Below are 115,343 nucleotides of genomic sequence, written 5' to 3'. Positions count from 1 at the left end.
CGGTCAACGTCTCGGCGCGTCACCTGGGCGACGGCGAGTTCGTGCGCATGGTCGTCGAGGAGGTGCGCGCCCACGGGATCGCGCAGGGCCGACTCGTCGTCGAGCTCGTGGAGTCCGAGCTCGGCGAGCCGGGCTCGCGCACGCGCCACGACATCGACGAGCTGCGGGCCGCCGGCGTGCCGGTGCTCCTGGACGACTTCGGCACCGGAGCGGCCCCGCTCGCGTACCTGCGGGACCTGCCGGTCGACGGCGTCAAGCTCGACATGTCGTACGCCGCGGGCATCCCGGACGACCCCGCGGCGACCCGCGTGATCCTCGGTCTCGGCGCGATGGCGCAGCACATGGACATGGTCACGATCGCGGCCGGGATCGAGACGGCCGCGCAGGCCCAGCTGCTCCAGCGCAGCGGCTGGCGGTACGGCCAGGGCTGGTTCTTCGGCGCGGGGCAGTCGGAGCCCGTGCAGCAGCTGACGCACCTGCCTGCGACGGACGAGCCGGGCCCCGATGCGGGCCCGCAGGACCCGGGACAGGCCGGGCGGCCCGCCGTCGACCCGCCCGCGGCAACCGTTGCCGGTCCGTCCGGTCCGTCGCCCCGGCCCGCCGGTCCGTCCGGTCCGTCGCCCCGGCCCGCCGGTCCGTCCGGTCCGTCGCCCCGGCCCGCCGGTCCGCCCGCGGCGTCGACGCCCCCGGCCGTCGTGCCGGGCCGCGGCGGTCCTGTGACGGGGACGTCCGACGCGGTCCCGCAGCAGCGCGCACCGGCCGGGATGCGGATCCCGGTCCTGGAGCCGCTCGACGGCTGAGGGCCGCGTCAGCCGACGGGGCGCGCGACCACGACCGGGGCGTCCCCGGTGGGCGTCGGCGGGGAGAGCCGCTCGGGTGCCGCCTGGCCGACGACCTCGGCGACCCTCCCGTGACGCGCGGCGAGCGCTTGCGGGTCGAGCGAGCCGAGCGCCGTGCCCGTCGCGGTGCTCGGGAGCGGGTGCACGCGGTGGCCTCCGGCACGGTCGACCGTGAGCGCGGTCCAGCCGACGGCGCTCACGGTGGGCGGGCCGTCGGGCGGCACGGTGAACGTCGCGCTGAGCAGGAGACCCGAGTCCGTCCGCGCCGAGCAGCACGCGGCGTCCTGGTTGGACAGCATGTTGCCCAGGCCGTGGGCGACCCACATCCCCTCGCCGTGCGGACCACCGGCGAGCAGCTCGACGGGCTGGGGGACGTGCGCGTGGTGCCCGATGAGCAGGTCGACGACGCCCGAGGCGGCCAGGCCGGTGGCGATGCGCGTCTGCTCGTCGGTCGGCTCGGAGACGTACTCGACGCAGCAGTGCACGCTCGCGACGACGACGTCCGCGCCCGCGGCGCGGGCGCGCGTCGCGGCGTCGACGAGCTGGGCGGTGTCGATGAGGCGCACGCTGAACGGCGCATCGGCGGGGATCGGCAGGCCGTTCGTGCCGTAGGTCGCCGCGAGGTGCGCGACGCGCACGGTGCGGTCCCCGCGGACCAGCTCGTACACCTGGGGTGAGTCGGCCTCCTGGGCCGTGCGCGCGGTCCCGACGTGGCCCAGGCCCGCGGCGTCGAGCGCGTCGAGGGTCGCGACGACCCCCGCCCGTCCTCGGTCCAGGCTGTGGTTCGACGCGGTCGAGCAGCCGTCCCAGCCCGCCTCCTGCAGGTCGCGCGCGAGCTCGACGGGTGCGCCGAACACCGGGTACCCGGACGGCGCGGTGCCGTCCGGGGCGATCGGGACCTCCAGGTGGCACAGCGCGAGGTCGGCGCCGCCGACCCACGGGTTCATCGGGTCGAGCAGCGGCGAGAAGTCGTAGCCGGCCCCGGACGCGGACGCCGAGCGGAGGACGGGCTGATGCGGCAGGACGTCGCCCGCCGCGACGAGAGTCAGGTCGAACGGCTCGGGCGTCGGCGTCGGCGTGGGCGTGGGGGTGGTCGTCTCCGGTGCCGGCGCCTCCTCGGTCGGTGCCCCGACCGCCGACGGCGACGTCGGCGCGTGTGTGCCGAGCACGTCCGTGGCGGCCAGTGCGCCGGCGGTCGCCGTCGCGAGGCACACCACGAGGGCGAGGGTCACCGGCAGCGTCGCAGCGCGGCGACGCGGGGCCCGGGCGTGGCGCGTCACGCCGCGACACTACCTCCGCACGTCCCGCGGACCGCTGCGGTGCGGTCCGGTGACGCGCCGTAGGGTGGGCCCGTGGCGAGCGCGGCACCGGTGTGGAACCTGGCGAACGGCGTCACCGTCGCGCGCATCGCGCTCGTGCCGGTGGTCGCGGTGGCCCTCCTGCTCGACGACGGGAGCGGTGCCTGGCGCTGGGTCGCGGCCGGGTGCTTCGCGCTCGCGGCGGCGACCGACCGCCTCGACGGGTGGCTCGCGCGCAGGCTCGACCAGGTCACCGACTGGGGCAAGCTCGTCGACCCCATCGCCGACAAGCTCCTGATCGGGACCTCGCTCGTGCTGCTGTCGTGGCTCGGCGACCTCCCGTGGTGGATCACCGTCGTCGTGCTCGTGCGCGAGCTCGGGATCACGGCGATGCGCTTCGCCGTCCTGCGGTACGTCGTCATCCCCGCCTCGCCAGGCGGCAAGCTCAAGACCGTCCTGCAGTCCGTGGGGATCGGCATCTTCCTGCTGCCCCTGGACCGGTTGCCGGCCGCGCTGGGCGTCGTCGGCTGGGTCGTCCTCCTCGCGGCGGTCGCCGTGACGGTCGTGACGGGCGCCGACTACGTGCGCCGCGGCTGGCAGGTGCGCAGCGCGGCGGCTCGGGACGCCGGGCACGACGCGACCCCGCCGAGTGCGGACGGCGACGTCGGCGGCGAGGCGAGCACAGGCGGCGCGGCCGGACCCCGATGACGTCGAGGACGGCGGCGGTCCCGTGGGACGGGCGGCCGCTCGACCCGCGCCTCGTGGTCGAGGGCCTCGTCGCCGCGGGGCTCACCGTCGCCGTCGCGGAGTCGCTCACGGGAGGTGCCGTGTGCGACGCGCTCGTGGGCGTGGCGGGGGCGTCGGCCTGCCTGCGGGGCGGGGTGGTCGCGTACGCGACCGACGTCAAGGAGTCCGTGCTGGGTGTCGACCCGGTACTCCTCGCCCGGCTCGGGGCCGTGCACCCCGCCGTCGCGGTGCAGATGGCGCAGGGGGTGCGTCGGCTGCTCGCGGCCGAGGTGGGGCTCGCGACCACGGGCGTCGCCGGTCCCGACCCCCAGGACGGGCACCCGCCGGGGACCGTGCACGTCGCGGTGTCCGGGCCCGCCGGCACCGTGGTGGCGACGCGGCCGCCCGGACCACCGGCGGGTCGCGCGGCGGTCCGGGCCGACGCGCGTGCTGCCGCGCTCCGGCTGCTCCTCGCGGCGTGCGGAGCCGTGGTCGAGGGGCCCCCCGACGGTGACGCGGGGGATGACCGGGACCCCGACCGCTGAGGACCCGTGACGCCGCGGCGGCACCCGTCCGGACGCCGGTCGGCCGCTCGGGAACAGTCGCGGGCCCCGTCGCGTTGGACAGGACGTGAACGCCACTCGATCGCCGCAGCGTCCCGGACGCGAACCTGTCCGACCTGCGGGGTACGGTGTTACCCCCTCTCGGGTCCGGCCCGCCGGAGCCGTCAGGTACAGCAGCCCAGCGGCGCACCGCGCGCCCGCGCCGACGGAAGGAGGTCGCCCGATGGTCGTCCTACGACGGGAGATCGGCGACGTCCTCCGCGACGCCCGCCAGCGCCAGGGTCGGACGCTCCGTGAGGTGTCGTCCGCGGCCAGGGTGTCGCTCGGCTACCTGAGCGAGGTGGAGCGCGGGCAGAAGGAGGCGTCCTCGGAGCTGCTCGCGTCGATCTGCGACGCGCTCGACGTCTCGATGTCCGTGGTGCTCCGCGAGGTGAGCGACCGGGTCGCCGTCGCCGAGGGACTCACGGTGCCCGACTCGCCCGCCGAGCTCGCGGCGGCGTGGCGCCGTCCGCAGGACGGCGGCTGGAGCCGCACCGACGGAGAGCTCGCCCCGGTCGGCTGACCCGGCTGGGCGTCATCGTGCGCGCTCGGGCTGGCAGCGCGGGCAGTAGAAGATCGGCCGCTCCATGGGCGGTCGGCGTGCGGTGCCCCGGACGATCGGCGTGCCGCAGCGCAGGCACGGCTTGCCCTTGCGGTCGTGGACGAACGCCGAGAGGCCGCTGTCCCCGGTCGCCGTCGGCGTGCGCGAGGCGACGCTCCGGGCCATGAGGTGCCTGGCCGTCATGAGCACGGTCGCGGCGTCCACCTCCGCGGCGGGCGTCCACGGCCACAGGCGTCGCGCCCACAGGGACTCCGCCGCGTAGAGGGTGCCGATACCGGCGCTGACGGTCTGGTCGAGCAGCACCTCCGCGACGGGCGTCGTGCCCCGCTCGGCCCACCGCCGTAACGCCTCGCGCAGCCCCACGGTCGGGAAGTCGTCCGCGAGGACGTCGGGACCCAGGTGCGCGATGAGCGTGCGCTCGTCCCCGGTCGGCACGATGTCGAGCATGCCGAGCCGGTGCCCCACAGCGGTCCATGACGCGGTCGCCAGCACGGCACGCACGTACGGCCCGGCCGCCCGGGCCGTCGGTGCGCCCGTCCGGCTGATGCGCCACGAGCCCTCCATGCGTAGGTGCGTGTGCAGCGTCCGCCCGTCGTCGAACCGGGTGAACAGGTGCTTGCCGTACGGCACGGTCCTCAGGACCGTCCGACCCACCAGGTCGACCCCGGCCGCCGACGGCCACCGCAGCTCGGCGCGCACGAGCGGGGAGCCGACGAGCGCCTGGTCGAGACTGCGCGCGGCGCGCCGCAGGATGTCTCCCTCGGGCATCAGCCGTCCCGCAGCCGGAGCCCGCGAGGCGTCGCCGCGAAGCCGGCGGCTGCGAGGGCTGAGGCGACCGGCGCGTCGAGCGTCGCCCGGTCGAGCACGTCGGAGCCGTCGACGCGTTGCACGGTCAGGCGCCCCAGCCGACCGGTCCGGGCGGTCGCGGCGAGCTCCGCAGCGGCGTGCGCGAGCTCGCCCGGGTCGGTGCTGAACGACAGCAGGGTCCGGCCACCCCGTTCGACGTAGAGCACGAGGCGTCCGGCGACGAGGACGACGAGCGAGCCCGCCTTGCGTCCGGGTCGGTGCCGCCCCGCGTCGCCGTCGGAGGTCGTCGGCGCATCGGGCCAGGCGAGCGCGGCCCCGTACGGGTTGGCCGGGTCGGTCGCGGCCAGGAGCACGACGGGTGGGTCGGCGGCGTCCGCGCGCGCGACCTCGTCCTCGGTTCCCGTGCCCGCCGACACCGCGTCGCGCGCGTCGTCACGCAGCTGGTCGACGGCGCCGGGGAGCGCGAACTGGGAACCGCCGAGGTGCTCGACGAAGTAGCCGCGCCGGACCTGACCGGCCTCCTCGAGCGCGCTCAGGACCCGGTACACCGCCGTGAAGCCGCCGCCGATGCCCTCCGACGCCGCCACGGCACGCGTGAGGACCCCGTGCCGGTCGAGGAGCTGCGCCGCGAGCGCGTGCGCCCGGACCGTCGGGTCCTGCTCACGCTCCGGCAGCAACGACCACCGGCCGGGCGTGTCGGCCGAGAGCGGCGCGGCGCGGGTCGGGCGCAGGGCGATCCCGCCGAGCGCCCGACGGGTCAGCGCACGCCCACGGGGTGCGTGGCGCGGCACGCGGTGCGTCGTGCCGGATCGGCTCGAGCCCAGGCGCGCGCGGAGCGCGGCGAACCCGTCGTTCGTAACCCATCCTCCCCACACGAGGTCCCACAGCGCCTCGGTGACGCGGTCGGCGCTCAGGGTCGTCATGCCGGTCGTCGTGCCGGGCGCGAGGTCGGGGACGGCGCCCGCGCCGGAGCGGAGGTCGGGGACCGCGCCTGCGCCACGACCGAGCTCCGGCGGCGAGGCGTCCTCGGCCAGGCGTGCGCGGACCCGGTCGACGATGGCGGGGAGGAAGAACGCGCCACCCGAGGCGAGCACGTCGAGGACCGCGTCGTGCACGGGCCCGTCCACCGGACCGCCGCCGCCGCGGTCCGCCGGGGCGGCCAGGGTGAGGTCGGCCGTCGCCGCGAGGTGCAGGCTCACGAGCCCGTCGCGCGCGGCAAGGGGTCCGCTCCCGGCCCACAGCACCTCGCCGGCGGACGTCAGCTCGTCGAGCATCGCCGGGTCGTAGTCCGGTACACGTGCGGGCAGCACGAGGGTCTCGAGCGCCGACGCCGGGAGCGCCGCGCCGGAGAGCTGCTCGACGGCGCGCAGGAGCCCGTCGACACCGCGGAGCCGTCCGCCCGACCTGCCGCCCCGGGGCTCGGTGCGCGAGGCGACACCCTGCCAGCGGGGCAGGAACACGCCGAGCGCCCGTGCGGGCACCGGTTCGACCTCCGCCCGCAGCGCGGCGAGCGACCGCCTGCGCAGGATGCGCAGGACCTCCAGGTCGCAGTAGTCCTCACCCGTGCCGCCGAGCGAGGCCGGCCGGAGGTGGCCGAAGGCGAGCACCCGCGAGCCCTCGAGCCGGCGCAGCACCTCGGTCGCGACCCCGATGCCGATCCCGAACCGGCTCGCGACCTGGGCCGCGGTGAACGGCCCGTGCGTCCGGGCGTGCCGGCGCACGAGGTCGCCGAGCGGGTCGGGGACGGGTTCGGTGAAGTCCTCGGGCACCCCGACGGGCAGCGCGACCCCCAGGGCGTCGCGCAGCCGGCCCGCGTCCTCGATCGCGGCCCACCACGACGTGGTCCCGTGCCGCACGGCGATGAGCCGACGTGCGCGCGTGAGGTCGTCGAGCCACGCGGCGACGTCGTCGTGGTGCTCCTCGCGTGTGCGCGCCCGCACCTCGTCGAGCGTGAGCGGACCATGGCGCCGGACGGCGTCCGCGACGTCCTCGGCGTGACGCGCGCGCCGGTCGGGTGCGGTGCCGCTGAGCTCGGCCTCGGTCCGCTCCACGGCTGCGGGGTCGAGCAGGTCCGCCAGCTGCGCCGACCCACCCTGCCCCAGCAGCTCGGCGAGGAGGGTCGGGTCCAGCGTGAGCGCGGCGGCACGTCGCTCCGCGAGCGGGGCGTCGCCGTCGTAGAGGAACTGGGCCGTGTACCCGAACAGCAGCGACTGCGCGAAGGGCGACGGCGACGGCGTCGTGACCTCGACGACACGCACACGGTGCGCCGCGACGTCCGCCATGAGGCTGCTGAGCGCGGCGACGTCGAAGTCGTCCTGGAGGCACTCGCGGGCCGCCTCGAGCAGGACGGGGAAGTCGGGGAAGCGCGATGCGACCGACAGCAGCTGCGCGGCGCGCTGGCGCTGCTGCCAGAGCGGCTGACGGCGGTCGGGGCGGCGGCGAGGGAGAAGCAGCGAGCGGGCGGCGGCCTCGCGGAACCGCGCGGCGAAGAGCGCGGACGAGCCGAGCTCGGCGCGGACCGCTGCGGCGACCTCGTCGGCGTCGACGAGGAGGTCCTCCAGGTCCACACCGGGTGCGTCCCCGTCCTCGACCCAGCGACCGGCCTCGACGTCCCACGTGCCGCTCGTCGTCACGTCGGGCAGGCGCAGCACGATCCCGTCGTCGGCGTGCAGCGCCGCCGCGTCGAGCCCGTAGCGGTCGCGGAGCCTCGCAGCGAGGACGAGCGCCCAGGGCGCGTGCACGCGTGCGCCGTACGGCGAGTGCACGACGACGCGCCAGTCGCCGATCTCGTCGCGGAACCGTTCGACGACGATCGTGCGGTCGTCCGGGACCTGCCCGGTCGCGTCGGCCTGCTCGTGGACGTAGCCCAGCAGGTTGTCGGCCGCCCACGCGTCGAGGCCGCCCGCGGTGAGCATGGCCCGGGCCGTGGCGTCGTCGGCGGCCACGAGCTCGCGGACCCATCCGCCGAGGGCCTTGCCGAGCTCGGCCGGTCGGCCTGGGGAGTCGCCCTTCCAGAACGGCAGCCGGCCCGGCAGGCCGGGGGCGGGGGAGACGAGGACGCGGTCGGGCGTGATGTCCTCGATCCGCCACGTGCTCGACCCGAGCGTGAAGGTGTCGCCGACGCGCGACTCGTAGACCATCTCCTCGTCGAGCTCGCCGACGCGGCGGCCCCCGCGCTGCGCGTCGCCCTCGGTGGTCGACCCCGCGAGGAACACGCCGTACAGACCGCGGTCGGGGATGGTCCCGCCGCTCGTCACGGCGAGCCGCAGCGCGCCGGGCCGCCCCGTCAGGACACCGGTCGACCGGTCCCACACCAGGCGCGGCCGGAGCTCGCCGAACTCCTCCGACGGGTAGCGGCCAGCGAGCATGTCCAGGACGGCGCGCAGCGTGCCTTCGCCGAGGTCGGTGAACGGCGCGGCGCGCCGGACGACGGTCGCAAGGTCCTCGACGGTCCAGTCGTCGACCGCGACCATGGCGACGACCTGCTGCGCGAGCACGTCGAGCGGGTTCTGCGGCACGGACAGCGACTCGATCGCGCCCGCGCGCATCCGGGCCGCGATGACCGCCGCGGGAACGAGGTCCCCGCGGAAGGTCGGGAACACGACGCCCCGCGACGTCGCGCCGACCTGGTGGCCCGCACGTCCGACGCGCTGCAGCCCGGACGCCACGGACGGCGGCGACCCGACCTGCACGACGAGGTCGACCGCACCCATGTCGATGCCGAGCTCGAGCGACGACGTGGCGACGACCGCGGGGAGGCGACCGGCCTTGAGCTCGGACTCCGTCCGCGTCCGCTCGGTGCGGCTCATCGACCCGTGGTGCGCGCGGGCGAGCACGGGTGCACCGTCCGAGCCGTCGACCCCGGCCGAGGCCCCGGACTGCGCCTGGACCTGCGCGGGTTGCAGCGTCCCCGGGTCGGGCACGTCGACGCCCTGACGCTCGGCCCACACCTCGTTCATGCGCGCCGTGAGCCGTTCGGCCCCTCGTCGTGAGTTCGTGAAGACGAGCGTCGAGCGGTGCCCGGCGACGAGGTCGACGACCCGCTCCTCGACGTGCGGCCAGATCGAGGGCCGTGGGGGAGCGCCGGCCGCCGACCCGCTGAGGTCCGGCTGACCGCCGGACGCGCCGGGGCCCCCGGATCCGCCGGGTGCGCCCCGGGGCGCGGACGCCGGTAGGCCGTCGCCGGTCGCGCGGTCGTGGGCCGGGCCGGCGGCCTGGAGGTCGGCGAGGTCGGGCACGGGCACGACGACCTCGACCTCGACCCGCTTGGTCGCCGGGGGCTGCACGACGGCGACGCGCCGTCCGCCGTCCGCGGGCGCCCGCGCGCCGCCCAGGAAGCGTGCGACGGCGTCGACCGGGCGCACCGTCGCCGACAGCCCGATCCGCTGCGCCGGACCCCCGTGCTGCTCGAGGAGCGCGTCGAGGCGCTCGAGCGACACCGCGAGGTGCGCGCCGCGCTTGGTCCCGGCGACGGCGTGGATCTCGTCGAGAACCACGGTCCGCACCCCGGCGAGACCCGCCCGTGCGGCCGACGTGAGCACGAGGAAGAGGGACTCCGGGGTCGTGATGAGGATGTCCGGCGGTCGTGTCGCGAACGCGCGCCGCTCCTGCGGCGGCGTGTCCCCGGTCCGCACGCCCACCTCGACGTCGGGCACGGCGACGCCCAGCCGTGCGGCCGCCTGCCTGATGCCCACGAGCGGGGACCGGAGGTTGCGCTCGACGTCGGCGGCGAGCGCCTTGAGCGGCGAGACGTAGAGCACCCGGCAGCGCGTCGCGGCGTCGGTGGCCGGCTCGACCATGAGCCGGTCGAGAGACCACAGGAACGCCGCGAGCGTCTTGCCGGACCCGGTCGGTGCGACGACCAGCGCGTGGTCGCCCTGCGCGACCGCGGACCACGCCCCCGCCTGGGCCGCCGTCGGCGCCTCGAAGGCGCCGGCGAACCAGCTGCGCGTCGGCTCGGAGAAGCCCGCGAGGGGGTCGGCGGCGGCCGGCTCGTCGGCGCGCGTGATCACGTGCTCATTGTGGTGCGGGGGTCCGACACCGCACCCCGGGGAACGGCGTGGCAGGCTGTCCCGGTGCGATACAGCGAGTTCCGGGAGCTCGTCCGGGAGGTGCTCGGGCCGCAGGTGGGGCCGGCGCTCGTGCGCGACCAGGTCCTCGGTGCGCTGGGTGACAGGACGGCCCAGGAGGCGCTCGACGAGGGGGTCGACCCGCGCGTCGTCTGGCGTGCGCTGTGCGACGCGATGGGCGTCCCGGAGCACGAGCGGCTGGGCCGGGACCACGCGGTTCGGGAGCGCCGGTGACGGCGGGGGCGGCCGCGCCGATGATCCGCGCCCGGGGGCTCGTCAAGGAGTTCGGCTCGTTCACGGCGGTCGACGGGATCGACGTCGACGTCATGCCGGGCGAGGCGTTCGGCTTCCTGGGCCCCAACGGCGCCGGCAAGTCCTCGACGATGCGGATGATCGGGTGCGTGTCGCCGCCGACGGCCGGTGAGCTGACGGTCCTGGGCATGGACCCGCGCACGCACGGCGCCGCGATCCGGGCCCGGCTCGGCGTCGTGCCCCAGCGCGACACGCTCGACGAGGAGCTGACCGTCGAGGAGAACATCTGGGTCTACGGGCGCTACTTCGGCATCCCGCGCGCCGAGGTGCGCCGTCGCGCGGCGGAGCTCCTCGACTTCGCCCAGCTCGCCGACCGGGCCGGCTCCGTGGTCGAGCCGCTCTCGGGCGGCATGAAGCGCCGGCTCACCATCGCGCGCGGGCTGGTCAACTCGCCGAGCATCCTGCTGCTCGACGAGCCGACGACCGGCCTGGACCCGCAGGCGCGGCACGTGCTGTGGGACCGGCTCTTCCGGCTCAAGCGCGAGGGCGTGACGCTCGTGCTCACGACGCACTACATGGACGAGGCCGAGCAGCTGTGCGACCGGCTCGTCGTCATGGACCACGGCCGGATCGTCGCCGAGGGCTCGCCGCGCTCGCTCATCGCCGAGCACTCCACCCGCGAGGTCCTCGAGCTGCGGCTCGACACGCTCGACCACGCCGAGCACGTCGGGGCGGTCGAGGGCGTCGCCGAGCGCGTCGAGGTGCTGCCCGACCGGCTCCTGCTGTACGTCGACGACGGCGAGCGAGCGCAGTCGGAGGTCGTGCGCCGGGGGGTCGAGCCGGTCTCTGCGCTCGTGCGTCGCTCGACGCTCGAGGACGTGTTCCTGCACCTGACCGGCCGGACCCTGGTGGACTGATGGCGGTCGAGGACCGGGTCGGCGCCGACGTCGACGTCCCCGTGGGCCCCGTGGCCCGCGGCGGTGGCTGGCCCGCGGTCACGGCGCACTGGTTCGTGCGGTACCGCCGGATGTGGTTCGGGACCGCGGTGAGCAGCTTCCTCGCGCCGCTGCTGTACCTGGTCGGCATGGGGTGGGGACTGGGCCGCCTCGTCGACGACGGCGCGGGCGGGGCGGGCGGCGTGCCGTACCTGCTCTTCGTCGCCCCGGGCGTGCTCGCCGCGACCGCGCTGCAGGTCGCCGCGGGCGAGACGACGTTCTCCGTCATGGGCAGCATCAAGTGGGACCGCACGTACCACGGGATGCTCTCGACGCCGCTCGCGCCCGTCGACGTCGTCGTGGGCCATCTCGTCTTCGTGCTCGTGCGCGTCGCGCTCGCGTCGTCGGTCTTCCTCGCGGTCGCGGCCGCGCTCGGCACCGTCCGGTCGTGGTGGGGCGTCCTCGCGGCACCCGTCGCCGTCCTGGGCGGGATGGCGTTCGCGGCCTGGTGCTACGCCTACACCGCGCGGCTCGAGACGGATCGGGGCATCACGGTGCTCCTGCGCTTCGTCGTCATGCCGCTGTCGCTGTTCTCGGGCACGTTCTTCCCGGTCGACCAGCTCCCGGTGTGGCTGCAGCCCGTCGCCTGGGCGACCCCGCTGTGGCACACGGTCGAGGTCTGCCGCGCGCTCACGCTCGGCGTCGTCGAGCCGTGGGCGGTCGTCGGCCACCTCGCGTTCGTCACGCTGTGGCTCGTCGCCGGCGTCGTCGTCGCGGTCCGGGTCCTGACGCGTCGGATGGTGGTGTGACGTGGCCCGCCTCGCCGACGTGCTGCCGGTGCCTGCGGGCGCCGGCATGGCGCGCACGCTCGTGGAGCGCAACTACCGGTCGTTCCGTCGGACGTGGACGATCATCGTGTCGGGCTTCTTCGAGCCGGTCTTCTACCTGTTCGCCATGGGTGTCGGCGTGGGGGCGCTGGTCGGGGACGTCGACGCGGGGGACGGGCGCCTCGTGCCGTACGCGGTCTTCGTGGCCCCGGCTCTCCTCGCGGCGTCGGCGATGAACGGGGCGGTCTTCGACTCGACGACCAACGTCTTCTTCAAGCTCAAGTACGCCAAGCTCTACGACTCGGTGCTCGCGACGCCGCTCGGGCCGCGGGACGTCGCCGTCGGCGAGATCACGTGGGCGCTCCTGCGCGGGCTGGTCTACGCGGCGGCGTTCCTGCTGGTGGCGACCCTCGCGGGCGCGGTGACCTCGTGGTGGGCCGTGCTGACGCTCCCCGCCGCGACGCTCGTCGGCTGGGCGTTCGCCTCGGTCGGCATGGCCGTCGCGACGTACATGCGCACGTGGGCCGACTTCGACTGGCTCCAGCTCGCGATCCTGCCGATGTTCCTGTTCTCGGCGACGTTCTTCCCGCTCTCGGCCTACCCCGCCGCGGTGCAGGGAGTGGTCCAGGCGACGCCGCTGTACCACGGGGTGGCCATGATCCGGGACCTCATGCTGGGCCAGGTCACCGGTGGGATGGCGGTGCACGTCGGGTACCTCGCGGTCATGGGTGCGGTCGGAACGGTCTGGACCGGGCGGCGCATCGAGCGCCTGCTGCTGCGCTGACCCGACGCCCTGGACCCCCACGGCGTCGCCGGACGTCGGTCCGGCGTGTCGGTGACCGGGTGCGGCGGATCGAACAGGTGTTCGTTACGCTGGTCCCCAGGACGGCGCGTCGCCGGGGCTCCACAGGGGCCCCGGGCGCCTCCGGCTCGTGTCGGTGGTGGGTCGTAGCGTCGGGCACCGAGACAACGAGACCGTGCACGACCGGGGCGGACGCCCCCTGAACCGAGGTGGAGACATGCCCGCTCCTGCTGACCGCTCGAAGGCCCTCGAGGCCGCCCTCTCCCAGATCGACCGCCAGTTCGGCAAGGGGTCGATCATGCGCCTCGGCGACGAGGGCCGCGCCCCCGTCGAGGTCATCCCCACCGGGTCGATCTCGCTCGACATCGCGCTCGGGATCGGCGGCCTGCCGCGCGGCCGGGTCATCGAGATCTACGGCCCGGAGTCGAGCGGCAAGACGACGGTCGCGCTGCACGCCGTCGCGAACGCGCAGCGGGCGGGCGGCATCGCGGCGTTCATCGACGCCGAGCACGCACTCGACCCGGAGTACGCCAAGAAGCTCGGCGTCGACACCGACGCGCTCCTCGTGCTCGAGATCATGGACATGCTGATCCGGTCGGGCGCGATCGACATCGTCGTCATCGACTCGGTCGCGGCGCTCGTGCCGAAGGCCGAGATCGAGGGCGAGATGGGCGACAGCCACGTCGGCCTCCAGGCGCGGCTCATGTCGCAGGCGCTCCGCAAGATCACCGGTGCGCTCAGCGCCTCGGGGACGACGGCGATCTTCATCAACCAGCTCCGGGAGAAGATCGGCGTGTTCTTCGGCTCGCCGGAGACCACCACGGGTGGCAAGGCGCTGAAGTTCTACGCCTCGGTCCGCATGGACATCCGACGCATCGAGACGCTCAAGGAGGGCACCGACGCCGTCGGCAACCGCACCCGCGTCAAGGTCGTCAAGAACAAGCTCGCACCGCCCTTCAAGCAGGCGGAGTTCGACATCCTGTACGGCGTCGGCATCTCGCGTGAGGGTGGCCTGATCGACCTCGGCGTCGAGCACGGGTTCATCCGGAAGTCGGGCGCCTGGTACACGTACGAGGGCGACCAGCTCGGTCAGGGCAAGGAGAACGCGCGCGGATTCCTGCGCGACAACCCGGACCTGGCCAACGAGATCGAGAAGAAGATCAAGGAGAAGCTGGGGATCGGTGCCCGCGTCGACGCTCCTGCCGATCCCGCCGCAGGGGTCGACTTCTGACGCGCGCACCGGAGCCTCCGCCGTCCGGATCTGCGGCGGAGGACCGCGAGCCCGATCACGAGTCGGTCGCCCGGGCGATCGTGCTCCGGCTCCTGACGGGCGCGCCGAGGAGTCGGCACCAGCTCGAGCAGGCGCTGGCGCGCCGTGACGTCCCCGAGGACGTCGCGGCCGCCGTGCTGGACCGCTTCACCGAGGTCGGGCTGATCGACGACGCCGAGTACGCGCACATCCTCGTGCGCTCGCAACGGGAGAGCCGTGGTCTCGCACGACGTGCTCTCGCGCTCGAGCTCCGCCGGCGCGGCGTCGGCGACGACGACGCCCACGCCGCGCTGGCGGGCGTGGAGGCCGACGACGAGGAGGCCACCGCCCGACAGCTCCTCGAGCGGCGGTGGCGCGCCGGTCGGGATCTCGCGCCCGAGGTGAAGGCCCGTCGCGCGCTCGCCATGCTGGCCCGCAAGGGGTACCCGGGCTCGCTCGCGGGGCGTCTGGTCCGCGAGATGCTCGCGGACGAGCGCGCGGGAGCCGACGCAGGGCGAGGCGTGTCCGAGGACGGCGGTGCGGCGTGGGATCCTGAGGAGCCGATTCCCGACTGAGGGACGTGTCCCGAAGGAGATCCGTGGAAGCCGCGACCGTCCTGGTCCTCCTGTTCGCGTGCCTCGTCGCGCTCACGCTCGTCCTGCTCGCTCGTCGCGAGGCGGCCGCGACCCGGGCGCAGGCGGCCGCCGACGTCGCCACGATCAAGGACGAGGCCCGCGCCCTCATGGCCGAGGCGCAGCGACGCGAGGAGCGGCTGACGTCCCGCGAGCAGGACGCCGCCGAGGAGCGTCGTGAGCTGCGGCGGCTCACCGAGCTCGCCGAGCGGCGTCTCGCCGAGGCCGACGCCGAGCGTGACGCCGCCGCGACGGCGCGTCACCACGCAGACGCCGTCCGCGAGGGGGCCGAGCGCGAGCTCCACGCCCGGCTCGAGTCGGTGTCGGGGCTCTCGGCCGACGAGGCGCGGGCAGAGCAGGTGCGCCTCGCGACCGAGCGGGCCGAGCACGAGGCGGCCGCCGCGGTGCGCCGCATCGAGGCGCGCGCACGCCGGACCGCGGACGAGCGGGCGCGCGCCGTCGTGGCCACAGCCGTGCAGCGCGTCGCCGGTCCGACGAGCGCCCAGAGCGTCGTCACGGTGCTGCCGCTCCCCGCGGAGGAGATGAAGGGCCGCATCATCGGCAAGGAGGGCCGCAACATCCGCACCTTCGAGGCCCTCACGGGCGTCAACGTCATCGTCGACGACACCGCGGACTCCGTCACGCTCTCGAGCTTCGACGCCGAGCGGCGCGAGGTCGCCGCTGTGGCGCTCGCGTCGCTCATCGAGGACGGACGCATCCACCCGCAGCGGATCGAGATCGCGTACTCGGACGCGCTCAAGGGCGCGCACGAGCGGGCGGTCGCCGCCGGCCACGACGCTGCGGAGCAGGCTGGCGTGGGTGAGCTGCACCCGGAGCTCGTCGAGGTGCTCGGCCGGTTGAGGCTGCGGACCAGCTACGGCCAGAACGTCCTCGCGCACCTCGTCGAGAGCGCGCACGTCGCGGCCGCGATGGCCGCAGAGATCGGCGCCGACGTCGACGTCGCACGGCGTGCGGCGTTCCTCCACGACATCGGCAAGGCGCTGACCGCCGACAACCCCGGAACCCATGCGGCCCTCGGGGCCGAGCTCGCGCGTCGGCTCGGCGAGTCGCCCGTCGTGGTCAACGCGATCGCGGCGCACCACGACGAGGTGCCGATGGAGTCCGTCGAGGCGGTGCTCGTCCAGGCCGCCGACACGTGCTCCGCGGCCCGTCCCGGTGCGCGCCGCGAGGAGCTCGACCAGTACATCGAGCGGATGGACACGCTCGAGTCGCTCGTCTCCGCGCACGAGGGCGTGCGGCGCGCGGTCGCCATGGCTGCGGGCCGCGAGGTGCGCGTGGTCGTCGAGCCGTCCGTCGTCGACGACCGGTCGCTGCCCGAGATGGCGCAGGCCATCGCCCGGCACATCGAGAAGGACCTGTCCTTCCCGGGCGAGATCACCGTCACGGTGATCCGCGAGCTGCGCGTGAGTGCGACCGCGGGCTGACCGCGTGCGCCCCGACGGACAGGGTCCGGTGCGTCAGACGGGACGTGCGCCCGCGTCCGCTCCCGGGCCGGTGCCCGGCCGCTGCGCGGCCTCGGCGACCGCCTCCGGGTTCCCCTGCGCGGAGGTCCGTCGGGCGAGCCACCGCGCGAACCACGACAGCGACAGGTTCACCGTGAGGTACACGACGGTCCCGACGGTGAAGAGCGCGAACGCGTAGTTGTTGCCGTAGAAGTAGCTGTTGTTCTGGATGACCTTGAGCAGCTCCTGGTACCCCACGATGAACCCCAGCGAGGAGTCCTTGAGGAGCACGACCATCTGCGCCACGAGCGACGGCATCATCAGCCGGACCGCCTGGGGGAGCAGGATCGTGAAGAGCGTCTGCGGGCGCGAGAGCCCCAGCGCGTAGGCGGCCTCGGCCTGACCCTTCGGCAGGGCCGCGAGGCCCGCTCGCAGGATCTCCGCGACGATCGCCATGTTGTAGACCACGAGCCCGAACACCACGGCCTCGAACGAGCTCAGCTTGAGCGCCAGCAGGGCGAAGAACATCATCAGGAGGACGGGCACGCCGCGGAACAGCTCGATCACGCCGACCGCAGGGATGCGCAGCGCCCGCAGCCGCGTCGAGCGCCAGACCGCGAGCGCCACGCCGAGCGCGAGGGCGAGGGGTGCGGCGAGTGCAGCGGCGCGCAGCGTCGCGCCGAGGCCGGTGACCAGGAGGCTGCGCCAGACGTCCGCCGCGGTCTGCTTGGGCGGGTCGTAGAGCACGTCCCACCGGTCGGCGTCGAACACCCCGTTGCGCGCGGCAGCCACGGCGCCGACGGCGAGGAGCACGAGCACCACGACCGAGCCGATGACGGAGCCCCACCGCTCGCGCCGCCGCGCGACGGGACCGGGTGCGTCGTAGAGGACCGAGGTCATCGGCTGAACGCCACCTTCCGCTCGACGGCGCCTGCGATGACGCCCATCGGGATCGTGATGAGCAGGTAGAACACGACGACCCCGACCAGCAGGAGGATCGTGTCGGACGGGTTGCCCTGCGACAGGCGCCGCCCTGCGGCGGTGAGCTCGACGACCGCGAAGCCTGCGGCGACCGACGTGTTCTTCGCGAGCGCGATGAACACGTTGATCAGCGGAGGCACGACGGTCCGGACGGCCTGGGGGAGGACGACCTCACCGAGCGTCTGGCCGAAGGTCAGCCCGATCGCTCGTGCGGCCTCGGCCTGACCGACGCCGACGCTGTTGATCCCGGACCGCACGGCCTCCGCGACGAACGCGGACGTGTAGGTCGACAGGCACAGCACCGCGGTCCAGAAGCCGAGCGGCGGGATCACGCCGAACTGGGGCAGGACGAAGACAGCGAAGAAGAAGATCAGCGTGAGCGGCATGTTCCGCAGGACCTCGACGTACGCGGCCGCGAAGAAGCGGAACGGGCGCAACGGCGAGACGCGCAGCGCGGCGACGACGAGACCGAGGGCCATCGCGATCGCCGCGGACCACGCGGTGAGCTGAAGCGTGACGGCGAATCCCGAGAGGTAGGTCGGGAAGGCGGCGAAGACGGCGTCCACCGGTGCGCTCCTGGGGGATCGAAGGACGGGGGCCCGCAGGCCCCGACGGGTGGGGGCGCCGCGCTCGGCGCCCCCACCCGCGTCAGGTCAGGTGTGCTCGGTCCGTCAGTAGCGGTCGACGGCGGGCGGCTCGGGCGTCGGCAGCACCGTGCCGGCCGTCGACTCCCACGCGTCGGTCCAGCGGCCGTCCTCGAAGATCTCCTCGAGCACGTCGTTGACCCAGTCGCGGAACTCGTCGTCGCCCTTGGCCAGGCCGATCCCGTAGGGCTCCTCCGTGAACGGCTCGCCCCGGACCTCGAGGTCGTCGCTCTCGGCCGCGAAGCCCGCGAGGATGACGTTGTCGGTGCTGACCGCGTCGACCTGGCCGTTGCGCAGCGGCGTGAGGCAGTCGGAGTACGCCTGGAACGGCACGACCTCGGCCTCGGGGAAGTTCTCGAGGAGGTTCGCCTCGGGCGTCGAGCCCGAGACGGTGCAGACCTTCTTGCCCGCGAGGTCGTCCGGGCCCTGGATGTCCTCGTTGTCCGCGAGCGTCAGGATCGACTGCCCGGCCTCGTAGTACGGGCCCGCGAAGTCGATCCGCTCCTTGCGGTCGTCGTTGATCGTGTAGGTCGCGATGACCAGGTCGACCTGGTCCGTCTCGATGAAGGACTCACGGTTCTGGGAGATCGTCTCGACCCAGGTGATCCCGTCCTCCTCGATGCCGAGCTCGCCCGCGATGATCTTGCCGATCTCCACGTCGAACCCCTCGGGCTCGCCGTTCGGCCCGACGAGGCCGAACAGCGGCTGGTCGAACTTCGTGCCGATCGTGATGCTGCCCGCCTCGGACAGCTCGGCCATCGTGGAGCCCTCGGCGAACTCCGCCGCGCCCTCCTCGCCGCCTGCGTCGGTCGTCTCCTCGCCGGCGCCGGGCTCCTCGGTCGGCTCCTCGGCGTCCCCGCCGCACGCGGTCAGGGCCAGCACGCTCGCGGCCAGGACCGCCACGGCGCCTCGTCTGCGCATCGTCCGCATCTCGTCCCTCTCGTTCCCGGCCGCCGCGCGGCGGCCGTGTCGTGGTTCGTCGGTCGGGTCAGGACCCGGGGTGGGTCAGTGGGTGAGGATCTTCGACAGGAAGTCCTGTGCGCGCTCCGAGCGCGGTGCGGTGAAGAACGTCTCGGGGTCGGCCTCCTCGACGATGAGGCCTCCGTCCATGAAGACGACCCGGTCCGCGGCGCGGCGGGCGAACCCCATCTCGTGGGTCACGACCACCATCGTCATGCCCTCGTGCGCGAGCGCCGTCATGACGTCGAGCACCTCGTTGATCATCTCCGGGTCCAGCGCGGAGGTCGGCTCGTCGAAGAGCATGACCTTGGGCCGCATGGCCAGGGCACGCGCGATCGCGACGCGCTGCTGCTGCCCGCCCGACAGCTGCGCGGGCATCTTGCCCGCCTGGTTCGCGACGCCGACCCGCTCGAGGAGCGCCATCGCCTGCTCCTGCGCCTCCTTGCGCGACGCCCGCTTGGCCTTGACCGGCCCGAGCGTCACGTTCTCGAGCACCGTCTTGTGCGCGAAGAGGTTGAACGACTGGAACACCATCCCGACGTCGGCGCGCAGGCGTGCGAGCGCCTTGCCCTCGGCGGGCAGCGGGACGCCGTCGATCGTGATCCGGCCGCTGTCGATGGGCTCGAGGCGGTTGATGGTCCGGCACAGCGTCGACTTGCCGGACCCGGACGGCCCGATCACGACGACGACCTCGCCCCGACGGACCGTGAGGTCGACGTCGCGGAGAACGTGCAGGGGTCCGAAGTGCTTGTTGACGCGCTCGAGGACGACGAGCGCGTCCTGCGTGCCGCTCGCGCGATCTTGGCTCATCCGTCGAACCTAGGGCGGAAGAGGTCGATCCGGCTACCTGCGAGCGTCACGGAACGGCAACGAAGGGTCAAGAGATCACCGGGCGGGGCGCGGCTGTCCCGGCGGCTGCCGGCCCTCACCGGAGCGCGCCGTACCCTTGGTGGCGATGTCCACGACGCTCCCCGGGCCCCGACCCGCCGCCGCACCCCAGTCCACCGCCGGGGTGCCCCAGCCCGCCGCAGAGGTGCCCCGCTCCACCGCACGCACCTACGTCGTGCGGACGCTCGGCTGCCAGATGAACGTGCACGACTCCGAGCACATGGCCGGGATGCTCGAGGCTGCCGGGTACGTCCCGGCACCGGCCGAGGACGCGGCCGCCTCCCGCGCCGACGTGGTGGTCATCAACACGTGCGCGGTGCGCGAGAACGCGGCCTCGCGCCTGTACGGCAACCTCGGCCAGCTCTCGGCGGTCAAGAACGAGCGCCCCGGGATGCAGATCGCCGTCGGCGGCTGCCTCGCGCAGAAGGACCGGTCGGGGATCGTCGACCGCGCCCCGTGGGTCGACGTCGTCTTCGGCACGCACAACCTCGACGCCCTTCCCGTCCTCCTCGAGCGCGCCCGCCACAACGCCGAGGCGCAGGTCGAGATCGCCGAGTCGCTCCAGGTCTTCCCGTCGACGCTGCCGACGCGCCGGGAGTCCGTGTACGCGGGCTGGGTCTCGATCAGCGTCGGGTGCAACAACACGTGCACGTTCTGCATCGTCCCGCACCTGCGGGGCAAGGAGCGCGACCGCCGCCCCGGGGAGGTCCTCGCCGAGGTCGAGGCCCTCGTCGCCGAGGGTGCGATCGAGGTGACGCTGCTCGGCCAGAACGTCAACAGCTACGGCGTCGAGTTCGGCGACCGCGAGGCCTTCGCCAAGCTGCTCCGCGCCGTGGGCGCCGTCCCCGGGCTCGAGCGCGTCCGCTTCACGTCGCCGCACCCGGCGTCGTTCACGGACGACGTCATCGCCGCGATGGCCGAGACGCCCGCGGTCATGCCGAGCCTGCACATGCCCCTCCAGTCCGGGTCGGACCGGGTCCTGCGCGCCATGCGGCGCTCGTACCGGTCGGAGAAGTTCCTCGGGATCCTCGACCGCGTGCGCGCGGCGATGCCCGACGCCGCCATCACGACCGACGTGATCGTCGGCTTCCCGGGCGAGACCGAGGAGGACTTCGTCGAGACCCTGCGGGTCGTCGAGGCGTCGCGGTTCTCCTCGGCGTTCACCTTCCAGTACTCGCCGCGGCCCGGCACACCCGCCGCGACCCTCCCGGACCAGCTGCCCAAGGCGGTCGTCCAGGAGCGCTACGAGCGGCTGGTCGCGCTCCAGGAGCGCATCTCCGCCGAGGAGAACGCCGCGCAGGTGGGCCGCACCGTCGAGGTGCTCGTCTCGGAGGGGGAGGGCCGCAAGGACGGCGCCACACGGCGCATCACGGGGCGGGCGGCCGACAACCGGCTCGTCCACCTCGCCGAGCCGCCGCACGTCGTCGGTCGCGCCGCCGCGCCCAGCCCCGCCGTCGACGGCGCTCCCGACCCGCGCAGTGCGCGCGACGTGCCGCACGACGTCGCCCGTCCGGGCGACCTGGTCACGGTGCGGGTCACGCACGCGGCACCTCACCACCTCGTCGCGGACTCCGCGCTCACCGGCGGGCCGTACGCGGTCCGGCGGACGCGGGCTGGTGACGCGTGGGCCGCACGCGAGCGGGCGCGTGGTGGCGAGGACGACGGTCACGGGCACGGCGCGGCCGCAGCGACCGCCTCAGGCCCCGTCCTGCTCGGGATGCCCGCCGTCCCCCGGTGACGCGTCGGGCACCAGTCCCGCGAGCGCCGCGAAGAACTGCGCCCCCGTCCCGAGCCCGCACGCGACCAGCTGACCGAGCTGGTCGTCCGTGACGCCGTGCTCCAGGTCCACCGAGACCTCTGTGTACAGGGCCGTCCCGTCCTCCTCGTCGCGCAGGTAGACCTTGGGCCAGATCCGCTCGCGGTTCCAGTCGTTGACGGCGAGGAGCGCGGACGTCCGTCGGGTCGCCGGGAGCGTGCGCTGCCAGCGGCCGCGGACCTGGAGGATCTCGTCGCGCTCGCCCGACAGGATGAACCAGAAGCGGTTGCCGTCCCAGGTCCCCGTGAGGTCGCCGTCCTCGTCGACGGCGATGCGGTAGCCCCGGCCGGTGAGGTACGCCTCGACGCGCGCCCGGTCGAGGGGTCGGGTGTGCTGCTCGCTCACGACGCCGCCCTCACGGTGCCTCGCTCGCCGGGTCGGGGTACAGCTCGTCGAGCTGGTCGAAGAAGACGGTCGCGGTGCTCAGTCCGCAGTGCAGCAGCTGGCCGAGCTGCTCGTCGGTCACGCCGTGCTCGAGGTCGGTCGCGACCTCGCAGGTGACGTGGACCATGCCGTCGTCGCGCACGCGTGCGTACGTCTTGGGCCAGAGGCGGTCGGCGTTCCACGTGTTGCACACCTCGAGGACCTCGGTGAGGCGCTCGATCGCGAACTCGCGGTGCCACTGGCCGCGCACCTGGAGGATCTCCCCGCGCTGGCCGAAGCAGAAGAAGTAGAACAGGCGTCCGCGCCAGAGGCCGCCGACGTCGCCGTCGCTGTCGACGAAGTACGTGTAGCCGTGCTCCTCGAACCACGCGGTGAGCCGTGCGCGCGACAGCGGCGTCGGCACGTCCGGCGGGAGGCCCTGGTCGGGCGGGGTCCGCGCCGGGCCGCCGAGGAGCCCGGGGAGGGGACGTCCCCCGGCGCCGCCTCCCGCCACGGTGGTACGTGCGCGGCGGACCCACGCCATGAAGCCCATCGGTGCACCTTACCGAGCCCGGCCGGGAGCCGTGCCCACGCCCGTGCCGAGGAGCGTTGCCCGGACCGGCCGGCCGTGTCGGGCCGCTACCGTCGTCGGGTGATCGTCCGCGCCGCCCTCGTCCCCGAGACCGTGCTCCTGGTCCCGGGTGCCGCCGGACGCGCGACGGTGCTCGAGGACGAGCGCGCCGCGGCGCGGGCCGCCGTCGAGGCGCTCCTGGCGGCCGGGCCCGACGTCGTCGTGGTCGTCGTCCCCGGCCGGGAGCCGGGGGTGCTCCGCGCAGCGACGCGCACCTCGTTCGCCGCGGTGGGGATCCCGAGTGCAGGGGACGCGGGCGCACCCGGCGCGCGGTCGCCGCTCCCGGCCGCCCCGCACGTCGCCTCGTCGCAGGGCGCCGGTCGGGTCGCCGACGTCGGCGCGTCGGTCCTCGTCCACCTGCTCCACGAGGCCGGGTGGACGGGGCGGGTCGACGTGCTCGTCGTCCCGACCGCCGGGTCGGCCGCCCGTGACGACGGTGCTGACGGTGCCGGCGGTGCCGACGGTGCCGGCGCCGCCCGCGCGGTCGTGCGGGCCTGGGACGGGTGGGACGCGACGACCGGCCCCGAGGAGCGCGTCGCCGTGCTGCTCGGCGGCTCGCTCAGCGCACGCCACGGCCCCGACGCCCCGCTCGCCGACGACCCGCGGGCCGCCGCGCTCGACGCGGACCTCGTCCGGGACCTCGTCGCGTTCGACGCGGGCGCGCGCGGCCGCCTCGCGAGCCTCGACGCGGGGCTCGCCGACGCCCTCGCGATCTCGGCGTGGGCGTCGTGGCAGCTGCTGGTGCACGCCGCGCCACCCGGGACCCGCGGCCGGCTGCTGCACGAGGCGGCGCCGTCGGGTGCGGCCTACGCCGTCGTCGTCTGGGACGTGCCGTGAGCGGCGCGCACGACGCGGCCGTGGCGGCACGCGGCGCGCGCGCGGTCGTCGCGGTCGTCGGTCCCACGGCCACGGGGAAGTCCGACCTCGGGCTCGAGCTCGCGCTGCGGCTGGGTGGCGAGGTCGTCAACGCCGACGCGATGCAGCTGTACCGGGGCATGGACGTGGGCACCGCCAAGCTGCGTCCGCACGAGAGGCGAGGCGTGCCGCACCACCAGCTCGACGTGCTCGACGTGGCCGAGGACGCGAGCGTGGCCGCGTACCAGCGTCACGCGCGCGCCGACCTCGCGGACCTCGCGGCGCGCGGTGCGCGGGCCGTCGTCGTGGGGGGCTCGGGGCTGTACCTGCGGGCGCTGCTGGACCACATGGAGTTCCAGCCCGTCGACGAGCAGGTGCGCGCCGAGCTCGAGCGCGAGGCCGCGGAGCGTGGCCCGGGTCTGCTGCACGACGAGCTCGCGCGCCTGGACCCGGTGGCGGCCGCGCGGATCGACCGCGCCAACACCCGACGCGTCGTCCGGGCGCTCGAGGTCGTCCGCATCACGGGCCGGCCGTACTCGGCGAGCCTGCCCGAGCACGTCTACGAGGTGCCCGCTGTCCAGATCGGGCTGGACTCCGCGCGGCCCGTCCTCGACGAGCGCATCGAGCGGCGCGTCGCGCGCATGTGGGACGACGGCCTCGTCGCCGAGGTGACGGGGCTCGCCGGGCGGATGGGGCGGACCGCCCGCCGCGCGGTCGGCTACGCCGAGGTCCTGCGGATGCTCGACGGCGAGCTCGACGAGACCGCCGCGCGCGCGGCCGTGACCACGGGAACCCGGCGCCTCGCGCGGCGCCAGATGGGCTGGTTCGGCCGCGACCCGCGCGTGCACTGGCTCGACGCCGCCGACCCGGACCTGGTCGCCCGCGCGCTCGAGCTCGTCGCGGCCGCCGACGCCGGACGGCTCGCCGAGCCGACGTACGTCCGCCGTACGCTCGGCTCATGAGGCTGCAGGTCACCAAGGGGCACGGGACGCAGAACGACTTCGTCCTGATCGACGACCGCACGGGCGGGCTCGACCTGTCGCCGCGGCTCGTCCGCGCCCTCGCCGACCGGCGTGCGGGTCTCGGGGGCGACGGCGTCATCCGGCTCGCCCCGTCCGCGACCCTCCCCGAGGGGCGCGACTGCCTCGACACCGACCCCGGTGCGACCTGGTTCATGGACTACCGCAACGCGGACGGCAGCGTCGCGGAGATGTGCGGCAACGGCGTCCGCGTCGTCGCGCGGTTCGCCGAGGAGCTCGGCCTGTGGAGCGACGGCGAGCTCGTGCTCGGCACCCGGGCGGGCGTCCGCCGCGTGCGACGGACGGCCGACCCCGACGACGCCGCGCAGCCCTGGTACGCGGTGGACATGGGGCCGTGGGACCTCCCGGGCGGTCCCGCCGCCGTCGCCGCCGGAGGCGACGCCGAGGTGCTCGTCACGGGTCTCGCGGTCGCGCGGCCGGCGCTGAGCGTCGACGTCGGCAACCCGCACACGGTCCTCGCGGTCGCCGACACGGACGAGCTCGCGGCGGTCGACCTGACGACGGCGCCCGCGGTGACGCCGACCCCGCCGCACGGGACCAACGTCGAGCTGGTGGTCCCGCTCGGCGAGCAGGTCGACGCGACCGGCGAGGTCGTCGGCCGGCTGCGCATGCGGGTCCACGAGCGCGGTGTGGGGGAGACGCGGTCGTGCGGCACCGGTGCGTGCGCCGCGGCGATGGCCGTGCGGACCTGGGCGGGGCAGGACGCGCCCGCCGCGTGGCTCGTCGAGGTGCCCGGCGGCCGGGTGCGGGTGCGCGCGCTCGCGGACGGGCACGTCGAGCTGGCGGGGCCCGCGGTCCTCGTGGCCGACGCGGTCGTGGACACCGACGCGCTGGGCGTGCCGACGACCGCCTAGCTGTACTCGGCCATGACGTTGGTGACGTCGGTGGTCGTTGACGACAGGAGAACCTCCGGTTGGGCTGTGGCTTGTCGAAGGCCCACACCCACCCGGAGGTTCTCGTGCCTCACGCTAACGCCAGGCTCAATCCGTTCGGTCGTCGGCTGTTGATCGAGCGCGTCGTGCACCAGGGGCGCCCGGTCGCTCACGTCGCCCACGAGCTGGGGATCTCCCGCAGACCGGCTACCGGTGGGTGCACCGGTGGCGCGCCGAGGGCTCGGCCGGCCTGCTGGACCGGTCCTCGCGGCCGCGTTCGAGCCCGACCCGGACCCCAGGCGCGGTCGAGGACGCGATCTGCGCCGCTCGGGCGCGTGATCGCTCGGGCCCGGACGTTCTGGGAGCGGACCTGGGTGTTCCCGCGCGCACGGTGACCCGGGTGCTGCGCCGGCGGGGCATGCCGTTGCTGCGTGACCTGGACCCGCTGACCGGCGAGCAGATCCGCGCCTCCAAGATCACTGCGGTCCGCTACGAACGTGACCGGCCCGGTGAACTGGTCCACGTCGACGTCAAGAAGCTCGGACGCATCCCCGATGGCGGGGGGTGGCGCGCGCACGGACGCAGCGAACAGGTCCGCGGCCGCGGGATCGGGTTCGACTACGTGCACTCGATGGTCGACGACCACTCCCGCCTGGCGTACTCCGAGATCCTGCCCGACGAGAAAGGCACCACCTGCGCCGGGTTCGTCGCCCGCGCCGCCGCCTACTTCGCCGCCCACGGCATCCCCAGGATCGAGCGCATCATGACCGACAACGCCTGGGCCTACCGGTGGTCGCTGCGCGCCGTCGCCGCGGACCTGGGCGCCAAGCAGATCTTCATCAAGCCGCACTGCCCCTGGCAGAACGGCAAGGTGGAGCGCCTGAACCGGACACTGCAGACCGAGTGGGCCTACCGGCAGGTCTTCACCTCCAACGCCGAGCGCGCCGCCGCCCTTGCCCCATGGCTCGAGCACTACAACACTCGACGACGCCACAGCGCTCTCGGAGGACTCCCACCGATCAGGCGAGTGTCACCAACGTGACGGCCGAGTACACCTAGCGCGTCGAAGTCCCCTTCCCGCGCCGCACCCGCAGCACCCGGAAGCCCTTCGAGCTCGCGACGCGTTCCGCCGCGTGGCCGTTGTCGGTGAGCCAGCGCTGGAGCGAGTCGGCCCCGAGGTTGCGCTGGACCACCAGGTGCGCCTCGCCGTCGTCGTCCAGCCGGTCGAGCCAGTGGTCGAGCATCGCGTGGAGCGCGGGCTTGCCGACCCGGATCGGAGGGTTCGACCACAGCGCCGCCGCACGGAGGTCCGCGGGCACCCCGGCCGGTGCCACGGCGCGGACGTTGTCGAGCCCCAGGAGGTCCGCGTTGCGGCGCACGAGATCGAGAGCGCGCGCGTTGACGTCGACGGCCCAGACGGTCGCACCGGGGGAGAGCAGAGCGAGCGTCAGCGCGACGGGGCCCCAGCCGCAGCCGAGGTCGACGAGGTCACCCGCCGCCGGGGGAGGCGGTGCCGTCCGCAGGAGCACGGCCGTCCCCGCGTCGACGTGGTCGGGCGAGAAGACCCCCGGCGCGGTCTCGACGACGACGTCGCGACCGGCCAGCGTCACCGGGACGCGCCTGCGCTCGTCGGCGGACGCCGGCTCGGCGCTGAAGTAGTGGTCCTCGGGCACGGTGCGCACTGTAGACGCGCGGTCGGCCGAGGTCCGCTCCCGAGGTCCGAGTCCCGCGCCCCGCGGCCCGGCGGCGCCGGTCGAGGCGCTTCGCCCTCGGTGTAATCGCTCGCGACCCCCGGCGGGCCCGTGCCACCCTGGAGGCGACGAGAGGACACGATGACCCACCCCACGACCCCCGCCGGCGACGGCGCCGACGCGACCATCCCGGAGCGCAACCCGGAGCCCACCGCGACGGCTCCTGCCGAGACCGCCGCTCCCACGCTGCGCCCCGACGACGTGGTCGCCCGGGTCCTCGCGCGGGCCGGCACCGCTCTGGACGAGGGCGACACGCGCTGGACCGACGACGACGGCGACCAGCTCGACCGGGAGGAACGCGCGGCCCTGCGTCGCGTGGGCGGTCTGTCGACCGAGCTCGAGGACGTCACCGAGGTCGAGTACCGCTCGCTGCGCCTCGAGCGCGTCGTGCTCGCGGGCGTGTGGAGCAGCGGCACGGTCGAGGACGCCGAGCTCTCGCTGCGTGAGCTCGCGGCGCTCGCCGAGACCGCGGGCTCGGAGGTGCTCGACGGGCTGCTCCAGCGACGTCAGAACCCCGACCCGGGCACGTACTTCGGATCCGGCAAGGCCGCCGAGCTCGCCGACGTCGTGCGCGCCACCGGTGCCGACACGGTGGTCGTCGACGCGGACCTGTCGCCGTCGCAGCGGCGCGGTCTCGAGGACATCGTCAAGGTCAAGGTCATCGACCGGACCGCGCTGATCCTCGACATCTTCGCGCAGCACGCCAAGTCCAAGGAGGGCAAGGCGCAGGTCGAGCTCGCGCAGCTCGAGTACCTGCTCCCGCGCCTGCGCGGCTGGGGCGAGTCGATGTCGCGTCAGGCCGGTGGACGCGTCGCGGGCGGTGAGGGCATCGGATCGCGCGGCCCGGGTGAGACGAAGATCGAGCTCGACCGCCGCCGCATCCGGACCCGGATGGCCAAGCTGCGCCGCGAGATCGCGCACATGCGACCCGCTCGCGAGACGCGTCGCGCGTCGCGGCGGCGTCACCAGGTCCCCGCGGTCGCCATCGTGGGCTACACCAACGCGGGGAAGTCGAGCCTCCTCAACCGCCTGACGGGCGCCGGGGTCCTCGTCGAGAACGCGCTCTTCGCGACCCTCGACCCGACGGTGCGACGCGCACGGACGCCCGACGGCCGCACGTACACGCTCGCGGACACCGTGGGGTTCGTGCGGTCGCTGCCGACGCAGCTCGTCGAGGCGTTCCGTTCGACCCTCGAGGAGGTCGCCGAGGCCGACGTGCTGCTGCACGTCGTCGACGTGTCGCACCCGGACCCCGAGGGGCAGATCGCCGCGGTGCGGACGGTCCTCGGCGAGATCGAGGGCGTCGACGACATCGTCGAGGTCGTCGTGCTCAACAAGGCGGACGTCGCGGACCCGGAGACGGTCGCCCGGCTCCGCCGGCGCGAGCCGCGGTCGGTCGTCGTGTCGGCCCACACCGGGGAGGGGCTCGAGGAGCTCCAGCGCGTCGTCGCCGAGCACCTGCCCCGACCGCACGAGGTCGTGGACGTCGTCGTCCCGTACGACCGAGGCGACCTGGTCCACCGCGTGCACTCCGAGGGCGAGGTCGACGACGAGCAGCACACCGCCGACGGGACCGTGCTGCGCGCACGGGTCGGCGCGGACCTCGCGGCCGAGCTCCGCGCGGTGTCGGTGGCCTGACCCGGTGGCGCGCGGCGTCCGGTGCGGACGCCGCGCCGCCACCCGCTCGAGCCCGACTACCCTTCTGCGGTGAGCGCAGCGGAGGACCGGGTCGACGGCCCGCCGGTCGCCGACCTCCTCGAGCGTGCCGTCGCGGCCCTCGGTGGCCGTCGGCGTGACGGGCAGCTCGCGATGGCCGAGGCGGTCGCCGCCGCGATCGACTCGGGCGAGCACCTGCTGGTCCAGGCGGGCACGGGGACGGGCAAGTCGCTCGGGTACCTGGTCCCGGCCGTGCGCCACGCGGTGCTCGCCGGCGAGCGCGTGATCGTCTCCACGGCGACGCTCGCGCTGCAGCGCCAGGTCATGACGCGTGACCTCCCGCTCGTCGCCACGGCCGTGGCTCCCGCTCTGCCGCGCACGCCGCAGGTCGCGCTGCTCAAGGGCTGGCACAACTACCTCTGCCTGCACAAGGTCGCGGGTGGCTACCCCGACGAGGAACCCGCGCTCTTCGACCTCCTGCCCACGGACCGGGCGGGCGACCACCCGGCGCCGGGGGGCACCGGGGCGGACCGACCGGGTGACCTCGGCGCGCAGGTCCTGCGCCTGCGGGAGTGGGCCGAGGAGACGACGAGCGGGGACCGCGACGACCTGGAGCCGGGTGTGACGGACCGGGCGTGGCGCCAGGTCTCGGTGACCGCGATGGAGTGCCTCGGCTCGTCGTGCCCTCTCGTCGAGGACTGCTTCCCGGAGCGCGCGCGAGCGCTCGCGCGCGAGGCGGACGTCGTCGTGACCAACCACGCGATGCTGGGCATCGCGGCGGGTGGCTCGCCGGGGGTCCTGCCCGAGCACGACGTCCTCGTCGTCGACGAGGCGCACGAGCTGTCCGACCGCGTCACCGCGCAGGCGACCGTCGAGCTGTCGGGGCCGTCCGTCGAGCAGGCCGCCCGGACCGCCCGCCGGCACGGACGGGTCCCGACCGACGACCTCGAGACCGCCGCGCGCGACCTGGCTGCGGTGCTCGTCGAGCTGCCGGAGGGACGCTTCCCGACGGGCCTGCCCGAAGGGGTCGCGATCGCGGTGGCCGCCGTCAGGGATGCCGCGCGCGCCCTGCTGACGACGCTGCGCCCGGAGCCCGGGACGTCGACGCCGACCGCCGAGGGGGGCCTGAAGATGGCGTCCTCGGCCGTCCTGACCGTGCTCGAGATCGCGGACCGGATGACGGGCGACGCGGCGTCGGACGGGCGTGACGTCGTGTGGTGCGCGCGCGGCGAGGCGTTCGGACGCGGCGCCGCGCCGCGGCTGCATGCGGCCCCCCTGGCGGTCTCCGGACTCGTGCGGACCAACCTCCTGGCGGGGCGGAGAGCGGTGCTGACGTCGGCGACGCTCGAGCTCGGCGGGAGCTTCGACCCGCTCGCGCGTGCGGTGGGCCTCGACCCCGCGCACCGCCGCGAAGAGGGTGACGACGGCGGTGACCGGGCCGGGGCGGACGACCTCCCGTGGCGCGGTCTCGACGTCGGCAGCCCCTTCGAGTACCCGCGCAGCGGCATCCTCTACGTCGCGCGCCACCTCCCGCCGCCGGGGCGGGACGGCTCGTCGCCCGCCCAGCTCGACGAGATCGCCGCTCTCGTCGAGGCGGCCGGCGGCGCGACCCTCGGCCTGTTCTCCTCCAGGCGGGCCGCCGTCGCCGCCGCCGAGGCGATGCGCGACCGGCTCGACGTGCCGGTGCTGTGCCAGGGCGACGACCAGCTGCCGACGCTCGTCCGACGCTTCGCCGAGGACGACGCGACCTGCCTGTTCGGCACGCTCTCGCTCTGGCAGGGCGTGGACGTCCCCGGGCCGTCGTGCCGGCTCGTGCTGGTCGACCGGATCCCGTTCCCGCGTCCCGACGACCCGGTCCGCGCGGCGCGCACGGAGTCCGTCGAGCGTGCCGGCGGCAACGGGTTCATGGCGGTGTCCGCGACGCACGCGGCGCTGCTGCTCGCCCAGGGTGCTGGACGCCTCGTGCGGACCGACGAGGACCGGGGCGTCGTGGCCGTCCTCGACCCGCGGCTCGTGACGGCCCGGTACGGGTCGTTCCTGCTGCGCAGCATGCCGCCGTTCTGGCGGACGACCGACCCGGCGGTCGCGCGCGCCGCGCTCGCACGTCTCGCGGCGGCCTCGCGCGGGCGGGCCGACGCGGCGGGCGCTCCGGCCGTAGGGTGATCACGACCGATCGAGGAGTGGGTGCGGGATGGACCGGGTGCAGCAGCAGTTCTCCGACGGCGACGACCTCGGGGCGGGTGACGCGAGGTCACGGCGGACGACGAAGCTCGCCGTCGTCGGCGCAGGCAGCGTCGGCGCGACCATGGCGTACGCCGCGCTGATGCGCGGTGCCGCTCGCAGCGTGGCGCTCTACGACATCAACGCCGCGAAGGTCGAGGCCGAGGCGCTCGACATCGGCCACGGGATCCAGTTCATGCCGATGGCCGAGATCACGGGCTCGGACGACATCGAGGTCTGCCGCGACGCGGACGTCGTCGTCGTGACGGCGGGCGCGAAGCAGAAGCCCGGGCAGACACGCCTCGACCTGGCCCAGGCCACCATCTCCCTGGTGCGCTCGATGATGCCGCAGCTCGTCGAGGTGGCTCCGGACGCGGTCTACGTCATGGTCACGAACCCGGTGGACATCGTCACGTACGCCGCCCTCAAGGTGTCCGGCCTGCCGGCCAACCAGCTCTTCGGGTCCGGCACCGTGCTCGACTCCTCGCGGCTGCGGTACCTGCTCGCGCGCCACACCGGCGTCGCGGTGCAGAACATCCACGCGTACATCGCGGGTGAGCACGGCGACAGCGAGATCCCGCTGTGGAGCTCGGCGTCGATCGGGAGCGTCCCGCTGGTCGAGTGGCGCGGCATGCCGGGACCCGGGGGGTCGGTCGTCGGGCGGCTCGGGCCGGAGGACCGCGAGCGCATCGCCGAGGAGGTCGTCAACTCCGCCTACCGGATCATCGCCGGCAAGGGGGCGACGAACTACGCCGTCGCGCTCGCGGGCTCGCGCATCATCGAGGCGGTGCTCAACGACGAGAACCGGGTCCTGCCGGTCTCCTCGCTGCTCGAGGGCTACCGCGGCATCTCCGACGTCTGCCTGTCCGTGCCGTCCGTCGTGGGCCGCACCGGCGTGGGCGCACGGCTCGAGATCGCCCTGTCGGACTCCGAGCTCGACGGTCTGCGCAGGTCCGCCGACGCCCTGCGCGACGTCGCGCGGCAGTTCGGCCTCTGACGACGCGGGCCGGCCGGGGCGCGCCGCCCGAGCGCACGCCGGTCGGTCGCGCGCCGCTCGGGCGCGCCTGGACCGGTCGGCGCGCCGCCGTGAGGTGCGTGGGCGCCCCGGCTCACAGGCTCCGCAGCACGCTCACCACGCGGCCGAGCACGACCGCCTCGTCACCCGGGATGGGCTCGTACGCGGCGTTCTGCGGCAGCAGCCAGACGTGTCCGTCCCTGCGGCTCAGCGTCTTGACGGTCGCCTCACCGTCGATCATCGCCGCGACGATCTCGCCGTTCTCGGCGACCGGCTGACGGCGGACGACGACCCAGTCACCGTCGCAGATCGCGGCGTCGAGCATCGAGTCGCCCGCGACCCGCAGCAGGAAGAGGTCGCCCTCGCCGACGAGCTGGCGGGGGAGCGGGAAGACGTCCTCGACGACCTGCTCCGCGAGGATCGGCCCGCCGGCGGCGATGCGGCCGACGACCGGCACGTACGAAGGGCGCGGTGCGGCATCGCCTTCGAGCGTGGGGTCGTGCGCATCGGACGCGCCCGCCGGCGCGCCGGCGAAGCCTCCTGAGCCGAGCGGCTCGGCGACCCGTGCGTCGTCCGGGTGGACGACCTCGATCGCCCGCGGCCGGTTGGGGTCGCGTCGCAGGTAGCCCTTGCGCTCGAGCGCCATGAGCTGGTGCTTGACCGACGACGGGCTCGTGAGCCCGACTGCCTCGCCGATCTCACGCATGCTCGGCGGGTAGCCGCGGCGCTCGACGCTCGAGCGGATCGTCTCGAGGACGAGCCTCTGACGCGGCGTGAGTCCGTCGCCCCCGGCGGGTCCGTCCGGCAGCACGTGCACCGCGGCGACGCCGCCGGCCTGGTCCGACGACGCGTCGGACGACGGCCCGGCGGACGGGGTGCTGTTCGGTGCCACGGGGGACCTCCCGGTTCGGTGGACGGGGGACCGTCCGGCTCGGCGTCCGGTGCGCGGGCACCGGGGACGTGGGCGACGGAGGTGGTCACCCCCGATCCGGACGTCCCGGTGGCGTCGTCGCACGGGCCGTGTCGGTGGTCGGTGGTGTCCTCCTCCTGGACCACGACGCTATCGGGCCCGGGGCGCGTGATCAAACATGTGTTCGACCGCGTGTCGACATCCGCACCTCGCCCCGCTAACCTGTCGAACAGGCGTTCGACGTACACACGTTCGATCGCCACGAGGACCAGGAGGAAACCATGAGCACGATTCGTGACAACGCAGCAGGCACGCCGGTCGTCGCACGGTCGGCGCGCACCGCGGGCGGCCGGTCCCGGCGCGGTGCGGCCGCGCACGGTGCGGCCGCGCACGGTGCGGCGGGGCTCCGGCTGACCGGGCGGGGACGCGCGGCGGTGATGCTTCTGGCCGTGGGGCTCGCCGGGGCGGTCGGCATGACGGCGCAGAGCGCGGCTGCGCGTGGTCCGGCCGCTCCGGTGCCCGTCGTCGCCCACGTGGTGGAGCCGGGGGAGACGCTCTGGGAGATCGCGGCCCGGACCGCCGAGCCCGGGCAGGACGTCCGGGACGTCGTCGCTGACCTGACGGAGCTCAACGGCCTGCCGGACGTCGCCCTCGAGGCGGGGCAGCAGCTGCTCGTCCCGGTCCGCTGACGTCCGCGGGGCGCGTGACGCCGAGGCGTTCGGGTTCCTTGCCCGCGCACGGGTCCACCCGTACCGTGGCGCGCGACCGGCCCCGTCGAGACCCTGCGGTCGGTTCGTGCGACCCGTGGAGGCTCCCCGTGCACTGCCCGTTCTGCCGGCACAGCGACTCACGCGTGGTCGACTCACGGACCTCGGACGACGGGTCGACCATCCGGCGGCGGCGTCAGTGCCCCGAGTGCCAGCGCCGGTTCACCACGATCGAGACCGCGAGCCTCTCCGTGGTCAAGCGGTCCGGGGTGACCGAGCCGTTCAGTCGCGAGAAGATCGTGAACGGCGTGCGGAAGGCGTGCCAGGGCCGGCCGGTGAGCGAGGACGACATCGCGCTCCTCGCCCAGCGCGTCGAGGAGACGCTCCGCGGGACGGGCAGCGCAGAGCTCGACGCGCACGAGATCGGGCTCACGATCCTCGGCCCGCTGCGCGAGCTCGACGAGGTGGCCTACCTGCGGTTCGCGAGCGTCTACCAGGCCTTCGACTCGCTCGAGGACTTCGAGGCCGCGATCACCTCGCTCCGCGCCCGACGAGCGGTGGAGGACGGCGAGGACGGCGAGGCCGACCTGCTCGTCGTGCGTCCCTCCTGAGGGCGCCCGCGTCCGTCAGGGGTGGCTCCCGCCGCGGACGCGCCCGGGCCCGGGTCCGACACGGCCTGGGCTCGCGCGCACACCGGTCCGATGTGACCCTGGGCGCAAGAGACAGGAGGTGCCTCGATGACGGCTCGAGAGGCTGACGACGACGTCGTCGACCACGGCGCGGTGGAGGACGCCCGCTCGACGGACCGCGGGCTGCTCGGCGTGTACCTCAACGACCACCTCGCAGGGTCGGTCGCCGGGTCGCAGCGGTTCCAGCGCCTCGCGCGGACCCTGCACAGGACGCCCGTCGGGGCCGACCTGGCCAACATCGCGGAGGAGGTGACCGAGGAGCGCGAGGAGCTGCGGGCGGTCATCGAGGGTCTGGACGTGCGGCCGCAGGACCTCCTCAAGCAGGCGGCCGCGTGGGTCGGGGAACGGCTCGCGCGCCTCAAGGCGAGCCGCCGGGAGGTCGCGTCGTCGACGACGCGGACGCTCCTGGAGGTCGAGCTCCTGCGCAGCGCTCTGGTCGGGAAGCTGGGTGTCTGGCAGACGCTCGAGGACCTCGCCGGGGACCTCGGTCTCGACCGCGACCGGATGGCCGAGCTCCGGCGCCGGACGCAGGAGCAGGTCCGGACGATGGACGACGTGCACGCGTACGTGCGCGGCCGCGCCCTCCGCGGGGCATGAGCCCTACGGGCGCTCGCCCCGCGACGGCACCCGGGCGATGACCTGCTCGCGGACGACACGGCGCAGCACCTTGCCGATCTGCGACCGCGGCAGCTCGGGGACGACCACGAGCTCGCGCGGGTGGGCGTAGCGCGCGAGCCGGTGCTCGCTCCACGCCCGGACCGCCGAGAGCTCGACCCGTGTGACGCCCTCAGCGAGGACGACGGCCGCGACGACCTTCTCGCCGAGGTCGCCCCCGGGCACTCCGACGACCGCGACGTCCTCGATCTCGGGCATCGCCCGTAGGTGGTCCTCGACCTGGGACGGGTAGACGTTGAAGCCACCGGTGATGATGACCTCCTTGATGCGGTCCACGAGGCGCACGAAGCCGTCGTCGTCGACGACGACGACGTCGCCGGTACGCAGCCAGGTCCGGCCGCCGTGCTCCACGAGGACCGCGGAGGTGTCCTCGGGTCGCTGCCAGTAGCCCGCGAAGACCTGGGGGCCGCTGACGAGCAGCTCGCCCTGCTCGCCGTGCTCGACGTCGCGGGACGGGTCCTCCGGGTCGACGACACGCATGAAGGTCGACGGGAACGGCAGCCCGAGCGTGCCGGGCCGGCGTGCAGGGGACAGGGGGTTGCCGAGGGCGACCGGCGAGGACTCGGTCATGCCGTAGCCCTCCACGAGGAGGCCGCCCGTGACCTCCTCCCACGCACGAGCGGTCTCGGCGGGGAGCGACATCGCGCCCGAGATCGCGTGGCTGACCGAGCGCAGGTCCGTCCCGCTCGCACGGGCCCCGGCCGCGAGGCGCTCGAACATCGGCGGCACGCCGGGCACGAACGTGGCCGGGCGGCGACGCTGGGCGTCGAGCACCGCATCGACGTCGAACTTCGGGAAGATCACGACGGTGGCCGCGATGCGGACGGCGTACGTCAGGCACAGCGTGAGCCCGAAGGCGTGGAAGAACGGCAGGGCGGCGTAGACGGTCTGCGCCGCGTCGGCGTGCTGGGTCCACGCCTGGCCCTGGGCGGCGTTCGCCGCGACGTTGCGGTGGAGCAGGACCGCGCCCTTCGGCGTCCCGGTCGTCCCGCCCGTGTACTGCAGGAGCGCGACGTCCGAGACGTCGGGGTGGGCGACGTCGTCGGCGAGCGGGCGCGCGTGCCGCACGAGCCGGGACCACCGGACGACGCCGGGTGCGTCGGGGACGTCTGCCCGCATCGTCGCGCGCGTCCGCCGAGCCGCGGCGACCGGCAGGGCCAGCGCCGCGCGCTTGACGAGCGGGAGGTCCGAGCTCAGGTCGACGACGACGACGTGACGGACGTCGGTCGACGCGCGTGCCGCGAGCACCGCCTCGACGGACTTCTCCCAGCTGATCACGACGGTCGCGCCGCTGTCGCGCAGCTGGTGCTCGAGCTCGCCGGCGGTGTAGGTGGGGTTGTGCTCGACCACGACCGCCCCGATCCGGAGCGCCGCGTAGAACGCGACGACGTGCGTCGTGCAGTTGGGCAGCACGAGGGCGACACGGTCACCGGGCCGGACGCCGAGTCCGCGCAAGGCTCCCGCGGCGCGCGCGACCGACCGCCCGAGAGCGGCGTAGGTCGTCACCGCGCCCATGAAGTCGGTCGCGACCCGCGACGGGTGCTCGGCCGCGGCGCGCTCGAGCCAGCGGGTGACCGGCTCGTCGGGCTCGGCGATGTCGTGCGGGACCCCGGGCGCGTACGCGCTCGTCCAGGGGCGTTCGAGGTCGCGGTCGTCGTGCTCTCCGGGCGTCGTGCTCACGTCGTCGAGCCTAACCTACGCAGTCGTAGGTTACGGGTGCGTAGGCGCCTCGGGGCGGGTGATCCGAGAGGCGGTCACAGGTCGCTCGAGCGCGGACCCCACAGGTTCACGCCCGAGTCCACCGCGTGCGCCTCGATCCGTGCCAGCTCGTCGTCCGAGAGCGGGGCGGCGGCGACGGCGCCGAGGTTGTCGCGCAGCTGCCGGGTGGAGCTCGCGCCGATGAGGACCGAGGTGACCCGGTGGTCGCGCAGGACCCACGTCAGCGCGAGCTGCGCGAGCGTCTGACCCCGCTCGCGGGCGACGGCGTCGAGCGCTCGCACGTGGTCGAGCGCCTCGGGGGTGAGGTAGGACCGCGGGAGCGACGACCCGCGCGCGGCCCGCGACGTCTCGGGCACCCCGTCGAGGTACTTGCCGGTCAGCATCCCCTGGGCCAGCGGCGAGAAGGCCACGACGCCCAGCCCGGCCTCCTCGACCACGTCGAGCAGGCTCGCACCGCCCGCGTCCTGCTGCGGCTGCTCGACCCAGCGGTTGAGCATCGAGTAGGAGGGCTGGTGGACCACGAGGCGGAGGCCCAGGTCACCCGCGACCGCGACCGCCTCGCGCGTGCGGCGCGCGGAGTACGACGAGATGCCCGCGTAGAGCGCCTTGCCGGAGTCGACGGCCGTCCGCAGCGCGCCCAGGGTCTCCTCGAGCGGCGTCCGCGGGTCGAAGCGGTGGCTGTACATGACGTCGACGTGGTCGACGCCGATCCGACGCAGCGACCGGTCGAGCGACGCGAGGACCGACGCCCGCGAGCCGAACTCGCCGTACGGCCCTTCCCACGCGCGGTAACCAGCCTTCGTCGTGATCACGAGCTCGTCGCGGTGGTGGGTCAGGTCGCGCGCCAGGATGCGACCCAGGACCTCCTCGGCGGCACCCGGCGGCGGGCCGTAGTTGTTGGCGAGGTCGAGGTGCGTCACCCCGGCGTCGAAGGCCTCGAGGACGACCGCTCGCTGCGTCTCGAACGCCTGCGGGTCGCCGAAGTTCTGCCACAGGCCGAGCGAGACGACGGGGAGGTCGAGACCCGAGCGTCCGGCCCGGCGGTACGTCATCCGGGCGTGGCGGTCTGCGGCGGGCACGTGCACACCCCGACGCTAGCGCCGCCGACGGCTCCGCGCCGACGGACCCTCGTCACCGCCGTCGGCACCGAGCCACGGCGTCAGGACAGGACGCGCAGCCGGATCGTCTGCGGCATGGTCGCGAGCGACGCGCACACGTCCTCGGGCAGGCCGGAGCCGACGTCGGTCACGACGTAGCCGAGCTCGCCGCGCGTCGAGAGCAGCTGCGCCTCGATGTTGACGTCGTGCTCCGCGAGCAGCCGGTTGATCCCCGCGAGCACACCTGGGGTGTTGCGGTGCAGGTGCACCAGTCGGTGGGATCCGGTGCGCGCGTCGAGCGCGAGGTTCGGCAGGTTGACGCTCAGGGTGGTCGAGCCGTGCGACACGTAGTCGCGGAGCTTGTTGGAGACGAAGTGCCCGATCGCCTCCTGCGCCTCCTCGGTGGAACCCCCGATGTGCGGGGTGAGGATGACGTTGGGCAGGCCGCGCAGGTCCGACTCGAAGGCGTCGCCGCGGCGCTTGGGCTCCTCGGGGAACACGTCCACGGCGGCACCGGCGACGTGACCCGACAGGACGTGGTCGCGCAGCGCCGCGTAGTCGACGACGAACCCGCGCGAGAGGTTGAGGAAGATCGCGCCCTGCTTCATCCGCGCGAACTGCTCGGCCCCGAACATGCCGGCGTTGCCGCCGCGGCCGTCGACGTGCAGCGTCACGACGTCCGCGGTGGAGAGGAGCTCGTCGAGGGAGTGCAGGCGGCGCGCGTTGCCGAGGGCGAGCCGCTCGGCCGAGTCGTAGAACACGACCGACATGCCGAGCGCCTCGGCGAGCACGGACAGCTGCGTCCCGATGTTGCCGTAGCCGACGATGCCGAGCGTGCGGCCCCTGACCTCGTGGGCACCCTCGGCCGACTTGTCCCACACGCCCTCGTGGAGCGCCCGGTCGCGCTCGGTGAGCCGACGCGTCAGCGCGATGATCTCGGCGAGCGTCAGCTCGACCACCGACCGCGTGTTCGAGAACGGTGCGTTGAAGGCCGCGACGCCGTGCCGTGCTGCAGCGCCGAGGTCGATCTGGTTGGTCCCGATGCAGTACGCGCCCACCGCGAGAAGGTCGGGCGCCGCGGCGATCACGCGCTCGGTGACCTGGGTCTTCGAGCGGATGCCGAGCAGGTGGACGCCCTGCAGCGCGTCGACCAGCTCGTCCTCGTCGAGCGCCCCCGTGCGTGCCGTGACCTCGACGCCGTCGGAGCGCAGGATGGACGTCGCGACGGGGTGGAGGCTCTCCAGGAGCAGGGCGCGCAGCACGGGGCCATGGTGGACCGCGCGGGGCCCCTCGACCAAAGCGGTACCGACAGGCGGGACGTGGCCCCCGCCTGCGAGACTGCCGTCGTGGGCACGGACGCGCGCGACGACCGACGGTCGCGCCGTGTCCTGCGCCAGATGGACCGCGCAGCCCGCCGCTCCACCCGACGTGCCGCCCGCGGTCCTCGCCTGACGTCGCGCGCCGTCGGTGCGCTCGCGCTGCTCGGCGTCGTCGCGGGCGGCGCGCACGCCGCGGGGGTCGACGTCCCGGGCGTCGGCTCGCTGTGGGCCCCGCGCGCGTACGTCGAGGTCGAGGGTCGGACGATCGCGGTGCCGAGGCCGGAGCCGGCAGGCGGTCGCCTGCGTCCGGAGGTCGCCGTGACCACGTCCGGGCAGCACGCGTTCCTGCACGTGGCCGCGGACGGCACACCCGTCGGGTACGACCCCTGCCGACCGGTCCGCTACGTGGTGCAGTCGGCGGGGGAGCCGGTCGGGGTCCGCGACCTCGTCCACGAGGCCGCGGCGGTCGTGGCGGGTGCGACCGGCCTGGACCTCGTGTTCGCCGGCGAGACGGACGAGGTGCCCGCCGTCGACCGCGCCCTGATCCAGCCGGACCGGTACGGCGACGGCTGGGCACCGGTGCTCGTCGGCTGGGCGGACGAGGAGTCGGTGGTCGAGCTCGCGGGTCAGGTCGCGGGTGTGGGCGGATCCGCGGCGGTGCCGGGGTCCGACGGCTCGGGGACGTGGCTCGCCGCAGGCCGGGTCGTGCTCGACGCCCCGGACGTCACCGCGATGCTCGGTCAGCCGGACGGGCGGGCCCGCGTCCGCGCGATCCTCGTGCACGAGCTCGCGCACGTCGTGGGCCTCGACCACGTGGACGACCAGGGTGAGCTCATGCACCCGACGACGTCCGCGCGCGTCGACCTCGGTCCGGGGGACCTGCAGGGGCTCGCGCTCGTCGGCCGCGCGGCGTGCGAGTGACGTCCGGCCGGGACCGGTGCCGCCCGCGGACACCGGTCAGGAGCCGTCGTCCTCCATGCCGGCCGGGAGCGCGCTGCTCGTCACGACGTGCAGCGTGCGCGTCGGCCGCGTCATCGCGACGTAGAGGTCGGCCGCCGACGCCTTGCCCACGAGCGCGGGCTCGACGAGCACGACGGCGTCGAACTCGAGCCCCTTCGTCTCGCGCGGGGTGAGCACGGCGACGTGCGCGTCGAGGACGCTCGGGCCGGCGGGCACGAGGTGGTCGGCGACCGACGACGCGGCGAGCGCCCGGGCCAGACGTGGCACGTCGTCGTCGGCGGCGACGACGGCGACCCGGCCCGCCTCGGCGTCGCCCCCGTCGAGCAGCCCGAGGTCGGCGAGCGACGAGTGCGTCGCCGCGACGACCGCCTCCTCGACGGCGTCCTCGGCGACGTGGTGGACGCGCAGGGCGTCCGGCACGTCGCGCGCCGACGTCAGGGGCGACGCGGGCAGCTGGTGAGCGCGGGCGACGCGCTGGGCCGCCTCGGCGACGGACGCGGGCGTGCGGTAGTTGACGGTGAGCTCGGCGAGCCGCCACGACCCGCGCAGCACGGGGTCCAGGGTCGCGGCCCAGCTCCGGGTGCCCGCACCGCTCGTGGTCTGCGCGACGTCGCCGACGATCGTCATCGACCGGGTCGGGCAGCGGCGCAGCAGCATGCGCCATGCCATCGCCGAGAGCTCCTGGGCCTCGTCGACCACCACGTGGCCGTACGTCCACGTCCGGTCCGACGCCGCACGCTCCGCGGTCGTGAGCACCGGGCCGCCCGACGCGAAGCGCTCGGCGAGCGCCTCCGCGGAGACCAGGCCGCCGCCGGCCCCGCTCGACCGCAGCACCTGACGCGCGTAGTCGAGCTCCTCCTGGCGGCGCCGGGCGTCCGCGGCCGCCTGCGCGCGCTCGGCCTGGTCGTCCTCGCCCAGGAGCTCGGCGGCCTCGTCCAGCAGCGGGACGTCGGCGGGCGTCCAGGGGGCGCCCGGCTCGCGCAGCAGCAGCCTCCGATCGCGCGCGGAGAGCTCGGGGGCGGCGGCCTCGAGCCGGGCCGGCCTGGTCAGGAGGTCCTCGACGAGCCGCTGGGGCGTGAGCGGCATCCAGGCGAGGTTGAGGGCGATCCGGATCTCGCGCGTCGTCCGCAGCTCCTCGAGCACCTCGGCCCGGTCCTCGGGCGGGACCGCGAAGCCCAGCTGCTGCACGTACTGCTCGGCGAGCCGCTGGAGCATCTCGCGCACGAAGACGACGCGCGCCAGGTTGTGCGGCCGTCCCGTGCGACGCGCCTTGGCGCGTGCGTCGACGACGTCCCTGGGCCGGACGACGACGACCTTGCCGTCGACCCGCACGCTCGTCTCGTGGTCCGGGACGCGCTGGCGGAGCCGGACGGCCCGCGCGACGACGCGCGCCATCACCGCGCGCCCCTTGACCTCGGCCGTCGCGTCGTCCTCGGTGCCGTCGGCGACCACTCCCGGGTGGAGCCCGGCGACGGTCGAGGTCACCACACCGGTCTCGCCGAGGGAGGGGAGCACCTGGTCGATGTAGCGCAGGAAGGTCCGGCTCGGCCCGACCACGAGCACGCCCGAGCGCTCGAGCGTGCTGCGGTGCGCGTAGAGCAGGTACGCGGCGCGGTGCAGCGCGACCGCCGTCTTGCCCGTGCCGGGGCCGCCCTGGACGACGAGCGCCCCGGCGAGGTCTCCGCGGATGACGGCGTCCTGCTCGGCCTGGATCGTCGCGACGATGTCGCCCATGCGACCGGTCCGGGCGCCCGCGAGCGACGCGAGCAGCGCACCCGTCCCGGCGACCTCGCTCGTCCGCCCGTCCTCCTGCGACCACGCGTCGAGGTCGAGCACCTCGTCCTCGAGCGCGGTCACGGTCCGGCCGCGCGTCACGAGCTGACGGCGTCGCACGACCCCGTCCGGGTGGGCGGAGGTCGCGCGGTAGAACGCCTGGGCGGCGGGCGCACGCCAGTCGGTGAGCAGCGACGTGTGGTCCTCGTCCGTCAGGCCGATGCGACCGATGTACCGGGTCGTGCCCTCGACGAGGTCAAGGCGGCCGAAGCACAGCCGCTGCTCGACGCCCTCGAGCTGCGCGAGGCGGTTTTCGTAGAGCGTCGCGAAGGCGTCCCGCTCCGACCGGTTCTGCGGCGAGCCGGACGGCCCCACGCGCCGCGTGCGCGCCAGCCGGGCGCGGGTCTGCTCGCGCAGGAGGTCGAGCCGGGCGTACCGGAGGTCCACGGCGGCCTGCTCCTCGCGGACCTGGTCCTGCCTGTCTGACACTGGGCCCCCTGGGACGTGGTGGCGACGCACGAGCGCGAACGACGGCCGTCCATTATCAGCCCTGGCGGGCGCCTCCGGTGACGCTCGGGAGGCCGACCGCGCGGACCCCACTAGGATCGTCGTCGCTGCCGTGCGCCGTGCACGAGGCAGCCGAAGGGGCTGAGTGTGCTGACTGACGAGCTTGACCCGCGTGCACTGCGGGTCCTCCTGGTGGAGGACGACGACGGTGACGCCGTCCTCGTGGAGGAGCTCTTCGCCGACGCCAACCTCGACGTGGACCTGCGGCGTGCCCGGAGCCTGGAGGCCGCGGCCGACATGCTCGACGTCGACTGCGTCCTGCTGGACCTGGGGCTTCCCGACGCCGCGGGGATCCCGGCGCTCGAGAAGATCCTCGCGTCACCGCGCACGCCCGCCGTCGTCGTCCTGACCGGCATGAGCGAGTCCGGCGCGGGTCTGCGCGCCGTCGCCGCAGGCGCGCAGGACTACCTCGTCAAGGGCGACGTCAGCCCCGAGCTGCTCGCGCGCGCCGTCCGGTACGCGATCCAGCGCCGGCACGCCGAGATCCAGGAGCGCGACCTCTACCGCGCGCAGGTGCGGGCGTCGGAGACGAGCCGGCTCGAGCGTGGGCTCCTGCCGACGCCGCTGGTCGCCGACGGCGCGCTCGAGGTGCTCGTCGGGTACCGCGCGGGGCGCGACGGGCTCCTGGGCGGGGACTTCTACGACGTGGTCGAGCGGCCCGACGGCTCGGTCGCCGCGGTCGTGGGCGACGTGGCCGGGCACGGGCCGGACGAGGCGGCCCTCGGCGCGACGCTGCGCACGGCGTGGCGGACCTCGGTGCTGGCGGGCCTGCCCGCGGAGCAGGTCCTCGACGTCACCGAGCAGATCCTCGCGGCCGAGCGCGGTCGCCCCGAGATCTTCGCGACCGCGGTGATGGTCGTCGTGAACCCCGAGCGCACCGCGCTCGACCTGTTCCTGTGCGGCCACCCGACGCCCTTCCTGCTCGGGCCGCCCACCACGTCGCTGCCGTCGGACCGTCGCGGGCGCGCGCTCGGCATCCCGGTGCTCGGCGGCTGGACGTCGCAGCGCGTCGAGCTGCCGGAGCGGTGGCGGATCATCCTCTTCACGGACGGTGTCCTCGAGACGACGATCGACACGCGCGGTGCGCGCCTCGGCGAGGAGGGCCTCCAGGTCCTCATGGACGACCAGCTACGGGTCGAGGCGGACCAGTCGCCCGACGCACGCCGGCGGACGTTCGTCGAGCTCGTGCTCGAGGCGGTCCGCGCGCGGCACGGGGGCGACCTCGTCGACGACACCGCGCTGGTCGTGCTGGGCTGGGGTGGTGGGGCGGCATGAGCACGACGCCGACGCACGCCGCCCGCACCCCGCACCGCCCTGCCCGCACCGAACCGGGATCGGCCGCGTCGCTGCGCGGGCGACTGCGCGTCGCCCTGCTCGTGGGGGGCGCCGTGCTCGCCGTGGTCGTCACGGTGATGACGGTCGCGTTCGGGCAGATGTCCCGGGCCCAGCGCGACATCACGACCGTCTTCTACACCGCCGTGACCCAGGGGAGCGCGTCGTACCTCGCGCTCGTCGACGCGGAGACCGCGGTGCGCGGCTACGCGCTCACGGGCGACGAGGTCACCCTCGAGCCGTTCGTGCGTCTCCTCGAGGGCGACGGGCACCAGCCCCCCGACGTCGCCGGCATCGACGTCGAGGAGCTCCTCGCCGACCGCTTCGGCGAGGACTACCCCCCGCTCGGGACCCGGGAGCGCGCCGGGGAGGCCGCGCGGCGCTGGTACGAGGACTTCGCCGGGCCGGTGATCGAGCAGGTGCGCGCCGAGGGGCCAGGGAGCGTCTCCACCCAGGAGATCGAGACCGGCCGACTCATGTTCGACGACGTGCGCGTGTCGGCCGAGGAGTACCTCGAGCAGATCCGTGCCGACCGGCAGGACGCCGTCGCCGAGTTCCACGGGTGGCGTGACGCGGTCGCCGCTGCGATGGCGGTCCTCGCGGTCGCCGCCGTCGTCGTCGGCTCGCTGCTGTGGGTCCTGCTGCGCCGCTGGATCACCGACCCGCTCGACCGGCTCGCCGCCGACGCGCGCCGCGTGGCGGACGGCGACCTCGACCACGTCGTCGTGCCCGTCGGCTCGGCCGAGGTCGAGCAGGTCGCCGCAGACGTCGAGGCGATGCGCTCGCGGCTTGCGCTCCTGGTCGCCGAGGCGACCGCGGCCCGCGCCGAGATCGAGCGCTCGCACGAGCAGCTCCAGGGGCAGGCCGAGGACCTGCGCCGGTCCAACCGCGACCTCGAGCAGTTCGCCTACGTCGCCTCGCACGACCTGCAGGAGCCGCTGCGCAAGGTCGCGAGCTTCACCCAGCTGCTCGCGAAGCGCTACGAGGGCCAGCTGGACGAGCGGGCCGACCAGTACATCGCCTTCGCCGTCGACGGCGCCAAGCGCATGCAGCGGCTCATCAACGACCTGCTGAGCTTCTCGCGGGTCGGGCGCATCGGCGGCGAGCTGTCGGACGTCGACATGGGCGCGGTGCTGGACCGCGTGACGGAGGTGCTCGACGAGGTCGTCGAGAGCACCGGTGCGACCGTCGAGGGTGTCGACCTGCCGACCGTCCGCGGCGAGGAGCCGCTGCTCGTCCAGCTCGTGCAGAACCTCGTCGTCAACGCGCTGAAGTTCCGCCACCCCGACCGCGCCCCGCACGTGCGCATCACCGCGGAGCGCGTCGCGGACCGCTGGCGGTTCGCATGCTCCGACAACGGCATCGGCATCGACCCGCAGTACGCCGAGCGGGTGTTCGTGATCTTCCAGCGGCTGCACCCCAAGGACGTCTACGAGGGGACGGGCATCGGGCTCGCCCTCTGCAAGAAGATCGTCGAGTACCACGGCGGGCACATCTGGATCGACACCGACGTCACCGAGGGGACGACCATCCGCTGGGAGCTCCCGGCCGACCCGACCGTGCGGGGCTCGTCCGCGGGCTCCGAGTCGGACGCCGACGACGCCGGCAGCTCCGCGACCCCGCCGACGCAGGAACGTACCGACGCTCCCGCGGGGGCGTACACCGAGGCGCGCACCGCGCCGACCGAGGCGTCGGCGCGCCCCGCGCACGCCACGACCGAGCCCGTCGCCGCGGGTGACAGGAAGGACGACTGACATGGCCGACCAGGCACCCATCGACGTTCTGCTCGTGGAGGACGACCCGGGCGACGTCCTCATGACGCGCGAGGCGTTCGAGGAGAACAAGGTCGCGAACCGGCTCGCGGTGGTCAGCGACGGCGCCGAGGCCATGGAGTACCTGCGCCAGGAGGGCCGCTACGCCGACGCGCCCACCCCGGACCTCGTGCTGCTCGACCTCAACCTGCCGAGGATGGACGGACGCGAGGTGCTCGCGGCCATGAAGACGGACGAGAAGCTGCGGAGCATCCCCGTCGTCGTCCTCACGACCTCCGAGGCGGAGGAGGACGTGCTGCGCAGCTACTCGCTGCACGCCAACGCCTACGTGACCAAGCCGGTCGACTTCTCGCGCTTCATCGAGGTCGTGCGGCAGATCGACGACTTCTTCGTCTCCGTGGTGCGCCTGCCGCGTCACTGATCCACCCGGACGACGGGGGCGCCCCGGCCGCGACGGGGCGTCGCGCCGTCGCGGAGCCGGAGGGGCGGGAATGCGGGGTCTGGCGGTGACGTTCCCTTCGCAGGACAGTCCCCCGACATCGGAGGAGCGATGGACGACCTGAGCACGATCGTCACGGTCGACGAGGACGTCGCGCGCGAGCTCGCGACGCGCACGGGAGACGGGCCCGGTCCCGTCCTGGTGCACGTCGTCCGCGGGTTCGTGGACGCGGGCAACGCCGGCCAGGGCATCGCCGAGCACCTCGTCGAGCACCTGCAGACCCAGCGCCTCGCGACGTTCGACGTGGACCTGCTGCTCGACTACCGGTCGCGGCGACCGGCGATGACCTTCGACGGCGACCACTGGGCGGGGTACGAGGAGCCCGAGCTGCGTGTCGACGTGGTCCGCGACGGTGAGGACGTGCCGTTCCTGCTGCTCCACGGGACCGAGCCCGACGTGCAGTGGGAGCGGTACGTGGCCGCGGTGCGGTCGCTCGTCGAGCGCTTCGCCGTTCCGCTCACCGTGGGCGTGCACGGCATCCCCATGGGCGTGCCGCACACCCGGCCGCTCGGGGTGACGGCGCACGCGACGCGGTCGGACCTCGTCGCCGACCACACGTCGTGGTTCGGCACGGTCCAGGTCCCCGCGAGCGTCAGCGCGCTGCTGGAGTACCGGCTCGGCCAGTCCGGCCACGACGCGATGGGCTTCGCGGTCCACGTGCCGCACTACCTCGCGCAGTCGCCGTTCCCGCGCGCTTCGCAGGTGGCGCTCGAGCACGTCGAGCGGGCAACGGGTCTCGAGCTCGGCTCCGCGGCGCTCGAGGCACCGGCGCGTGAGGCGCTCGCCGAGGTCGAGCGCCAGGTGGCGGGATCGACCGAGGTCGAGGCCGTCGTACGGGCGCTCGAGGAGCAGTACGACTCGTTCGCGCGTGCGATCGAGCGGCCGAACCTTCTGGCCGACCAGCGCGACCTGCCCACGGCCGACGAGATCGGCGCCGAGTTCGAGCGCTTCCTGGCGCAGCAGCAGGGCGGCGACGGACCCGAGCGGTGACGCGAGCGGGTCGCCCCCGCGGCCGCCCACCCGCATCGTGGGGACGCGCGGCGGCGCGGGCCCCGGTCGTCTGGGGCGTCTCGCTCGTCGCGTACGTCGTCGCCGTCCTGCACCGCACCTCGCTCGGCGTGGCCGGGGTCGACGCCGTCGAGCGCTTCGACGTCACCGCGACCGTGCTGTCGACATTCGTCGTCGTGCAGGTCGCGGTCTACGCGGCGCTCCAGGTGCCGATGGGCCTCCTGCTCGACCGTCTCGGCTCCCGCAGGCTCGTCGCCGGGGGAGCCCTGCTCATGGCGTCCGGTCAGCTGCTGCTCGCCTTCGCGACCGACCTCGGGCCCGCCTACGTCGCGCGGGTCCTCATCGGCGCGGGGGACGCCGCGACGTTCATCTCGGTGCTGCGGCTCGTCGCGGTGTGGTTCCCCGCGCGACGCGTCCCGCTCTACACCCAGCTCACCGGGCTCGTCGGGCAGCTCGGGCAGGTCGCCGCGGCGATCCCCCTCGCGGGTGTGCTGCACCTGGCGGGGTGGACCTCGGCGTTCGTCGGGATGGGTGCGGTCGGCGTCCTCGCCGCGGTCGGGGTGGCCGTGGCGGTCCGGGACCGCCCTCCCGGTGCCGAGGCGCCGCCCGTGCCGCGCGGCCTCGCGGCGCCCCTGCGCGAGGTGCTGGGCACACCCGGGACGTGGCTCGGCTTCTGGTCGCACGCCGTGACGCAGTTCTCCACGACGGTGTTCGTGCTCCTGTGGGGCTTCCCCTTCCTCACGGTCGCGCAGGGCAGGACCCCCGCCGAGGCGGGAACCCTGCTGACGCTCAACGTGGTCGCGGCGATGCTCGCGGGTCCCGTCATCGGCGTCCTCACCGGGCGCCACCCGCTGCGCCGCTCGTGGATGGTCCTCGCGATCGCCGTCGCCGTGGCGATGGCGTGGGCGGCGGTCCTCGTGCACCCGGGCCCGAGCCCGCTGTGGCTCCTCGCGCTGTTCGTCGTCGTGCTCGGCGTCGGTGGTCCCGGGTCGGCGATCGGGTTCGACTACGCCCGGACGTCCAACGCGTCGCACCGGCTCGGCACGGCGACCGGCGTGGTGAACGTGGGCGGCTTCTCCACGGCGGTCGTCTCGATCCTCGTCGTCGGTGTCGTCCTCGACCTGGCCGAGGCCGGCGGCGCCGTCGCGCTGTCCCTCGACGCGTTCCGGCCCGCGTTCGGGGCGCTCGCGCTGCCGTGGCTCGTGGGCGTCGTCGGCGTGCTCGTGTCGCGTCGCCGGACGCGGCGGGCGATGGCTGCGGCCGGTGTGGTGGTGCCCCCGCTGCGGGAGGCGCTCGCCCGGCGGCGCGGCACCGGCGCACGGTCCGGGCTGCGGCGCTCGTCCGGGTGAACGCCCTGCTCGCAGGCGTGGCGACCGGGTGATCGGCCCGTCGAGGACTATGGCGCCGCGGGAGTGTTGCGTGCCACACTACGGCCGTTGCATGACGGACGAACGCATGACCCAGGGCTCTGCCCTCGTCAGTACCTGGCCCGCCGGGGCAGGACGTCGGACGCGGAGTGCGACAGGACGACCGGGCACAGGGCACGGTCACGACGTCCCCGGACGGACAGAAGGACAGGACGAGCATGGCGCAGGGTGCTGTGAAGTGGTTCAACGCTGAGAAGGGCTACGGCTTCATCGCCCAGGACGGCGGCGGTGCCGATGTCTTCGTGCACTACTCGGCGATCGAGACGCAGGGCTACAAGACGCTCGAGGAGGCCCAGCGGGTCGAGTTCGAGATCACCCAGGGCCCCAAGGGCCCGCAGGCCGAGAAGGTCCGCCCGCTCTGACCGGACGCACCTGACCACGACGGAGGCCGCACCCCATCGGGGTGCGGCCTCCGTCGTCTGCGGTCTCCGTCGTCGTGCGGTCAGCAGGTCACGCCGTCCGGGTGCTGCGGTCCGCGTGCGGTCGGCTCGGGCGCGGGCGGGTCGAGGCGGACGCGCGCACGGCCGACGAACGCCCGCAGCGCGTCGCCCGCGAGCAGCGTCGCGGGGACCGCGAGCGTCCGGAGCGCGCGTGCGGTCGCCGCGCCGTCGAGCGCCGGCCGTGCTCCGTCGCGTGGCGGCTGCGTGGCGAGGGCGTCGGAGCCGTCCGTGGGACGGCCGTGCCCTGCGCCGTGCGGCACCTGGGGGCGGACGGTCGCCCCGACGACGAGGTTCCCGTACCGACGTCCCTTGAGCTGACCCGGCTCGGCGACCAGGACGACGTCCATGACGGAGCCGGCTGTCGCGAGCTCCTCCCGCACCAGGGCGAGGGGTGGCCGGTCGGCGCAGTTGGCGAGGTAGAGGCCTCCCGGCCGCAGCACGCGCGCCACCTCCTCGACGAACTCGCGCGTCGTGAGGTGCTCGGGTGTGGAGTCGTGCGCGAACACGTCGCGGACGACGAGGTCGGCCGACGCGGCCGGCAGGCGGGAGAGCACCTCCCTCGCCTCGCCCGCGCGCAGCCGCAGCGCTGGTGAGCGGGGGAGCGCGAACCACTCGCGGACGAGCGCGAGCAGGCGTGCGTCGACGTCGACCGCGAGCTGGCGCGACCCCGGCCGCGTCGCCTCGACCCACCGGGGGAAGGTGCAGGCCGCGGCGCCGAGGTGGACCGCGTCGAGCGGACCGGGCGCCAGCGCGTCGACGAGGACCGCCATGTGCTGCATGTACTCGAACTCGAGGTAGGTGGGGTCGTCCAGGTCCAGGTGGGAGCTCGGGACGCCGTTGACGAGGACCGTCACCGACGACGGGTGCGAGCGGTCGGTCGAGAGCTCGACGGTCCCGGTGTCGGTCGCGACCGGGCCGACGGGCAGGGGCGCGCGCGCGGTGCGGCCGGGACGTCGGTCGGCGCGGTGGTGTCGGTGCACGGTCGTACGGTAGCGGGGACTTGACGACGTTCGAACAGGTGTTCGATGATGAGGCGAGGAGGTGGTGGCGGTGCTCGCAGCGACGACGGGGACGGCCGGGACGCCGGCGGGCCGGACGACGACGCGCAGCGGACTGCGCTCGGTGGGCGGTGCGCCCTCGCGGCACGGTGCCGGGCGCACGCAGGTGCCGGCCTCGGTCGAGGCGCTCCTGCGACGCAGTGACGAGGAGCTCGTCGCCGCCCAGCTGTCGCCCGAGCCGGCCGCGCGGTTCGTCCACGCGCACCTGGCCGCGCTCCGCGCCGGTGCCGCGGTGCTCGAGCTCGCCCCCCGTCCTGCGCGCCGCACGAGGCCGCGACCCGTGTGGGAGCTCGTCGCCGACGCGGCCCCCGAGCTCGCGGCGCAGGCCGCCTGGTTCGCGGGCGGCGCGGCGCTGCGCGCGGCGGTCGAGGCGGGACGTGCGGACGACGTTCCTGACGAGCGTGCCGACACCGCGGTCGCCGCCGCCGAGGCGTTCCAGGACGCCGTGCGGGGAGTCGTCGCGGCATGGTCGGGTGCGGACCGCGTCCCCCGCGCGTCCTGACGGCAGGATGGGCGCATGAGCCGCCGACCCCCCGTCCGCGTCCGACGGGACTGGGGCGACGACGACGACGGCTGCACGATCCTCCACGTCGACATGGACGCGTTCTTCGCGTCCGTCGAGCTCGCGCGACGGCCGCACCTGCGGGGGCGCCCGGTCGTGGTCGGCGGCGAGGGGAGGTCCGTGGTCCTCGCGGCGACGTACGAGGCGCGCGCGTTCGGCGTCCACTCCGCGATGCCCATGGCGCAGGCCCGGCGGCTCTGCCCGCAGGCGGTGGTCGTCCCGCCCGACCACGACGCCTATCGCGCCGCCTCGCGCGTCGTCATGGGCGTGCTGCGGGACGTGACGGCCGTCGTGGAGCAGGTGAGCGTGGACGAGGCCTTCCTCGACGTGTCGGGTGCCCGACGGCGCCTCGGCCGCCCGGCGGCGATCGCCGACCTCGTGCGTCGCCGCGTGCTCGAGGAGCTCGACCTCACGTGCTCGGTGGGGATCGCGTCCACGAAGTTCGTCGCGAAGCTCGCGTCGGGCCTGGCGAAACCCGACGGCGTGCTGCTCGTCCCGCGGGCGGCCGCGGTCGAGCTGCTCCACTCGCTGCCCGTGGAGTCGCTGTGGGGCGTGGGGGACAGGACTCGGGAGGCCCTCGCCCGGTGGGGCATCACCTCCGTGCGGCAGCTGGCCGAGGCGGACGTCGCGACCCTGGCGCGGGCCGCCGGACGGGTGTCCGGCGCCCACCTGCACGACCTGGCCTGGGGTCGCGACCCTCGGCCGGTGGTCCCCGAGCGCGTCGAGAAGAGCATCGGCGCGGAGGTCACGCTCCCGCACGACACGGACGACCTCGCACGGCTCGACGCGCACCTGCTGTCGCTCGCCGACCGGTGCGCGGCGCAGCTCCGATCGCGCGGCCTCGTCGCGCGGACCGTGTCGCTCAAGGTCCGCACCGAGGACTTCACGACCTCGACCCGGTCCCGGACGCTGCCCGTCCCCACGGACGTCGCGCGCGAGCTCCACCTCGTGGGCCGCGAGCTCCTCGCGTCGGCCGACCTGCGCGGGCAACGGGTCCGGCTCGTCGGCGTCCGGGCCGAGGGGCTGGCGGTGCGGTCGGCGCGACAGGTCACCCTCGAGGAGGCGGTCGACGACGCACCCGCGGCACGTCGGCGGGCCGAGGTCGCCATGGACGCGGTCCGCGAGCGGTTCGGCGCCGCCGCCCTCGGGCCTGCGGCGCTGGTCGGACCGTCGCGACCCGCCGTCGCCGACCCGGCCACCGGCCACCGGACAGGCCGCCTCGGTGAGGGCGCCGGCCCCACCGACGACGCGGATCTCCCGGCCGCCCGCACCGCGGCGCGGCCGCGTGGGGCACACGACCGGGTGGCCGGACCCCGCTCAACTACCACATCGCAGGAACGGGACCTATCCTGAGGTGGTCCCCGTCCCCACCGGCAGCACGGAGGTAGTGATGCCTCTGTCCGAGTACGAGCAGCGCGTACTGGAACAGATGGAGCGGCAGCTCTCGTCTGACGACCCGAAGCTGGTCAACACGTTCCAGGGGCGCGCCTCGAGCGGGCTTCGTCGGTGGGTGCTGGTCGGGCTCGGCGCCGTCGTCGGCCTGACCGTCCTGGTCGTCGGCGCCGCCACGAGCAACCCGATCGTGGGCGTCCTCGGCTTCATCGTCATGTTCGTGTCCGCGGTGCTCGCGTTCAGCCCGCCGCGTCGCTCGGGGCCGACGGGTGTCGTCGGGCCCGATGGCACCGTGCGCCGACCGGGGACGGCGCCGAAGCCCTCGCGCAACCAGTCCTTCGTGCAGCGCATGGAGGCGCGGTGGGAACGCCGTCGGGACGAGCGCGGACGCTGACGCCGCCGAGGACGGGCGAGCGGGACGAGCGCCGGCGCTGACGTCCCCGAGGACGTGCGGACTCGCCCGCGGCCCCGCCACCGCGTGAGTGGACGGCCTCGTGGCTGGGGCGCGCGTGTCGCACGAGCTGCGGACCATTGCCCTGTGAGCGCACGTCCGGACGTGTGTGCTCCGCGTGACGCACCTGAGGTGCGGACGGTCCGCCCCGCGTGACGCAGGTCCGGACGGGTCAGGCAGGCCCTCGCGGGGCTCCCGCGCCGACGGTCTCGGCACGGTCCTCGCCGGCCACGAGCGGTGAGATCACGTCCGTGACCCATTCGTCGAGCGTCCGGGCGTCCCACGACGGCGGCTCGGGGGCCCACCGCGCGCTCTCCACCGCGGCGACGAGCCCGCGCAGCGCCTCCTCGGCCTCGGGGCCCGCGCGGTCGGCCCAGGCGGTCCGCACGACGGCGGCCGCCTGGCGGGGTGTCGTCGCGTCGCTCCATGTGACCCCCGCCGCGGCGCACCGCGCACGCAGACGCTCCCACGCGGGTTCCGGCCCGACGGGCTCGGGCCCCGCGGACCGGCGGCCGACCGTCAACGCACCTGCGACGGTGCCGACGGCGAGCAGCCCCGCGACGACGAGCACCAGGACGAGCGGGACCCGTGCGCCGCCGAGGGCCACCTCACCCTGCTGCACCGGGGCTCGGCTCGGGGCGACCGACGGCGTCACGGGCGCGCCCGGCGTCGCGCCGGCCGTCGGGAGCTGCGGCTCCGCGGTCTGGAACTCCCCGGCGAGAGGGTCGGCGTACGCCGGCGGGGCCCCGGTCTGGACCGCGGGGGTCGGCTCGAACCGCACCCAGCCGGCGCCCTCGAACCACACCTCGGGCCAGGTGTGCGCGAGCCGTCCGGTGACCACGTAACGGCCGCGCTCGCCCGTCGAGGCGCGCCCGGGCAGGAAGCCGACACCCATGCGCGTGGGCAGACCGAGGTGGCGTGCCATCACGGTGAACGCGGTCGCGTACTGCACGCAGTAGCCGGTCCGCGCGGTGAGGAAGTCCCACACGGCGTCGTCGGTCACGGGCTCCGGGACGTCGGTGTCGTAGCGGAAGAGCGAGCCGTCGCGGAGGTAGGTCTGCAGCGCCACCGCGCGGTCGTAGTCGGTCTGCGCCTGCGCGGTGACCTCGCGCGCGACGGCCGCGACGTCGTCGGCGAAGGACGTCGACGGGAGGAGGAGGTACTCGGACGCACCGCCGACGGGTGCGGCGCCGTCGGTCTGGAGCGCCTCCTCGCTGAGGTCGCGCTGCGCGGTCACGACCTCGTACGTGAGGCCGCGCGTCGTCGTGCCCTCGGCCGACACCTCGTCACGCACGGGGTCGTACGACCAGTCGTCGCCGTCCAGCTCGACCGACCTCGGTTCGATGGGCAGCGGGAGGCGGTCCTGGTCGAGGGCGCCCACCTCGACGCGGACGACCGAGAGCCGGTCGTCCTCCTGGGCCTGCTCGAGGACGTCGCGTCCACGGCCGTCGGGCCACAGCGGCCCCTCGGCGTCACGCGCGTCACCCGCGCCGCGTTCGCCGAGCCAGCGCACGCCGTCGAACGTCGTCAGGGTGTAGAGGCGCAGCGGTCCCGGCGCCGGCCCGTCCACGGTGTAGGCCAGCACGGGCCGGTCGGAGCGGTCCCCGAGGCTCTCGCGCATGTCGAGGTCCACCGACAGCTCGACGGGTCCGGTGCCCGACGTCCCCTCGCCCCACGTCGTGGGCAGGTCGAGCGTCCCCCAGAAGGGCAGCGCCGCGGCCGTCGGCGCGACGACGAGGGCTGCGACGGTGACCACGGCCGCCGTGCCGGCGACCAGCACGCCGTCGCCCGCGGCGTCGCCGCGGGCGCGGTGCCGGACGGGACGGGTCAGGGCGAGCAGCACGAGGTACGACGTGCCGCCGAGGAGGAGCGCGACGAAGGACGGCCGCTCCTCGAACACGAGGACGACCGACCAGATGCCGGCGAGCGGGAGGCCTGCGAGGCCGGCACGGCCGAGCCCGACGGCGAGCGCGTCGGCGACCAGGAACGCCGCGAGCGCACCGGCCACGACGAGCAGCTCGACCCCGCGCGTCGGCGGGACGGGGATGTAGCCCGCGCCGATCTCCTGGGCGCCCGAGGCGACGACCCGCTGGAGGGTGCGGACCGTCTCGAGCGTGGGCAGCGGGAGCGTCAGTCGGCCGGGTCCGGCGAAGAGCGCGGGCACCGCGACGAGCGCCGCCCCGGTGCCCCAGGCCGTCGGTGCGAGCCGGGACCGGGTGAGCGCGCGCGCGACGGCGGTCGTCAGGGCCACGGCGAGCACCGTGACGACGGTCGTCCGGAACCAGTCGCCCGGCTGGACGAGCGGTCGGATCGTCGAGGCGCCGCTCAGCACTCCGACGGCGACGACCCCGCACGCGACCCACGCGCGTGCCCCCGAGGGTGCGGTCCGCGGGCTCACCTCGCCACCACCACGCGGTCGTCGGCGGTGAGGAGACGTTGCCAGCACGTGGCGACGTCCTCGCCCGGCCGGACGAGGCACACGGTCCACCCGGCGCGGCGCAGGCGCTCGGCCGTGCGCTGCGCGTCGGGCGACGCGACGGCCTCACCGGTCTCGGAGGTGCGCACCATGGCCCAGCCGTGGGTCACCTCACCGGTCCGCGCGAGCGAGGCCAGGACGCCCGGCTCGAGCTCGCCCACGACCGCGAACACCAGCTCGGCGCCGCCCCCGTCGGCGTGGAGAGTGTCGACCGCGGTCGCGAGCCAGCTGAGCCGTTGGCCGGGGGAGTGCGGCATCGACAGGTCGACGGTCTGGTCGAGGAGGCTCTCGGCGGCCGCGGTGCCCGTCCCGGCACGATGGTGGTCGGGCACGACGCCGAGGACGTCGCCCCCGAGCAGCCGGACGTGGTGGCCCGCCTCCGCGAGGCCGACCGCGACGGACGCCGCGACGCGGATCGACCACTCGCCGGTCGGGCCGTGCTGCGGCAGGTCGAGCACGACGGTCGCCGGCCGGCGCCCCGAGCGCTCGTCCTGGCGGACGACGAGCTGGCCGCGGCGTGCGCTGCTGCGCCAGTGCACGCGCCGCAGGTCGTCGCCCGAGCGGTAGTCGCGCAGCGACGTGTCGTCGGCCGCGGGGCTCCGAGCGCCCAGCGCCGCCCGGTCCACGTCGCTCGCGAGCGCGGAGGACGACAGCGCGAGCCGGCTGATCGCGGGCCGGACGGCGACGAGCGCGGGCTCCCCGACCGGGCCCGACCAGTGGGCGACGCCGAAGAGGTCCTCGCGGCTGAGCTGGACCGGTCCGACCGGCCAGCGGCCGCGCCGGACCGGCGTGATCGGGTAGTCCAGGCGCAGCCGCTCCCGTGAGCGGCGGACCCTCGCGCGCAGCGGGCCGCCGTCGGACAGCTCGCGCGAGGCCCGCTCCGCGATGGTGAGGCGGTCCACGCGGGGTGCGGTGCGCCCCGAGCGCGTCGCGAGCAGCTCGACCTCGACCGTGGCGGCCGAGCCCTCCTCGACCGGGTGGGGGAGGATCCGACGCGTGAGCGTCAGCCCGCCGCGGGCGTGGTGCCGCGCGGTGAGGACGAGCAGTGCCGTGCTGACCCCGACCGTGAGCAGCAGGAGCGCCCCGACCTGGACCAGCGCCGTCACGCCGGCGAGGACGCCGAGGACGAGGAGCCCCACGCCACCGCCGAGGAGCCCGAGCCCGCGCGGCGTGAGCCGCGTGGCACGCGCGGCCATCAGCCCGTCGCGCGGCGACCCGGGAGGGCGTCGCGTGCGGTCCCGGTGACCCGCGTGCGCCCGACGACGGCTCGCAGGGTGTCCGCGACGCTGTGCCCCGACAGGCGGGCCTCGGTGCTGGGCAGGAGCCGGTGGGCCAGGACCGGCTCGGCGAGCTCCTGGACGTCGTCGGGCAGGACGTGGTCGCGGCCTGCCGCGGCGGCGAAGGCCTTGGCCGCGCGCAGCAGCTGGATCGCGGCACGCGGCGACGCACCGAGGCGCAGCATCGGGTCGTTGCGGGTGCCGTCGGCGAGGTCGACGACGTACTGCTTGACGCTGGGAGCGGCGTAGAGCCGGCGCGACACGTCGATCATCCGCTGCACGTGCGCGATGCCCGCGACCGGCTCGAGGTGGCCGAGGGGGTCCGCCGCCTCCTGGCGCTCGAGCATCTCGACCTCCGCCTCGCGTGAGGGGTACCCGACGCTGAGCCGGGCCATGAACCGGTCGCGCTGGGCCTCGGGGAGCGCGTAGGTGCCCTCCATCTCCACCGGGTTCTGCGTCGCGACGACGAGGAACGGCCGGGGGAGCGCGTAGGTGGTGCCGTCGACCGTGGTCTGCGCCTCCTGCATGCACTCGAGCAGCGCGGACTGGGTCTTGGGCGACGCGCGGTTGATCTCGTCGCCGATGACGACGTTCGCGAACACGGGTCCGGGGCGGAACTCGAACTCGTGCAGCTCGGCGCGGTAGATCGTGACGCCGGTCAGGTCCGTCGGCAGCAGGTCGGGCGTGAACTGGATCCGGCCCACCGTGCAGTCGACCGACCGGGCGAGGGCCTTGGCGAGGGTGGTCTTCCCGACGCCGGGCACGTCCTCGACGAGCAGGTGCCCCTCCGCCATGAGGACGGTGACGGTCAGGCGCACGAGGTCCGGCCGGCCGGAGATGACCGTCTCCATGGCCGCGCGGATCGCGGCGGCCGTCTCCGCCACGTCGTCGATCTCCTCGCGCGTGGGCAGGGCGTGGACCATGGTCACCTCTTCGTCGCCGGTGGCACGAGCCTAGGTGACCGAGCACCTCGCGTGCGACGACGCAGCGGTCCCCGCGTCGGTGACCTCGAGGTACCCCGTCGGCGTGCACCCGGGCGGCGCACCCGTGCGCGTCCTCCGACCGCGGAGCGACCCGCCGCTCGGCGCGCGGAGGGCCCTTCGGAGTGCACCCGCGCCGTCCTCCACATCCCTCCACCGTGCGCGCACGGGCGCGTCCGGTGGCCCCGGCGGGTCGCGTCGGGCGACGCCGCGACCAGGCCCCGACCAGGCCCCGACCTCACTCCGACCAGGCCCCGACAGGCCCCGACCTCACTCCGACCAGGCCCTTCGCTCGTCGCCCCGCACACGTCGTCGCCTGGACGGCGCAGCCACCGCCTCTCGGACGCCTCGGGACGGGCTGCGTCGTCACGGACCCGGCGCGCCATGCCCTCCACTCCGCCCCACCCGCTCTGACCTGCGGCGTCGCAGGCGAACGGGTGAAAACAGGGGCTGCCTCCCTCGCCAGGTGGAGGAGTGTGGAGTAAAGTGGGGGGCACTGGTGAGTCGTGGGCTCGCCGCGGTCGGAAGGGGACGGGGGTGCTCGATGTCCGTCGACGTGACCGGCTCGGGCGCGTACAGCCCGTTCCTGGGCACGTACACGCCGCGGCTGGACGACAAGGGGCGGCTGATCCTCCCCGCGAAGTTCCGGCCGCAGCTGTCGACGGGCCTCGTCATGACGCGGGGGCAGGAGCGCTGCCTCTTCGTCTTCCCGGTCACGGAGTTCCAGCGCATGCACGAGCAGATCCGGCAGGCGCCGGTGACGAGCAAGCAGGCGCGGGACTACCTGCGCGTCTTCCTCTCGGGCGCGCACGACGAGGTGCCCGACAAGCAGGGCCGGCTCTCGATCCCCGCACCGCTGCGTGCGTACGCCGGCCTCGACCGCGACGTCGCCGTCATCGGGGCGGGGACGCGCGTCGAGATCTGGGACGCGGCCGCCTGGGAGACGTACCTGGAGGAGCAGATCACCGCGTACTCCGACACCGCCGAGGAGGTGTTTCCCGGCGCCTTCTGACGCGGCGGCGCACGCCCCCGCACGGCGAGGTCTCTCCCCGCCCGCTCCGACGCACTTCCCCGGCGTCCGAGGGGCCGCGGAGGGAGACCTGGCCGGGCGGTGGAGGGCCGCCCGGCCGACGACGAGGACGACCGCACCCGACCGCACCCGTCCGCGGGTACGGGTGAGCACGACCAGACCAGCACGAGCGTGACCGGGACGAGCGGACCGGCACGACGACACCGCACCAGGGAGGTGACATGGCAGAGGACGTCCGTCCAGCGGCCGAGCGGCACGTCCCCGTGCTCCTCGACCGGTGCGTCGAGCTCCTCGAGCCCGCCGTGGCGCAGCCCGGCGCCGTGCTCGTCGACGCGACCCTGGGGATGGGTGGGCACAGCGAGGCGCTCCTCGAGCGGTTCCCCTCGCTGCGCGTCGTCGGCCTGGACCGGGACCCGGACGCGCTGCGCCTCGCGGGTGCCCGGCTCGAGCGCTTCGGTGACCGCTTCACGCCCGTGCGCTGCGTGTACGACGCCGTGGGCGAGGTCGTCGACCGGCTCGCGGACGGTGCGGTGCAGGGCGTGCTCATGGACCTCGGCGTCTCCTCCCTCCAGCTCGACGAGGTGGAGCGCGGTTTCTCGTACGCGCACGACGCGCCGCTCGACATGCGGATGGACCCGTCGGGCGGCCAGACGGCGGCCGACGTGCTCGCGACCTACGACGAGGCGCAGATCGCGCGCGTCCTGCGCGAGTACGGCGAGGAGCGCTTCGCGCACCGGATCGCGCAGCGGGTCGTCCGCCTGCGCGCCGACCACCCGCTCACCCGGACCTCCGAGCTGGTCGACGTCGTGCGCGCGGCGATCCCCGCGGCCGCCCGTGCCACGGGGGGGAACCCCGCCAAGCGCACGTTCCAGGCGCTGCGCATCGAGGTGAACGGCGAGCTCGCCGCGCTCGAGCGCGCGCTGCCGGCCGCGGTCGAGAGCCTCGCGGTCGGCGGCCGCATCGTCGTCATGGCGTACCAGTCGCTCGAGGACCGCCTGGTCAAGCGCACGCTCGCCGTCGGCGCCACCACGAGCGCCCCTGCGGGCCTCCCGGTGGTCCCCGAGACCCACGAGCCGTTCCTGCGGCTCCTGACGCGTGGCGCCGAGCGGGCGTCGCAGGAGGAGCAAGCCGTGAACCCACGCTCGACGCCCGTACGGCTGCGCGCCGCCGAGCGCCTCCGGCCCACGCCCGCCCACCTGCGCGGGTGGGCCGCATGAGCGCCGTCGCCGCGGCGCGGACCCGACCCGTCGGGACCGCTCAGGCGGCACCGCTGCGCAGCCCGGCGGCACCCGCGCCCCAGCCGGCACCCCGGCCGCGCCTGCGCGTCGTCGCACCGCCCGCGCACGCGCGGACGCGGACGCCGTTCGTCGTGCTGTGCATGGGCCTGCTCGGGGCGGCGCTCCTCGGCACGCTCCTGCTCAACACGTCGATGGCGCAGGGCGAGTACGACCGGTTCGCCCTCCAGCGCGACCTCGCGCAGTCCGCCCAGGAGCAGCAGCGACTGCTCACGGAGCTCGAGCACGTCAGCTCGCCCGCGCAGATCGCCGACGCCGCGCAGCGCCTCGGCATGGTGCCCTCGACGGGCGGCGGCTACCTCCGCCTGTCGGACGGCGCGGTCCTCGGCAACCCGACCCCCGCGGGCGGATGAGCCACGACCCGCGCCGTGGGGTCGACGCGCGGGGTCGGACGAGTGAGACGGCCCCGGCGCGTCGCACCACCCAGGCGGCCCGTCCCCGGGGGACCATCGGTCGCGTGCCACCTCGTCCCGGACCCGCGCCCCGTGCGGCCGGACCCTCGCGCGCCGCGGCCCGGACCGAGGGCACGGGCCGTGCCGAGCAGGCGACGCGCGTGGACCGGACGGCCTCCGGCGCACGGACCGCCCGGGTCCCGGCCCCGCGACCCGGCGAGCACGGAGGTGTCGTGCCGTCGGCCCGCGTCGCGTCCGGGCGTGCGACGACCGGGACCGAGCGGTCCTCGCGGGTGCGTCCGGCCGACCGCGCCGGTGCGCCGAGGCGTCCCGACGGCACCGCGGCCCCGGGGTCGGCGCGAGGTCCCGTCCGCACCGGTCCGGCGCGTGACGCCGCTCGTCCCGTCCGCCCCGCGCCGGCCGAGGGCGACGGGAGCGGACCCCGGACGACGCCGCGCGGCCCCCGCGTCGGGTCGCCGCCCCGGCGCCAGCGCGTCGCGCTGGGCCTCGTCCTGGTCCTGCTGGTCGTGCTCGCCGGACGTCTCGTCCAGGTCCAGGGGATCGCCGGCGGCAGCTACGCCGACCTCGCGTACTCGGGTCGGCTCACGACGGTCGAGATCCCCGGCACGCGGGGTCAGGTCGTCGACCGCAACGGTGAGGTGCTCGCCTCGTCGGTCGAGCGCTGGAACGTCGTGGTCAACCAGCAGCAGGTCGTGGCGGCGCTCAAGACACCCGAGAAGGCGGCCGAGAAGGCCGCCGAGCTCGCCGAGCTGCTCGACATGCCCGCGGGCGAGGTCGGTGCCGTGCTGTGGGGCGGCGAGGAGAAGCGGGGCTTCGTCTACCTCGCCAAGAACGTGCTGCCGGAGGTCTACGAGGAGGTCGCGGCCCGACGCGTCGCGGGCGTCTCGGGCGAGCGCACGTCCGACAGGTCCTACCCGGCCGAGAGCACCGGCGGCAACGTCCTCGGCTTCGTCGGTGCGGACAACAGGGGCCAGGCCGGCATCGAGCTCGTGTACGACGACCTGCTGTCCGGGCGCGCGGGCTCGCAGACGTACGAGCAGGGCGCGCGCGGCCAGCGGATCCCGACGGGTGAGCAGGCCGTCGAGCCCGCGGTCGACGGGCACGACGTGCAGCTCACCATCGACCGCGACATCCAGTACGTCGCGCAGTCCACGCTCGACGCGAAGGTCACGGAGTCGGGCGCCGAGTGGGGCGCGCTCGAGATCGTCGACGTCCGGACCGGGGAGATCCTCGCGCTCGTCGACTCGGGGGCGGTCGACCCCAACGACCCCGGCGCGACGCCGACCGACGACCGGGGGAGCAGGTCGGTCGGGGCCGTGTACGAGCCGGGCTCGACGGCCAAGGTCATCACGATGGCGGCGGCCCTCGAGCAGGGCGTCGCGACACCTACCAGCCAGTACGTGGTCCCGTACCTGCTCGACCTGCCGAACATCGGCGGCAAGCCCTTCAAGGACTCGCACGAGCACGGCGACCTGCGCCTGACGCTCACCGGCATCCTCGCCGAGTCGTCCAACACCGGCACGGTCATGGTCGGCAAGGAGCTGCCGCGCCAGGTCCGCCACGACTACCTGTCGAAGTTCGGCTTCGGCTCCACGACGGGCGTCGAGCTGCCCGGTGAGTCCGGCGGGCTGCTGTGGGCGGCGGACGACTGGGACGGCCGGTCGCAGTACGCGGTGCTCTTCGGCCAGGCCGTGAGCTCGACAGTGCTGCAGAACACCCAGGTGTTCGCGACGCTGGGCAACGGCGGTGTGCAGATGCAGCCGCACCTCGTGCGCGGCACGACGGCGCCCGACGGGACGTTCACGCCGAGCGAGCTCGCCGAGCCCGAGCGCGTCGTCTCGGAGGAGACGGCCAGGACGGTCGTGCGCATGCTCGAGAGCGCCGTCGTCGAGGGCACGGGCTCGAACGGCGCCGTCCCGGGCTACCGCGTGGCGGGCAAGACGGGTACCGCGCAGGCGTTCGAGGGCGGCGGCGTCATCAAGCACGTGTCGTCGTTCATCGGGCTGGTCCCCGCCGACGACCCGCAGCTGGCCATCAACGTCGTGCTGTACGACCCGAAGACGTCGATCTACGGCGGTGCGGTCGCGGCCCCCGTGTTCTCGCAGGTCGCGGCGTTCTCGCTCCAGCACCTCGGCATCCCGCCGAGCGGCGCGCCCGCGGAGCTCTTCCCCTCGACGTGGGAGTGACCGCGTGGCGGCCCCACCACCGGACGGTAGATTCGAGCCCGTGACGCCCCCCGTCGGCCGGCTGCGGCCTGCCCACCGACCTGCCCGTCACCTCACCGACCTCGTGCACGAGTTCTCCCTCGACGCACCCGCCGGCCTCGACGTCGTCCTCACGGGGGTCGCGGTCGGGTCGGCCGAGGTCGAGCCGGGCGACCTCTTCGCGGCGCTGCCAGGGCTGCGCCGCCACGGCGCCGACTTCGCCGACCACGCGGTGCGCCGGGGCGCGGTCGCGGTCCTGACGGACCCCTCGGGGGCCGAGGCGCTGGTCGGCGTGGTCGACGTGCCCGTCGTCGTCGCCCCGGACCCCCGGCGGCTGCTGGGTGCGGTCTCGGCCTGGCTCTACGGCGAGCCCGCGCGCGACGTCACCCTCGTGGGCGTGACGGGGACGAACGGCAAGACGACGACGACGTACTTCGTCGACGCGGCGCTGCGTGCGGTCCACGAGCGGACCGCCGTCATCGGCACGGTCGAGCTCCGCGTCGGCGACGAGGCGGTCGAGAGCCCGCGGACGACCGTCGAGGCGCCCGTCCTGCACGGCCTGCTCGCGCTCATGCGCGAGCGCGGCGTGACGGCGTGCTCGATGGAGGTGTCGTCGCACGCGATCGCCCTGGGGCGCATCGGCGGGCTCACGGTCGACGTCGCCGGGTTCACGAACCTCCAGCGCGACCACCTCGACTTCCACGGCGACATGGACGGCTACTTCGCCGCCAAGTCGCGGCTGTTCGTCCCCGAGCACGCCAAGCGCGCGGTCGTCTGCGTCGATGACGAGTGGGGCCTGCGGCTGGCCGCGCAGTCGGAGATCCCGGTCGACACGGTGGCGACGCGCGAGGACTCCGCGGGCGCCCGGACCGCGCGCTGGCGCGTCACGGACGCGACGATCGGGCTCGACGGCGTCGGCTCGACGTTCACGCTCACCGGTCCGGACGGCGAGAGCGTGCGCGCGGCGAGCCCGTTGCCCGGCCTCGTCAACGTCTCGAACGCCGCGGTCGCGGTGGTCCTCGCGCACCGGGCCGGCGTGCCGCTCGAGCTCGCCGCCGACGCCGTCGCGCACGCGCCCGGGGTCCCGGGCCGCATGGAGCGCGTGGTCGAGCGGGACGAGCGCCTCCCGCTGTGCCTCGTCGACTACGCGCACACGCCGGACGCGCTCGTCCTCGCGCTCGAGGCCGTGCGGCCGATCACGCCCGGGCGGCTCGTCATCGTGTTCGGCTCGGACGGCGACCGCGACCGCGGCAAGCGCCCGATCATGGGGCAGATCGCCGCGCGTCTCGCCGACGTGCTGGTCGTCACGGACGAGAACCCGCGCTCGGAGCCGCCCGAGAGCATCAGGGCCGCGATCCTGGAGGGCGTCCGCGCCGAGCGGCCGGACGGCCGCGACGTGCACGAGTCCGACTCACGCGAGCGGGCCGTCCGGCTCGCCCTCGACCTCGCCCGGCCGGAGGACACGGTCATCGTGACCGGCAAGGGCCACGAACCGACCCAGGAGATCGACGGGGTGTTCCACCGCTACAACGACCGTGATGCCCTCCTCGCCGCCGTGCGCGCGGCGGCCGCGGGGCCGACGAGCGGAGCCGGCGCGTGATCGCGCTGAGCGCCGAGGAGATCGCCGTCCTCGTCGGTGGGCGCACCGCGGGGGACCCGACGGCCACCGTGACGGCACCCGCGGTCGTCGACTCGCGGCACGTGACGCCGGGGTCGCTCTTCGTCGCGCTCCCGGGCGAGCACGTCGACGGGCACGCCTACGCCGCAGCCGCCGTCGCCGCCGGTGCGGCCGTGGTGCTCGCGGCGCGCGAGGTGCTCGACGACGACGGTGCGGCGCTGCCGTGCGTCGTCGTCGACGACGTCACGACGGCCCTCGGGGACCTCGCACGGGCGGTGCTGGGACGCCTGCGGCGTGCGGCCGAGCTCAAGGTGGTCGCGGTGACCGGGTCGGTCGGGAAGACCACGACGAAGGACCTCCTCGCGCAGGTCCTCTCGGGCACCGGGCCGACGGTGTGGCCCGAGAAGTCCTTCAACAACGAGATCGGGCTGCCGCTGACCGTGCTGCGCGCCGACGAGCGGACGCGCTTCCTCGTGCTCGAGATGGGCGCGAGCGGCATGGGCCACATCACGTACCTCACCGGGATCGCGGCGCCCGACGTCGCGGCGGTCCTCGTCATCGGGTCGGCGCACCTCGGCGAGTTCGGCGGCGTCGAGGCGATCGCCCGCGCGAAGGCGGAGATCGTCGCCGGGCTCGTGCCCGGTGGGACCGCGGTCCTCAACGCCGACGACGCGCGCGTGTCCGCGATGGCGGCGGACGCCCCGGGACCGGTCGTCCTCTTCGGGGAGGACCCGCGCGCGGCCGTCCGCGCCGCCGACGTGTCCGTCGACGAGCTGGGCCGTGCGCGGTTCCGCCTCGTGACGGCGGACGGCGAGGCCGACGTGCGGCTCGAGCTCGTGGGCGAGCACCACGTCACGAACGCGCTCGCGGCGGCGGCGGCGAGCCTCGCCGTCGGGCTCCCGCTCGGCGACGTCGCGGAGCGCCTGAGCGCCGCGACGGCCCTCAGCCCGCACCGCATGCAGGTCACCGAGCGGCCCGACGGCGTGACGGTGATCGACGACTCGTACAACGCCAACCCCGACTCGATGCGCGCCGCGCTCAAGGCGCTCGCCGTGCGCGCACGGGGACGCCGCAGCATCGCGGTGCTCGGGGAGATGCTCGAGCTCGGCGAGGACTCGATCCGCGCGCACGACGAGATCGGCCGCCTCGCCGTCCGTCTCGACGTGTCGCGGCTCGTCGTCGTCGGCGAGGGTGCGCGCCCGCTGCATCTCGGCGCGCTCCAGGAGGGCTCGTGGGGCGAGGAGACGTGCCTGCTGCCCGACGTGGAGACGGCCGAGCGCTGGCTCGCCGAGGAGCTGCGGCCCGGGGACGTCGTCCTGGTGAAGTCCTCGCACGGTGCGGGCCTGTGGCGGCTCGGCGAGCTGCTCACGGGTGACGACGAGCCCGCTGCCGAGCGTCGCGCCGGGGAGCGCGCCGACGCCGACGTCCCCCACGGGGGGTCCGCCGGATGATCGCGGTCCTGCTCTCGGGCGGGCTCGCGATGCTCATCGCGCTGCTCGGCACGCCCCTGTTCATCCGCTTCCTCGTGCGCCGCCAGTACGGCCAGTTCATCCGTCAGGACGGCCCGACGGCGCACTACACCAAGCGCGGCACGCCCACGATGGGCGGCGTCGTCATCATCGGCGCCACGCTCCTGGGCTGGGGCGGGTCGAGCCTCATCACCGGGAACGTGCCGAGCGCGTCGGCGCTGCTCCTGCTGTTCCTCATGGCGGGGCTCGGCCTCGTCGGCTTCCTCGACGACTTCATCAAGATCTCGCGTCAGCGGAGCCTGGGCCTCAGCGCACGCTGGAAGGTCGTCGGCCAGGGCCTCGTCGGCGTGACGTTCGCGGTGGCCGCGCTGCAGTTCCCGAGCGAGAACTTCCGGACGCCCGCCTCGACGCGCATCTCCTTCATCCGCGACACCGAGATCGACCTCGCCTTCGCCGGCGTGACGATCGGCCTCGTGCTCTTCGTCATCTGGGCGAACTTCCTCATCACCGCGTGGTCGAACGCCGTGAACCTCACCGACGGCCTCGACGGCCTGGCCACCGGCACGTCGCTCATCGTCTTCGGCGCGTACGTGCTCGTGTGCGTGTGGCAGTTCAACCAGCACTGCGAGTCGCTCGCGTCGGCCGGTCCGCGCTGCTACGAGGTGCGCGACCCGCTCGAGCTCGCCGTCGTCGCGGCGGCGATCACCGGGGCGTGCTTCGGGTTCCTGTGGTGGAACGCGTCGCCCGCCAAGATCTTCATGGGCGACACGGGCTCGCTCGCGCTCGGCGGTGCGCTCGCCGGGCTGTCGATCCTCTCGCGCACCGAGGTGCTCGCCGCCGTCATCGGCGGACTGTTCGTGCTCGTCGTGCTGTCCGACGTCATCCAGATCGGCTTCTTCAAGATGACCGGCCGGCGCGTGTTCAAGATGGCGCCCCTGCACCACCACTTCGAGCTGTCGGGCTGGGGCGAGGTCACGATCGTCATCCGGTTCTGGATCATCGCGGGACTCTTCGTCGCGGCCGGCGTGGGCATCTTCTACGCCGAGTGGGTCGCGGTGGCGCGATGAGCGCCACGGACCTGCGTGGCCGTCGCGTCGTCGTCGCCGGGCTCGGCGTCTCCGGACGCGCGGCCGCGAGGGTGCTGCGCGAGCGCGGTGCGGTCGTGACCACGGTCGACGCGCACGCGCAGGACGCCGACGTCGCCGACGCGGCGGACGTCGACGTCGCGGGGACCGACCTCGTCGTGGCCTCGCCGGGGTGGGCGCCGTCGCACCCGCTGCTCGTCGCGGCGCGCGAGGCCGGTGTCCCCGTGTGGAGCGAGGTCGAGCTCGCGTGGGCCGTCCGGGTGGACCGGGTCGGCGGCCGCGGGCCCGCCCCGTGGCTCGTGCTCACGGGCACCAACGGCAAGACGACGACCGTCGGGATGCTCGCCGCGATCCTCGCCGCCGCGGGGCTGCGCGCACCCGCCGTGGGCAACGTCGGGACGCCGGTCGTCGAGGCCGCGACGGACCCCGCGAACGACGTGCTCGCGGTCGAGCTGTCGAGCTTCCAGCTGCACCACACCCACACGACGGCGCCGCAGGCCGCGGCGGTGCTCAACGTCGCCGAGGACCACCTCGACTGGCACGGCTCGTTCGAGGCGTACGTCGCCGACAAGGCCCGCATCTTCGAGCGCACCGAGGTCGCGTGCGTGTACGGGACGCAGGACGCGGTGCTCGAGGAGCTCGTGCGCGAGGCCGACGTGGCCGAGGGGGCGCGGGCGGTGGGGTTCACGCTCGGCGCCCCGTCGCCGGGTCAGCTCGGCGTGATCGACGGCATCCTCGTGGACAGGGCGTTCCACCTCCCGGCCGACGACCCCGCGCGCCAGCGGTCCGCCGCCGAGCTCGCGACGGTCGAGGACCTCGCGCACCTCGCGGGCGCCGAGGGCCGGCTCGCGCCGCACGTCGTCGCGAACGCGCTCGCCGCCGCGGCCCTCGCGCGCGCGCACGGCGTGCCCGCCGCCGCCGTGCGCGACGGCCTGCGCGCGTACCGGCCCGGCGACCACCGCACCCAGCACGTCGCGACGGTCGACGACGTGGCCTACGTCGACGACTCCAAGGCGACCAACGCGCACGCCGCGAGCGCCGCACTCGCGGGGTTCGCGCCCGGCACCGTCGTGTGGGTCGCCGGCGGGCTGGCCAAGGGGGCCGCCTTCGACGAGCTCGTCGCGCGCCGGTCCGACCGGCTCCGCGCGGTCGTCCTCATCGGTGTCGACCAGGCGCCGCTGGCCGACGCGCTCGCCCGACACGCGCCGGCAATCCCCGTGGTCGCCGTCGATCCGACGGACACTGCCGTCATGACCAGCGCCGTGACGAAGGCCCGCCGCCTCGCCCAGCCGGGCGACACGGTGCTGCTCGCGCCCGCGTGCGCCTCGATGGACCAGTTCGACTCCTACGCCCACCGCGGCACGGCCTTCGTCGAGGCCGTCCGCGCGCTGCGGCCGCGTGGCTGAGGCCACGGTGACGGTCGGTACCAGGGTCGGCGAGCTCGACGCCGCCCCGCGGCGCGGAGCCGCGCTCGGAGCGTGGGACAGCGCCGTCACGAGCTACTACCTGATCGCCGGCGCGATGACGCTGCTCGTGACCATCGGCCTGGTCATGGTGCTGTCGAGCTCGACCGTCTACTCGCTGAGCGCCACCGACGGCGCGTCCGCGTACTCGGTGTTCCTCAAGCAGGCCCAGTACGCGGTGCTCGGGGTCCCGATCGCCTGGGTCGCGAGCAGGCTCCCCGTGCGGCTCTACAAGCGCGCCGCGTGGCCGGCGTTCCTCGCGCTCCTGGGCGTGCAGGCGCTCGTGCCGTTCATCGGCAAGGAGGTCAACGGCAACCGCAACTGGATCGTCGTCGGCGGGCAGTCGTTCCAGCCGTCGGAGCTCCTCAAGCTCGCCCTCGCGCTGTGGCTCGCGGCGGTCCTGGCGCGCAAGCGGCACCTGCTGGAGCGGTGGCAGCACGTCGTGGTCCCCGGCGTCGTCGGAGCGGTGGCCGCCGTCGGCTTCGTCCTGCTGGGGCACGACCTGGGCACCGCGCTGATCATCATGGTGCTCGTCGCCGGGGCGTTCTTCGTCGGTGGCATCCCGCTGCGGTGGTTCGCCGTCGCGGGCGCCGCGGGCGTGGCGGGCGCGATCGCGCTGGCTGCCGGGTCCGCGAACCGTGTCGGGCGCATCACCGCGTTCTTCAGCCCGGACTGCGACAAGGCGGGTGCGTGCTACCAGACCTACCGCGGCATGCTCGCGCTCGGCTCGGGTGGCCTCACCGGGGTCGGCCTGGGCGAGAGCCGCGAGAAGTGGTCCTACCTGCCCGAGGCGCACAACGACTTCATCTTCGCGGTCCTGGGCGAGGAGCTCGGGCTGCTCGGCACGCTGCTGGTCGTGGGGCTCTTCGGCGTCCTGGCGGTCGCGATCACGCGCGTCGTCCGTCGCCACACCGACCCCTTCGTGCAGGTCGCGACGGCAGCGATCGGCGCGTGGGTGCTCGGTCAGGCCGTCATCAACATCGCGGTCGTGATCGGGCTGCTGCCCGTCGTCGGCGTCCCGCTCCCGCTCGTGTCCGCCGGCGGCACCGCGCTCGTGACGACCATGCTCGCGCTCGGCGTCGTGATGTCATTCGCGCGGCAGGAGCCCGGCGCAGCCGAGGCGCTGTCCGCCCGACCCACCGTCGTACGCCGGTCCCTCGCGGTCCTCGGCCGAACCAGGAGCCGTCGTGGTTGAGTCCGTCCTGCTGGCCGGCGGTGGCACCGCCGGGCACGTCAACCCGCTGCTCGCCGTCGCCGACGAGCTGCGTCGGCGCGACCCCGGTACGGCCGTGGTCGTGCTCGGGACGGTCGAGGGTCTGGAGGCCGAGCTCGTCCCCGCGCGCGGCTACGACCTGGTCCCGGTGCCGCGCGTCCCGCTGCCCCGGACCCCCACGACCGCGTGGCTGCGCCTGCCCGGGCGCCTGCGCGACGCGGTGGACGCGGCCGACGCCGCGATCGAGGCGTCCGGCGCGCAGGTCGTCGTCGGGTTCGGCGGCTACGTGTCGACCCCGGCGTACCTCGCGGCACGCCGCCGCGGGGTACCCGTGGTGATCCACGAGCAGAACGCGCGTCCCGGTCTCGCGAACCGCCTCGGCGCCCGCTGGGCCCACGCCGTCGCGGTGACGTTCCCGGGGACCAGGCTGCCCGGTGCGCAGGTCACCGGTCTGCCGCTGCGTCCCGAGGTCGCCGCGCTGGTCGCGGACCGCGAGCACGACGCCGCGGGTGCGCGCCGCTCCGCCGCGGCCGAGCTCGGCCTGGACCCGACGCTGCCGACGCTCCTGGTCACCGGGGGCTCGCTCGGCGCGGTGCGCGTCAACGAGGCCGTGTCCGGCGCCGCACGCGAGCTGCTCGCCGCGGGCGTCCAGGTGCTCCACCTCACGGGTGCCGGGAAGGCCGAGGACGTGCGCGCCGCGGTCGCGGCCGCCGCCCGCGACGGCCTGACCCAGCACGCCGGCCGCTACCAGGTGCGCGAGTACCTCCCGCGGATGCAGCTCGCGCTCGCGGTCGCCGACCTGGTCGTGGCCCGTGCGGGTGCGGGGACCGTGGGCGAGCTCGCGGCGCTCGGCATCCCGGCCGTGTACGTCCCGCTCCCCGTGGGCAACGGCGAGCAGCGTCTCAACGCCCAGCCCGTCGTCGACGCGGGCGGCGGCCTCGTCGTCCCCGACCAGGCCCTCACGCCGCAGCGCGTCGTCGACGAGGTGCTGCCGTTCCTCGCCGACGCGGAGCGACTCGCCGCCGCGGGCCGCGCGGCCGCGTCGGTCGGCGTCACCGACGCCGCCGCACGGGTCGCCGACCTGGTCGAGGAGGCCGCGCGGTGAGCGAGCCGACCGACGTCACGACGCTCGGCCGGGTCCACCTGGTGGGCGTCGGCGGAGCGGGCATGTCCACCGTCGCGGCGCTGCTGCGTGCGCGGGGTGTCGACGTGTCGGGCTCCGACGCGCGGGACGGCGCCGCCGTCCTCGCCCTGCGCTCCGTGGGCGTGACGGTGCACGTCGGCCACGACGCCGCGCACGTCGAGGGGGTGGACACGCTCGTCGTCTCGAGCGCGATCCGGCCGACCAACCCCGAGCTCGTCCGGGCGCGCGAGCGCGGCATCCCCGTGCTGCACCGCTCGGAGGCGCTCGCCGCTCTCATGGCCGGTCGGCGTGCGGTCGCCGTCGCGGGGGCGCACGGCAAGACGACGACCTCGGCCATGGTCGCGGTCGCGCTCGGCCACGCCGGCCTCGACCCGTCGTACGCGATCGGCGGGACCGTCCGGTCGGCGGACGGGACCTCGGCGGACGCGGTCGGCGGGGCGCACCACGGGTCCGGCGACGTCTTCGTCGCCGAGGCCGACGAGTCGGACGGCTCGTTCCTCGCCTACCGGCCCGAGGTCGCGCTGGTCACCAACATCGAGCCCGACCACCTCGACCACTACGGGAGCCGCGAGGCCTTCGAGGACGCCTTCGTGCAGTTCGCCGACCGCGTCCGCGGGCACCTCGTGGTGTGCGCCGACGACGACGGCGCGCGCCGCCTGGCCGTCCGTGCGCGTGCCGCGGGCACGGCCGTCGTGACGTACGGGACGTCGGCGGACGCCGACGTCCGGGTCGGCACGTGGGCGGCCGAGGGCGCCGGCGGGCGGGTCGTCGTGCACGGCACGGACGGCGCCGAGGCCGAGCTCGTGCTCCAGGTCCCCGGAGCGCACAACGGGCTCAACGCGGCGGGTGCCTGGGCGGTCGCCCGGCTGCTCGGCGTCGACCCCGTGGCGGCGGCCGAGGGACTCGGCCGGTTCGGCGGGACGGGGCGCCGGTTCGAGGAGCGCGGTGAGGTCGGCGGCGTCCGGGTCGTCGACGACTACGCGCACCACCCGACCGAGGTGGCGGCGCTGCTCGCCGCGGCACGGTCCGTCACCGCCGGGCGCGTGCTGGTGCTGTTCCAGCCCCACCTGTACTCGCGGACGCGCACCTTCGCCGACGAGTTCGCCACGGCGCTCGCCGCGGCCGACGTCGTCGTCGTGACCGACGTGTACGCGGCGCGCGAGGACCTCGACCCGGACGTGACCGGGTCGCTGCTCACGGACCGCATGACGGCCACGGGCCACCCGGCCGCCGTGTCGGTGCCGGACCGCTGGGACGCCGCCCGGTGGATCGGCTCACGGGCGCGTCCGGGCGACCTCGTGCTGACGGTCGGCGCCGGCGACGTCACCGAGCTGGCACCCGTCGTGCTCGAGCAGGTGCGGGAGGACCGGGGCGGGGAGGCGCGGTGAGACCGCCGCCCAGGCCGCGCCGCGTCGCGCTGGGCGGTCCGCCCGCCGGTCCCGCGGCCGCGGGCTCGTCGCGCCCCGGCTCACCCCGCCCCGCGTCACCCCGGTCCGCGTCGGCTCCGGCGCCGACGGCGGAGGTGCCGACCGGTGCACGGACCTCCACGGGGGGCGACCCGACGGCGTCGGGACCGGGCGAGGGCCGAGGCGCGGCCTCGCGCGAGGCGGTGCCGGCGCAGGCGGCGGGCGCTCCGGTCCCCGACCGCGCGTGGCGGCCCGTGCGGCCGGCCGTGGTCTCGACCCGGTCGGCCGAGCGGTTCGCGGAGCGGGTGCGTGTGCGACGGCGGCTCACCCGACGGCGCGCGGTCGTCGCCGGGTCGGTCGCGGCGGCCGTGGCCGTCGTCGGCTGGGTCCTGCTCGGTTCGCCGCTGCTCGCACTCGACGTGGACGAGGTGGTCGTCGAGGGGCAGGGCACGGTCGTCGAGCCGACCCACGTGACCGACGTCGTCGCGGCCTACGACGGCGTGCCGCTGCCGCGCCTGGACACGGTCGGGCTGCGCCGGCAGGTCCTGGGTGTTCCGGGTGTCCGGGCCGCCGAGGTGACGCGACGCTGGCCGCACGGCCTGCGCGTCGTGCTGGTCTCGCGCGAGCCGGTCGCAGCCGTCCCCGACGCCTCGACGGGCTTCGCGCTCCTGGACCGCGAGGGCGTGCGGGTCGGCAGCGCGCAGGAGCCGCCCGCGGGTCTGCCGGTGGTCGACGTGCCGCTCGACGGCGACGCGCGGACGATCACCGCGGTCCTGGGCGTGCTCGAGCAGCTGCCGGACGAGCTCCGTGCCGAGCTCGTCGGGGTCTCGGCCCGCAGCCGTGACACGGTGCGCCTCGACCTCGCCGACGGCACCGTGGTCGAGTGGGGGAGCGCGGACCGCTCGGCGCTGAAGGGACGCGTCTTGCTCACGCTCCGGGCGACCGAGGCGGGCCGGTCGGCGTCGGTGATCGACGTCTCGGCACCGACCCTGCCGATCACCCGCTCCTGATCGCGCGACACGCGCGCGCGGTCGTTGCCGGGTCGCCGGAGGGCACCTAGCGTCGTCGTTCGACAGCACATCTGACATAACTCTAACCCTCTACCTGAACTTGAGGGTTGGACCCCCGACGGAAGGCACCGACGTGGCAGCACCCCAGAACTACCTGGCGGTCATCAAGGTGGTCGGCATCGGTGGTGGCGGCGTCAACGCCGTGAACCGCATGATCGAGGTCGGCCTCAAGGGCGTCGAGTTCATCGCGATCAACACCGACGCCCAGGCCCTGCTGATGTCCGACGCCGACGTCAAGCTCGACGTCGGCCGGGAGCTCACGCGGGGGCTCGGGGCGGGTGCCGACCCGGAGGTCGGCCGCAACGCCGCCGAGGACCACGCCGAGGAGATCGAGGACGTCCTGCGCGGTGCGGACATGGTCTTCGTGACGGCCGGCGAGGGCGGTGGCACCGGGACCGGGGGAGCGCCCGTCGTCGCGCGCATCGCGCGGTCGCTGGGCGCGCTGACCATCGGCGTCGTGACCCGGCCGTTCACGTTCGAGGGTCGTCGGCGGTCGGTGCAGGCCGAGAAGGGCATCGACGCGCTCCGGTCCGAGGTCGACACGCTCATCGTCATCCCGAACGACCGCCTCCTGTCGATCTCCGACCGGTCGGTGTCGGTCCTCGACGCCTTCCACTCGGCGGACCAGGTCCTGCTCTCGGGCGTCCAGGGGATCACCGACCTGATCACGACGCCCGGCCTCATCAACCTCGACTTCGCGGACGTCAAGAGCGTCATGCAGGGCGCGGGCAGCGCGCTCATGGGTATCGGCTCGGCACGCGGCGACGACCGGGCGGTCCAGGCCGCGGAGCTCGCGATCTCGTCGCCCCTGCTCGAGGCGAGCATCGACGGCGCGCACGGCGTGCTGCTGTCGATCCAGGGCGGCTCCGACCTCGGCCTGTTCGAGATCAACGAGGCGGCCCGCCTCGTCCAGGAGGCGGCGCACCCCGAGGCGAACATCATCTTCGGTGCCGTCATCGACGACGCGCTCGGCGACGAGGTCCGCGTCACGGTGATCGCCGCCGGCTTCGACAGCGGGTCGCCCGTCACGCGTAAGGACGACCGCGCGCTGGGTCAGGTCAGCGGCGCGCGTGCGGCCTCGCCCGAGCGGCACGCAGCGCGCCCGGCGCCCGCCGACCTGCCGGCGTCGCCGCCCGGGGGTGCCGAGGGGTGGCGTGCCGCCGAGGGCGTGCCGTCGTACGTCCCGGAGGTCCGACCCACGCCGGTCGGTGAGGACGCCCGCCCGGTGCCCGGCGCCGCACCGTCCTTCCTCGGGGACGAGCGCGAGGAGGGCCCGGCGCACGCGTCGCCGGCCGCCCCGGTCGAGGTCCCGCGCGTGTTCGAGGAGCGCACGGCCCGTCGGACGGACGACCTCGACCTGCCCGACTTCCTCAAGAACACCCCGTGACGGACGCGGACGCCCGGTCCCTGGTCCTCGTCGACCTGGGACCGGGCGTCCGCTGCGCGTTCACGACCGTCGCGACGGGGAACATCGGCTCGGCGGTCGGTGACGACCCGGTCCGGGTCCGGGCCGTCCGGGGGTCGGTCGACGCGTGGGCGGGCACCCGTGTGGCCTTCGCGCGTCAGGTGCACGGGGCCGCGGTGCACGTCGTCGACGGGGTGCCCGGCGCGGCCGACGAGGTCGTCGCCGAGGCCGACGCGCTCGTCACGGCGCACCCGGGTGTCGCGCTCGGCGTCGTCGTGGCCGACTGCGTCCCGGTCCTGCTCGCCGAGCGGGCCGCGGGCGTCGTCGCGGCCGTCCACGCCGGTCGGCGCGGGGTCGTGGCCGACGTGGTGACCCGCGCGGTCGAGGTCATGGCGTCGCTCGGGGCCGAGCCGGCCGCGGTGCGCGCCGTCGTGGGGCCGGCCGCCTGCGGCGGCTGCTACGAGGTCCCGGCCGCCCTGCGCGACGAGGTCGCGGCGGTCGTGCCCGAGGCGTGGTCGACGACGTCCTGGGGGACGCCGGCCCTGGACCTGCCCGCCGCGGTGCGGGCCCAGCTCGACCGTGCGGGCGTGGCGCGGGTCGCGATGTCGGGCGCGTGCACGATCGAGGACGTCCGCTGGTTCTCGCACCGCGCGGCGACCGGCGGTGCGGTGCCTGCGGCCGTGCGCGGGCTCGTCCGTCCGGTCGGGCGCGTGGCGGGCGTCGTGCGCGTACTCCCGTCGACGGCCCGCTCGTGACGTGAGCCGCGCGCGGCGTGTCGTCGCAGGGTGGGTGAGGGCGCGCGGCTAGCGTGGCCCTCGACCGGATCGCAGCCCGCGGGCAGCGGTCCACCTGGACCGTCGTTGGTGGGATGGAGGCCTCATGGCCGGAGCGCTGCGCAAGACGATGCTGTACCTCGGGCTCGCCGAGGACGACCGGCAGGGCACGCACGTCGACGAGTACGACGACGCGTACGACGGCGAGGAGTACGACGTGGCGCAGGAGTACGAGGCCGAGGTCACGCCGCTGCACCGCACGCCTCGTGCGGTCGAGCACGTCGCACCCCCGGCCGAGCTGCGCCGGATCACGACGATCCACCCGCGCTCGTACAACGACGCACGGACGATCGGCGAGGCCTTCCGGTCGGGCACGCCGGTGATCATGAACCTGTCGGAGATGACCGACGCGGACGCCAAGCGGCTCGTCGACTTCTCGGCGGGCCTGATCTTCGGCCTGCACGGCGCCATCGAGCGCGTGACCTCGAAGGTCTTCCTGCTCTCGCCGGAGCACGTCGAGGTCGCGGGCGAGGACCACGTCGCCGGCGGCGAGCCGCGCTCGGGCTTCTACAACCAGAGCTGACGTGGATCTCGTCTTCGGCGTCCTGTACCTGGTCGTCCTGGTCTTCTTCCTGCTGCTCTTCGTCCGCCTCGTGCTCGACTGGATCCAGGTCTTCGCTCGCGACTGGCGGCCCCGGGGTGTCGTCCTGGTCGTCGCGGAGGCGACCTACACCGTGACCGACCCGCCGCTGCGTGCGGTGCGCCGCGTCGTGCCGCCCCTGACGCTCGGCAGCATCCGGCTCGACCTCGCGTTCATCATCGTGGCGTTCGCGTGCTCGATCCTCCTCGGGGTGCTCCAGGCGCTCGCCAACCGCTCCTGACCGGGGCCGCCCCCTCGGGGCGGGGACGAACACGGACGTAACGGCGCTGATCACGGGCCCGCGCCGACACGCCGTCCGCCGAGCGGACGACCGCCGCGTGCGGCGACGAGGGGATCCGCTACCGTGAGGCGAGGCGGTCGGCGGACTGCCGGGCCCGACCAGCACGATCAACCCGAGGTGACAGCATGGCTCTGCTGACCGCAGACGACGTCCTGAACAAGAAGTTCCAGGCCACGAAGTTCCGCGAGGGCTACGACCAGGACGAGGTCGACGACTTCCTCGACGAGGTCGTCAACACGCTGCGTGCGGTCACGGCCGAGAACGACGAGCTCAAGAGCAAGCTCGCGGCGGCGGAGCGCCGCGTCGCCGAGCTGAGCCGCGCGGGTGCCGCGCAGCCCGCACCGGCGGCCGCCCCGGCCCCCGCGCCGCAGCCGGAGCCCGAGCCCGTCCGTCAACCCGAGCCCACCCCGGCGCCCGCGCCCGCACCCGTGGCGGCCGCCGCTGCACCCGCGCCGCAGCGGGTCAGCGAGCCCGAGTCGGCGACGGGGATGCTCCAGCTGGCCCAGAAGCTGCACGACGACTACGTGCGCAGCGGCCAGGAGGAGGGCGAGCGGATCATCACCGAGGCCAAGTCCCAGGCGACGCGCATCGTGCGCGAGGCCGAGGAGACCTCGACCCGCACGCTCTCGGCCCTCGAGCAGGAGCGCAGCCTCCTCGAGCGCAAGATCGACGAGCTCCGCGTGTTCGAGCGCGACTACCGGACGCGCCTCAAGAGCTACCTCGAGAACCTGCTGGGCGACCTCGACGCCCGCGGTGCCAGCGTCGCGCCCCGTCAGGGAGCCGGCGAGCAGGGTCTGCAGTTCAACGGCTGACCGCCGACCAGCCGTCCCCGTGGCGTGAGCCGCCCGGCCTCACGCGCCGACCGTACGACGCACCATCCCGCCTCGCGGGGTGGTGCGTTGTGCGTGGTGCCCCTGCGGTCTAGTCTCGCGTGACCCTTCACACCGAGGAGCACCATGGCCATCGACGACACGGTGGGCCCTGCTCAGGGCCCCGCCGTACCCGACACGTCCCGCATCGCCGAGCTCGTGGACTCCTTCCCCGTCCGGGACGGTGAGGAGCCCTGGACGGTCGAGGAGGTCGAGGCGATCGCGACCGAGATCGCGGTCGAGGTCGACCGCCTGCGGGCCGAGCTCGCGGCGGCCGACGCCGAGCTCTCGGCGCTGCTGCGCAACTCCGGTGAGGGGTCCGGCGACGACCAGGCCGACTCGGGATCGAGCGCGCTCGAGCGCGAGCAGGAGCTCACGCTCGTCAACAACACGCGTGACCTCCTCGAGCAGAACCTGCACGCGCTCGAGCGCCTCGGCTCGGCCGGCTTCGGCACGTGCGAGTCGTGCGGGGGTCCCATCGGCAAGGCACGCCTGCAGGCCTTCCCCCGGGCCACCCTGTGCGTCACCTGCAAGGCCCGTCAGGAGCGTCGCTGAGCGTGCACCGCAGTCGCCGCCTCCTCGGGCTCCTGCTCGGACTGGCGCTCGTCGTCCTGGTCGTCGACCAGCTCACCAAGGTGTGGGCCGTCGCGTCGCTGTCCGAGGGGGAGCGCATCCCGGTCGTCGGTGACCTGCTCGGGCTCACCCTCCTGTACAACCCGGGCGCGGCGCTGAGCATCGCGACGGGCATGACGTGGGTCTTCACGGTCGCCGCGGTCGCCGTGACCGTCGTCGTCCTGCGGATCGCGACCCGGCTCGGGTCGCGTGCGTGGGCGGTCGCGCTCGGGCTGCTGCTCGGCGGTGCCGTCGGCAACCTCCTCGACCGGCTGCTGCGCGAGCCGGGCTTCGCGGTGGGGCACGTCGTGGACTTCATCGCGTACGGCGAGCTGTTCGTCGGCAACGTTGCCGACATCGCGATCGTCGTCGCCGCGGGCCTGATCGTGCTCCTGTCGATGCGCGGTGTCGGGGTCGACGGGTCGCGCGAGGGCGGGCACGAGCCCGAGCGCGTCGTCGCCGAGGACGCGGGCCCGACGTCGTGAGCGCACGTGCCATGCCCGTGCCCGACGGGCTCGCGGGCGACCGTGTCGACGCCGGGCTGTCGCGCCTCCTCGGCGTCTCGCGCACCCGCGCCGCCGAGCTCGCCGAGGCCGGTGCCGTGACGCTCGACGGCCGCGCCGTCGGCAAGTCCGACCGGCTCACCACCGGCTCGTGGCTCGAGGTCGACGTCTCGGCCCTCGACCGCGTCGAGGCGCCCGCCGCCGCGCCCGAGCCGGTCCCCGGGATGCGCGTCGTGCTCGAGGACGAGCACCTCGTCGTGGTCGACAAGCCCGTGGGTGTGGCCGCGCACCCGTCACCCGGGTGGACCGGGCCGACCGTCGTGGGCGCCCTCGCGGCCGCAGGCTTCCGCGTCGCGACGTCGGGTGCGGCCGAGCGGCAGGGGGTCGTGCACCGACTCGACGTCGGGACGTCGGGGCTGATGGTCGTCGCGAAGAGCGAGCTGGCGTACTCGGGCCTCAAGCGCGCCTTCAAGGAGCGGACGGTCGACAAGGTCTACCACGCGGTCGTGCAGGGCCATCCCGAGCCGACCGTCGGCACCGTCGACGCGCCCATCGGCCGCCACCCGTCCGCGGACTACAAGTTCGCGGTCACCGCGGACGGCAAGCCGTCCGTGACGCACTACGAGGTGCTCGAGATGGTGCCCAACGCCTCTCTCGTCGAGGTGCACCTGGAGACCGGGCGGACGCACCAGATCCGGGTGCACATGGCGGCCCTGAGGCACCCCTGCGTGGGCGACGTCACGTACGGCGCGGACCCCACGCTGGCCGCCCGGCTCGGCCTGACGCGCCAGTGGCTCCACGCGATGCGTCTCGCCTTCGACCACCCCGTGACGGGTGCGCGCGTCGAGGTGACCAGCCGGTACCCGGACGACCTGGCGCACGCGTGGTCCGTGCTCTCCGAGGGCTACCGCTGACCCCTCGCACGGACGTGGGTCGGGCGGCCGGACCACCGGCGCCCGCCGGCCCGACGCGCGTGACGGCTGTCACGGAGGCCTCGCGCCGCCGCGCCGCTCGCGGTCCGGGCCGTGTCGGGGACGCCACCTAGAATCGTCCGCATGCCCGCACCTGGATCGGACTTCGTCCACCTCCACGTGCACACCGAGTACTCGATGCTCGACGGTGCCGCGAAGCTCGACGCGCTCTTCGCGGAGGCCAACCGGCTCGGCCAGACCGCGATGGCGACCACGGACCACGGCTTCCTGTTCGGCGCGTTCGACTTCTGGAGCAAGGCCCGCTCGGCCGGCATCAAGCCGATCCTCGGCGTCGAGGCGTACGTCACGCCGGGCACGAGCCGCTTCGACCGCACGCGCGTGCGGTGGGGTGAGGCCCACCAGAAGGACGACGACGTCTCGGCGAGCGGCGCCTACACCCACCTGACGATGTGGGCACGGAACAACGAGGGCCTGCACAACCTCTTCCGCGCGAGCTCGCTCGCGTCGCTCGAGGGCCAGATGGGCAAGTGGCCCCGTATGGACCGCGACCTGCTCTCGACGTACGCGTCGGGCCTGATCGCGTCGTCGGGCTGCCCGTCGGGGGAGATCCAGACGCGGCTGCGCCTGGGTCAGTACGACGAGGCGCTCCGCGCGGCGGGCGAGCTGCAGGACATCTTCGGCAAGGAGTACTTCTACGTCGAGCTCATGGACCACGGGCTCGACATCGAGACGCGCGTGCAGAAGGACCTCCTGCGGATCGCGCAGGAGATCGGCGCGCCGCTCGTGGCGACGAACGACCTGCACTACACGAAGCAGGAGGACGCGCACTTCCAGGAGGCGCTCCTGTGCATCAACTCGGGTTCGACGCTCGCGGACCCCGACCGCTTCAAGTTCGACGGCGACGGCTACTACGTCAAGTCGGCCGAGGAGATGCGACGCATCTGGCGGGAGCTGCCCGAGGCGTGCGACAGCACGCTCCTCATCGCCGAGCAGTGCGACGTCAGCTTCAACACGTCGGCCAACTACATGCCGCGGTTCCCGCTGCCGCCGGGCGAGGACGAGACGAGCTGGTTCGTCAAGGAGGTCGAGCGTGGCCTCGCCAAGCGCTACCCCGGCGGTGTCCCGGACAAGGTCCGCACGCAGGCGGACTACGAGACGGGCGTCATCACCCAGATGGGCTTCCCCGGGTACTTCCTCGTGGTCGCCGACTTCATCAACTGGGCCAAGGACAACGGCATCCGCGTGGGTCCCGGCCGTGGCTCCGCCGCGGGCTCGATGGCCTCGTACGCGATGGGCATCACCGAGCTCGACCCCCTCGAGCACGGCCTGATCTTCGAGCGCTTCCTCAACCCGGAGCGCGTCTCGATGCCCGACGTCGACATCGACTTCGACGAGCGTCGGCGCGGCGAGGTGATCCGCTACGTCACCGAGAAGTACGGCGACGAGCGCGTCGCCCAGATCGTCACCTACGGGACCATCAAGGCCAAGCAGGCCCTCAAGGACTCCTCGCGCCTCCTCGGCTTCCCGTTCGCGATGGGGGAGAAGCTCACCAAGGCGATGCCGCCGGCCGTCATGGGCAAGGACATCTCCCTCTCGGGCATCTTCGACCCGAAGGACCCCCGGTTCCCGGAGGCGGAGGAGTTCCGCCAGCTCCACGCCGCCGACCCGGACGCGCAGCGCGTCGTGGAGCTCGCCCAGGGCATCGAGGGCCTCAAGCGGCAGTGGGGTGTGCACGCCGCCGGCGTCATCATGTCGAGCGACCCGCTCATCGACATCATCCCGATCATGCGCCGCCCGCAGGACGGGGCGATCATCACGCAGTTCGACTACCCCACCTGTGAGGGCCTCGGCCTGATCAAGATGGACTTCCTCGGGCTGCGGAACCTCACGATCCTCGACGACGCGCTCGCGAACATCGTCGCGAACGGCAAGGACCCGATCGAGGTCGAGTCGCTGCCGCTCGACGACCGCGCGACGTACGAGCTGCTCGGACGCGGTGACACGCTCGGCGTGTTCCAGCTCGACGGCGGGCCGATGCGCTCGCTCCTGCGCCAGATGCGCCCCGACAACTTCGAGGACATCTCGGCCGTCATCGCCCTGTACCGCCCGGGCCCGATGGGCATGAACTCGCACACGAACTACGCGCTCCGCAAGAACGGCCTGCAGAAGATCACGCCGATCCACCCGGAGCTCGAGGCCCCGCTCGCGGAGGTGCTCGACGAGACGTACGGCCTGATCGTCTACCAGGAGCAGGTCCAGCGCGCGGCCCAGATCCTCGCGGGCTACAGCCTCGGCCAGGCCGACCTGCTGCGCCGCGCGATGGGCAAGAAGAAGAAGGAGATCCTCGACAAGGAGTTCGTGCCGTTCCAGGCGGGCATGCGCGAGCGTGGGTACTCCGACGCAGCGATCCAGGCCGTGTGGGACACCCTGGTCCCGTTCGCGGGCTACGCGTTCAACAAGGCGCACTCGGCCGCGTACGGCGTCGTCTCGTACTGGACCGCGTACCTCAAGGCGAACTACCCGACCGAGTACATGGCGGGTCTGCTCACGAGCGTCCGTGACGACAAGGACAAGTCGGCCCTGTACCTCGGCGAGTGCCGCCGGATGGGCATCACGGTCCTCCCGCCCGACGTCAACTCCTCCGCGGCGAACTTCACCGCCGTGGGTGCGGACATCCGGTTCGGCCTGACGGCGGTCCGGAACGTCGGTGCGAACGTCGTCGACGCGATCGTCGCGGCCCGGGAGGAGAAGGGCGACTTCACGTCGTTCCAGGACTTCCTGGACAAGGTCCCCGCGGTGGTCTGCAACAAGCGCACGATCGAGTCGCTCGTCAAGGCGGGTGCCTTCGACTCGCTCTCGCCGAGCCGGCGCGCGCTCCTGCTCGTCCACGAGCAGGCCGTCGACGCCGTCGTCGGGGTCAAGCGGCGCGAGGCCGAGGGCCAGTTCGACCTCTTCGCGGGCTTCGGCGGCGGTGACGAGGACGGGCTGTCGTTCAGCGTCGAGGTGCCCGACGTACCGGACTGGGACAAGAAGCAACGCCTCGCCTTCGAGCGCGAGATGCTCGGCCTCTACGTCTCCGACCACCCGCTCTCGGGGCTCGAGCACGTGCTCGCGTCCGCGGCCGACTGCTCGATCGCCGCGCTCACGGCGGACGAGGCCCGTGCCGAGGGCTCGATGGTCACGGTGTGCGGGCTCATCACGTCGCTCCAGCGCAAGATGTCGAAGAACGGCAACCCGTGGGCGGCCGTGACGCTCGAGGACATGGACGGCTCGGTCGAGGTCATGTTCTTCGGCGAGACCTACCTGGCCTACTCCACGGTGCTCGCGGCCGACGCGGTCGTGACGATCCGCGGCCGTGTGCGACGACGCGACGAGACGATGCAGCTCCAGGCGGTCGAGGTCTCTCTACCCGACGTGTCCGCCGTCGAGACGACGCCGGTGACGATCACGCTGCCCGTGTCGCGCTGCACGCCGCCGGTCGTCGAGCGCCTGCGCGAGATCCTCGCGACGCACCCGGGGGTCACCGAGGTCCACCTCAAGCTCACCCAGCCCGGCCGGTCGACCGTGATGCGCCTCGACGAGGGACTCCGGATCGAGCGGTCGCCCGCGCTGTTCGGGGACCTCAAGGCGCTGCTCGGCCCCGCGTGCCTCGCCGCGGCAGGGACCTGAGCGCGTCATGGTGAGCCTCACGCCCGAGCAGCACGTCTTCGTGACCGAGCGTCACCTGGCGACGCTGACGACCCTGCGACCCGACGGGACCCCCCACGTGGTCCCGGTGGGCTTCACGTGGGACCCCGACCAGGGGGTCCTGCGGATCACCACCCGCGTCACGTCGGCGAAGGTGCGCAACATCGAGCACCACGAGGCCGTCGGTGGGACGGCCCGCGCCGCGGTCTGCCAGGTCGAGGGCGGGCGGTGGCTCACCTTCGAGGGCAGCATCACCGTGTCCCGCGAGCGGGACGAGGTGCTCGAGGCGATGCGTCGGTACGCACGGCGCTATCGCGAGCTCAAGGAGGACCCGCGTCGGGTCGTCCTGCGGCTCACGGTCGACCGCGTGATGGGCTCGACGTACATGACCCGCTGACCCGGCGGGTCAGCGGCGGCCCCTCAACGGACCCGGATCTCCTCGTCACCGCCAGGCAGGCTGACGACGACGACGTCGCCGGGCGCCAGCTGACGGCCGCGGCGCGTCTCGGGCTCGCCGTTGACCGTGACCTCGCCCTCGCCCAGGAGGGACCGCGCGTGCGACCCGCTCTCGGCGACGCCGGCCAGCTTGAGCAGCTGACCGAGTCGGATCTCGCCGTCCACGTCCACGATGCGTGCGTCCACGCCGTGAGTCTCCCAGCCCTGGGCGTCCGGTGGCGACCTCGGGCGGAGGATGCGCCGGGCGTCCCGGTCCCCGGGCGACCAACGGTCGGGCGGGTCGGCCCACGTACCATGCCGGGGTGACCATCTCCCGCATCGACCTGCGCGGACGCTTCCTGACCCCGCGTGAGCTGACCGAGACCCTGCCTCGCCCCGAGCTCGACGTCGAGGGGGCCGTGGCCCAGGTCGCGCCCCTCGTCGAGGACGTGCGGCATCGCGGTGCCGCGGCGCTGCGGGACCTCGCCGAGCGGTTCGACGGCGTGCGTCCGGACCACCTGAGGGTCCCCGCCGAGGTGCTCGCGGACGCGGTGCGCGGTCTGGACCCGGCGGTGCGGGCCGCCCTCGACGAGACCATCCGGCGCGTCCGGCTGGTCCACGCCGCCCAGGTCCCCTCCGACCTGGTGGTCGACGTGGCGCCGGGCGCCCAGGTGCGCCAGCGGTGGCTCCCCGTGCGGCGGGTCGGTCTCTACGTGCCCGGCGGTCTCGCGGTGTACCCGTCGTCGGTCGTCATGAACGTGGTCCCGGCGCAGGAGGCGGGGGTCGCGTCGCTCGTCGTCGTGAGCCCGCCGCAGCGCGACAACGGCGGGCTCCCGCACCCCACGATCCTCGCCGCGTGCCACCTCCTCGGCGTCGAGGAGGTGTACGCGGTCGGTGGTGCCCAGGCGGTGGCGATGCTCGCGTACGGCGCGTCGGGCGAGACGGACGCCGACGGTGACGTTCTGTGCGAGCCCGTCGACGTGATCACGGGACCTGGCAACCAGTACGTCACGGCCGCGAAGCGCATCGTCCGAGGGGTCGTCGGCATCGACTCGGAGGCGGGTCCCACCGAGATCGCGATCCTCGCCGACGCGACCGCCGACCCGACGCACGTCGTCGCGGACCTCGTCTCGCAGGCCGAGCACGGACCGACCTCGGCGTCGGTCCTCGTAACGGACTCGACCGGGCTCGCGGACGCCGTCGACGCTCTGCTGCCGGGGGCCGTCGCTGCGACGCGGCACAGCGAGCGCGTCGCCACCGCGCTGGCCGGACCGCAGTCGGCCACCGTGCTGGTGGACGACGTCGAGCAGGGGCTGCGTGTCGTCAACGCCTACGGTGCCGAGCACCTCGAGATCCAGACCGCCGACGCGGCGGCCGTCGCGGACCGCGTGACGAGCGCGGGCGCCGTGTTCGTCGGCGCGTGGTCGCCGGTGTCGCTCGGGGACTACATGGCCGGCTCGAACCACGTGCTGCCCACCGGCGGTTGCGCGCACTACGCGAGCGGGCTCGGGGTCCACAGCTTCCTGCGTCCCGTCCAGGTGGTCGAGTACGACCGGGACGCCCTCGCGGAGGTCGCCGACCGCATCGGCGCGCTCGCCGAGGACGAGGACCTCCCCGCGCACGCCGAGGCCGTGCGCGTCCGACTCAGCTGACGTCGGCGGCGCGTCGGCGGGCCCGTCGGGTCAGCCGACGCCGAGCACGAACGGGTGGACCGCGGCTGCCCCTGCACGACGGAGCAGGCGGGTCGCCACGGTCAGCGTCCACCCGCTGTCGACGCGGTCGTCCACGAGGAGCACCGACCGGCCGGGGAGGCCGGCGGCAGCGGCTCCGAGGTCCAGCTCGAGCCGGCGGGCGACGCCGGCGAGTCGTTGTGCCGAGTTGACGTCGTGCCGTGCGGCAGGCATCCCGTCAACGGGTCGCAGGGTCCCGACGAGGGGGACGCCGAGCACTCCGGCGGCTCCGGCCGCCAGGTGCTCGACGAGCGTCGGGCGCGCCTGCGACGCCACGACGACGACCCCGTCGACCTCGGGTGCCCACGCCTGCAGGACCTGGCGCACGGCCTGCCGCAACGCCACGGGGACCGGTCCGTCCGGCGTACGGGGGTCGAACAGCTCACGCAGTGCCGTCCCGTGCCCGAGCGCGTCGAGCCGTGCGACGGCTCGGCCCGGAGCGGCCTGCTCGTCGGCCGGGATCCGACCGCTCAGCGACACCCCGAGCGTGTCCATCCCGGTGGGCCACTGACGCCGTGGCAGGAGGTCCTCCCCGGGAGCAGCCAGGCGCGCCCGGGCGCCAGCGACCTCGTCGTCGGAGGGGGCCGACCACGGAGGGGGTCCCGCGCAGCGGTCGCACCGCCCGCACGTCCAGTCGGGGTCCTCCGCGAGCTCCGGGTCGTCGAGCGCAGCCCGGAGGAACGCCATCCGGCAGCGGGGCCCGGCGACGTACTGCCGCATGAGCTCCTCCTCGGCCCGCCGCGCGGCGTCGACCCGGGCATACCGCGCCGCGTCGTGGTGCCACGGCTCGCCCGTCGTGGTCCACCCGCCGGGCACGCGCCGCACCGCTCCGTCGACGTCGAGCACCTTGAGCAGGAGCTCGAGGCGCGATCGACGCAGGTCGACACGCGGTTCGAGCGCGGCCGTCGAGAGCGGGCGCCCCGCCGTCGCGAGCGCGTCGAGCGTGGCACGCACCTGGTGCTCGGGTGGGAAGGCGGTCGACGCGAACCAGTCCCAGATCGCCTGGTCCTCGGGTCCGGGGAGCAGGACGACGTCGGCGCGCCGGGTCGCTCGCCCCGCGCGCCCGACCTGCTGGTAGTAGGCGATCGGCGACGACGGCGCGCCGAGGTGGACCACGAAGCCGAGGTCGGGCTTGTCGAACCCCATCCCGAGCGCCGACGTGGCGACGAGCGCCTTGACACGGTTGGCCTGGAGGTCCTCCTCGCACTGCTCGCGCTCGGCCGGCTCGGTCCTGCCGGTGTAGCTGCGGACCGCGAGCCCGGTCGAGCGGAGGTGGGCGGCGACCTGCTCGGCCGCCGCGACGGTGAGGCAGTAGACGATGCCGGAGCCCTCGAGCTGGGGCAGGGTCCGGGCGAGCCAGGCGACCCGGGCCGCCTGGTCGCCGAGCTCGACGACGGACAGGTGGAGGCTGGGCCGGTCCAGCGGACCCCGCTGGACCAGCACGTCGGCGCGCGAGCTCCCGCCTCCCGACCCCGCACCACCGGGCCGCGGGGACATCTCCTCGACGCCGAGCTGCTCCGCGACGTCGAGGCTCACGCGTGCGTTCGCGGTCGCGGTCGTCGCCAGCACGGGCGTGCCGGCCGGGAGCCGTACGAGCAGGTCGCGGATCCGTCGGTAGTCGGGCCGGAAGTCGTGACCCCAGTCAGACACGCAGTGCGCCTCGTCGACGACGAGGAGACCCGTCGTGCGGGCGAGGTGGGGGAGCACCTCGTCGCGGAAGCCGGGGTTGGTCAGCCGCTCCGGCGAGACGAGCAGCACGTCGGTCGCCCCCGAGCCGACCCGCTCCAGGACCTGGTCCCACTCCGCGGTGTTCGCCGAGTTGATGGTCTCGGCGCGGATCCCGGCCCGGCGCGCCGCGGCGACCTGGTTGCGCATGAGCGCCAGCAGCGGCGAGACGATCACCGTCGGTCCGGCGCCGGTGGCCCGCAGCAGCCCGGTGGCGACGAAGTACACGGCCGACTTCCCCCAGCCGGTCCGCTGCACGACGAGCGCACGTCGGCGGTCGGCGACGAGGGCCTCGACCGCGACCCACTGGTCCTCGCGCAGGGCCGCGTCCTCCCGTCCGACGAGCGCGCGCAAGATCTCCTCGGCGCGGTCACGCAGCGCCGAGCGGTCGAGGACGGTGGGTGACGTCACCCGGGCGAGTGTGCCAGCCGGGCCTGACACGTCCCGCCCCGGCCGTCTGCCCCTGCGCTCCCGTCCGGGCTGGCACAGTGGCCGTGTGCGACCTCGACGCAGGAGCGGACGAGCAGCGACCCTGCGCGCCGTCGCGGTCGCCGTGGTGCTGAGCGCCGGCGCGTGCACCTCCGACCCCCGTGCCGAGCCGCCGCCCGGTGCGGCCGCGACCGCCGACGACCCGGCCGGGCCGACGGAGCCGGCGCCCGCGGGCACGGGCGCCACCTCGCCGGGCGGCTGGACCGAGTACCGTCCCGGCCGAGGCGCACGCGTCGAGGTGCCCGCCGGCGCGCGCGCCGTCGTCGTCCTCGTCCCCGGCGGGGGCTGGCGCACCGCGGACCCGACCGGCCTGCGGCCGCTCGCCGAGCACCTCGCCGCGGCGGCGGTCGCGACGGTGACCATCACGTACGGGACGTCCTCGACGGGCGACCACTTCCCGGTCCCGGCGAACGACGTGGCGTGCGCGGTCGGTTTCGCCGCGACGGCCGTGCCCGACGTCCCGGTCACGGTCCTCGGCCACTCCGCGGGCGCGCACCTCGCCGTCCTGGTCGGCCTCGACGGCGCGCCGGGACCGCTCGAACCGACGGCGACACCCCGCTCGACACCCAGCCCGACACCCCGCCCCGGCACGCCCGAGGCGGAGCCGTGCCCGCACGAGGCGCGCGACGCCGACGCTGTGGTCGGGCTGGCAGGGCCGTACGACCTCGTCCGCGCGGAGCGCTTCGCGTACGACCTGCTCCCGCTCCCACCGGACGAGGACCCCGCCGCGTGGGCCGCGGCCGACCCGCTGCGGCACGCGGCCCTGCGGCCGGAGCTGCCGGTCCTGCTCGTGCACGGCGCCGACGACCGCGTCGTCCCTCCGTCGTCCACGCTCGGGCTCGCGGACGCGCTCCGTGCGGGCGGGCACGACACCGCCGTCGAGGTGCTGCCCGGCGTCGACCACCTCGAGGTGCTCGACCCGTCGGTCGTGGGCGACGTGGTGCTCGCGTGGCTGCGCGAGGCGGTCGGCGCACCCTGACCGTGGTCCCGCCGGTGGGGGCGAGGCGGCCGTAGGATCACGCGTCGGTGCGCGAGGGCGCACACCCGGAAGGAGACCCTGGTGGACGTCGTCGACGCCGTCGGCTGGCTCGGCTCGGCCGTGCTCGTCATCTCGCTGCTGCAGACCCGCGTCATGCGGTTCCGCGTCCTCAACACGATCTCGTGCGCGGTGCTGATCGGGTACAACGCCGTGGTCGGCGTGTGGCCCATGGTCGCGATGAACGTCGTCCTGGTCGGCATCAACCTCTGGGTCATGGCGCGCCTGCTGCGCGAGCGTCACGACGCGCGCGCGTACGAGGCCGTCGTCATGGGCGTCGCCGAGCCGTTCCTGCGCCGCCTCCTGGACCGCCACCGCCGGGACATCGCGACGTTCAACCCCGAGCTGCCCGCGGACGACCCCGTCCGCGACGCCGAGCACGCGTTCGTCGTCACGACCGGCGACCAGGTCGTCGGCGTCGTCCTCACGCGCACCGGTGACCGGCCCGACGAGCAGCAGGTCGTCCTCGACTACGTCCTGCCGCCCTACCGCGACTTCACGCCGGGCGAGTTCGTGTTCCGACCCGACGGTCCGTTCGCGGACCTCGGGACGCGCACGGTCGTCGCGTCCCCGGGCATGACGAGCTCCGAGCGGTACCTGGAGACCGTCGGCTTCGTGCGCGAGGACGGGCGCCGGGTCCTGCACCTGGCCGCCTGACGCCCCTCGGACGTCGCCGACCGCGGCAGCACGCCGTCGCTACCATCGGGGCCGTGACAGCCCCGCTCCCGGCCGCCTCCCGACTGCCGCTGCGCGACGAGCTGCGCGGCCTCGAGCCGTACGGCGCGCCGCAGCTCGACGTGCCGGTGCTGCTCAACGTCAACGAGAACCCGTACCCCCCGTCGGACGCGGTCGTCGCGGAGATCGCGGCGGCGGTGGCCGACGCCGCGCGAGGGCTCAACCGGTACCCCGACCGGGACTTCGCCGCGCTGCGCGCGGATCTCGCCACCTACCTCGGGGTCGAGTCGGGCGTGCGTCCCCGGCCCGACCAGGTCTGGGCCGCGAACGGCTCGAACGAGGTCATGCTGCACCTGCTCCAGGCCTTCGGCGGACCCGGGCGCACGGCCCTGTCGTTCGCGCCGACCTACTCGATGTACCCCGAGTACGCGCGCGACACCTCGACGCGGTGGGTCGCGGGACGGCGTGCGGACGACTTCACGCTGGACCTCGAGCACGTCCGCGCGCAGGTCGCCGAGCACCAGCCCTCGGTGATCCTGCTGGCGAGCCCCAACAACCCGACGGGGACGGCCCTGCCCCTGGACGAGGTCGAGGAGGTCCTCGATGCCGCCGACGGCGTCGCGGGAGGCTGCGTCGTCGTCGTCGACGAGGCCTACGGCGAGTTCCGCCGCGCGGGCACCCCGTCCGCGCTGGAGCTCCTCGAGCGGCACCCGTCGCTCGCCGTGAGCCGGACGATGTCCAAGGCGTTCGGGCTGGCCGGCGCACGGGTCGGCTACCTGGTCGCCGACCGGTCGCTCGTCGACGCGCTGCGCGTCGTGCGCCTGCCCTACCACCTCTCGGCGGTCACGCAGGCGGTCGCGCGCGCGGCCCTCGCGCACTCCGCGGCCCTCATGGCCCAGGTGGGCTCGCTGCGCGACGAACGGGACGCGACCGTCGCCTGGCTGCGGTCGCGTGGCCTGACGGTGGCCGACAGCGACGCGAACTTCGTGCTGTTCGGGACGTTCGACGACCGGCACGCCGTCTGGCAGGGTCTGCTCGACCGCGGCGTCCTGATCCGGGAGACCGGACCGCGGGGGTGGCTCCGGGTGTCGATCGGCACACCGGAGGAGATGGCGGCGTTCCGCGCCGCCCTGGTGGAGGTGGCCCAGCTGTGAACCCGACGCCCGCCCGGACGGCCCGCATCGAGCGGAGCACGTCCGAGTCGACCGTCCTCGTCGAGCTCGACCTCGACGGGACCGGACGCACCGACATCTCGACGTCGGTGCCGTTCTACGACCACATGCTCACGGCGCTCGGCAAGCACTCGCTCGTCGACCTGACCGTGCGCGCGACCGGTGACACGCACATCGACGCGCACCACACCGTCGAGGACGTCGCGATCGTGCTGGGGGAGGCGCTGCGCCAGGCGCTCGGCGACAAGGTCGGCATCGCGCGCTTCGGCGACGCGCTCGTGCCGCTCGACGAGGCGCTCGCCCAGGCGGTCGTCGACGTGTCCGGCCGGCCGTACCTGGTGCACTCGGGTGAGCCCGCGGGGCAGGAGTACCACCTCATCGGCGGCCACTTCACGGGGTCCCTCACGCGCCACGTCCTGGAGTCCATCGCGCACCACGCGGGGATCTGCATCCACATGCGGGTCCTCGCGGGACGCGACCCGCACCACGTCGTGGAGGCGCAGTTCAAGGCTCTGGCGAGGGCCCTGCGTGCGGCCGTCGCACCCGACCCGCGCGTCGAGGGAGTGCCGTCGACCAAGGGCGCGCTGTGAGCGACGCGCCCGGCGGCCTCGCCCCCCGCGCGGTGCTCCTCACCCAGGTCGCCCACCCCGAGGCGCTGGCGGCAGCCTGCGCCGTCGGCAAGGTCGCCGCTGACGCGTTCGCGTCGCCCGTCGGGGCGCTCGCGGTGCTGCACGAGACGGCGGGTGACGCCCCCGACACCGCGGCGGCGGCGGTCTCGCAGGTGCTCGCGGACGCCATGGTGCTGCTCCTCGTCCAGCGCGACGGGCGCATCGCCGCGTCGCGCTGGAGCCGTGGCGAGGCGGGCGACGTGCTGTCGCCCGCCCTCGTGCTCGACGGCGCGCCGCCCCAGGTCGAGGCCTTCCTGCTCGGGCGGTCGGCCGCCGACGGCCTCGGCGAGGCGACGACGTCGGTCGGCGTCTCGCGATGGAAGGCGGTCCGGCTCCTCGCGTCGGCGGCCCGCGCGCGCCGCAAGGGCTGACGGGCGCCACGGGCTGACGAGCGTCGCGACCGCTGACGCACGCCGGGTCGGTCGGCCGTGGACGACGCCGGGACCCCCGGGCACCGCTTTGTAGACTCCCCGGGTGACATCCCCTCGCGTCGTGGTGCTCGACTACGGCTTCGGCAACGTCCGCTCGGCGGTGCGCGCGCTCGAGCGCGTGGGGGCCGACGTCGAGCTCACCTCGGACCCGGTCGCCGCCGCCGAGGCGGACGGCCTCGTGGTCCCGGGCGTCGGTGCGTTCGCGGCCGTCATGGACGGCCTGCGGGCGGTGCGCGGTGACCAGATCGTCGACCGGCGGCTCGCCGGCGGGCGGCCGGTCCTGGGCATCTGCGTCGGCATGCAGGTGATGTTCGAGCGCGGCGAGGAGCACGGCGTCGGGACCGAGGGCCTCGGTGAGTGGCCCGGCGTCGTCGACCGGCTCGAGGCCCCCGTGGTCCCGCACATGGGCTGGTCGACGGTCGACGTGCCCGAGGGGTCGACGCTGTTCGCCGGCATCGAGGACGAGTACTTCTACTTCGTGCACTCCTACGCCGCGCGGTCGTTCGCGCCGCTCGGCGGTGGCCGGTTCACGCCGCCGCGCGTCACCTGGGCCGACCACGGCGGCCGGTTCGTCGCCGCCGTGGAGAACGGCCCGCTCTCCGCGACCCAGTTCCACCCCGAGAAGTCCGGGGACGCAGGTGCCCACCTGCTCGAGAACTGGGTCTCCAGCCTGGAAGGACGTTGACCTCCCGCATGACCACCACCCCGGCCGGGACGCCCCGGCTCGAGCTCCTGCCTGCCGTCGACGTCGCGGACGGGCAGGCGGTCCGCCTCGTCCAGGGCGAGGCCGGCTCGGAGACGTCCTACGGCAGCCCCATGCAGGCCGCCCTCGACTGGCAGACGGGCGGCGCGGAGTGGATCCATCTCGTCGACCTCGACGCGGCGTTCGGGCGCGGCTCGAACGCCGAGCTGCTCGCGGGCGTCGTGGCGGCGCTCGACGTCAAGGTCGAGCTCTCGGGCGGGATCCGCGACGACGAGTCGCTCGCGCGCGCTCTCGCGACGGGCTGCGCACGGGTCAACCTGGGGACGGCCGCCCTCGAGGACCCGGAGTGGACCGCGCGCGTGATCGCGGAGCACGGTGACGCGGTCGCGGTGGGTCTGGACGTGCGGGGCACGACGCTCGCCGCGCGCGGCTGGACGCAGGAGGGAGGGGACCTCTGGGAGGTCCTCGAGCGGCTCGACCGGGCGGGGTGCTCGCGGTACGTCGTCACCGACGTGACCAAGGACGGCACCCTCCGCGGTCCGAACGTCGACCTCCTGCGCGACGTGTGCGCGCGGACCGGGGCGCCCGTGGTCGCCTCCGGCGGAATCTCGAGCCTCGACGACCTCGCGGTCCTGCGCGGGCTCGTGCCCGTGGGGGTCGAGGGCGCCATCGTCGGCAAGGCGCTGTACGCCGGCGCCTTCACGCTCCCCGAGGCGCTGGACGTCGCGGGTCGCCCGTGACCGGTCGCGCGCTGCCGCCGACGTCGGCCTTCGCGGACGACGACGGGTCGCCCGACCCCGCGCTGGTCGCGGCCGTCGAGGCGGTCCGCACGGGGCGTGGGACGGTCGCGGACGTCGTCGAGGCGCTGCGCACGGTGCGCGTCCTGGTGCCCGTCGTCGCACGGCTCGAGCAGTCCGGGACGGGCGCGGGCGGGCTGCACGTCGACAAGGAGGCGTCCGCGGGCGTCGTGGCGCTGCGCGCGCCGGACGGCCGGACCGCGCTCCCGGTGTTCTCCGGTGCGGGCGCGCTCACGGCCTGGAGCGGCGACGCCCGGCCGGTCCCGGCCGAGGGCCCCCGCGCGGCGGCGTCGGCGCTCCAGGAGGGGTGGGAGCTCCTCGTGCTCGACCCGGCGGGTCCGAACACCCTCGTGGTGCCCCGTCCCGCCGTGGTCGCGCTCGCGACCGGGACGCCCTGGCGACCGGCCGTCGTCGACGGCGAGGTGTCCGGCGACGTGCGGGACGCGGTGACGCTCGCGGTGGGGGAGGTGGACGGCGTCGTGGCCGCCGAGGCGGTCCCGGGCCGTCGCGCCGAGGTGGCCGTCGTCGTGCGGCTGCGCCCAGGCCTGGACCGGGCCGCGCTCGACGACGTGCTGCGCCGCGTGGGCGGCGTGATCGCCGCGGACACGACGTTCGCGTCCCGTGTGGACTCGGTCGAGCTGCGCGTCGTCGGCTGACGCCCGACCGGTCGGGTCAGGACGCGCAGGGGCTCGTCGCGACGAACGCCTCGGTGTCCTCCAGCAGACGGCGCAGCGTGCTCACGGGGACCAGGAAGCTCTGCCCGGCCGCGTTCTTCGCGTACACGACGCCGATCACGCGCCCCTCGCCGTCGAGGGCCGCCGAGCCCGAGCTCCCCGGCTCGACCGGCGCGTCCGTGACGAGCACCTCGCCGAGGTTCTCGTTGATCGGGTCGGTCGTCGCGCCGATGACCGTGCCGCTGGTCACGGTGAGGGCCCCGCCCTGCGGGTAGCCGACGACGGTCACGGGGTCGCCCCGGACGGGGTCCTGGTCCGCCAGGACCGGTGACGAGGGGAGCGGCTTCGCTGTCCGCACGATCGCGAGGTCGGCGAGGTCGGCCGTGCTCGACGCCGTGACGTCGATGTCGCGCCCGTCGTAGGTCGCGACCTGCAGCTCGGCCGAGTCCGCCACGACGTGCCGGTTGGTGATGAGGGTCTGGCTGTCGATCGCGAAGCCGGAGCCCGTCGTCAGGGTCCCGCACCCCACGTTGCGCACCCGGACCGCCATGCGCTGCACCGCGTCGAAGCCGTCGGGGGAGAGCTGGTCGGAGCCCGCCGGTGCCGCGAGGGGCGCCTCGGACGGCACGAGGTCGGTCGCGCGGGGTCCCGGCATCGGGACCTCCTCGAGCGCCGCGCACCCCCCGAGCGCGACGGCGGCCGCGACGACGACGGCGGCCGTCCGGCGGCGGCTCATCGGCTCAGCTCCCGCTGCAGCGCGATGTTCGCCTCGGTGGCCGCCTGGCAGAGCGCCTCGACGTCGGTCCGGAAGCGCTCGAGCTCCGCCGGGTCGTACTGCGCGGCGTCGGTCACGGTGCTCTCGAGGTAGCCGATGAGCTGCTGCTGCCCCTGGACGCACTGGTCGAGCGCGAGCGCCACCTGACCGGCGGCGTCGCTGACGCGCTCCTGGTAGTCGGCGAGCTGACGCTGGACCTCGCGGTCGTCGCCGAGCTGCGCCTTCTCGTCCGCGAGCTCGACGATGCGGGCCTGCGCCGTGGCGAGCTGGCTGCGGACGCCCTCGAGCTCGGCCTCCGTCCCGGCGAGCTCGGCGCGGGTCGTGGCGAGCTCGCCGCCGATGCCGCGCGCGTCCGCGAGGTAGGTGTCCGCACGGTCCTGCCACGCCGTCGTCGTGCGGTACAGGTACACCGTCGAGGCGCCGAGGCCCAGCACGAGGAGGGTCACGGTCGCGATGCCCACGCCGCGCAGCCACCGCCGCCGACGACGACGGTGCCGCCCGGCGTCGGCGGTGGCCGTGTCCGTGTCCGGGGCTGAGGCGGCCGCGGCGGTCGCGAGGCCTGCGCCCGTCGACGCGCCCGGGCCCGACGGCGTCCCGGGGACCGACGGCGCGTCGCCGCCGGACGAGGTCCCCGGGACCGGCGGCGTGGGGAGGTCCGGCGGCGTGTCGTCGTCCGACGGGGCATCGCGCTCGGGTCGGGGCTCGGCGGGCCGGACCGACGTCCCGGTCTCCCGGACCGGTTCCCGCACCGGGGCGCCGTCCGACGGCTCGCCGGTGCGTCCGCCCGGTGCCGCGGGCCGGGCGCCGGCCGGGAGCGCGCGCGTCACCTCGTCCGTCGAGGTGGCGTCGGCCGTGGGAGCCTCGGCGGGCTCGCGACCGTCGGACGGGCGCGCGTCGGCGGACACCGCCGGCTGCGCGCCCCGGCGCGTGTGCTCGCGCGTCGGCGCGCCCCCCGGCGTCTCGGTCATCGGTTCAGGATAGGCACGGCCCCCGGGCGGGGTGCCTCCGGTCCGGCCCGTGGCCGCCGCTGCGGTGACGGTCGAGGCCGCGGCCCGGGCGACGGCGCGGCGGAGGGCGGGTGCGCGAGCGTCAGGACACCGGACCCGTGAGCTGCTCGCCTGGCCCCTCGCCGGGGGCGTCCGGGTACGCCGAGGCCTCCCGGAACGCGAGCTGGAGCGACCGGAGGCCGTCCCGCAGGGACCGGGCGTGCTGGCTGCCGATCTCCGGGGCCGCCGCCGTGACGAGACCTGCGAGCGCCGTGATGAGCTTGCGTGCCTCGTCCAGGTCCGCGAGGTCGGCGCCGCGGCCCTCCTCGGTGTCCTCGGCGAGGCCGCACTTCACCGCGGCCGCGCTCATGAGGTGCACGGCCGCGGTCTGGATGACCGCGACCGCGGGGACGTCGGCGATGTCGCGCACCGCCTCGACGACGCCGCGGGAGGTCGCGCGGTCGTCGTCCTGCGGCTCGGCTGCTCCGGTGGCGGTCTCGTGGTCCGGGCCGGGGGCGGGGGAGGATGCGGTCACGCGAGGATCATCCCACCGGACGGCCGGGTGACGCGGGGCGCGCGAGCCCCACTCCGGCCTCCCCGCCGGCTGAGTGCCGTGCCCGTCGCCGCACGGCTCGACGCAGATCCCCAGGTCCGACGACGGGTGGTACAGTTGCCCGTTGACCGACCGATGCTCCGACCCGGTCGGGTCACGACCCGTGGTTCCCACGGGGCGCGGCCCGTCAGGACGTGGGCCTCGGTGCACAAGCGGAGCTGATCCCACCCGAGCACCGACCGTCCTCCGGGACGACAGGGGCCGGGTCCGGTCCGGAGGACGTGGTGGCACAGGTGTGCTGCGGCGCCCTCGGCGTCGTCATGGCGCTCGGACTCCAGGCCCTCGCAACGTGCTCGGTGCGGGGGCCTTCCTCGTGCCCGGCGGTCGTCCCGTCGAGTTCGAGGAGCAGCACATCAGCGAGCCGCGCATCAACGATCGGATCCGCGTGTCCGAGGTCCGCCTGGTCGGACCCAACGGCGAGCAGGTCGGCATCGTCCGGGTTGAGGACGCCCTCCGGCTGGCGCAGGAGGCCGATCTCGACCTGGTCGAGGTCGCCCCGGACGCCCGGCCGCCGGTCTGCAAGCTCATGGACTTCGGCAAGTTCAAGTACGAGGCCGACATGAAGGCCCGTGAGGCCCGGCGCAACCAGGCCAACACGATCCTCAAGGAGATCCGCTTCCGGCTGAAGATCGACCCGCACGACTACGGCACCAAGAAGGGCCACGTCGAGCGGTTCCTCAAGGCCGGTGACAAGGTCAAGGTCATGATCATGTTCCGTGGTCGCGAGCAGTCGCGCCCGGAGATGGGCCTGCGTCTGCTCCAGCGCCTCGCCGACGACGTCGCCGAGCTCGGCTACGTCGAGAGCGCGCCGAAGCAGGACGGCCGTAACATGATCATGGTTCTCGGGCCGACGAAGAAGAAGGCCGAGGCGCGCAACGAGCAGCGGCGCCGTCAGGCCGAGGCCGAGGCGGCCAAGGACGACGCACCCGTCGAGGGTGCCGACGCCACGCAGACCCCGACCACCTGACGTGTGCGGGCCCACCGGCCCGCACGTCGACGAAGTCGCCGCCCGGCGACCTGAAGGAAGAGAGCACGCCAGTGCCGAAGAACAAGACGCACAGTGGTGCGAAGAAGCGGTTCCGGATCACGGGGACCGGCAAGGTCATGCGCGAGCAGGCGAACGCGCGTCACCTGTTCGAGCACAAGTCGAGCCGGCGCACGCGCCGCCTCGCGGTCGACCAGGTCATGTCGCCCGCCGACACCCCCAAGATCAAGAAGCTGCTCGGCAAGTGAGCCCGCGGGTGCCCCGGCACCCCGCTCACCCTGAGCCCCGAAACGCAAGGAGCATCACGTGGCACGCGTGAAGCGGGCGGTCAACGCCCAGAAGAAGCGCCGGTCGACCCTCGAGCGGGCGTCCGGCTACCGCGGTCAGCGGTCGCGCCTGTACCGCAAGGCGAAGGAGCAGGTCACCCACTCCCTCGTCTACGCCTACCGCGACCGCAAGGCGCGCAAGGGCGAGTTCCGCAAGCTGTGGATCCAGCGCATCAACGCCGCGGTCCGCGCCGAGGGCATGACCTACAACCGCTTCATCCAGGGTCTCAAGGCTGCTGGTGTCGAGGTCGACCGTCGCGTCCTCGCCGACCTCGCGGTCAACGACGCGGCAGCCTTCTCGGCGCTCGTCCAGGTCGCGAAGGACGCCCTCCCCGAGGACGTCAACGCGCCGTCGGCAGCCTGACGCAGCACCACCCGGACGCCCGGCCGATGCCCGAGCTGACCAATCCCCGTGCCGAGCGGGTGAGGTCGGTGCGGGCGCTGGCCGGGCGTTCCGCGCGTCTGCGGGCCGGTCGGTTCCTCGTCGAGGGGCCGCAGTCGGTGCGCGAGCTCGTCCGCGAGCAGCCGGCGGCCGTGGCGGAGCTGTACCTCACGCACGAGGCGGCCGAGCGCCACGCGGACATCGTCGGGGCCGCGGCCGCCGCCGGTGTGCCGCACCGCACGGGGACCCCCGAGGTGCTCGCGGCCATGAGCCCCGACGCGCAGGGCGTCGTCGCCGTCGCGCGTCCCCGGCCGCTGTCCCTCGACGACGTCCTCGCGCGCCGACCGACGCTCGTCGCGCTGCTCGCGCGCGTGCGCGACCCGGGGAACGCGGGAGCCGTGATCCGCGCGGCCGACGCCGCCGGCGCCCAGGCCGTTGTCCTGACGACCGAGAGCGTCGACCCGCACAGCCCGAAGGTCGTCCGCTCGACCGCGGGCTCGCTGTTCCACCTCCCGGTCGTCACGGGTGTGGGCCTCGCGGAGGCGGTCGACGCGCTCCGGTCCGCCGGGCTGCTCGTGCTGGCCGCCGACGGGACGGGCGAGCACGACCTCGACGACCTCCTCGACGTCGCCGGGACAGGGCCGCAGGAGGCACCCGACCTCGCCGCTCCGACCGCGTGGCTCCTCGGCAACGAGGCGTGGGGCCTGCCGCAGGAGGACCGCGCACGGGCGGACGCCGTCGTGCGGGTCCCGATCCACGGCCGCGCCGAGTCGCTCAACCTCGCCACGGCGGCGACCGTCCTGCTGTACGCGTCCGCTCGCGCACAGCGCCGTCGCGGTGGTCGCGCGTCGGGCGACGGCTCGCAGGTGGGCTGACCGTGCGGGTCTTCGCCGCCGTGCGGCCCCCCGAGCCGGTGCTCGAGCACCTCGCGGGTGCGCTGGTCGCCGTCGGTGTCGGCGGGTCCGACCGGACCGACGCCGTGCGCTGGACCGACCCCGAGAGCTGGCACCTGACGCTGGCGTTCTACGGCGACGTGCCCGACGGCGCGCTCGCCGACGTGGACGCCGGGCTGGCCGACGCCGCGCGTTCTGCCCCGCCGTTCGAGGTCCGGCTGCGGGGTGCCGGGGTGTTCGCGCACCGGACGCTGTGGGTGGGTCTCGGCGGGGCGGTCGACCGCATGGTGGCCCTCGGCGCCGCCGCGCGGGACGCGGGTGAGGGTGTCGTGCGGTGGGAGGACGACCGCGTCCGGTCGCGCCCGCACCTGACCGTCGCGCGGACGACGCCGTCGGCTCGACGGCGCGACCCGCGCGGGCGGCGAGCGGTCGAGGACCCCCTCGCAGCACCGGTCCACGCGCTCTCCCTCTACGAGGGTCCGACGTGGGTCGTCGACGAGATCCGGCTCGTCCGCTCCGAGCCCGGTCGCGGCCGCGGTGGCGGCCCGCTGTACACGGATCTCGCTCGGCACCCGCTCGGCGCTGTGGCACCATGACGCCCATGCAGCGCACCGGCACGGCGGCCACCCGCCGATTTCCGCGGCCCGTCCTCGGGCCGCGCGACGTGTAGCGCACACCCTCCTCGCCCTGCGGGCGACGGACGGGTCCGGGGGACGGGCGCAACTAGACTCCCGACGGCCGCAAGGCCCCTGCACCCTCCCGGAAGGTCCGCATGTCCGACCCCACACCCCTGTCACCCCTCGACGCCCCTGGCGTCGACGCCGCTGTCGCGCGCGCGCTCGAGGCCTTCGCCACCGCGGGCGACCTCGACGAGCTGAAGACCGCTCGTCTCGCGCACGCGGGCGACCGGAGCCCGCTCGCGCTGGCCAACCGGGCGATCGGTGGCCTCGCCCCCACGGACAAGGCCGTCGCCGGTCGCACCGTCGGTGCCGCGCGCGGCCGCGTCGCCGCCGCGCTGGCCGCGCGCCAGGAGGCGCTCGAGATCGAGCGCGACGAGCGGGTCCTCGTCGAGGAGTCGGTCGACGTGACCCTCCCGGTGGACCGCGTGGCACCCGGCGCACGGCACCCGCTCGAGCTCCTCCAGGAGCGGATCGCGGACGTGTTCGTCGCGATGGGGTGGGAGATCGCCGAGGGGCCCGAGGTCGAGGCCGAGTGGTTCAACTTCGACGCCCTGAACTTCGGCGTCGACCACCCCGCACGGCAGATGCAGGACACCTTCTTCGTCGCCGACCAGGAGGGCGGTGCCGAGTCGGGCCTCGTCCTGCGCACGCACACGTCGCCCGTGCAGGCGCGGACGCTCCTCGAGCGCGACCTGCCCGTCTACGTCGCCTGCCCGGGCAAGACCTTCCGTACCGACGAGCTCGACGCGACGCACACCCCGGTGTTCCACCAGGTCGAGGGCCTCGCGGTCGACAAGGGGCTGACGATGGCCCACCTGAAGGGCACGCTCGACCACTTCGCCCGCGCGGTGTTCGGTCCCGAGGCCCGCACGCGCCTGCGCCCGTCCTTCTTCCCGTTCACCGAGCCGAGCGCCGAGATGGACCTGTGGTTCCCGCAGAAGAAGGGCGGTGCCGGCTGGATCGAGTGGGGCGGCTGCGGGATGGTCAACCCCAACGTCCTGCGCGCGTGCGGCGTCGACCCCGAGGTCTACTCCGGGTTCGCGTTCGGCATGGGGATCGAGCGGACGCTCATGCTGCGCCACGGGATCGCGGACATGCACGACATGGTCGAGGGCGACGCACGCTTCTCCCTCCAGTTCCAGGCGGTGATCTGATGCCTCGCATCCCTCTCGGCTGGCTCGCCGAGCACGTCGACCTGCCGGCGGGGACGACCGCCGAGCAGCTCGCGGCCGACCTCGTCCGCGTCGGGCTCGAGGAGGAGGCGCTCCACCCGGCCGCGGTGACCGGGCCCCTCGTCGTCGGGCGCGTCGTCGAGCGCACTCCCGAGCCGCAGAAGAACGGCAAGACGATCAACTGGTGCCGCGTGGACGTCGGCGCGCACAACGAGGTCGCGGAGGACGGTTCGCTGCGTCCTCGCGGCATCGTGTGCGGCGCCCACAACTTCGACGCGGGCGACCTCGTCGTCGTCGCGCTGCCCGGTGCCGTCCTGCCCGGCCCGTTCCCCATCGCCTCGCGCAAGACGTACGGCCACGTGTCGGACGGGATGATCTGCTCGACGCGCGAGCTCGGCCTCGGCGACGACCACGACGGGATCCTGGTCCTGTCACCCGCCGACGTCGTCGCGGAGCCCGGCGACGACGCGCGCGAGCTGCTGGGCCTCGGCGAGGAGGTCCTCGAGATCAACGTGACGCCGGACCGGGGCTACTGCTTCTCGATGAGGGGCGTGGCGCGCGAGTACGGCCACGCGACGGGCGCGTCGTTCCGCGACCCCGGTCTGGAGACCGACGAGGACGCCACGCCGGCCGCGGGCGGGTTCCCGGTCGAGCTCGACGACGACGCACCCGTCCACGGCGTCCCGGGCTGCGACCGCTTCGTCGCGCAGGTGGTCCGTGGCGTGCGTGCGTCCGCGCCGTCCCCGGCGTGGATGCAGCGGCGGCTGACGCAGGCCGGCATGCGGCCCATCTCGCTGGCCGTCGACGTGACCAACTACGTCATGCTCGACCTCGGGCAGCCCCTGCACGCCTACGACCTCACCCAGGTCGCGGGTCCGGTCGTCGTGCGGCGCGCGCGTGCCGGTGAACGCCTCACGACGCTCGACGACGTGACGCGCGAGCTGGACCCCGAGGACCTGCTCATCACCGACAGCCCTGCGGGTGCCGGACGCGCGGGTCGTGTGCTGGGCCTGGCCGGCGTCATGGGGGGTGCCGGGTCCGAGGTCTCCGAGGCCACGACGGACCTGCTGCTCGAGGGCGCCCACTTCGACCCGGTGTCGGTCGCCCGCACCGCACGCCGGCACCGGATCGCGAGCGAGGCGGCCCGTCGCTTCGAGCGGGGGGTCGACCCACGGCTCGCGCGCGTCGCGGTGCGGCGTGCGGCGCAGCTCCTGGTCGAGCACGGCGGGGGGACGGTGGAGCCGGCCCTGACCGACGTGGACCAGACGGCGCCGCGTCGGACGATCGACCTCGACCTGGACCTCCCGGCACGTCTCGTGGGTGTGCCCTACGCACCCGACGACGTCGTGTCGACGCTCCGGGCGATCGGGTGCGACGTCGAGCCGGCCGGTGACCGGGCACGCGTCGTCGCGCCCTCGTGGCGTCCCGACCTCGTGGTGCCGGTCGACCTCGTCGAGGAGGTCGCGCGCCTGCGCGGCTACGACGAGATCCCCTCGACCCTGCCGTCCGCACCCGCGGGCCGCGGGCTCACGCCCGACCAGGTCGCACGGCGCGCGGTCGCGCAGGCGCTCGCGGACGCGGGATGGGTCGAGGTGCTGAGCTACCCGTTCGTCGGTCCGCACCAGCTCGACGCACTGGGCCTCGCGGCCGACGACGACCGGCGGCGCGCCCTCCGGCTCGTCAACCCGCTCTCCGACGAGCAGCCGACGATGCGGACGTTCCTGCTCCCGACCCTCCTGGAGACGGTGCGGCGCAACGTGGGCCGCGGGCTCACGGACCTCGCCCTCGTCGAGACGGGGCTCGTCACGACGCCGTCGGGCCACGAGACCCCGGCGCCGCGGCTGCCGGGCGGCGCACGTCCGTCGGACGAGGCCCTCGAGAGGCTCGCGGCCGCCGTACCCCCCCAGCCGCGGCACGTCGCCGGGGTCCTGACCGGCATGCGCGAGCGTGCCGGGTGGTGGGGGGCAGGACGACGCGCCGACCACACCGACGCCGTCGCGGGGGCTCTCCTCGTCGCGCGGACGGTGGGCGTCGACCTCGTGGTCGCGGCCGGTGCGGTCGCGCCGTGGCACCCGGGTCGTGCGGCTGAGCTGCGGCTCCCCGACGGCACCGTGGTGGGCCACGCGGGTGAGCTCCACCCGCGGGTCGTCGCGGCGCTCGAGCTGCCCGCGCGCGCCGCGGCGTTCGAGCTGGACCTCGACGCGGTGCTCGGGGCACGCCCCGGCGAGCCCGTGCAGGCGGTCCCCGTGTCCTCCTACCCGCCCGCGAAGGAGGACATCGCGCTCGTCGTCGACGAGCAAGTGCCGGTGGGCGAGCTCCTCGCCGCGGTCCGTGCCGGCGCCGAGGCGTCGTCGGCGGGGCAGATCCTCGAGGAGCTGCGCGTGTTCGACGTCTACACCGGGAGCCAGGTGGGCGAGGGGCGGAAGTCCGTCGCGTTCTCGCTCCGGCTGCGAGCCGCGGACCGCACGCTCACCGCGCAGGAGGCCGTCGCGGTGCGTGAGGCCGCCGTCGAGGAGGCCCACCGCCGGCACGGAGCCGTCCTGCGGTCCTGACGTCGGCCCGGTCCCGCCGCACGCGCTGCGTGTGCGGCGGGACCGGCCGTCGGCCCGCCCGTCAGCCCGCCCGTCAGCCCTGGCGTCGCCTATCCGGCCGTCCGAGCCGAGCCAGGTGCTCCGTGGGGACCGCCATGAGCGCGACCCGCACGGTGCCGCCCTTCGTCTCCTGGCGGCCCACCGTCCGGAAGCCGAGCGAGCGGTGGAACGCGAGCGAGTCGGGGTTCGGCGGCTCGAGGTTGACCTCGCACGTGACCTCCTCGAACCCGTGCTCGGCGGCGTGCGCGGCGACCTGCGCGTAGAGCGACCGGCCGACGCCGAGGCGGCGCAGGCGCTGCGCGACGACGACGCGGTCGACGTACAGGGAGCCGGGCCGCTCGCGCGAGAACCAGGAGTAGTTCTCGCTCGCGTAGTCCGCGCCGGGGCCCAGGGCGAGCAGGAGCGCCTCGGGGCCGCGTCCGGCGTCGACCACGAGCGCGAGGCGGCACCGTGGCAGGTGGTCGCGAAGGCCTGCCGTGCCGAGGGCGTTGACCGCGGGCACGGCGGCGTCGTTGAGGCGCGCGAGGGTGGGCACGTCGTCGTCCCACAGGGGGCGGACCACGGGCGGCGGCACGCCGGAGTCGGCACGTCCGTGGACACGACCGTGGGCACGTCCGTGGACTCGGTCGGAGGCGCGGTCGGGCACGCGGTCGACCGTACGCGGACGGCCGGTCGTGGGCACCTACGGGACGAGCAGCACCTTGCCCGTGGTGCGACGCGCCTCGAGGTCCGCGTGCGCCCGGGCGGCGTCCTCGAGCGCGTGCGTCGCGCCGATCCGCACGTGCAGCGTCCCCGCGGAGACCGCGTCCAGCACGGTCGCGGCGCGTTCGAGCAGCTCCGCGCGGTCGGCGGTGTAGTGGGCGAGCGTGGGGCGCGTGAGGTACACCGAGCCGGCCGCGTTGAGGCGCTGCGGGTCGACGGGCGGGACCTGCCCGGACGACCCGCCGAACAGCGCGAGACCGCCGCGGGGTCGCAGGCACGCGAGCGAGGCGTCGAAGGTGGCCCGGCCGACGCCGTCGAAGACGGTGTGCACACCCCCGTCCGTGAGGTCGCGGACGATGCGCGGGAGCTCGGCGGTGAGGTCGCTGAGCCGGTCGTAGCGGACGGCCTCCGCGCCCGCCGCGCGGGACAGCGCCTCCTTCTCGTCGGTGGACACCGTCGAGACGACGTGCGCCCCGCGCGAGCGTGCCAGCTGGGTGAGGAGGAGACCGACCCCGCCCGCCCCGGCGTGGACGAGCACGTGCTGACCGGGCCGCACGGGGAACGTCGCGTCGACCAGGTACTCCGCGGTGATGCCCTGCAGCAGCACGGCGGCGGCGGTCGCGGTGGGCACGTCGTCCGGCAGCGGGACGAGCTCGCTCACGGGTGCGGCGACACGCTCGGCGTACGACCCGGGCACCGCGAGCCAGCCGACGCGGTCCCCGGGCGCGACGTCCTGCGTGCCCTCGCCGACGGCGAGGACCGTGCCGGCGCCCTCCGTGCCGACGACGTGCGGGAAGGTGGCGGGGTAGACGCCGGAGCGGCGGTAGGTGTCGATGAAGTTGACCCCTGCGGCCTCGACGGCGACGAGGGCCTCGCCCGGGCCGGGCATCGGCTCGTCGACCTCGGCGGGGCTCAGGACCTCGGGACCGCCCGGTGCGGTGGCACGGATGACGCGCATGCTGGAGCCTACGTCGCAGGTGCCGACACGCGCCGGACGTCGGAGGCGAATCGATGCAGCGGTGTGTATAGTCATGCACATGACAGTGCGGGTCGCCGTGTCGGGCGCGAGCGGGTACGCCGGGGGTGAGGTGCTCCGGCTCCTCAGCTCCCACCCCGAGGTCGAGATCGGCGCGGTCACCGCGCACTCGTCGGCCGGTGAGCTCCTCGGTACGCACCAGCCGCACCTGCGCTCGCTCGCGGGCCGCCGGCTCGAGGCGACCGGTGCCGACACGCTGCGCGGCCACGACGTCGTGGTCCTCGCGCTCCCGCACGGTGCGTCGGCCGAGGTGGCGGCGCAGCTCGGCGACGACGTGCTCGTGCTCGACTGCGGCGCCGACCACCGGTTGGTCGACGCCGCGCAGTGGACGGCGTTCTACGGCTCGGACCACGCCGGGACCTGGCCCTACGGGCTGCCCGAGCTCCTGCTGGACCGTGGGTCACGCCGCCAGCGCGACCTGCTCGCCGGTGTCCGCCGGGTCGCGGTGCCCGGCTGCAACGTGACGGCGGTGACGCTCGGGATCCAGCCCGGCGTCGCAGCGGGCCTCGTCGAGACGACCGACCTCGTGGCGGTCCTCGCCGTCGGCTACTCGGGTGCAGGCAAGGCCGCCAAGACCCACCTGCTCGCCTCGGAGGGTCTCGGCTCGGCGGTGCCCTACGCCGTTGGCGGGACGCACCGCCACATCCCCGAGATCGAGCAGAACCTCCGCTGGGTCGGGGCCGACGCGGTCTCGCTGTCCTTCACGCCCGCGCTCGTGCCCATGGCGCGCGGGATCCTCGCGACCACGACCGCGCGCCTCGTCCCCGGCGTCGCCGCGTCGGACGTCCGGGCGGCATGGGTCGACGCCTACGCCGACGAGCCGTTCGTCCACGTCCTGCCCGAGGGGCAGTGGCCCACCACCGCGGCGACGACCGGCGCCAACACGGCCCTCGTCCAGGTCGCGGTCGACGAGCGGGCCGGTCGCGTCGTGGCCGTCACGGCGCTCGACAACCTCGTCAAGGGCACCGCGGGGGCGGCCGTGCAGTCCATGAACATCGCGCTCGGCCTGCCCGAGACGACGGGCCTGCCCCTCGAAGGAGTCGCACCATGACCGTCACCGCACCCCGGGGCTTCCGCGCGGCGGGGGTCGCGGCCGGCCTCAAGTCGTCGGGCGCCCCCGACGTCGCGCTCGTCGTGAACGACGGCCCCCTCCAGGTGGCGGCCGCGGTCTTCACGTCCAACCGCGTCCAGGCCGCCCCGGTCCTGTGGTCGCGGCAGGCGGTCGCCGACGGGGTGGTGCACGCCGTCGTGCTCAACTCCGGCGGTGCCAACGCGTGCACCGGCCCCGAGGGGTTCCTCGACACCCACCGCACCGCGGAGCACGTCGCGGAGGTCCTCGGGTGCTCGGCGGGCGACGTGCTCGTGTGCTCGACGGGCCTGATCGGCGAGCGGCTGCCGATGGACCTCCTGAGGACGGGTGTGGACGCGGCGGCCGGGGCGCTCGCGGCGGACGGTGGCCCCGCGGCCGCGCGCGCGATCATGACGACCGACTCCGTCCCGAAGACGACGTACGTCGAGGGCGACGGGTGGTCCGTCGGCGGGATGGCCAAGGGGGCCGGGATGCTTGCGCCCGGGCTCGCGACGATGCTGTGCGTCGTGACGACGGACGCCGTCGTGGCGGCCGACGCCGCGGACGCCGTGCTCCGTGACGCGACCCGCGTGACCTTCGACCGGGTCGACTCCGACGGCTGCATGTCGACCAACGACACCGTCGTCCTGCTCTCGTCCGGCGCGAGCGGGGTCGAGGTCGAGCCGGCAGCGCTCGCGGACGCCGTGACCCGCGCGTGCGCCGACCTCGCCCGGCAGCTCGTCGCCGACGCCGAGGGCGCGAGCCACGACGTCGCCGTGACCGTCCGCGGCGCCGGGACCGAGGAGGCCGCGGTCGCCGTGGCCCGGGCCGTGACACGCTCCAACCTCTTCAAGGCTGCGGTGTTCGGCAACGACCCGAACTGGGGCCGCGTCCTCGCCGCGGTCGGGACGGTGCCCGTCGAGGTCGCGGCGTTCGACGCCGACCGGGTCGACGTCTCGATCAACGGCGTCCAGGTGTGCCGCGCGGGCGGCGTGGGCGAGCCGCGCGAGCTCGTCGACCTCGCCGCGGCCCGGGAGGTCCACGTCGAGGTCGACCTCCACGCCGGTGACGCGTCGGCGACCGTCTGGACCAACGACCTCACGCACGACTACGTCCACGAGAACAGCGCGTACTCCACATGAGCCCCCACCCGCCCTCACCCGCCGACGACGCGTTCGACACGCGCACCGACCTGCGCCCCGAGCAGAAGGCGGAGGTCCTCGTCGAGGCCCTGCCGTGGCTCGAGCGGTTCGCGGGCGCGCTCTTCGTCGTCAAGTACGGCGGCAACGCGATGATCGACGACGACCTCAAGCGCGCCTTCGCCGAGGACATGGTCTTCCTGCGGCTGTGCGGCCTGCGTCCCGTCGTCGTCCACGGTGGCGGGCCCCAGATCTCGTCGATGCTCGACCGGCTCGGGATCGCGAGCGAGTTCCGCGGCGGGCTGCGCGTCACGACGCCCGAGAGCATGGACGTCGTGCGCATGGTGCTCACGGGCCAGGTCTCGCGCGAGCTCGTGGGTCTCATCAACGCCCACGGTCCCCACGCCGTCGGCATGTCGGGCGAGGACGCCGGGCTCCTGCGCGCGCGGCGCAGGACCGCGACCGTCGACGGCGAGCAGGTCGACGTCGGCCAGGTCGGCGACGTCGTCGACGTGGACCCCCGCGCGGTGCGCGACCTGCTCGACGCGGGCCGGATCCCGGTCGTCAGCACCGTCGCACCGGACGTGGACGACCCGACGCAGGTGCTCAACGTCAACGCCGACACCGCGGCGGCCGCGCTCGCGGTCGCGCTCGGCGCGAGCAAGCTCATCGTGCTCACGGACGTCGAGGGCCTCTACACGGACTGGCCGGACCGGTCCTCGCTCGTCCGGCGGATCGACGCGTCGACGCTCGCGGCGCTGCTGCCGCGCCTCGAGTCGGGCATGGTCCCGAAGATGGAGGCGTGCCTGCGTGCCGTGCGGGGCGGCGTCGGGCAGGCGCACGTCGTCGACGGACGTCAGGCGCACTCGGTCCTCGTCGAGGTCTTCACCGAGCGCGGCGTCGGCACGATGGTCCTCCCGGACGACGTGCGCACCGGAGCCCTTCCCGTCGTCGGAGGTCACCCGTGAACGAGCCCACCGCAGCGGGCGCCGACCTGGAGGCGCCCGCGCCGCTCGACCTGCCCACGGGCGGGACCGTCGCGGCCTGGACCGAGCGGTACGGCAACGCCCTCATGAACACGTTCGGCAGGCCGCGTCGCGTGCTCGTGCGGGGTGAGGGGCCGTACGTGTGGGACGCCGACGGCGTGCGGTACCTCGACCTCCTCGGCGGGATCGCGGTCAACACGCTCGGGCATGCGCACCCCACGCTGACGGCCGCGATCTGCGCGCAGCTCGGGACGCTCGGCCACGTGTCGAACTTCTTCGCGACGCCCGTGCAGGTGTCCTTCGCCGAGCGGCTCCTGGAGATCTCGGGTGCGTCCGCGGTGCCCGGGTCGCGGGTGTTCTTCGCGAACTCGGGGACGGAGGCCAACGAGGCCGCGCTGAAGATGGCGCGCCGCACCGGCCGCCCGCGCGTCCTCGCGCTCGAGGGTGCGTTCCACGGCCGGACCATGGGCGCGCTCGCCCTCACGCACAAGGCCGCGTACCGCGAGCCGTTCGAGCCGCTGCCGGGCGGCGTCGAGTTCGTGCCCTTCGGCGACGCCGCGGCGCTCGAGGCCGCGATGGGCGACGACGTCGCCGGGCTGGTCCTCGAGGTGGTCCAGGGCGAGGCGGGCGTCCGTCCGCTCCCTCCCGGGTACCTCGCGCACGCGCGTCGCCTGACGCAGGAGCACGGTGCGCTGCTCGTCCTGGACGAGGTGCAGACGGGCGTCGGTCGGACGGGTGCGTGGTTCGCGCACCAGCACCCCGAGCTCGGCGGTGGTGTCCGCCCCGACGTCATGACCCTCGCCAAGGGGCTCGCGGGCGGGTTCCCGGTCGGTGCCGTCGTCGCCTTCGGCGAGCGGGCCGCGGGGCTGCTGGGCACGGGTCAGCACGGGACGACCTTCGGCGGCAACCCGGTCGCTGCAGCCGCTGGTCTGGCGACGATCGGCGTCATCGAGCGCGACGGCCTGCTCGAGCGTGTGCGGGACGTCTCCGAGCGGCTCGCGGGCGCCCTGCGCCGCCTGCCCGCGGTCCGCGAGGTCCGGGCCGCCGGGCTGCTGGTCGCGATCGAGCTCAACGGCCCGGTGTCGACCGCGGTCGCCGAGGTCGCCCTCGAGGCGGGCTACGTCGTGAACCCCGTGACACCCACCGCGCTCCGGCTCGCGCCCCCGCTGATCCTCACGTGGGAGCAGGTCAGCGGGCTCGTCGACGTCCTGGCCGGGCTGCCGGCGGACCTGGTGGCCGGGGAGGTGGCGTCGTGACGCGACACCTCCTGCGTGACGACGACCTGACGCCTGCCGAGCAGTCGGAGGTCCTCGAGCTCGCCCTGCGGCTCAAGGCGGACAGGTACGCGGCGCGCCCGCTCGAGGGGCCGAGGGCCGTCGCGGTGCTCTTCGACAAGCCGACGCTGCGCACGCAGCTCTCCTTCTCCGTGGGCGTCGCCGAGCTCGGCGGCGTCGCGATGGTCGTCGACGGCAACCTCGCGCAGATCGGCGTCCGGGAGTCCGTCGCGGACACCGCCCGGGTGCTGGGACGTCAGGTCGCGGCGGTCGTGTGGCGGACGTTCGACCAGAGCCGCATCGACGAGATGGCGGCCTTCGCCGGTGTGCCCGTCGTCAACGCCCTCACGGACCAGTTCCACCCGTGCCAGGCGCTCGCGGACCTCCTCACCCTCGCCGAGCGGTCGGGCGGTGTCGGCGGCCTGCGCGGCACGGCGCTCGCGTACGTCGGCGACGGCGCGAACAACATGGCGCACTCGTACCTCCTCGCCGGCGCGACCGCGGGGATGCACGTCCGGATCGGGACCCCTGCTGGTCGGACCCCCGACGCCGACGTCGTCGCCCGCGCGGGTGAGCTCGCCCACCTCACCGGCGGCTCGGTGCACGTGACCGACGACCCGGCCGAGGCGGTGCGGGGCGCCCACGCGGTGGCCACCGACACCTGGATCTCGATGGGTGACAGCACGTCGTTGGACGAGGCCGAGGCGCTCTACGCGCCGTACCGGCTCGACATCGCGCTCCTGGCGCACGCCGACCCCGGCGCGGTCGTGCTGCACTGCCTGCCCGCCTACCGCGGCAAGGAGGTCACGGCCGAGGTGCTCGACGGCCCCCGGTCGGTCGTGTTCGATGAGGCCGAGAACCGCCTGCACGCCCAGAAGGCGGTGCTCACGTGGCTCCTGGAGCGGTCATGAGCGCGACGGAGACGGGCGTCCCGACGACCAAGGCTGCCCGGCACGCGCTCATCACCCGGCTGCTCGCGCGCACCCCGGTCCGGTCGCAGGGTGAGCTCGCCGCGGCGCTCGCGGCGGAGGGCGTCCACGTGACGCAGGCGACGCTGTCCCGCGACCTGGTCGAGCTCCGCGCCGTGCGCATCCGCGCCGTGGACGGCACGCTCGCGTACGCGCTGCCGGGGGAGGGGGGCGACCGCACGCCGCACGTCGGTGCCGACGTCGAGCAGCTCGCGGCCCGGCTCGCGCGGCTGTGCGCCGAGCTGCTCGTCACCGCGGAGGCGTCGGGCAACCTCGTCGTGCTGCGCACGCCTCCGGGGGCCGCGCAGTTCCTCGCCTCGGCGATCGACCACTCGGTGCTCCCGATGGTGCTGGGCACCATCGCGGGCGACGACACGGTCCTCGTCATCACCCGGGAGGTCGACGGCGGCGACGCCGTCGCCCGCCGCTTCCTCGACCTCGCGGCCGGCCGCGACGACGCACGAGAGACCAAGGAGTAGTCGTGAGCAAGGTTCTGACGGAGCTGCCGGTCGGCGAGCGGGTGGGGATCGCCTTCTCGGGCGGCCTCGACACGTCGGTCGCGGTGGCGTGGATGCGGCACCGCGGCGCGATCCCGTGCACCTACACGGCCGACCTCGGCCAGTACGACGAGCCCGAGATCGACCAGGTGCCCGGCCGTGCGATGACGTACGGCGCGGAGCTCTCGCGCGCGGTGGACTGCAAGGCGGCGCTCGTGGAGGAGGGCCTCGCGGCGCTCGCGTGCGGGGCGTTCCACATCCGCAGCGGCGGGCGGTCGTACTTCAACACGACCCCGCTCGGTCGTGCCGTGACCGGGACGCTGCTCGTGCGCGCGATGCAGTCGGACGGCGTCGACATCTGGGGCGACGGGTCGACGTTCAAGGGCAACGACATCGAGCGCTTCTACCGCTACGGGCTGCTGGCGAACCCGTCGCTGCGGATCTACAAGCCGTGGCTCGACAAGGACTTCGTGACCGAGCTCGGCGGGCGCGCGGAGATGAGCCAGTTCCTCGTGGAGCACGGGCTGCCCTACCGCGACAGCGCCGAGAAGGCGTACTCGACCGACGCCAACATCTGGGGTGCGACCCACGAGGCCAAGACCCTCGAGCACCTCGACGTCTCGCTCGAGATGGTCCAGCCGATCATGGGCGTGCGGTTCTGGGACCCCGCGGTCCCGATCGAGACCGAGGACGTGACCGTCCGCTTCGAGCGCGGCCGGCCGGTCGCGATCGACGGCGTGCGATACGACGACCCGGTCGCCCTGGTGCGCGAGGCCAACGCGATCGGGGGACGGCACGGCCTCGGCATGTCCGACCAGATCGAGAACCGGATCATCGAGGCCAAGTCGCGCGGCATCTACGAGGCCCCCGGCATGGCGCTGCTGTTCGTCGCGTACGAGCGTCTCGTCAACGCCATCCACAACGAGGACACCATCGCGAGCTACCACGCCGAGGGTCGTCGGCTCGGGCGACTGCTGTACGAGGGTCGCTGGCTCGACCCCCAGGCGCTCATGCTGCGCGAGTCGATCCAGCGGTGGATCGCGTCCGTGGTCACGGGCGAGGTGACGCTGCGCCTGCGGCGCGGCGAGGACTACACGGTCCTGCGCACCGACGGTCCGGCGCTGTCGTACCACCCGGACAAGCTCTCGATGGAGCGCACCGAGTCCGCGGCGTTCGGCCCGACGGACCGGATCGGCCAGCTGACGATGCGCAACCTCGACATCGCGGACTCGCGGGCCAAGCTCGAGCTGTACGCGCAGCAGCCCGTCGACCAGGGCCAGGTCCTCGTCGAGAACGGAACCCTCTTCGGGGCCCTGCCCGCGGGCGGCGCGGACGTCATCACCGACAACCCGTCCGTCGCGGGGGACGAGGAGCTCCTGCTCGAGAACGTGGCGATGGAAGTGGGGACGGACTGACGTGGCAGGCACATCCTCGGGCGCGCTGTGGGGCGGCCGGTTCAGCGGCGGACCGGCCGACGCGCTGACGGCCCTGTCGCGCAGCACGCACTTCGACTGGCGCCTCGCGGACGTCGACCTGCGCGGGTCGGTCGCGCACGCCCGCGTCCTGCACCGCGCGGGCCTCCTCGACGACGACGCGCTCGCGACCATGGTCGCGGCGCTCGAGGAGCTGCGGTCCGACGTCGCCTCGGGTGCGTTCGCACCGGTGCCCGACGACGAGGACGTCCACAGCGCACTCGAGCGCGGTCTCATCGAGCGGGCGGGCGCCGACGTGGGCGGACGGCTGCGGGCGGGGCGCTCCCGGAACGACCAGATCGCGACGCTCATCCGCATGTACCTGCGGGACCAGGCCCGCGCGCTCGCGGCGCTCGCGCTCGACGTCGTCGACGCGCTGGTCGACCAGGCGTCGGCCCACCCGACGGCACCCATGCCCGGCCGGACGCACCTGCAGCACGCGCAGCCCGTGCTCCTCGCCCACCACCTGCTCGCGCACGCGTGGCCGCTCCTGCGCGACGTCGAGCGGTGGGTCGACTGGGACCGGCGCGCAGCGCGGTCGCCGTACGGCTCGGGTGCCCTCGCCGGCTCGTCGCTCGGGCTCGACCCCGCGGCCGTCGCGGCGGACCTGGGCTTCGACGGACCGGTCGAGAACTCGATCGACGGGACGGCGTCGCGCGACGTCGTGGCCGAGTTCGCGTTCGTCGCGGCGATGGCGGGGGTCGACCTCTCGCGTCTGGCGGAGGACGTCATCCTCTGGGCCACCAAGGAGTTCGGCTTCGTCCGCCTGGACGACGCCTACTCGACGGGGTCGAGCATCATGCCGCAGAAGAAGAACCCGGACGTCGCCGAGCTGGCGCGTGGCAAGGCGGGTCGGCTGGTGGGCGACCTGACAGGCCTCCTGACGACCCTCAAGGGTCTGCCGCTGGCGTACAACCGCGACCTCCAGGAGGACAAGGAGCCGGTCTTCGACCAGGTGGACACGCTGCTGGTGCTGCTGCCGGCGGTGAGCGGCATGGTCGCGACCCTGACCTTCGACACGGAGCGCATGGCGGCGCTCGCGCCCCAGGGCTTCTCGCTCGCGACGGACGTCGCGGAGTGGCTCGTCCGCGAGGGCGTGCCGTTCCGTGTCGCCCACGAGGTCGCCGGCGCGTGCGTCCGGGCCTGCGAGGAGCGCGGGATCGAGCTGTGGGATCTCTCGGACGACGACCTGGCGACGATCTCCGGGCACCTGACGCCCGGCGTCCGCTCGGTGCTGACGGTCGAGGGCTCGCTCGCGTCGCGCTCCGCCGTGGGCGGGACCGCCCCGGTCCGGGTCGCCGAGCAGGTCGAGGCCGCCCGTCGGCGTTCGGCCGAGCTGCGGGGGTGGGCGACGGCGTGACGTCGGTCGTCGCGGAGCTGGTGGCGCGGGTCGAGCGCGCCGCGCCCACGCTCGGTGCTGTCCGGCTCGTCTGCGTCGACGGGCCGGCCGGGTCCGGCAAGACGACGCTCGCCGCCCGGCTGGCGGACCGGCTCGGAGGGAGCCGCACCGCGACCGTGGTCCACCTCGACGACCTCTACGAGGGATGGGCCGGTCTCGAGGCCGTCGGCCCGCGGCTCGAGGCGCAGGTCCTCGCGCCGCTCGAAGCCGGGCGACCGGCTCGCTTCCAGCGGTACGACTGGTCCCGGGGCCGCTTCGACGACTGGGTCGAGGTGCCCGTGCCGGACGTCCTGGTCCTCGAGGGCTGCGGAAGCGCACGTCGGGCCGTCGCGGCGCGTGCCGTGCTGGTCGCCTTCGTCGAGGCGCCTCGCGACGTCCGCCTGCGCCGCGGGCTCGAGCGTGACGGCGAGTCCATGCGCGACGAGTGGCTGCGGTGGATGCGCCTCGAGGACGAGCACTTCGCGCGCGAGTCGACACGTGCCCGTGCCGACGTCGTCGTCGACGGCACTGCCCCGTGGACGGACTGACGTGGACGCGCTGCACGACCCGCGCGAGTGGCTCACGGGCCCGGTCCTCGAGGTCGCGCCGCGCCTCCTGGGGGCACACGTCACGACGGAGCTCCCGGACGGCGTCGTCACCGTGCGCCTGACGGAGGTCGAGGCGTACGACGGCGAGCGGGACCCCGGGTCGCACGCTTTCCGCGGGCCGACCCGGCGCAACGCCGTCATGTTCGGCCCGGCCGGGCACCTGTACGTGTACCGCCACATGGGCCTGCACCACTGCGTCAACGTGGTGACGGGGACGCCCGGGCGCGCGTCGGCGGTCCTGCTGCGCGCCGGTCAGGTCGTGGAGGGCGTCGAGCTGGCCCGCGCGCGACGTCTCCGCTCGGGCGTCGTGCGCGCGGACGTCGACGTCGCGCGAGGCCCTGCGCGGCTGACGGTGGCGCTCGGGCTCGACCTGTCGTTCGACGGCGACGACGTCGTCGACGGCGCGGGGCGTGTGCGCCTCGAGCCGGGCACGCCGCCCGCGGGGGTCTCGACCGGACCGCGGGTCGGCGTCGCGGGGGAGGGCGGCGACCCGCTGCGGTACCCGTGGCGCTTCTGGGCGACCGGCGACCCCACGGTCTCGGACTTCCGCGCGGGTGCGCGGCGCCGACGCGGCACCGCAGCGGCCCCGGACGCCGACGTCCCCGGCCCGCGAGGCACGGCACACTAGGCGCGACCGAGACGAGAAGGAGCACGACGTGGACATCCTCGACGAGCTGGCGTGGCGGGGGCTGCTCGCCCAGACCACGGACGAGAAGGCGCTGCGGGACGCGCTCGCGGCCGGTCCCGTCACGGTCTACTGCGGCTTCGACCCGACGGCCCCGAGCCTCCACCACGGCCACCTCGTCCAGCTGGTGACGCTGCGGCACCTCCAGCGCGCGGGTCACCGGGTCCTCGCGCTCGTCGGCGGGGCGACCGGGATGATCGGTGACCCGCGGATGTCGGGCGAGCGCGTGCTCAACACCAAGGAGACGGTCGCCGAGTGGGTCGAGCGGCTCCGGGCCCAGATCTCGAGGTTCCTCGACTTCGAGGGGTCGAACCCGGCCGTCATGGTGAACAACCTGGACTGGACCGGCGACCTCAGCGCGATCGACTTCCTGCGCGACATCGGCAAGCACTACCGCCTCGGGACGATGCTCGCCAAGGACACGGTGGCCCGGCGTCTCGCGAGCGAGGAGGGCATCAGCTTCACCGAGTTCAGCTACCAGATCCTCCAGGGGATGGACTTCCTTGAGCTGTACCGGCGGCACGGCTGCACTCTCCAGACCGGCGGCAACGACCAGTGGGGCAACCTGCTCTCGGGGGTCGAGCTGGTCCGCAAGGCGGAGCAGGTCGCGGTGCACGCGCTCACCACCCCCCTGATCACCAAGGCGGACGGCACCAAGTTCGGCAAGACCGAGGGCGGCGCGGTGTGGCTCGCGCCCGACCTCATGACGCCGTACGCCTTCTACCAGTTCTGGCTCAACACCGACGACGCCGACGTCGTGCGCTACCTCAAGGTCTTCACGTTCCTGTCCGCCGACGAGATCGGCGAGCTCGAGCGCGAGGTCGCCGAGCGTCCCGCGCTCAGGACCGCCCAGCGTCGGCTCGCACACGAGGTGACCTCCCTGGTGCACGGCCCGGACGCGACGGACAAGGTCGTCGAGGCGAGCCAGGCGCTCTTCGGGCGGGGCCGGCTGGTCGACCTCGACGAGGCCACCCTGGCCGCGGCCGTCGCGGAGCTGCCGCGTGCCGACGTGGGAGAGGACGCCCCGGGAGTGGTGGACCTCCTTGTCGCTGCTGGGCTCGTGGGCGGACGCGGCGCCGCACGACGGGCGATCGCGGAGGGCGGCGTCTCGATCAACAACGTCCGGGTCACGAGCGAGGACGCCGTCCTCGCCGACGACCAGCTCCTGCACGGGCGCTGGGCCGTGCTGCGGCGCGGCAAGCGCACGCTCGCCGTCGCGGAGCGCCAGGGCTGACGTCGGCCCGGGCGGCGCGCGGACGCCGGCGCCATCCGCAGAGGCACGCACGGGTGCACAGGCACGTCCCGACCGCCGCCCGACCTGCATGTGCGGCCCGACGTGGGTCGCGACACGCCGTCCGACCTGCGTGATGCTGGACACCCCGCAGCGACTTGGATCCGACCGCGCGGGTGGCGTAGAGTCATCCACGCCCCGCAGGGAGGAACGAACGACGAGCTCAGCTCGGAGGACGGTCCCGAGGGGAACTCCACATGATCAGCCCGCAAGGGCTGCTCGGTGTGGGTGGGCCGGCCTGGTGGTTTGACTGCGGGGTCTGGTTCGGATAAAGTGGAGAAGTTGCCTCCGGATGGGTCGGAAGACCTGGATGGATGCGCGTC

106 protein-coding genes and 1 pseudogene (1 of these 107 only partly in view) are annotated in these 115,343 nt (G+C 74.7%); 81 read left to right on the top strand and 26 right to left on the bottom strand.

The genetic code is table 11. From position 1 onward, the window contains the following. Positions 1-800, top strand: the 3' portion of a protein-coding gene (locus tag IEV86_RS03920; RefSeq protein WP_229734459.1) for a putative bifunctional diguanylate cyclase/phosphodiesterase. Its footprint begins 1,672 nt before the window's first position; only the last 800 of its 2,472 coding nucleotides appear in the window; the start codon falls outside the window, past its left edge; the stop codon is at positions 798-800. Between the two features lie 8 nt (positions 801-808). On the opposite strand, the gene IEV86_RS03915 is transcribed toward IEV86_RS03920, so the two are convergent. After that, positions 809-2,119 (bottom strand): CapA family protein, encoded by a 1,311-nt coding sequence (locus tag IEV86_RS03915; protein WP_043603142.1) that lies wholly within the window; start codon positions 2,117-2,119, stop codon positions 809-811. A gap of 72 nt (positions 2,120-2,191) precedes the next feature. Between IEV86_RS03915 and pgsA the strand changes: the two genes are divergently transcribed. The 3 genes from pgsA to IEV86_RS03900 all read left to right on the top strand — a co-directional run bounded on the left by pgsA (position 2,192) and on the right by IEV86_RS03900 (position 3,988). Then, positions 2,192-2,845 carry a CDP-diacylglycerol--glycerol-3-phosphate 3-phosphatidyltransferase gene (pgsA, locus tag IEV86_RS03910; protein ID WP_081978497.1) on the top strand — a complete coding sequence of 218 codons (654 nt, stop codon included), beginning with the start codon at positions 2,192-2,194 and terminating at the stop codon, positions 2,843-2,845. Continuing rightward, the gene (locus IEV86_RS03905; RefSeq protein ID WP_081978496.1) at positions 2,842-3,408 is read left to right on the top strand and encodes a CinA family protein; all 567 of its coding nucleotides are present in this window, start codon (positions 2,842-2,844) and stop codon (positions 3,406-3,408) included. Before pgsA ends, IEV86_RS03905 begins: the two co-directional genes overlap by 4 nt. Before the next feature lie 241 nt (positions 3,409-3,649). Beyond that, entirely contained in the window at positions 3,650-3,988 is a 339-nt protein-coding gene (locus tag IEV86_RS03900; RefSeq protein ID WP_043603139.1) for a helix-turn-helix domain-containing protein, read from the top strand. Between the two features lie 12 nt (positions 3,989-4,000). Here the strand turns inward: IEV86_RS03900 and IEV86_RS03895 are convergent, their stop codons facing one another. Further along, the gene (locus IEV86_RS03895) at positions 4,001-4,795 is read right to left on the bottom strand and encodes an Fpg/Nei family DNA glycosylase (RefSeq protein ID WP_043603137.1); all 795 of its coding nucleotides are present in this window, start codon (positions 4,793-4,795) and stop codon (positions 4,001-4,003) included. After that, positions 4,795-9,846 carry an Lhr family helicase gene (locus IEV86_RS03890; protein WP_229734458.1) on the bottom strand — a complete coding sequence of 1,684 codons (5,052 nt, stop codon included), beginning with the start codon at positions 9,844-9,846 and terminating at the stop codon, positions 4,795-4,797. Before IEV86_RS03890 ends, IEV86_RS03895 begins: the two co-directional genes overlap by 1 nt. Positions 9,847-9,909: 63 nt before the next feature. Here IEV86_RS03890 and IEV86_RS03885 point away from each other — a divergent pair, with 63 nt between their 5' ends. From IEV86_RS03885 to rny, 7 genes are all read left to right on the top strand, one after another. Beyond that, complete coding sequence (locus IEV86_RS03885) at positions 9,910-10,137, top strand: DUF3046 domain-containing protein (RefSeq protein WP_043603206.1); 228 nt, start codon at positions 9,910-9,912, stop codon at positions 10,135-10,137. A gap of 20 nt (positions 10,138-10,157) precedes the next feature. Next, positions 10,158-11,072 (top strand): ABC transporter ATP-binding protein, encoded by a 915-nt coding sequence (locus IEV86_RS03880; RefSeq protein ID WP_043603202.1) that lies wholly within the window; start codon positions 10,158-10,160, stop codon positions 11,070-11,072. Further along, positions 11,072-11,899 carry an ABC transporter permease gene (locus IEV86_RS03875; RefSeq protein WP_081978495.1) on the top strand — a complete coding sequence of 276 codons (828 nt, stop codon included), beginning with the start codon at positions 11,072-11,074 and terminating at the stop codon, positions 11,897-11,899. Before IEV86_RS03880 ends, IEV86_RS03875 begins: the two co-directional genes overlap by 1 nt. Position 11,900: 1 nt before the next feature. Further along, positions 11,901-12,701: an ABC transporter permease gene (locus tag IEV86_RS03870; RefSeq protein WP_043603135.1), complete on the top strand. Its 801-nt coding sequence runs from the start codon at positions 11,901-11,903 to the stop codon at positions 12,699-12,701. Between the two features lie 235 nt (positions 12,702-12,936). Next, positions 12,937-13,950, top strand: coding sequence for a recombinase RecA (gene recA, locus IEV86_RS03865; RefSeq protein WP_188484547.1), 1,014 nt, complete (start codon positions 12,937-12,939; stop codon positions 13,948-13,950). An 80-nt stretch (positions 13,951-14,030) separates the two neighbouring features. Then, positions 14,031-14,543, top strand: coding sequence for a regulatory protein RecX (locus IEV86_RS03860; protein WP_229734457.1), 513 nt, complete (start codon positions 14,031-14,033; stop codon positions 14,541-14,543). 23 nt (positions 14,544-14,566) lie between these two features. After that, complete coding sequence (gene rny, locus IEV86_RS03855) at positions 14,567-16,045, top strand: ribonuclease Y (protein ID WP_052425878.1); 1,479 nt, start codon at positions 14,567-14,569, stop codon at positions 16,043-16,045. 33 nt (positions 16,046-16,078) lie between these two features. Here rny and IEV86_RS03850 read toward each other — a convergent pair whose 3' ends face one another. From IEV86_RS03850 to IEV86_RS03835, 4 genes are all read right to left on the bottom strand, one after another. After that, on the bottom strand, positions 16,079-16,963 hold the full coding sequence (locus IEV86_RS03850; RefSeq protein WP_052425877.1) for an amino acid ABC transporter permease: 885 nt from the start codon (positions 16,961-16,963) through the stop codon (positions 16,079-16,081). After that, positions 16,960-17,610 carry an amino acid ABC transporter permease gene (locus IEV86_RS03845; RefSeq protein ID WP_043603128.1) on the bottom strand — a complete coding sequence of 217 codons (651 nt, stop codon included), beginning with the start codon at positions 17,608-17,610 and terminating at the stop codon, positions 16,960-16,962. The genes IEV86_RS03850 and IEV86_RS03845 overlap by 4 nt, the downstream gene beginning before the upstream one ends. A gap of 105 nt (positions 17,611-17,715) precedes the next feature. Further along, complete coding sequence (locus tag IEV86_RS03840) at positions 17,716-18,609, bottom strand: glutamate ABC transporter substrate-binding protein (RefSeq protein ID WP_438501590.1); 894 nt, start codon at positions 18,607-18,609, stop codon at positions 17,716-17,718. Positions 18,610-18,693: 84 nt separating this feature from the next. After that, on the bottom strand, positions 18,694-19,458 hold the full coding sequence (locus IEV86_RS03835) for an amino acid ABC transporter ATP-binding protein (protein ID WP_043603122.1): 765 nt from the start codon (positions 19,456-19,458) through the stop codon (positions 18,694-18,696). 145 nt (positions 19,459-19,603) lie between these two features. Here IEV86_RS03835 and miaB point away from each other — a divergent pair, with 145 nt between their 5' ends. Beyond that, positions 19,604-21,274: a tRNA (N6-isopentenyl adenosine(37)-C2)-methylthiotransferase MiaB gene (miaB, locus tag IEV86_RS03830; protein WP_043603189.1), complete on the top strand. Its 1,671-nt coding sequence runs from the start codon at positions 19,604-19,606 to the stop codon at positions 21,272-21,274. Here miaB and IEV86_RS03825 read toward each other — a convergent pair. After that, on the bottom strand, positions 21,233-21,697 hold the full coding sequence (locus IEV86_RS03825) for a type III secretion system chaperone family protein (RefSeq protein ID WP_052425876.1): 465 nt from the start codon (positions 21,695-21,697) through the stop codon (positions 21,233-21,235). The genes miaB and IEV86_RS03825 overlap by 42 nt on opposite strands. 10 nt (positions 21,698-21,707) lie before the next feature. Beyond that, on the bottom strand, positions 21,708-22,268 hold the full coding sequence (locus IEV86_RS03820) for a YbjN domain-containing protein (protein ID WP_229734456.1): 561 nt from the start codon (positions 22,266-22,268) through the stop codon (positions 21,708-21,710). Positions 22,269-22,367: 99 nt separating this feature from the next. On the opposite strand from IEV86_RS03820, the gene IEV86_RS03815 reads away from it, so the two are divergent. The 4 genes and pseudogenes from IEV86_RS03815 (at position 22,368) to IEV86_RS03800 (ending at position 26,155) form a co-directional block, all read left to right on the top strand. Next, a complete protein-coding gene (locus IEV86_RS03815) occupies positions 22,368-23,183 on the top strand; it encodes a class III extradiol ring-cleavage dioxygenase family protein (protein ID WP_152605549.1) in 816 nt (271 codons plus the stop codon). Then, a complete protein-coding gene (gene miaA, locus IEV86_RS03810) occupies positions 23,180-24,163 on the top strand; it encodes a tRNA (adenosine(37)-N6)-dimethylallyltransferase MiaA (protein ID WP_229734455.1) in 984 nt (327 codons plus the stop codon). Before IEV86_RS03815 ends, miaA begins: the two co-directional genes overlap by 4 nt. Beyond that, on the top strand, positions 24,160-25,095 hold the full coding sequence (dapF, locus tag IEV86_RS03805) for a diaminopimelate epimerase (protein ID WP_043603119.1): 936 nt from the start codon (positions 24,160-24,162) through the stop codon (positions 25,093-25,095). Before miaA ends, dapF begins: the two co-directional genes overlap by 4 nt. Positions 25,096-25,199: 104 nt before the next feature. Then, a pseudogene (locus IEV86_RS03800) lies at positions 25,200-26,155 on the top strand (IS481 family transposase). A 13-nt stretch (positions 26,156-26,168) separates the two neighbouring features. Here the strand turns inward: IEV86_RS03800 and IEV86_RS03795 are convergent. After that, a complete protein-coding gene (locus IEV86_RS03795) occupies positions 26,169-26,786 on the bottom strand; it encodes a class I SAM-dependent methyltransferase (RefSeq protein ID WP_043603176.1) in 618 nt (205 codons plus the stop codon). Between the two features lie 159 nt (positions 26,787-26,945). Between IEV86_RS03795 and hflX the strand changes: the two genes are divergently transcribed. The 3 genes from hflX to IEV86_RS03780 all read left to right on the top strand — a co-directional run bounded on the left by hflX (position 26,946) and on the right by IEV86_RS03780 (position 31,737). Next, positions 26,946-28,502 (top strand): GTPase HflX, encoded by a 1,557-nt coding sequence (hflX, locus tag IEV86_RS03790; protein WP_043603117.1) that lies wholly within the window; start codon positions 26,946-26,948, stop codon positions 28,500-28,502. A 69-nt stretch (positions 28,503-28,571) separates the two neighbouring features. After that, complete coding sequence (locus IEV86_RS03785; RefSeq protein ID WP_052425875.1) at positions 28,572-30,683, top strand: ATP-dependent DNA helicase; 2,112 nt, start codon at positions 28,572-28,574, stop codon at positions 30,681-30,683. A gap of 28 nt (positions 30,684-30,711) precedes the next feature. Beyond that, positions 30,712-31,737: an L-lactate dehydrogenase gene (locus tag IEV86_RS03780; protein WP_043603105.1), complete on the top strand. Its 1,026-nt coding sequence runs from the start codon at positions 30,712-30,714 to the stop codon at positions 31,735-31,737. Between the two features lie 112 nt (positions 31,738-31,849). Here IEV86_RS03780 and lexA read toward each other — a convergent pair whose 3' ends face one another. Further along, on the bottom strand, positions 31,850-32,572 hold the full coding sequence (gene lexA, locus IEV86_RS03775) for a transcriptional repressor LexA (RefSeq protein ID WP_052425883.1): 723 nt from the start codon (positions 32,570-32,572) through the stop codon (positions 31,850-31,852). Between the two features lie 374 nt (positions 32,573-32,946). On the opposite strand from lexA, the gene IEV86_RS17810 reads away from it, so the two are divergent. From IEV86_RS17810 to IEV86_RS03760, 3 genes are all read left to right on the top strand, one after another. After that, a complete protein-coding gene (locus IEV86_RS17810) occupies positions 32,947-33,354 on the top strand; it encodes a LysM peptidoglycan-binding domain-containing protein (protein WP_052425874.1) in 408 nt (135 codons plus the stop codon). A gap of 128 nt (positions 33,355-33,482) precedes the next feature. Then, positions 33,483-33,983, top strand: a complete 501-nt coding sequence (nrdR, locus tag IEV86_RS03765) for a transcriptional regulator NrdR (protein ID WP_043603100.1) — start codon at positions 33,483-33,485, stop codon at positions 33,981-33,983. 126 nt (positions 33,984-34,109) lie between these two features. After that, positions 34,110-34,658 carry a hypothetical protein gene (locus IEV86_RS03760; RefSeq protein ID WP_052425873.1) on the top strand — a complete coding sequence of 183 codons (549 nt, stop codon included), beginning with the start codon at positions 34,110-34,112 and terminating at the stop codon, positions 34,656-34,658. 3 nt (positions 34,659-34,661) lie between these two features. Here IEV86_RS03760 and IEV86_RS03755 read toward each other — a convergent pair whose 3' ends face one another. From IEV86_RS03755 to serA, 3 genes are all read right to left on the bottom strand, one after another. Further along, positions 34,662-36,416 carry an AMP-binding protein gene (locus IEV86_RS03755; protein WP_052425872.1) on the bottom strand — a complete coding sequence of 585 codons (1,755 nt, stop codon included), beginning with the start codon at positions 36,414-36,416 and terminating at the stop codon, positions 34,662-34,664. Between the two features lie 74 nt (positions 36,417-36,490). Beyond that, a complete protein-coding gene (locus IEV86_RS03750; protein ID WP_052425882.1) occupies positions 36,491-37,507 on the bottom strand; it encodes an aldo/keto reductase in 1,017 nt (338 codons plus the stop codon). Positions 37,508-37,614: 107 nt separating this feature from the next. Next, positions 37,615-38,814, bottom strand: a complete 1,200-nt coding sequence (gene serA, locus IEV86_RS03745; protein ID WP_043603091.1) for a phosphoglycerate dehydrogenase — start codon at positions 38,812-38,814, stop codon at positions 37,615-37,617. Positions 38,815-38,898: 84 nt separating this feature from the next. Here serA and IEV86_RS03740 point away from each other — a divergent pair, with 84 nt between their 5' ends. Next, positions 38,899-39,792, top strand: a complete 894-nt coding sequence (locus IEV86_RS03740) for a matrixin family metalloprotease (protein ID WP_052425871.1) — start codon at positions 38,899-38,901, stop codon at positions 39,790-39,792. Between the two features lie 36 nt (positions 39,793-39,828). Here IEV86_RS03740 and IEV86_RS03735 read toward each other — a convergent pair whose 3' ends face one another. Beyond that, a complete protein-coding gene (locus tag IEV86_RS03735) occupies positions 39,829-42,093 on the bottom strand; it encodes a HelD family protein (RefSeq protein ID WP_043603088.1) in 2,265 nt (754 codons plus the stop codon). A 165-nt stretch (positions 42,094-42,258) separates the two neighbouring features. On the opposite strand from IEV86_RS03735, the gene IEV86_RS03730 reads away from it, so the two are divergent. The 6 genes from IEV86_RS03730 to IEV86_RS03705 all read left to right on the top strand — a co-directional run bounded on the left by IEV86_RS03730 (position 42,259) and on the right by IEV86_RS03705 (position 48,571). After that, complete coding sequence (locus IEV86_RS03730; protein WP_052425870.1) at positions 42,259-43,446, top strand: PP2C family protein-serine/threonine phosphatase; 1,188 nt, start codon at positions 42,259-42,261, stop codon at positions 43,444-43,446. Then, on the top strand, positions 43,443-45,257 hold the full coding sequence (locus IEV86_RS03725; RefSeq protein ID WP_081978493.1) for a sensor histidine kinase: 1,815 nt from the start codon (positions 43,443-43,445) through the stop codon (positions 45,255-45,257). Before IEV86_RS03730 ends, IEV86_RS03725 begins: the two co-directional genes overlap by 4 nt. A gap of 1 nt (position 45,258) precedes the next feature. Continuing rightward, positions 45,259-45,696, top strand: coding sequence for a response regulator (locus IEV86_RS03720; RefSeq protein WP_043603081.1), 438 nt, complete (start codon positions 45,259-45,261; stop codon positions 45,694-45,696). A 129-nt stretch (positions 45,697-45,825) separates the two neighbouring features. Next, positions 45,826-46,764 (top strand): proteasome assembly chaperone family protein, encoded by a 939-nt coding sequence (locus IEV86_RS03715; RefSeq protein WP_043603078.1) that lies wholly within the window; start codon positions 45,826-45,828, stop codon positions 46,762-46,764. After that, positions 46,761-48,131: an MFS transporter gene (locus IEV86_RS03710; RefSeq protein WP_043603072.1), complete on the top strand. Its 1,371-nt coding sequence runs from the start codon at positions 46,761-46,763 to the stop codon at positions 48,129-48,131. The genes IEV86_RS03715 and IEV86_RS03710 overlap by 4 nt, the downstream gene beginning before the upstream one ends. A 236-nt stretch (positions 48,132-48,367) precedes the next feature. Further along, positions 48,368-48,571, top strand: coding sequence for a cold-shock protein (locus tag IEV86_RS03705; protein ID WP_043603067.1), 204 nt, complete (start codon positions 48,368-48,370; stop codon positions 48,569-48,571). An 80-nt stretch (positions 48,572-48,651) separates the two neighbouring features. Here the strand turns inward: IEV86_RS03705 and IEV86_RS03700 are convergent, their stop codons facing one another. Beyond that, positions 48,652-49,629, bottom strand: coding sequence for a spermidine synthase (locus tag IEV86_RS03700; protein WP_081978492.1), 978 nt, complete (start codon positions 49,627-49,629; stop codon positions 48,652-48,654). A gap of 70 nt (positions 49,630-49,699) precedes the next feature. Between IEV86_RS03700 and IEV86_RS03695 the strand changes: the two genes are divergently transcribed. Genes IEV86_RS03695 through IEV86_RS03685 form a run of 3 tightly spaced genes read left to right on the top strand, consistent with a single transcriptional unit; the run spans position 49,700 to position 52,055 of the window. Further along, positions 49,700-50,209: an SAV_6107 family HEPN domain-containing protein gene (locus IEV86_RS03695; RefSeq protein ID WP_229734454.1), complete on the top strand. Its 510-nt coding sequence runs from the start codon at positions 49,700-49,702 to the stop codon at positions 50,207-50,209. Positions 50,210-50,224: 15 nt separating this feature from the next. Then, the gene (gene dinB / locus IEV86_RS03690; protein WP_081978491.1) at positions 50,225-51,622 is read left to right on the top strand and encodes a DNA polymerase IV; all 1,398 of its coding nucleotides are present in this window, start codon (positions 50,225-50,227) and stop codon (positions 51,620-51,622) included. A gap of 37 nt (positions 51,623-51,659) precedes the next feature. Continuing rightward, positions 51,660-52,055, top strand: coding sequence for an SCO2097 family morphological protein (locus IEV86_RS03685; RefSeq protein ID WP_043603064.1), 396 nt, complete (start codon positions 51,660-51,662; stop codon positions 52,053-52,055). A 229-nt stretch (positions 52,056-52,284) separates the two neighbouring features. Here IEV86_RS03685 and IEV86_RS03680 read toward each other — a convergent pair whose 3' ends face one another. Genes IEV86_RS03680 through IEV86_RS03670 form a run of 3 tightly spaced genes read right to left on the bottom strand, consistent with a single transcriptional unit; the run spans position 52,285 to position 56,788 of the window. Continuing rightward, positions 52,285-54,510, bottom strand: a complete 2,226-nt coding sequence (locus tag IEV86_RS03680; protein ID WP_043603061.1) for a transglutaminase TgpA family protein — start codon at positions 54,508-54,510, stop codon at positions 52,285-52,287. Next, complete coding sequence (locus IEV86_RS03675; protein WP_043603058.1) at positions 54,507-55,784, bottom strand: DUF58 domain-containing protein; 1,278 nt, start codon at positions 55,782-55,784, stop codon at positions 54,507-54,509. Before IEV86_RS03675 ends, IEV86_RS03680 begins: the two co-directional genes overlap by 4 nt. After that, positions 55,784-56,788, bottom strand: a complete 1,005-nt coding sequence (locus IEV86_RS03670; protein ID WP_043603156.1) for an AAA family ATPase — start codon at positions 56,786-56,788, stop codon at positions 55,784-55,786. The genes IEV86_RS03675 and IEV86_RS03670 overlap by 1 nt, the downstream gene beginning before the upstream one ends. Positions 56,789-57,389: 601 nt before the next feature. Here IEV86_RS03670 and mraZ point away from each other — a divergent pair. The 22 genes from mraZ to IEV86_RS03560 all read left to right on the top strand — a co-directional run bounded on the left by mraZ (position 57,390) and on the right by IEV86_RS03560 (position 82,374). Continuing rightward, positions 57,390-57,857 (top strand): division/cell wall cluster transcriptional repressor MraZ, encoded by a 468-nt coding sequence (gene mraZ, locus IEV86_RS03665; protein ID WP_043603055.1) that lies wholly within the window; start codon positions 57,390-57,392, stop codon positions 57,855-57,857. Between the two features lie 239 nt (positions 57,858-58,096). Next, positions 58,097-59,092 carry a 16S rRNA (cytosine(1402)-N(4))-methyltransferase RsmH gene (rsmH, locus tag IEV86_RS03660; RefSeq protein WP_043603052.1) on the top strand — a complete coding sequence of 332 codons (996 nt, stop codon included), beginning with the start codon at positions 58,097-58,099 and terminating at the stop codon, positions 59,090-59,092. After that, positions 59,089-59,523, top strand: a complete 435-nt coding sequence (gene ftsL / locus IEV86_RS03655) for a cell division protein FtsL (protein WP_043603155.1) — start codon at positions 59,089-59,091, stop codon at positions 59,521-59,523. The genes rsmH and ftsL overlap by 4 nt, the downstream gene beginning before the upstream one ends. A 272-nt stretch (positions 59,524-59,795) precedes the next feature. Continuing rightward, on the top strand, positions 59,796-61,769 hold the full coding sequence (locus tag IEV86_RS03650; protein ID WP_229734453.1) for a peptidoglycan D,D-transpeptidase FtsI family protein: 1,974 nt from the start codon (positions 59,796-59,798) through the stop codon (positions 61,767-61,769). A 40-nt stretch (positions 61,770-61,809) separates the two neighbouring features. Next, positions 61,810-63,387, top strand: coding sequence for a UDP-N-acetylmuramoyl-L-alanyl-D-glutamate--2,6-diaminopimelate ligase (locus IEV86_RS03645; protein WP_043609700.1), 1,578 nt, complete (start codon positions 61,810-61,812; stop codon positions 63,385-63,387). Beyond that, complete coding sequence (locus tag IEV86_RS03640; RefSeq protein WP_052426528.1) at positions 63,384-64,856, top strand: UDP-N-acetylmuramoyl-tripeptide--D-alanyl-D-alanine ligase; 1,473 nt, start codon at positions 63,384-63,386, stop codon at positions 64,854-64,856. Before IEV86_RS03645 ends, IEV86_RS03640 begins: the two co-directional genes overlap by 4 nt. Further along, positions 64,853-65,941: a phospho-N-acetylmuramoyl-pentapeptide-transferase gene (mraY, locus tag IEV86_RS03635; RefSeq protein ID WP_043609703.1), complete on the top strand. Its 1,089-nt coding sequence runs from the start codon at positions 64,853-64,855 to the stop codon at positions 65,939-65,941. Before IEV86_RS03640 ends, mraY begins: the two co-directional genes overlap by 4 nt. After that, the gene (gene murD, locus IEV86_RS03630; RefSeq protein ID WP_188484545.1) at positions 65,938-67,365 is read left to right on the top strand and encodes a UDP-N-acetylmuramoyl-L-alanine--D-glutamate ligase; all 1,428 of its coding nucleotides are present in this window, start codon (positions 65,938-65,940) and stop codon (positions 67,363-67,365) included. The genes mraY and murD overlap by 4 nt, the downstream gene beginning before the upstream one ends. Continuing rightward, complete coding sequence (gene ftsW / locus IEV86_RS03625) at positions 67,358-68,617, top strand: putative lipid II flippase FtsW (RefSeq protein WP_229734452.1); 1,260 nt, start codon at positions 67,358-67,360, stop codon at positions 68,615-68,617. Before murD ends, ftsW begins: the two co-directional genes overlap by 8 nt. Continuing rightward, the gene (murG, locus tag IEV86_RS03620; protein WP_043610207.1) at positions 68,610-69,740 is read left to right on the top strand and encodes an undecaprenyldiphospho-muramoylpentapeptide beta-N-acetylglucosaminyltransferase; all 1,131 of its coding nucleotides are present in this window, start codon (positions 68,610-68,612) and stop codon (positions 69,738-69,740) included. The genes ftsW and murG overlap by 8 nt, the downstream gene beginning before the upstream one ends. Further along, entirely contained in the window at positions 69,737-71,167 is a 1,431-nt protein-coding gene (gene murC / locus IEV86_RS03615; RefSeq protein WP_043610204.1) for a UDP-N-acetylmuramate--L-alanine ligase, read from the top strand. Before murG ends, murC begins: the two co-directional genes overlap by 4 nt. A 272-nt stretch (positions 71,168-71,439) precedes the next feature. Continuing rightward, the gene (locus IEV86_RS03610; RefSeq protein WP_052426398.1) at positions 71,440-72,195 is read left to right on the top strand and encodes a cell division protein FtsQ/DivIB; all 756 of its coding nucleotides are present in this window, start codon (positions 71,440-71,442) and stop codon (positions 72,193-72,195) included. A 133-nt stretch (positions 72,196-72,328) separates the two neighbouring features. After that, positions 72,329-73,642 (top strand): cell division protein FtsZ, encoded by a 1,314-nt coding sequence (ftsZ, locus tag IEV86_RS03605; protein WP_043608248.1) that lies wholly within the window; start codon positions 72,329-72,331, stop codon positions 73,640-73,642. Continuing rightward, the gene (gene pgeF / locus IEV86_RS03600) at positions 73,639-74,415 is read left to right on the top strand and encodes a peptidoglycan editing factor PgeF (protein ID WP_043608250.1); all 777 of its coding nucleotides are present in this window, start codon (positions 73,639-73,641) and stop codon (positions 74,413-74,415) included. The genes ftsZ and pgeF overlap by 4 nt, the downstream gene beginning before the upstream one ends. A 124-nt stretch (positions 74,416-74,539) precedes the next feature. Beyond that, on the top strand, positions 74,540-75,016 hold the full coding sequence (locus IEV86_RS03595; RefSeq protein WP_043608256.1) for a cell division protein SepF: 477 nt from the start codon (positions 74,540-74,542) through the stop codon (positions 75,014-75,016). A 1-nt stretch (position 75,017) separates the two neighbouring features. After that, positions 75,018-75,314, top strand: coding sequence for a YggT family protein (locus IEV86_RS03590; protein WP_043608257.1), 297 nt, complete (start codon positions 75,018-75,020; stop codon positions 75,312-75,314). A 185-nt stretch (positions 75,315-75,499) separates the two neighbouring features. After that, positions 75,500-76,186, top strand: a complete 687-nt coding sequence (locus tag IEV86_RS03585; RefSeq protein WP_043608259.1) for a DivIVA domain-containing protein — start codon at positions 75,500-75,502, stop codon at positions 76,184-76,186. A gap of 144 nt (positions 76,187-76,330) precedes the next feature. Next, complete coding sequence (locus IEV86_RS03580; RefSeq protein ID WP_043608261.1) at positions 76,331-76,798, top strand: TraR/DksA family transcriptional regulator; 468 nt, start codon at positions 76,331-76,333, stop codon at positions 76,796-76,798. A gap of 2 nt (positions 76,799-76,800) precedes the next feature. Then, positions 76,801-77,340, top strand: a complete 540-nt coding sequence (gene lspA / locus IEV86_RS03575) for a signal peptidase II (RefSeq protein WP_306460083.1) — start codon at positions 76,801-76,803, stop codon at positions 77,338-77,340. An 11-nt stretch (positions 77,341-77,351) separates the two neighbouring features. Next, the gene (locus IEV86_RS03570; protein ID WP_043608262.1) at positions 77,352-78,272 is read left to right on the top strand and encodes an RluA family pseudouridine synthase; all 921 of its coding nucleotides are present in this window, start codon (positions 77,352-77,354) and stop codon (positions 78,270-78,272) included. 141 nt (positions 78,273-78,413) lie between these two features. Beyond that, entirely contained in the window at positions 78,414-81,959 is a 3,546-nt protein-coding gene (gene dnaE, locus IEV86_RS03565) for a DNA polymerase III subunit alpha (protein WP_043608266.1), read from the top strand. Positions 81,960-81,966: 7 nt separating this feature from the next. Continuing rightward, positions 81,967-82,374 carry a pyridoxamine 5'-phosphate oxidase family protein gene (locus IEV86_RS03560; RefSeq protein ID WP_043608269.1) on the top strand — a complete coding sequence of 136 codons (408 nt, stop codon included), beginning with the start codon at positions 81,967-81,969 and terminating at the stop codon, positions 82,372-82,374. Positions 82,375-82,397: 23 nt separating this feature from the next. On the opposite strand, the gene IEV86_RS03555 is transcribed toward IEV86_RS03560, so the two are convergent. Beyond that, positions 82,398-82,619 carry an RNA-binding S4 domain-containing protein gene (locus IEV86_RS03555; protein ID WP_043608271.1) on the bottom strand — a complete coding sequence of 74 codons (222 nt, stop codon included), beginning with the start codon at positions 82,617-82,619 and terminating at the stop codon, positions 82,398-82,400. A gap of 122 nt (positions 82,620-82,741) precedes the next feature. Here IEV86_RS03555 and hisD point away from each other — a divergent pair, with 122 nt between their 5' ends. Then, the gene (gene hisD, locus IEV86_RS03550) at positions 82,742-84,064 is read left to right on the top strand and encodes a histidinol dehydrogenase (RefSeq protein WP_043608280.1); all 1,323 of its coding nucleotides are present in this window, start codon (positions 82,742-82,744) and stop codon (positions 84,062-84,064) included. Between the two features lie 30 nt (positions 84,065-84,094). Here hisD and IEV86_RS03545 read toward each other — a convergent pair whose 3' ends face one another. Further along, positions 84,095-86,278, bottom strand: a complete 2,184-nt coding sequence (locus IEV86_RS03545) for a RecQ family ATP-dependent DNA helicase (RefSeq protein ID WP_043608273.1) — start codon at positions 86,276-86,278, stop codon at positions 84,095-84,097. Positions 86,279-86,363: 85 nt separating this feature from the next. Between IEV86_RS03545 and IEV86_RS17805 the strand changes: the two genes are divergently transcribed. From IEV86_RS17805 to IEV86_RS03505, 8 genes are all read left to right on the top strand, one after another. Then, entirely contained in the window at positions 86,364-87,335 is a 972-nt protein-coding gene (locus IEV86_RS17805; RefSeq protein ID WP_229734451.1) for an alpha/beta hydrolase, read from the top strand. Positions 87,336-87,416: 81 nt separating this feature from the next. Then, entirely contained in the window at positions 87,417-88,049 is a 633-nt protein-coding gene (locus IEV86_RS03535) for a YgjV family protein (RefSeq protein ID WP_043609678.1), read from the top strand. Between the two features lie 53 nt (positions 88,050-88,102). Then, positions 88,103-89,221, top strand: coding sequence for a histidinol-phosphate transaminase (locus tag IEV86_RS03530; RefSeq protein ID WP_043609679.1), 1,119 nt, complete (start codon positions 88,103-88,105; stop codon positions 89,219-89,221). Continuing rightward, positions 89,218-89,829 (top strand): imidazoleglycerol-phosphate dehydratase HisB, encoded by a 612-nt coding sequence (gene hisB / locus IEV86_RS03525; RefSeq protein ID WP_043609681.1) that lies wholly within the window; start codon positions 89,218-89,220, stop codon positions 89,827-89,829. The genes IEV86_RS03530 and hisB overlap by 4 nt, the downstream gene beginning before the upstream one ends. Continuing rightward, positions 89,826-90,278 (top strand): hypothetical protein, encoded by a 453-nt coding sequence (locus tag IEV86_RS03520; protein ID WP_043609685.1) that lies wholly within the window; start codon positions 89,826-89,828, stop codon positions 90,276-90,278. Before hisB ends, IEV86_RS03520 begins: the two co-directional genes overlap by 4 nt. A 103-nt stretch (positions 90,279-90,381) precedes the next feature. After that, positions 90,382-91,023, top strand: coding sequence for an imidazole glycerol phosphate synthase subunit HisH (gene hisH / locus IEV86_RS03515; protein ID WP_043609687.1), 642 nt, complete (start codon positions 90,382-90,384; stop codon positions 91,021-91,023). 8 nt (positions 91,024-91,031) lie between these two features. Continuing rightward, entirely contained in the window at positions 91,032-91,781 is a 750-nt protein-coding gene (gene priA / locus IEV86_RS03510; protein ID WP_043609690.1) for a bifunctional 1-(5-phosphoribosyl)-5-((5-phosphoribosylamino)methylideneamino)imidazole-4-carboxamide isomerase/phosphoribosylanthranilate isomerase PriA, read from the top strand. Next, on the top strand, positions 91,778-92,494 hold the full coding sequence (locus IEV86_RS03505; protein WP_043609691.1) for an SseB family protein: 717 nt from the start codon (positions 91,778-91,780) through the stop codon (positions 92,492-92,494). The genes priA and IEV86_RS03505 overlap by 4 nt, the downstream gene beginning before the upstream one ends. 16 nt (positions 92,495-92,510) lie before the next feature. Here IEV86_RS03505 and IEV86_RS03500 read toward each other — a convergent pair whose 3' ends face one another. The 3 genes from IEV86_RS03500 to IEV86_RS03490 all read right to left on the bottom strand — a co-directional run bounded on the left by IEV86_RS03500 (position 92,511) and on the right by IEV86_RS03490 (position 94,703). Next, the gene (locus IEV86_RS03500; protein WP_043609693.1) at positions 92,511-93,248 is read right to left on the bottom strand and encodes a S1C family serine protease; all 738 of its coding nucleotides are present in this window, start codon (positions 93,246-93,248) and stop codon (positions 92,511-92,513) included. Next, positions 93,245-94,255 carry a hypothetical protein gene (locus tag IEV86_RS17800; RefSeq protein WP_229734450.1) on the bottom strand — a complete coding sequence of 337 codons (1,011 nt, stop codon included), beginning with the start codon at positions 94,253-94,255 and terminating at the stop codon, positions 93,245-93,247. Before IEV86_RS17800 ends, IEV86_RS03500 begins: the two co-directional genes overlap by 4 nt. Before the next feature lie 121 nt (positions 94,256-94,376). Continuing rightward, positions 94,377-94,703 (bottom strand): DUF1844 domain-containing protein, encoded by a 327-nt coding sequence (locus tag IEV86_RS03490; RefSeq protein ID WP_043609565.1) that lies wholly within the window; start codon positions 94,701-94,703, stop codon positions 94,377-94,379. Between the two features lie 472 nt (positions 94,704-95,175). Here IEV86_RS03490 and infC point away from each other — a divergent pair, with 472 nt between their 5' ends. The 7 genes from infC to pheT all read left to right on the top strand — a co-directional run bounded on the left by infC (position 95,176) and on the right by pheT (position 101,876). Further along, complete coding sequence (gene infC / locus IEV86_RS03485; protein WP_229734449.1) at positions 95,176-95,853, top strand: translation initiation factor IF-3; 678 nt, start codon at positions 95,176-95,178, stop codon at positions 95,851-95,853. Between the two features lie 71 nt (positions 95,854-95,924). Then, entirely contained in the window at positions 95,925-96,119 is a 195-nt protein-coding gene (rpmI, locus tag IEV86_RS03480; protein ID WP_043609551.1) for a 50S ribosomal protein L35, read from the top strand. Positions 96,120-96,177: 58 nt separating this feature from the next. Continuing rightward, a complete protein-coding gene (gene rplT, locus IEV86_RS03475) occupies positions 96,178-96,561 on the top strand; it encodes a 50S ribosomal protein L20 (protein ID WP_043609554.1) in 384 nt (127 codons plus the stop codon). Between the two features lie 26 nt (positions 96,562-96,587). Further along, positions 96,588-97,454 carry a TrmH family RNA methyltransferase gene (locus IEV86_RS03470; RefSeq protein ID WP_043609556.1) on the top strand — a complete coding sequence of 289 codons (867 nt, stop codon included), beginning with the start codon at positions 96,588-96,590 and terminating at the stop codon, positions 97,452-97,454. A gap of 2 nt (positions 97,455-97,456) precedes the next feature. Beyond that, positions 97,457-98,068 (top strand): RNA 2',3'-cyclic phosphodiesterase, encoded by a 612-nt coding sequence (thpR, locus tag IEV86_RS03465; protein ID WP_043609558.1) that lies wholly within the window; start codon positions 97,457-97,459, stop codon positions 98,066-98,068. 176 nt (positions 98,069-98,244) lie between these two features. Next, complete coding sequence (pheS, locus tag IEV86_RS03460) at positions 98,245-99,306, top strand: phenylalanine--tRNA ligase subunit alpha (RefSeq protein ID WP_043609560.1); 1,062 nt, start codon at positions 98,245-98,247, stop codon at positions 99,304-99,306. Then, positions 99,306-101,876, top strand: coding sequence for a phenylalanine--tRNA ligase subunit beta (gene pheT / locus IEV86_RS03455; protein ID WP_043609562.1), 2,571 nt, complete (start codon positions 99,306-99,308; stop codon positions 101,874-101,876). The genes pheS and pheT overlap by 1 nt, the downstream gene beginning before the upstream one ends. 73 nt (positions 101,877-101,949) lie before the next feature. On the opposite strand, the gene IEV86_RS03450 is transcribed toward pheT, so the two are convergent. Together IEV86_RS03450 and IEV86_RS03445 are read right to left on the bottom strand one after the other, a co-directional pair. Further along, positions 101,950-102,477, bottom strand: coding sequence for a GNAT family N-acetyltransferase (locus tag IEV86_RS03450; RefSeq protein WP_188484542.1), 528 nt, complete (start codon positions 102,475-102,477; stop codon positions 101,950-101,952). Between the two features lie 120 nt (positions 102,478-102,597). Further along, positions 102,598-103,575, bottom strand: a complete 978-nt coding sequence (locus IEV86_RS03445) for a quinone oxidoreductase family protein (RefSeq protein ID WP_043608605.1) — start codon at positions 103,573-103,575, stop codon at positions 102,598-102,600. Between the two features lie 73 nt (positions 103,576-103,648). Between IEV86_RS03445 and argC the strand changes: the two genes are divergently transcribed. Genes argC through tyrS form a run of 11 tightly spaced genes read left to right on the top strand, consistent with a single transcriptional unit; the run spans position 103,649 to position 114,963 of the window. Then, positions 103,649-104,704 carry an N-acetyl-gamma-glutamyl-phosphate reductase gene (argC, locus tag IEV86_RS03440; RefSeq protein WP_043608607.1) on the top strand — a complete coding sequence of 352 codons (1,056 nt, stop codon included), beginning with the start codon at positions 103,649-103,651 and terminating at the stop codon, positions 104,702-104,704. Beyond that, positions 104,701-105,864, top strand: coding sequence for a bifunctional glutamate N-acetyltransferase/amino-acid acetyltransferase ArgJ (gene argJ / locus IEV86_RS03435; RefSeq protein ID WP_043608610.1), 1,164 nt, complete (start codon positions 104,701-104,703; stop codon positions 105,862-105,864). Before argC ends, argJ begins: the two co-directional genes overlap by 4 nt. Next, complete coding sequence (gene argB / locus IEV86_RS03430; RefSeq protein ID WP_043608613.1) at positions 105,861-106,829, top strand: acetylglutamate kinase; 969 nt, start codon at positions 105,861-105,863, stop codon at positions 106,827-106,829. Before argJ ends, argB begins: the two co-directional genes overlap by 4 nt. Then, the gene (locus IEV86_RS03425; protein ID WP_081978875.1) at positions 106,826-108,103 is read left to right on the top strand and encodes an acetylornithine transaminase; all 1,278 of its coding nucleotides are present in this window, start codon (positions 106,826-106,828) and stop codon (positions 108,101-108,103) included. Before argB ends, IEV86_RS03425 begins: the two co-directional genes overlap by 4 nt. Further along, positions 108,100-109,032, top strand: a complete 933-nt coding sequence (gene argF, locus IEV86_RS03420; protein WP_043608616.1) for an ornithine carbamoyltransferase — start codon at positions 108,100-108,102, stop codon at positions 109,030-109,032. Before IEV86_RS03425 ends, argF begins: the two co-directional genes overlap by 4 nt. Further along, positions 109,029-109,568 (top strand): arginine repressor, encoded by a 540-nt coding sequence (locus IEV86_RS03415; RefSeq protein ID WP_043608619.1) that lies wholly within the window; start codon positions 109,029-109,031, stop codon positions 109,566-109,568. Before argF ends, IEV86_RS03415 begins: the two co-directional genes overlap by 4 nt. A 2-nt stretch (positions 109,569-109,570) precedes the next feature. Then, positions 109,571-111,001 carry an argininosuccinate synthase gene (gene argG, locus IEV86_RS03410; protein ID WP_043608622.1) on the top strand — a complete coding sequence of 477 codons (1,431 nt, stop codon included), beginning with the start codon at positions 109,571-109,573 and terminating at the stop codon, positions 110,999-111,001. 1 nt (position 111,002) lies between these two features. Further along, positions 111,003-112,418: an argininosuccinate lyase gene (argH, locus tag IEV86_RS03405; RefSeq protein ID WP_043608625.1), complete on the top strand. Its 1,416-nt coding sequence runs from the start codon at positions 111,003-111,005 to the stop codon at positions 112,416-112,418. After that, on the top strand, positions 112,403-112,984 hold the full coding sequence (locus tag IEV86_RS03400; RefSeq protein WP_043608627.1) for a uridine kinase family protein: 582 nt from the start codon (positions 112,403-112,405) through the stop codon (positions 112,982-112,984). Before argH ends, IEV86_RS03400 begins: the two co-directional genes overlap by 16 nt. Position 112,985: 1 nt before the next feature. Then, positions 112,986-113,672 carry a DNA-3-methyladenine glycosylase gene (locus tag IEV86_RS03395; protein WP_052426441.1) on the top strand — a complete coding sequence of 229 codons (687 nt, stop codon included), beginning with the start codon at positions 112,986-112,988 and terminating at the stop codon, positions 113,670-113,672. 28 nt (positions 113,673-113,700) lie between these two features. Then, complete coding sequence (gene tyrS / locus IEV86_RS03390; protein ID WP_043608636.1) at positions 113,701-114,963, top strand: tyrosine--tRNA ligase; 1,263 nt, start codon at positions 113,701-113,703, stop codon at positions 114,961-114,963. Positions 114,964-115,343 lie beyond the last annotated feature (380 nt).

The sequence above is a fragment of the Cellulomonas carbonis genome (assembly GCF_014636275.1).
Lineage (GTDB): Bacteria > Actinomycetota > Actinomycetes > Actinomycetales > Cellulomonadaceae > Actinotalea > Actinotalea carbonis.
Note: the sequence above shows the minus strand (reverse complement) of the source record. Positions and strands in the feature narration are given on the sequence as shown.

Bases quoted from the DNA above. Each gene is read 5' to 3' on its own strand.
- IEV86_RS03905 (WP_081978496.1), top strand. From the start codon at position 2,842: ATGACGTCGAGGACGGCGGCGGTCCCGTGGGACGGGCGGCCGCTCGAC.
- IEV86_RS03900 (WP_043603139.1), top strand. From the start codon at position 3,650: ATGGTCGTCCTACGACGGGAGATCGGCGACGTCCTCCGCGACGCCCGC.
- IEV86_RS03895 (WP_043603137.1), bottom strand. From the start codon at position 4,795: ATGCCCGAGGGAGACATCCTGCGGCGCGCCGCGCGCAGTCTCGACCAG.
- IEV86_RS03880 (WP_043603202.1), top strand. From the start codon at position 10,158: ATGATCCGCGCCCGGGGGCTCGTCAAGGAGTTCGGCTCGTTCACGGCG.
- IEV86_RS03875 (WP_081978495.1), top strand. From the start codon at position 11,072: ATGGCGGTCGAGGACCGGGTCGGCGCCGACGTCGACGTCCCCGTGGGC.
- recA (WP_188484547.1), top strand. From the start codon at position 12,937: ATGCCCGCTCCTGCTGACCGCTCGAAGGCCCTCGAGGCCGCCCTCTCC.
- IEV86_RS03850 (WP_052425877.1), bottom strand. From the start codon at position 16,963: ATGACCTCGGTCCTCTACGACGCACCCGGTCCCGTCGCGCGGCGGCGC.
- IEV86_RS03840 (WP_438501590.1), bottom strand. From the start codon at position 18,609: ATGCGCAGACGAGGCGCCGTGGCGGTCCTGGCCGCGAGCGTGCTGGCC.
- IEV86_RS03835 (WP_043603122.1), bottom strand. From the start codon at position 19,458: ATGAGCCAAGATCGCGCGAGCGGCACGCAGGACGCGCTCGTCGTCCTC.
- miaB (WP_043603189.1), top strand. From the start codon at position 19,604: ATGTCCACGACGCTCCCCGGGCCCCGACCCGCCGCCGCACCCCAGTCC.
- IEV86_RS03820 (WP_229734456.1), bottom strand. From the start codon at position 22,268: ATGGGCTTCATGGCGTGGGTCCGCCGCGCACGTACCACCGTGGCGGGA.
- dapF (WP_043603119.1), top strand. From the start codon at position 24,160: ATGAGGCTGCAGGTCACCAAGGGGCACGGGACGCAGAACGACTTCGTC.
- hflX (WP_043603117.1), top strand. From the start codon at position 26,946: ATGACCCACCCCACGACCCCCGCCGGCGACGGCGCCGACGCGACCATC.
- IEV86_RS03780 (WP_043603105.1), top strand. From the start codon at position 30,712: ATGGACCGGGTGCAGCAGCAGTTCTCCGACGGCGACGACCTCGGGGCG.
- IEV86_RS17810 (WP_052425874.1), top strand. From the start codon at position 32,947: ATGAGCACGATTCGTGACAACGCAGCAGGCACGCCGGTCGTCGCACGG.
- IEV86_RS03760 (WP_052425873.1), top strand. From the start codon at position 34,110: ATGACGGCTCGAGAGGCTGACGACGACGTCGTCGACCACGGCGCGGTG.
- IEV86_RS03750 (WP_052425882.1), bottom strand. From the start codon at position 37,507: ATGACGTACCGCCGGGCCGGACGCTCGGGTCTCGACCTCCCCGTCGTC.
- IEV86_RS03725 (WP_081978493.1), top strand. From the start codon at position 43,443: ATGAGCACGACGCCGACGCACGCCGCCCGCACCCCGCACCGCCCTGCC.
- IEV86_RS03720 (WP_043603081.1), top strand. From the start codon at position 45,259: ATGGCCGACCAGGCACCCATCGACGTTCTGCTCGTGGAGGACGACCCG.
- IEV86_RS03715 (WP_043603078.1), top strand. From the start codon at position 45,826: ATGGACGACCTGAGCACGATCGTCACGGTCGACGAGGACGTCGCGCGC.
- IEV86_RS03705 (WP_043603067.1), top strand. From the start codon at position 48,368: ATGGCGCAGGGTGCTGTGAAGTGGTTCAACGCTGAGAAGGGCTACGGC.
- dinB (WP_081978491.1), top strand. From the start codon at position 50,225: ATGAGCCGCCGACCCCCCGTCCGCGTCCGACGGGACTGGGGCGACGAC.
- IEV86_RS03685 (WP_043603064.1), top strand. From the start codon at position 51,660: ATGCCTCTGTCCGAGTACGAGCAGCGCGTACTGGAACAGATGGAGCGG.
- IEV86_RS03675 (WP_043603058.1), bottom strand. From the start codon at position 55,784: ATGGCCGCGCGTGCCACGCGGCTCACGCCGCGCGGGCTCGGGCTCCTC.
- IEV86_RS03670 (WP_043603156.1), bottom strand. From the start codon at position 56,788: ATGGTCCACGCCCTGCCCACGCGCGAGGAGATCGACGACGTGGCGGAG.
- mraZ (WP_043603055.1), top strand. From the start codon at position 57,390: ATGTCCGTCGACGTGACCGGCTCGGGCGCGTACAGCCCGTTCCTGGGC.
- rsmH (WP_043603052.1), top strand. From the start codon at position 58,097: ATGGCAGAGGACGTCCGTCCAGCGGCCGAGCGGCACGTCCCCGTGCTC.
- ftsL (WP_043603155.1), top strand. From the start codon at position 59,089: ATGAGCGCCGTCGCCGCGGCGCGGACCCGACCCGTCGGGACCGCTCAG.
- mraY (WP_043609703.1), top strand. From the start codon at position 64,853: ATGATCGCGGTCCTGCTCTCGGGCGGGCTCGCGATGCTCATCGCGCTG.
- murD (WP_188484545.1), top strand. From the start codon at position 65,938: ATGAGCGCCACGGACCTGCGTGGCCGTCGCGTCGTCGTCGCCGGGCTC.
- IEV86_RS03595 (WP_043608256.1), top strand. From the start codon at position 74,540: ATGGCCGGAGCGCTGCGCAAGACGATGCTGTACCTCGGGCTCGCCGAG.
- IEV86_RS03585 (WP_043608259.1), top strand. From the start codon at position 75,500: ATGGCTCTGCTGACCGCAGACGACGTCCTGAACAAGAAGTTCCAGGCC.
- IEV86_RS03580 (WP_043608261.1), top strand. From the start codon at position 76,331: ATGGCCATCGACGACACGGTGGGCCCTGCTCAGGGCCCCGCCGTACCC.
- IEV86_RS03570 (WP_043608262.1), top strand. From the start codon at position 77,352: ATGCCCGTGCCCGACGGGCTCGCGGGCGACCGTGTCGACGCCGGGCTG.
- dnaE (WP_043608266.1), top strand. From the start codon at position 78,414: ATGCCCGCACCTGGATCGGACTTCGTCCACCTCCACGTGCACACCGAG.
- IEV86_RS03560 (WP_043608269.1), top strand. From the start codon at position 81,967: ATGGTGAGCCTCACGCCCGAGCAGCACGTCTTCGTGACCGAGCGTCAC.
- priA (WP_043609690.1), top strand. From the start codon at position 91,032: ATGACCACCACCCCGGCCGGGACGCCCCGGCTCGAGCTCCTGCCTGCC.
- IEV86_RS03500 (WP_043609693.1), bottom strand. From the start codon at position 93,248: ATGAGCCGCCGCCGGACGGCCGCCGTCGTCGTCGCGGCCGCCGTCGCG.
- IEV86_RS17800 (WP_229734450.1), bottom strand. From the start codon at position 94,255: ATGACCGAGACGCCGGGGGGCGCGCCGACGCGCGAGCACACGCGCCGG.
- IEV86_RS03470 (WP_043609556.1), top strand. From the start codon at position 96,588: ATGCCCGAGCTGACCAATCCCCGTGCCGAGCGGGTGAGGTCGGTGCGG.
- pheS (WP_043609560.1), top strand. From the start codon at position 98,245: ATGTCCGACCCCACACCCCTGTCACCCCTCGACGCCCCTGGCGTCGAC.
- pheT (WP_043609562.1), top strand. From the start codon at position 99,306: ATGCCTCGCATCCCTCTCGGCTGGCTCGCCGAGCACGTCGACCTGCCG.
- IEV86_RS03445 (WP_043608605.1), bottom strand. From the start codon at position 103,575: ATGCGCGTCATCCGTGCCACCGCACCGGGCGGTCCCGAGGTCCTGAGC.
- argC (WP_043608607.1), top strand. From the start codon at position 103,649: ATGCACATGACAGTGCGGGTCGCCGTGTCGGGCGCGAGCGGGTACGCC.
- argJ (WP_043608610.1), top strand. From the start codon at position 104,701: ATGACCGTCACCGCACCCCGGGGCTTCCGCGCGGCGGGGGTCGCGGCC.
- argB (WP_043608613.1), top strand. From the start codon at position 105,861: ATGAGCCCCCACCCGCCCTCACCCGCCGACGACGCGTTCGACACGCGC.
- IEV86_RS03415 (WP_043608619.1), top strand. From the start codon at position 109,029: ATGAGCGCGACGGAGACGGGCGTCCCGACGACCAAGGCTGCCCGGCAC.